The following is a 115,343-nucleotide window of genomic DNA, read 5'->3' on the forward strand; positions in this document are numbered from 1 at the left end:
GGTAATGGTTTGCAAACAGGTCGTTTCATTACCCGTAGCATCGGTTACCTTCCAGGTTACGATGGTGTCTCCCAGTTCGAAAACTTCAGGAGCATCGTTGCTTATACTTAATTCGGCATCACAATTGTCAGTTGCTACTGGCATTCCCAGGTCAACTTCCGAAGCAGAACATAGGGCTTCATCTGCGCTTACTGTAAGATCAGAAGGGCAGAATGTGATAATTGGATTTTCAGTATCAGGTGTGTAAATTACAGTTACTTCTAATTTATCGAAACATCCATTATCGCTGTCGGTAACGATCACCGAATAAGGTCCGGCATCAGTTACCTCAATAGTTGCAGTAGTTTCTCCTGTACTCCATTCATAAGAAGGACTCCCTTGAACAGTAGAAGAGGAAGCATCTAAAGTTATGGAAGTCACCTCACAGGATAGTTCCTGGTTTCCTGTGATTTGAGCGACAGGTTGAATTGGATCATTAATTTCGAATTCATAATTCTTTATACATCCAACACTGTCGGTTATTTCAACATTATAAGTCCCCCCGGCAAGGTTTTCAATGTTTTGTTGATCTGAAGTATACCCTGCAGGACCGGTCCAGGAATAGTTATAACTGCCTGTGCCTCCTGAAACAGTAAGGCTTATGGCAGCTCCACTACCTGCATTATTTTCATCACAACTTATTGGTGTAATCGATGCATTTGCTATTATTTCTTCCGGGTTTTCAATAAGAAGCTCATATTGACTAACCAGGTTCTGGCTATCGGTAATTATAAGTTTTGTAGTGTTTCCGGTAGTAGTAAAATCGTGGGAAGGGCTTTCTTCAGTAGAATCTATTATTCCATCATTCTCAAAATCCCATTGGTATGTATAGGGTGGGATCCCTCCGGTTGTAGTGGAGTTATAGTTTACTGTGGTCACCCCGTTATAAGTACAGGCGGTGTAATCAAATTCTACCGCAAGGGGGGCTCCGATAATAGTATCGGCAGCGAATTCACATTGTGCTTTATTATAATCACCGCAATCATATTCTGTTAGTTCTGTAGAGCTACCTCCTGTTATCCAGACGGCCAGAATATCTTCAAGGATGAGTTCCTGTCCACAAGTCCAGGTAAAAGGTCCGTAAATTTGCTGTTGACCAGAGGCACCACCACTAATTTCACCAATATAGATGTTCAATGGAATTAAATTTCCATCAACACTTAAATCGGCGAATATCCGGGTATTGTTAACTGTATTATTGGCATTGGAAGTATAGTTAAGCATAACATATACTCCTTCCTGATCACCAATTGTACAGGCCTGGTTCGTTAGCGGATTCCCGTCACCATCTTCCAGGGTTATATAAACCTGGTCGAGGGTAAAGTTATTGGAGGTACAATTCCAACCGGTACAATCCCTAAGATCGGGTTGCTCTGGGGTGAATTGCGCCAGGGCAATGCCAACCCAAAAAAATGAAACCCAGAATGCAAGAGTAGTTTTCCAAATCATATTAGACATGTTTAGAATTAAGTTTAATCAATCAGTTGTAATGTTCCTTTTACAGAACAAACTCAATTTTAGTAGGTTGTAGGTCTAAAATGATTTGTAGGGGATAATCATTCAGGTTTTCTTTGGGGAAAACAATATTTAAATCTTTGGGGATTTATTCAGAAAAGATAAACGATAAAATTAGGGGATTTTACCTATTGATTAATTGGGGTTAATCTTTTTGTTTATCAATTCTTTGGTAAAATTATGGTAAAATCTCCTTAAAAAAAGGAAATTCGATTTTTTTAGATGTAAGACAGAATTTAGTCGGTAAACAACTTATTTTGAATCCAAAATATACAGGAAAACAGGTATTTTTTTTGAGAGATTTAATGCGAATTTTATTGATTTTGAAAAATACAATAACTAAAAACCCGTAAAATCCCCATAAACAGGAAAGAATTAATTCGGGTTATAAAAAGCAGGAATTAAACCCCTAAATTTAGGATAAATATTGTATTATGATAAAACAAAAAAAGCCATCTAAGAGATGGCTTATAAATAGGTTCCTCTGCACTAGTTATTTTCGTTCATACATCAATAACCTGTGGTCTTCGGCATTTACCAGCGGATGTTTTTTGAGGTTTATCTCGTAGATCCAACCTTCTTCTACAGTTTCAAAAATATCATAACTATCATTTTGATCATAACCTAAATGCTCCCGTGCATAGTCCATCCAGGTCTGGTAGGTTGGCACATCCATCGGATTCTTATTAGTGGTTACGATAAGGTAATCTCCTTTTATTTCTACATTATACCTGGCACTTGGACTGTTTTTAAAACTCCCAACCTCTACCCAGTTGCCTTCGTCCATTTTTGCAATACTTAACTGGCTAAGATCATCAGGATTAAAATCTACAGCAAATACCTCATGAGACCGACCATAATTATCTGCATTGGTAAGGGCGGGCACAGAACAGCTACCTAAACTTAATAGGATTACAAGAAGTATAAAGTTTGTAAGAAAAGTTCTTTGAATTGAGGTTACAATTGTAAGAAAGTTCATTTTCGTAGGGGTTTTAAGAATATTTTTGTTGGTTCGTGTTTTTTATAATTTTGCACAAAAATATGTGTTAGTTCCCTTTCATTGAATAAAAATCAATATTTTTAGATGTAACGATTATTTATTAGATAAAATGCAATAGATTCTTGTAATTAGTGTTTTTTGTCGAAATAATGCGCATTTTATGGATAATGTAAATTTCAGAAGTTGGGTTTTGTCAAAATAGGTGGATGATATTTATCAGATTAACATAAGATCAGCGATATTATTTTACCGGCTTCTTGCTAAAACTTGTAAATTGCAGCAAAGCTTTAATTATGCAAAAGGACCTTAAGCATTATCGCCAGTCTTATGAAAAGAATGAACTGGCTCATGACAATTTACCATCTCAACCTTTGGCCTTGTTTTCGGCCTGGTTTAAAGATGCAGAAGATCACCCAGAAATAGCCGAACCCAATGCGATGAGCCTGGCCACAGTAGGGGAAGATATGTTCCCCACATCCCGTGTAGTTCTTCTAAAATCCTTTAGTCCGGAAGGTTTTACGTTTTATACGAATTACAATTCTGATAAGGGAAAAGACCTGGCCGCAAATCCAAAATTATGTCTTAGCTTTTTTTGGCCGGCATTAGAGCGGCAGGTGATTATTCGGGGTACCGCGACCAAAACTTCTGCTGAAGATTCTGATGAATATTTTAAGGTTCGTCCCCGAGGCAGCCAGTTAGGTGCATGGGCTTCTCAGCAGAGCCAGGAAATCCCCTCTCATCAATATCTAATTGATGAAATAAAAAAACTGGAAGAAAAATTTGAGGCTGGTGAAATCCCCAGGCCCGGACATTGGGGGGGGTACCTGGTGGAACCACTTCATTTTGAATTTTGGCAGGGACGAAGAAATCGCCTACATGATCGGGTCCAGTATGAGAAAACGGGAAATGGAGATTGGAAAATTAAACGTGTAGCACCATAATTATGAAAAGACTAAGTTTAGTTCGACATGGAAAATCATCCTGGAAACATGATCTACCAGATGATAAGAGACCTTTAAAAAAGCGCGCATATCGTGATGGGGATATGGTGAGTAAAACTTATAAAGAATTCTATACTCCCCAGGCGATGTTTTGGAGCAGTCCGGCAGTAAGAGCATTGGAAACCGCAAAGATGTTTAAGGAACAACTTGAGGTGCCTGATGAATATTTCAAAATAAAGGAATCCCTATATACCTTTGATGAAGAAGATTTGCTCAGGATTATTAAATCCTGTGAGGACAGTATTGAGAATTTAGTAGTCTTTGGTCACAACCCTGCAATGACTGGTCTTGTAAACCGACTAGGCGATAAAGGTCTGGACAATTTGCCTACTACCGGCTTATGCGTTATAGATTTTGAAGTTGATTCCTGGAAAGACATTAAAAAAGGTAAAACCTTAATAACTTTAATTCCAAAGGAACTACGCTAATTTATGCCACAATATAAATATATTAACCGGGAATTAAGTTGGCTTCAGTTTAATGCCAGAGTCCTCCAGGAGGCTGAAGATGAAACAGTTCCCTTAATTGAGCGCTTGCGCTTCCTCGGGATATTTTCTAATAATCTGGATGAATTCTTTAAGGTTAGATATGCCACTGTAAAGAGAATTGATCTTGCGGGGAAAGCGGGAAAAAGTGTTTTAGGTGGTATTAAGGCTAGTAAGCTTCTGGAGAAAATCACACAAATTGTTATTAAGCAACAGGCCGAAAGCCTGGAGATTCTTGCCGATATTCAGCATCAGTTGAAAGCTCATAATATTTATATTATCAACGAGAAACAGGTTTCTCAGTCTCAGCAAAAATTTCTCAGAGATTTTTTTCTTTCCAAAGTAAGTCCGGCCCTGGTTACTATTATTTTAAATGACCTTCCTGAAATTCCGAGTCTAAAAGATAGTGCCGCCTACCTTGCCGTTAAAATGGTGATGAAGGAAGAGAAACCCAACCAGAAAATATCACAGTTACTGGATCAACCGGTTAAGGAGAAAAAATATGTACTTCTTGAAATCCCCAGGAGTATAGAACGATTCGTTGTGCTTCCGGAAGAAAATGGTAAACAGTATATCATTCTCCTAGATGACCTCATAAGGTTTAATTTGAATACTATATTCAATATTTTTGAATATGAAAGTATTTCGGCTCATATGATCAAGATTACCCGCGATGCTGAGCTGGATATTGACAGCGATCTAAGTAAAAGTTTTATAGAAAAGATTTCAAATAGCGTTAAAGATCGCATCAAAGGAGAACCCGTTCGCTTTGTGTATGATATGAATATTGCTGAAGATACGCTCACCTATCTTCTTAATAAGATGGGTATTGACTCTTCAGATAGTATAATTCCCGGTGGCAGGTATCACAACCGGCGGGATTATATGAATTTCCCCAGCCTTGGAAGAAATGACCTTTTATATGAAACAATCGAACCTTTACCTATTTCAGGGCTTTTTCTGCAAACAAGTCTCTTAAGTGGAATTGCTAAAAAAGATTTTCTGCTTTATACACCCTACCAAAGCTTTGCATATACGGTAAAATTTCTTAGAGAGGCGGCGCTGGATCCAAAGGTTAAAACCATTAAGATCACTATTTACCGGTTGGCCAAGATCTCACATATTGCCAGTTCTCTTATAAACGCAGTAAAAAATGGGAAAAAGGTTACGGTTCAAATTGAATTAAGGGCGAGATTTGATGAAGCGGCAAACATTCGTTATGCCGAGCAAATGCAGCAGGAAGGTGTGAATTTGATTTTTGGTGTTCCAGGGCTTAAAGTACATTGTAAAACCTGCGTAATAGAACGGGAAGAAGAAGGGAAGCTGAAAAGATACGGATTTATAAGTACCGGGAATTTCAACGAATCTACATCCAGGCTTTATACCGATTACACTTTATTTACTGCTCACCCCGAAATTCTTAAGGAAGTCAACAAGGTTTTTGATTTCTTCGAAATCAACTATAAGGTAAGTAAATATAGACATCTAATTATATCGCCACATTATACCCGAACTGCACTTGTAAAATTAATTCATACAGAAATTGAAAATGCTCAAAACGGAAAAAAGGCAGAGATAAAATTGAAGCTAAACAGTCTTTCAGATTACCCTATGATAAACAAGCTCTATGAAGCCAGCCAGGCAGGAGTAAAGATTAAATTAATAGTGAGGGGGATCTGTTGTCTTATCCCTGGAGTTAAAGGTATGAGTGAGAATATTGAAGCGATTAGCATTGTAGATAAATTCCTGGAACATCCACGGGTTTTTATTTTTGAAAATGATGGAGCCCCAAGAGTTTACCTTTCTTCCGCCGATCTTATGACGCGAAACCTTGATAACCGGGTTGAGATTTCCTGTCCGGTTTATAATGAGGATATCAAAAAAGAAATTATGGAGACTTTTGATATTAGCTGGCAGGATAATGTAAAGGCCCGGGTACATTCCGAAAATCAGGATAACGCCTATCGCAAAAGCGATAAACAGCGCCTGAGATCTCAATTTGCTTTATACGATTATTATTTAAAAAAAACACAAAACCCAGAATCATGATAATTCAAAAAAATTATGCCGCCATTGATATTGGCTCTAACGCTGTGAGGTTATTGGTTTCTACAATCACTGAAAAAGAAGGAAAAGAGACCAATTTTAGGAAAACTTCTCTGGTGAGGGTACCTATACGTCTTGGGGGAGATGTATTTGTTAGCCGAAAGATTTCTGACTCCAATATCAGCAGGATGGAAGATACTATGCAGGCATTTAAGCTATTGATGAAATCTCACGGCGTGGAGAAGTATAAAGCCTTTGCAACTTCGGCAATGAGAGAAGCCGAAAATGGGGATGAAGTGGTAGAAAAGATTAAAGAAAGATCTGGCCTGGATATAGAGATCATTGATGGAAATCACGAAGCGGCCATAATTGCAGCAACCGATCTTCATAACCTTATTCAAAACAACCAAAATTACCTCTATGTAGACGTGGGTGGGGGGAGTACAGAATATACTTTATATAGTAACGGAAAAAGCATCGCCTCAAAGTCCTTTAAGGTAGGTACGGTTCGATTGCTCAAAGATCTGGTAGAACATCAAACCTGGAATGAAATGGAAAACTGGGTGAAGGAAGTTACTTCCGGTTTTGATGATATAGACCTAATTGGTTCTGGGGGAAACATAAACAATATCTTTAAGACCAGCGGAAAAAAAGAAGGTAAACCCTTAAGTCTTTCTTATTTAAAGAAATATAATGAATTGCTTAATTCCTATACTTACGAAGAACGTATCACCGAATTAGACTTAAAAAATGACAGGGCCGATGTTATTATTCCTGCAGCCAGGATATATTTAAGTGCTATGAAGTGGGCCCGTGCAAACCAAATATATGTGCCAAAAATAGGTTTGGCCGATGGAATTATAAAATCTTTATACAGGGAAAATAAGCGTAATTAGCCGTGTATAGTCTCGTCTTTGCCCAGGTCTTTCATTATCTGAGCTTCATAATCCAGTAATTCCTGCCACTTTCTATCTACTTCTTTTCTATCTTCTCCGTATTGCCGTGCGAATTTGAGAAACATCGTATAATGATTGGCTTCACTTACCATTAAATTCCGGTAAAATTCAGCGAGTTCTTTATCCTCTAATTTTTCTGAAAGTAACCTGAAACGCTCACAACTACGAGCTTCAATAAGTCCCGCGATGAGTAGCCGGTGTACCAGTTGAGTGCTTCGGCTACCTCCTTTTGGGAAAAAACCACGCAATTTAATTACGTATTCATCTTTGCGTTCCCAGCCAAGTTTGAGGCCGCGTTGCTGAAGTTTATCGTGAACCATTTTAAAATGTCCCATTTCTTCACGGGCCAACGCGGTCATTTCATTCACCAATTCCGGGTGTTCGGGAAAAGTTACGATAAGAGAAATCGCTGTAGAAGCCGCTTTCTGTTCGCAATAGGCGTGGTCTACAAGGATCTCTTCTATATTTTTTTCGGCGATATTGGCCCATCGAGGGTCTGTGGGTAGTTTTAATCCTAACATAACTATACGTCTAAATCAAAGGTGCTTCTCAATTTATCAAGCAGCGGGTTTTTTTCCTTTAGCTTGTTATATTTTTCGATTGGAGTGAATGCGAACTTTTTTGCTTTGGTTTCGTTAACCTTAACAACCAAATCTATTTGGGTGTTCTGAAGTTTCTTTTTCAAAAATCCCATCAACTTATTTCGCTCTTTTTCCAAATCGATTTTCATCCCTTCATTGGGCATTTCCAATACAATTTTCTTCCCTTCCAGACTGGGCAAATCGGTCTCCAGAATTGAGGCGATAATCTTTTCTCCACGTTGCTTTAAACGATGAACGTATTCATCCCAGGCCGCGTGAAGCTGGGTCTCATTGAATTCCTTGGTTAGTTTTTCGGGTTCTTTAGGAGCATTCTCCTGGTGTTTGGCTTCCAGTTCTTTCTTCTTACGAATACTTTTGAGAGAAAGTCCGGAAACCTTTGTTTTTTTTAACCCATCCTTATCCTGGCCTGGTTTTGGTTTGGCAGAAGGTTCTTCCCGCGTATTGGCCTCCAGATTGTTATTTGCCCTGGGGGAAGCTTCCGAAGAATTACTTAATTCCTCTTTCTCCTCATAAACGCCTGCTAAAGGAATCTTCTCAGAATAATACTTTTTATTGTTATCGCTCACGCAATGTCCGTCGATTCCATCGGTGTCTGCCAGATTGGAGGGTAACTGAGCCTCCTGCGGTGGAGCGGGAGCTTCCTCCTGGTGTTCATTTTCTCTTACCAGCTCTTTTTCTTCCGAAGAAAGCTTCACCGGAGCTTCTTCATAATAAGTCGCCGGAATTATTGGCTGTTCAAACTTTTTTTTTTCTCCATCAAAGGTGATAGAGGCGAGCTGCATAAGGCAAAGTTCCACCAGCAAACGCTGATTTTGACTATTCTTGAATTTTAAATCGCAATCATTTGCAAGATCAATAGCCTGGATAAGGAAGGGGTGACTGGTTTTATTAGCCTGTTCGAAATAACGGGTTTTGGTTTGTTCTCCAACTTCCAGGAGTTGTATTGTTTTCTGATCTTTGCAAACCAATAGATTTCGGAAGTGGGAGGCCAGGCCCATAATAAAATGATGCCCGTCAAAGCCACTGGACAAGATCTCGTTATAGGTAACTAAAAGACCCGGAATATCATTTTTCAGGATAAGATCGGTCACCTGCATGTAGGTGTCGTAATCCAAAACGTTTAGGTTCTCGGTTACGGCCTTTCGGGTAAGATCTTTTCCGCTAAAACTTACTACGCGATCATAGATAGAAAGTGCATCCCGCATGGCACCATCGGCTTTTTGTGCGATAATATGCAGTGCATCTTCTTCGGCAATTACCCCTTCTTGTTCCGCGATATAAGCCAGATAATTTTTAGCATCGGTTACGGTGATGCGTTTAAAATCAAAGATCTGGCAGCGGGAAAGTATGGTTGGTATTATTTTATGCTTTTCGGTGGTGGCAAGAATAAAGATGGCGTGTTTAGGTGGCTCTTCCAGGGTCTTCAAAAAAGCATTGAAGGCCGATTGGGAGAGCATATGCACCTCATCTATAATATACACCTTGTATTTCCCAACCTGTGGAGGAATACGAACCTGGTCAATAAGGTTCCTAATATCGTCTACAGAGTTATTGGAAGCGGCATCCAGCTCGAAAATATTGAATGCGAAGTCTTCATCGGGATTTTGGGTGCCATCCTGATTAATCATCTTGGAAAGGATGCGGGCACAAGTGGTTTTACCCACACCACGTGGCCCTGTAAAAAGTAAGGCCTGCGCAAGATGGTTGTTTTCAATGGCGTTTTTTAAAGTATTGGTAATAGCTTGCTGGCCCACCACATCTCTAAAGCTTTGTGGCCTGTATTTTCTTGCCGATACTATAAAATGTTCCATCGAAATTATTTGAACAACAAATATAAAAATAGCCGGCTTAAGTCCTAAAAACAATAGCCTATATTTTTAATATTCTGGCATAAAAAATGAAATAACCTATGGAATTATAAAAGCAAGGAATTTAAAGTATCTTTGCAGCTTAAAGCAGACCGCCTTATCGCTGTCCCGTTAGGGATGGAGGAAAGTCCGGACACCATAGGGCAGCATAGTGGGTAACGCCCACCGGTCTCGATAACTATCGGGATTAGGACAAGTGCAGCAGAAAGGATGTACAGGTAATGCTGTAGTGAAATCAGGTAAACTCTATGCGGTGCAATGCCATGTAAACCGGTGCTTGCAGACGGCCCGTCTGTTGCCGGAGGGTAGGCAGCTCAAGGTTTTTGGTAACAAAAACTTCAGATAAATGATAAGGGAATCCTGGTTTTTCCAGGTTTAACAGAATCCGGCTTACAGGTCTGCTTTATTTTTTTAATTTTTTGACCAGGCGATGGCCTTTTCAAAGATTACATCTTCCTTTTTATTACCCAACAGCCATAAAACTCTGGGCTGGTGTCCTTAAGTTCTATAGTTTTTTATACGAATAGGTATTTACTCAAAGAAGCTAAAGACCGAACTTCCGTATTTTCTGGATTCTTTAAAATGTTCCAAATCCGAGAGATCTGTATGCTTTGAGTGTTCTAATATGAGAAATCCGCCTTCCTGGAGTAGCCCTTTTTCGAAAATAAGAGAAGCGATTTTCTTAAAAGCTTCCGGTTCAAAATCGTAGGGAGGGTCGGCAAAAATAATATCTGCCTTTATCGGAGCTTTTTCGAGATATTTATAAACATCACTTTTTACCACCTGAATATTCATATCGAGTTCGGTAGAAGTCTTTTTTATGAACTTTACACAATCAAAATTCTCGTCTACAGCGGTGATGGCCGAAGCGCCACGGGAGGCAAACTCATAGGCAATATTTCCTGTCCCGGAAAACAGGTCCAGGATCTGTAGCCCATTCATATTAAAGCGATTATTCAGAATATTGAATAAAGCCTCCTTGGCCATATCTGTTGTGGGCCGCACGGGTAATTTTTTGGGAGCGATTAATCTTTTCCCCTTGTTTTTTCCTGAAATGATTCGCATTAGAATGAATTTAAAAGAACAAATTCACCTTCAGCCCGCTGCTTTTCTTCAGGTTTTCTGAAAGTGTTTTTTGTGTTGAACTCTGAAAAACTGATATTTTTTATATAGGTGTAAGCAAGTTGATACAGATCAGATTCTTCAGAAATATTTCCGAAAAGCCGAAGATTAAATTTTTCGGGATCCAGGTTAAGCTGTTCTGCCGTAAAAAGAAGATAATACAGGAAGTCTTCCGGGGTTTCATACTGGAAGCTGTTACAAAAGACAAGTTTGCCATCTTCAATTACTACAAGATCATAGCTACCCGATTTATTATAAAGATATACGGCTGGGGAATTGCTTTTTTCCTTTTTCAGTAAATAATCCAGTAAAACAGAAATGCTGTGTTTGTATTCAAATTCCCCGTATTTGTCGAAGAAATAATTTATGATATTGGCATAGGGAATATAAACACATACAGCCCCGGCGGGGTTTATTTCATCGTGAGCTATAAAATCTGTTTTAAGTATCCTGGTATTGAATTTAAGATAATTTGATGCCTGGTCTTCAAGAAATAATTTTGAAGGAACCAGGGTATATAGGGAATTATCAAAGATCAAACTTATTTCGCCTATGTTTTGCTGAAGCTCTTTTTCATTTTTGTACTCCCGGTCTATCTTTTGAAGAATCTTTACCGGATCCAGTTGTCGTTCAAAACTTAGTTTTTTAAAGAAAATATATTCCTCCTGATTTGTATCCAGTATACAAAAAGAAAGTCCATCCAGGCTAACCTGAATGGACAGTTTTAATTTTGTTTGAGTTTGATTATTCGTCACCATATATTTTTGGCCAGTTTCCAGTGGTTTTGATCTCTTCCATAGAGCCCACCCTTATGTAACGGCCGTTTACATCGTCTACCGATTGAATTTCATTTTCCTGAAGTACAAGATCTTTATCCTGGTCGGCAAGAATTACACTTTTAGCAACCTTGGCCTCAAAGACGGGAATGTCTCTGTCACCTTTTTTCATGGTCCCTGCTTCAAGTTCAAATTCCGCATCCACACCTTCCACAGGCACATTGATCATTTCGGTATAGCGCTCGCGGTCTCCTTTAAATAAAGAGTCTTTTACAGAAACGAAGCCCAGGGTATCAATCAATACTTTCTCGAGATATTGATCTACTCCATAAGTCTTTTTGTATTCTTCGTCTAAGACGGTGGTGTCCCTTCTTTGGGTAATTGCGAATTCGGCGGTGTCAAGAAATTGCACCAATTTATCAAAATCTCCCTGAAATTCTCCAGTAACCTCCTTGTAGGCAAGTTCTGCCTCCCGGATATCCTTTAGGTTTTCAATTACTTTGGCGTAGCGTTTTTGTTTAACCTTGTTGAACTGAATTGGTTGGTAAACCGCATCAAAAGTAAGGTAGGCCAGACCAATGATCACCACCCAAAGAAGTAATTGAATTGCAAGTCTCATGCTTTCGTATTTTTTAAGATAATATTAGTGTTTCACGACAAATCTACAATTTTTTTTTATTCGTAAAAGTTTCTTCCCTAAAAATCCATTCCTATATTTGAATTTTGACAATTTCCTATGAAAGAACTCACTTCGGCTGGTTTTTATAAGCTTCTTTTAGACGATCTGGGTTTTCCCGCTAAAGCCAGGCAGGATATCGCTTTGCAACAGCTTGCAGATTTTGTGAACGCTAATTCCCAGGAGTCTATTTTTATGCTGAAAGGATTCGCCGGAACCGGTAAAACTACAATAATCAGCACCCTGGTAAAAAATCTATGGAAGATCAAAAAATCAGGGATTTTGATGGCGCCAACGGGAAGAGCGGCTAAGGTGATCGCCAATTATTCTAAAAAAGAGGCCTTTACTATTCACAAAAAGATTTATTTCCCTAAAAAGGCAAGAGGTTCGGGGGTGCAATTTGTTCTTCAGCCTAATAAACATAAGAACAGCATTTTTATTGTAGATGAGGCCTCGATGATTTCTGATACTCCCGGCGAATCTAAATTAATGGAAAATGGAAGTCTTCTGGATGATCTCATTCAGTATGTTTATTCCGGCCATAACTGCCAGTTGATCCTCATCGGGGACACCGCACAATTGCCTCCTGTAAAAATGGAAATAAGCCCTGCCCTGGAAGCCGAAAAACTTCAGTTTGCTTATAACAAGGAGGTGAACCATATTGAACTTGATGAAGTAGTTCGCCAGGCAGAGGAAAGCGATATTCTGCTTAACGCGACCCGAATTAGAGAATGCCTCCAGGATGGCTTTTACGAGAGTTTTAAGTTTCAACTCGGTCCAAAAGCCGATGTGGTACGGCTGCAGGATGGATATGAGATCATGGATGCCATAGAAGAGTCATACTCTAATCTTGGCCACGAGGAAACCAGCATAATTGTTCGTTCCAATAAAAGGGCTAACCTTTATAATGAACAAATCCGGTCGCGAATACTCTTTCAGGAAGAAGAGATCTCGGCAGGAGATTATCTTATGGTAGTGAAGAATAACTATTTCTGGATTAAACCCAGTTCAGAAGCGGGCTTCATTGCTAATGGGGATATCGTAAAAGTACTGGAGATCTTCGGCATAAAAGAACTTTATGGCTTCCGGTTTGCTGAAGTACAGGTGCAAATGGTTGACTATCCTAAAATGCGCCCTTTTGAGACCGTGGTGATGCTCGATACCTTAACCAGCAATTCGCCCTCCCTTACTTACGAAGAATCCAACCAGCTTTACCAGGAGGTGATGAAGGATTACGCCGATGAAACTTCTAAATACAAGAAGTTTATGAAAGTGAAGAACAATAAGTTCTTTAACGCTTTGCAGATCAAATTTTCTTATGCGATGACCTGTCATAAATCCCAGGGTGGGCAATGGCATACCATATTTATAGAGCAACCCTATTTGCCGGAAGGCGTTGGGAAAGAATATTTGCGCTGGCTCTATACCGCAGTAACCCGCGCAACCGATAAGTTGTATCTTATTGGCTTTAAAGATGATTTTTTTACTGAAAATTAAAATTCCAAGAACTTGAACAATCCACTTAAAATAATAGCGATGATCCCTGCCCGTTTTGAGGCTTCCCGGTTTCCCGGCAAGTTAATGCAGGATCTTGCGGGTAAAACCGTAATAAGAAGAACTTATGAGGCCGCCTTAAATACCAACTTATTCGAGGAGGTTTATGTAGTAACCGATAGTGATGAGATCTTTGCCGAAATAAAATCTTTTGGAGGCAAAGCCATAAAAAGTAAAAAGGAACACGAATGTGGCAGCGACCGTATCGCAGAAGCGGTCATGGATATGAACCTAGATATCGTTGTAAATGTGCAGGGTGATGAGCCTTTTATTGATAGAGAAAGTCTGGTTAAGCTGCTAAATGTTTTTAGAGAAGATGATGCCGGTATTATTGACCTGGCATCTTTAAAAACAGCAATGACAGAAAGTGATGAAATCACCAATCCCAACAATGTTAAGGTGATCACCAACAAAAATGATTTTGCGCTTTATTTTTCCAGATTTCCTATACCGTATCCGCGAAATACGGACGCTAGAGTTACCTACTTTAAGCACATAGGTATCTATGCTTTTCGAAAAGAAGCACTTATAGATTTTTATAATTTCCCGATGTTACCCCTGGAAGCTGCTGAAAAAATTGAAGCTATACGTTACCTGGAATACGCTAAAAATATTAAAATGATTGAAACTTCACATCAAACCATTGGGATCGATACCCCGGAAGATCTGGAGAAGGCCAGAAAATTATTTAAAAGTTAGTTTCCTACAGCTTTTTTATAAATTTTAAGTGCACGTTCCCGGGCTTCTTTATGGTCTACCATAGGCTCGGGATATTTTTCTGTGCCGTATGCCGTAACCCATTTCCTGATATACCTTTTATCCCTGTCAAATTTCTCGATTTGGGTGGTAGGATTAAATATTCTAAAATAAGGTGCTGCATCAACGCCGCTGCCGGCAACCCATTGCCAGTTTCCTACATTAGAAGCCATCTCATAATCCAGTAGTTTTTCGGCAAAATAAGCTTCACCCCAACGCCAGTCAATGAGTAAGTGTTTACAAAGAAAACTCCCCACCAGCATTCGCACCCGATTATGCATAAATCCAGTTTTGTTTAATTGTCGCATTCCCGCATCGACTAATGGGTAACCCGTTTTTCCGGTTTTCCATTTTTCAAATTCCTCCTCATTATTTCGCCATTCAATGCGGTCGTACTTCTTTTTAAAAGACGTGGTAAGCGTATTAGGGTAATGATATAACACCTGCATAAAAAACTCCCTCCAAATCAGTTCTTCAAGAAAAGTTTTATTACTTTCGGTATTGGCCTTTTTCACCATTTTACGAACGCTAACTGTTCCGAAGCGCAGATGAGGACCAAGTCTGGAAGTGCCATCTTTTCCGGGAATATTCCGGGATTTTTCATATTGCTGAATCAGAGTAGGGGTCACATCATAATCGGGCACTTTTATTGCTGAAGTTTTAAAGCCTAGTTCCTTTAAACTTAAATTAGGCAACCTGGAATTTTGAATAAGATTGTGCAGGTACTGGCTGGTATAATGAATTTTTAGATCCAGGGAGTTAAAATGATCTTTCCAAATTTTCATATAGGGTGTGTACACCACGTATGGGTCACCATCTTTTTTTACCACTTCATCTTTTTCAAAAATAACCTGGTCCTTAAAGGTGTGAAACCCGATATTATTTTTAGAAAGTATTTCGGCTATTTCTTTATCCCTTTTAATGGCGTAGGGTTCATAATCGTGATTGGTGAAGACTTCAGCAATTTTATATTCCTTTATTAATTTCTGAAGAATCTCTTTTGGTTTCCCATGATACAATGCGATAGAGCTGTTATAGTCCGCCTGTAGCTCTTGACGCATTTGCTGAAGCTGTCTGTGAATAAAAGTGACCCGGGCATCATCCTTAGGCAATTTATCAAGGATCTCAGTATCAAAAATAAAAATAGGCAAAACCGGATTTTGAGATTTCAGGGCTTCGAGAAAACCAACATTATCATCTAACCTAAGGTCACGTCTAAACCAAAAAATAGTTACTTTTTTTCTCACCTAAGAAATATTTAATGTAGAAAGCCCACCATCAACGCCTATAATTTGTCCGGTAATCCAACTGTTTTCTTCACTTAATAAAAAAATAGCAGCATTGGCGATGTCTTTTGTATTCCCTACTCTTTTTAGAGGGTGTCTTTCACCCATTTTCTCCTTTTTGGCTTCATTGGATAGTAACTTCTCCGCAAGCGGCGTATCCGTTAAGGAAGGGGCAATAACATTCACGCGTATTTTAGGAGCATACTCAGCTGCCAGTGATTTCGCAAAACCTTCAATTGCACCTTTTGCTGCAGCAACACTGGTATGAAAAGGCATTCCAACCTTAACGGCCACGGTGCTAAAAAACACCAGACTTGGGTTTTCAGCATTTTTTAATTTCGGCATAATGCCTTGAACTACTTTTATCAAACTTAAAAAATTAAGGTTGAGTTCTTCCTCAAAATCTTTGGATTTTAGCATTTTAAAGGGTTTCAGGTTAATGCTTCCGGGGCAATAAACCAACCCGTGAATTGCTTCAGGCAAATCTAAATTTTCAATAGTATCTTGTAAAACATCAAATTTAAAATGCTCAATATCATCGCTTAATGCTCCTCTATTTCTTGAAGCGACCATTACCTTATTTTCTTTTACCAACTGTGTGGCAATTTCAAGCCCGATGCCTGTAGAACCGCCAATGAGTAAAATATTCCTTTTCATAATTTCTTTGGTTTAAGCAAAAATGTCTTGTTTGCGCATTATATCCTGGGTGCTGTTCTCTTCAAATTCACCAAAGAGCTCCACGAGTTTCTTCTGCCGGTAATGAAAGATCTCTTTTAACTTTGGAGCAACAAGGATAGGGTGCACCATTTGACCTAAAATTCCGAAGGGAAGTTTATAATCTACAATGTCTTCCATTTCTACACCGCCTGGAATTTCCTTTAAAAAATGTTTGTGATGCCAAAGAGCATAAGGGCCAAAACGCTGCTCGTCTACAAAATATTCTTTGTCTTTAACGTGCGTGATCTCGGTTACCCATTTTGTTTTTATTCCTGCAACCGGAGTAACTATATATTGAATAATTTGTCCAGGAAACATTGGCCGATCTGCACCCGAAAGAATATTAAATCCCATATAATCTGGAGTAATGGTTTTTAAATTTCCAGGACTCGAGAGAAATTCCCAGGCCTCTTCCAGATTGATGGGTAGTTTTTGTACCGACTTTAAAGTGTAGATTTTCATTACCTAATATTTGATAACAAATTTAAAGGTCAATCTGTTTAAAATAAAATATTTAAAGTTAAACAAAATACAAATATGGAAATTATGGATGCTAAGCCTTTTCTGCCTATATTTGAGTAAACTAATTAACTAAAAGACATGAAAAAATTACTTTTATTTCTATGTACCGCCGGTATTATGAGTGCAACTCAAGCCCAGGTACAGGCTCCACAACCGAGCCCCTTCACCAAAATCGAACAAAAAGTTGGGCTTACCGATGTTACTTTAGAATATTCCCGTCCCGGGATGAGAGATCGTGACATTTTTGGAGACCTCGTGCCTTTCGGTGAAGTTTGGCGTACCGGGGCCAACGAGAATACTAAAATAACTTTTAGTGATGATGTCACTATTCAGGGAAAAGAACTTAAAGCTGGGACTTATGCTATATACACAGTTCCGCAGGAAGAACAGTGGCAAGTAATGTTCTATTCTGATGCTTCTAATTGGGGGAATCCGGCAGAATGGGATGAAGAAAAAGTAGCGCTTAAAGCCACGGCTGAAGTAATGGAACTTCCTTTTGAAATGGAAACTTTTACTATTTTAATTGATGATCTTCAGTATAATTCAGCCTCGCTTAATTTTTTGTGGGATACTACATTGGCAAGCTTAACTTTTAACGTGCCTACCCAGGATAAGGCCATGGCCAGTATTGAAAAAGTTTTGAATGGCCCGGGTGCAGGCGATTATTTTGCTGCCGCGAGTTATTATCATGAGATTAACAAAGATTTGGAGCAGGCTTATGAATGGATCAATAAATCTGTAGAAATGGGGAATGACGCCTACTGGGTGTTAAGACGAAAATCTCTTATTGAAGCCGATTTAGGTAAAAAAGAAGAGGCCATTGCAACAGCGAAGAAATCACTGGAAGCGGCAGAAAAAGCCGGAAACCAGGATTATGTAAAAATGAACAAAGACTCCCTAAAAGAATGGGGCGCCGTAGATTAGGCAATAAATCTTTAAATAAGAAAAGCGCCATTTGGCGCTTTTCTTATTCCTCTAAATTCTTTAATTCCTTATAGTTTTTATTGAGGCGGTTTAATAGAATACCATATATAAGCCGATAGAAAAGCCAAATTATTCCCAAAAACACAGCGATTCCAAATATTAAAACTGCAGTTAGAATAAGCCACTGGCTAATGCTGAAACTATATTTTGCTGGGTCTGTTACTTCAGTGGTAGCAGCGTGATGAAAAATCGTGAAATACGAATAAACCAAAGATGTTAGGGCAGTAGAGATAATGATAAAGCCTATGTAGTATTTAACCGTTTTGCGTGTCGTTAGAATATTTTTCATTAGGGTGGCGGCATCATCGGTACTCGAAATTTTTCTGTAGTTCCGGTAAAACCTGTAAATAAAGTAAAAGGTAACGGCGTAGCTAAGGATATATACAAAAACGGTAAATTCCTTTAAATGAATTAGCTCCATTCGCTTCCAGAATTCTCCGTCAGAAAGAATAATATTAAGCACCCCCCAGAAAAGAAGTTCCAGAATGCTAATAATGAAAATCCATTTCACAATAGAAGACGATTTCTTCCACAGCATCTTATAGATCTCATTATAGGAAAGCCTGGGAAGCGATGCTTCCTGCTGTTTCCAGTCTTTTTTTAATAAATCAAGTTCATCCATATTCCGTTACGGATTTATTATGCTTTTTAATTTTGTTTTCACCCGGTTCATCTTCACCCTGGCATTAACCTCGGTGATACCCAGCGTCTCAGATATTTCCCTGTAATTTTTTTCCTCTAAATAAAGAAAAACAAGAGCTTTTTCAATATCATTGAGTTCACTAATTGCGGCATACATCATTTTCAAATTTTCTTCTACTTCCCCGTTATATTCCTCACTTTTAATCTTGAAATGTACCGTATCGAAATCCTGGGTCTTTATGCCTCTCTTTTTCTTTCTGTACAAGGTGATAGCCGTATTGAGAGCCACTCTATACATCCAGGTACTAAATTTAGCTTCCCCTCGAAATTTAGGATAAGCTTTCCACAGCTGAATGGTTATTTCCTGAAATAAGTCATTATGGGAATCCTGATCATTTGTATAAATACGACAGATTTTGTGCGCAATATTCTGATGCTTTTCAAGATTGGTTATAAACTGATGTTCTAATTCTTTATCCACAGGAAATGCTTAGCGCATATAGGTAGCTATTTTAGGTACAATGTTACAAAAAACTATAAAGTATCGTTAACAGTAGGTTTATTTTTCAAATAAACTAATAGAAAAAGTAAATTTGATTAAAACCAGTATCTATGAATATACCCAGAACTGAGTTGCCCCGGGTGGTAATAATTGGCGGTGGATTTGCAGGAATGTCCCTGGCAAGAATTCTGCTTAAGGAAAATCTCCAGGTGGTGATCTTAGACCGGCATAATTATCACACTTTTCAACCCCTGCTATACCAGGTTTCTACTTCGGGCCTGGAACCAGATTCTATAGCTTATCCTCTTAGAAAAATAACCCGTAATAGTAGAAAGGCCATTTTCCGGCTGGCGGAGGTTAATTCTATCAACCCTGAAGAGGAAACAATCTCTACCAGCATTGGAGACTTGGCATACGATTACCTGGTAATTGCCACCGGATCAAAAACCAATTTCTTCGGAAATAAGAGTATCGAAGAGCACGGGATGTGGATGAAAACCGTTCCCCAGGCCCTGAATATCCGTAGTCTGATCCTGGAGAATCTTGAGCAGGCTGTTATTACTGATGATCCAGAAAAGCGAAAAGCGCTTCTCAATTTTGTGCTGGTAGGAGCAGGCCCTACGGGAGTGGAATTGAGCGGAGCCATTGCCGAATTACGTAATCATATTGTACCTAAAGATTACCCAGATATAGATCCCAACGAGATGAATATCCATCTTCTTGAGGGACTGGATAGGGTTTTGCCTCCAATGAGTGAAAATGCATCAAAGAAAGCCCATCAGTTTTTAAAAGAATTAGGAGTCCATATTCATTTAAATACTATGGTTGAAAGTTATGACGGCCATCTGGTTACCACCAATACGGATCTTAAATTAAAAACCGAAACATTTATCTGGTCGGCAGGAGTTACCGGTGCGCCTGTTAAGGGCTTAAATGCTTCTGCGATGGTAGAGAAAGCTAACAGGTACGAAGTAAACGCCTTTAACCAGGTAAAAGGTTATGAAAATGTTTTTGCTATTGGAGATATTGCTTTAATGCAAACTAAAGAATATCCCAAGGGACACCCGATGGTAGCTCAACCCGCAATTCAGCAGGGGAAACATTTGGCAAAAAATTTAAAAAGACTTATAAAAGGAGAACAACTCAAAGCCTTTGAATATTACGATAAGGGAACCATGGCTACCGTCGGACGCAATAGGGCAGTAGTAGATATGGGGAAAATGAAATTCTCGGGTTTTTCGGCCTGGTTTGTATGGATGTTTGTTCACCTCTGGTTTTTAATTGGTTTTCGAAACCGCCTGGTAACTTTTTTTAACTGGGTTTATAATTATATTAATTATGATAAAGCTGCAAGACTAATAATCCGGCCATTTAAGGGATATGAAAGAAAGATGAAAATTGATAAAGAAGAAATTTAAGCAAAAAAGCCGGTCTTATTAAGACCGGCTTTTATTTTGAAAAAGTTGCTTTAGCGTGTTTTTCTAATTTCTTTATTGTAATCTTCAGCAAGGGAGATTTTCTGGTTATCGGTTAAGGCTTTTCCTGCCATTTGAAAAACTTCATGCTCCTCTTCATCGAGATGATGAATCACAATATGCTCCAGTTCCTTCGCAAGTTTTAGCCAGTTAGAAGCATCCATCTCTGTGTCTTCAAGCTGTTCGATAAGTTCATCCATTTCATGATGCTCGGCAACGCTGTGTCTTGCTTTTTCCTGGGTAAGATCTTTCTTCATAAGGGGTACATAAAAATGACGTTCCTCAGCATCGGCGTGGATCTTTAATTCATGCTTGAGCTGTTCGAAGATCTTTTTTCTTTCTTCAGTATCTCCATGAGTCTTCACTAACTTATCTACTAATTCACGTTGAATTTCGTGTTCCTGGCGTAAGGCTTCAAAAATATTCATTATTTAAGTTTTTTGGTTAATATTGATTTCTTGAGAAAGACTGTGATTTTATGTCTCCAGTCAATTTTGAACTATTTTTAAAAAAATTATGGTGCGGCCACCGTACCTAAAACATATAATTGATCCATTGTTGGGGTTTCGCTACCACCTTCAGGCTCTAGCGTAATTCCAAAAGCTTCAGACTGGTTAGGATTTTCCAAACTAAAAACCTTATTTTCATCAGCCTCAAAATCTTCTAACAGACCAATACTGGTTGGGGTAAGGGGTTGCATGCTAAGGGACCAAACCTGGTAAACTTTTCCGCGGGGAGGTTCGGGTAGCTCCTTAGCGTCAATATAAGCAGTATTTTCCTGCTCGTTCCAGTAAACTGAAACATAAGCCTCCGGAGCTATTTCCTGACCCTCTAAGGGAATGCGTTTTACATTCTTATCTCTTAATACCGCAAGCAATTCTTTGGTCTTTTCGGCATCTTCCCGGGCATTAGCAATTTGCGTTTCCATTTGGGCATTTTTGGCCTGTAGTGCACTTAATTTTTCTCTTAACTCATTGTTGCGGTTGAAATAAAAGAAAAGCCCGATTAGTAATAATAAACTGGCAGCCCAACCGGAATAGGTAATCCAATTTATCTTTCGAACAGACCCGGATGGCGGAATTTCCTTGTGTGGTGTTTTGGTTAATTTTTCTTTTAGAGAGGCAAGTAGGTGTTCTGCATTATTTGGAGCTGTTGCGGAAGAGAGTGCCATCAAAGCTTTTTCAATTTCCTCAACTTCAGCTCTCACTTCAGGGTATTGTTTTAAAACGGCACTTACTTCCCGACTTTCTTTTTCAGAAAGTGCTCCATAAACGTAAAGTTCAAGAATACCGGATGATATGTAGTTCTGAATATCCATTACTTAATTGCCATTGCCCTTAATTTATCTATACAAACCCGGTTACGGGATTTCACTGTGCCCAGGGGCATATCCAATTCTTCTGAAGTTTCCTTCTGGGAATATCCCTTAAAAAAGAGATAATCTATTAATTTTTTACAAACCGGTTTTAAGGCGTCAATATATTTTTTTAGTCCAATACCATCTACAGTTTCAGAGAAATTCGATTTGGCTTCCAATATATCTACGAAATTATCTGACTTAAGGTTTAATTGTTCGTTTTTATAACTTTTGGACCTGATTATATCTATGGAAGTATTCCTGGCGATATTCAGTATCCAGGTGAAAAAACGGCCTTTTTCTGAACTGTAATCAGGTGCTTTCTCCCAAATTTTTAAAAATACATCCTGAAGTACTTCTTCTGCTATCTTTTTGTCCTTGATAATGCTGTAAATAATTCCGTAAATACTTTCGGAATAGAGTTGATAAATGCGTTCAAAGGCACGTTCGTTACCATTTTGAAGTTCTATAATTAAGGAGTCTGGTTGCATATATTTTAACTTATACCGAAAGGGAAGGCGATATTATTGAAAAAATAATAAAAAGCGGCCTTAGCCGCTTTTTATTTGATCTTTTGGATGGTGTCCTATTCTTCAATAACTCCACATCCTACACGTGTACCTGCATTTCCTGAAGGCTGTGAGGTGAAATCATCAACCCCATCGTGTACGATTACAGATTTTCCCAGAATATCTTTTTCTTCATCACCACAGCCAATACACCATTCGTCAGTACTCATGGTTATGGTGCCATTTCCATTGGAATCAGTAGTGAAATTACCAATATCACCTTTGTGATAACCTTCAGCATCACCCCATTTTCCGTGTTTTTCATCGGTTGGGTTCCAGTGACCACCTGCGGCAGAACCATCCTCAGAGCAATCTCCATTTTCATGAATGTGAATTGCATGCTCTCCTTCCGGAAGTCCGGTAATAAGAGCCGTCATACTAACTTCCCCATCTTCCTGGGTGAAAACAACTTCTCCTGCGAGATTGCTGTTGTTATTGGGACTCATAGTCACAGTAACTTTTTTCATTTCGCTTTCACTTTCACTTTCACTTTCCATTTCTTCCATGGTGGAATTCATTTCAGAATCCTGAGTAGTTTTGTCTTCTTCTTTTTTATCGTTTTTACATCCGATAATTGCTATTGAAGCAAAAATTACTAATGATAAACTAATACGTTTCATAATCTATTGATTGTTTTTCAGATTTAACACAACTAAATTAGCCCTATTCCTGTTGTTCACCAAAGATTTAAGGAGAGCTTAACATTGGAAAAGATAGGCCTATGGCGGTTTTGCATATTATTAAATTTAATTTTTTAGATTGGTAGGGATGTGATTTTCACTGGTTAAACTTTTATGGACAGGGCATTTATCTGCTATTTCCATTAGCCTTTTTTTCTGTTTCTCATCAAGATCACCTTTTATTTGTATTTCCCTTTTAAAGGTATCTATTTTGGAAGTCTTATCTTCACAACTATTGCAGTCACTGGCATGCTCCCGCGAATAAGTAACGTGGGTTTCCACATTTTCCAGCGGCCACTTCTTCCTTCTTGCATACATTTGAAGTGTCATCGAGGTACAGGCAGCCAGTCCTGCCGAAACTAACTGATAGGGGGTAGGGCCGTAATCATTACCGCCGGCTTTTACCGGTTCATCAGCAGTAAAATGATGCCTTCCGGCTTTCATTTGAGTAGTATAACCAGTGCTGCCCAGGTTTGCCACCACATCACTTTTGGATTCAGGGAGGATTTTTTCCTCAATTTTCAGATATTTCCGGGCCCAGGTCGCGATGGTATTTCCTGCATAAACTGCATCTTCTTCAACTTCCATGAGATGACCTGCACCATCAAGGGAAATGAAACTTTTGGGATGCCTGGCCGCTACATAGAGTTCTTCGGCATTTTTTATTCCTACAATCCTGTCTTGTGGAGAATGCAGGATGAGGAGGGCTCTCTCTAGATCGCTTAAATAGGCACTAAGATCGTGTTCCCGAATATCATCAAGGAATTGCTTTTTAACTTCAAACGACCGTCCACCGATATTTACGCTGGCTTTTCCGCTTTTTTCGATCTCGTCAATATTGCTCCGAAGCAAAGCTTCTACGTGTTGTATGGTTGAAGGGGCAGCAACGGTAGCTACTGCTTTTACAGAAGCTATTTGTTTTGCAGCATACAATACAGCCGCGCCACCAAGGGAATGCCCCACCAACAAACCAGGAGCCTGATGTTTTTCCCTTAGGAATTCGGCTGCAGCTACCAGGTCCTGGATGTTACCTGAAAAATTGGTATCTGCAAAATCCCCCTCGCTTTCTCCCAGTCCGGTGAAATCGAACCTTAGAACCCCATAACCGGCAGAAGCCAGGGAACGGCTTATATTTTTAGCCGCGAAGAAATTCTTATTACAGGTAAAACAATGGGCAAATAACACAAAGTTATGTGGATCCTGATTATGGGGTAACTCCAGGTAACCCATTAATTCTTCACCATTTTTATTTTTAAACTTTACTTTTTTCGTTTTCATAGGTTGGATTTTACTTTAAATTTATGAATTTGGTTTTAACTGAAATCAAAAAACTGCAACCAGCCTGAACCGATTGCAGTTTTTTAACTAAGAATTATGGGTTTTAGTCCAGTTTCTTAATCTTAATATTACGGTACCAAACCTTGTCTCCGTGATCCTGTAAAGCGATATGCCCCTTACGGGTTTTTCCGAAATTTTCCCAATCCCTAAACTTAGAATTGTTTACCATTTCTTGCCATTTATCACCATGCAATGGGAATTCGGTAACCAGAGTACCGTTCATCTTCACGCTACCTTTATTCTCTTCATAATCTATTCTTATTAGCATATCATTCCATTCTCCCGCAGGTTTGGTCACATCTTTAGAAGGGGGAACCATATCATAAAGAGCTCCCGCCTGCCTGATCGGACCATTTTCGGCATCAGGATGTCCCTGGTTATCCAAAACCTGAATTTCTGGGCCAGTAAGATAGGGTTCACTAAAGTTTTCTCCTTCCTGCACGCCCCACATAATTCCGCTGTTTCCGCCTTCTGAAATTTTCCATTCCAGGGAAAGTTCGAAATTTTCGTACTGCTTTTCTGTGATTAGGTTTTCTGTTCCCTCCCGTTCCCCTTCAGCAGGAGTAAATGCAATAGTGCTTTCTTCAGCTTTCCATTGATCGGAGATAGAATCGCTGTTAAAGGCTTTCCAGCCCTCCAGATCATTTCCGTTAGAAAGATCTTCCCATTCCTTTTCCTGGTCTTTATTCATAGTTATTTCTGATTCCACAGCATTATTCTCTTTGGTTTTGGGTTTGTCTTTACAGCCTACCGACAGGAAGGTACCAGTAATTAGAAGTAAAAGTATTTTTTTCATCTGGTTTGTTTTTAGTTGATTCCTAAGATTCGCTTTAATTTATCTTCATCGATTTCGGTTCCTGCAAAATCATCAAATTTCTTTTGGGTGGCTTCTATGATATGATTTTTTATGAATGGTGCTCCCTCCCGTGCTCCCTGTTCGGGAGACTTGATGCAGCATTCCCATTCCATCACTGCCCAAACATCACAGCCATATTCAGTAAGTTTTGAGAAAATGGTTTTAAAGTCTACCTGGCCGTCTCCGGGACTACGATATCTCCCCGCCCGGTCCTTCCAGTCTTCATAGCCGCCAAAGGTGCCCTTTTTTCCGGTGGGATTAAATTCGGCATCCTTAACGTGAAACATTTTTATGTATTCGTGATAGTAATCTATATACTCGATATAATCCAGTTGCTGAAGTACAAAATGGCTCGGGTCATACAAGAGGTTGACCCGATTATGATTGTTGGTGGCATCAAGAAATCTTTCAAAAGTCACTCCATCGTGCAGGTCTTCGCCGGGGTGCACCTCGTAACATACATCCACTCCGTATTCGTCAAATTCATTTAGAATAGGCATCCAACGATTAGCGAGTTCTTTAAAACCCATTTCCACCAGACCTTGTGGGCGTTGCGGCCATGGATGAGCGGTATGCCACAGCAAAGACCCACTAAAGGTTCCATGAACCTCTAAACCAAGATTTCTGCTGGCTTTTGCAGCATATTTAAGCTGCTGAACGGCCCATTCTGTTCGTTTCTTTGGGTTATTTTTATAATCATCGGGTGCGAAATTATCAAACATTGTATCATAAGCAGGATGAACAGCTACAAGCTGACCTTGCAGATGGGTTGAAAGCTCGGTGATCTCCAGCCCATAGGAAGCTATCTTTCCTTTTAATTCATCACAATAATCTTTGCTTTCGGCTGCTTTTTTCAGGTCGATAAGTGCAGTTTCCCAGGTAGGAATCTGTATTCCTTTATAACCTAGATCTGAAGCCCATTTACATAAGCCATCCAGGCTATTGAACGGGGCTTTGGAATCCATGAACTGAGCAAGAAATACAGCCGGTCCTTTTATGGTTTTCATTTTCATCTTGTAAAATATTTAAGTTGAAAAACCCCTTTCGAGGCTATAATTTAATCATCAATTTCTACCCATACATTCCCTTTAGTATGGGATTCTACGGCCTTTTCTATGAAATTCATTCCCCGAATGCCGTCTTTTATCGTTGGGAATTCTCCGGGGTGATAATCCTCTTTATTAATGGCTCTGGCCACTCCCTTATAGATATTTCCCATCGAATCAAAGATACCTTCGGGATGACCGGGAGGAAGTTTTGTGCCGTCTAAAGATAGATCAGAATTATAGGGGTGACCGGGTTTTAAAACCTTCATTGGTTCCCCATCTTCCAGCAGGTACAGGTAATTAGGGTTCTCCTGTTCCCATTTCAAACCTGCTTTTTCTCCGTAAATACTTACGCTAAAGTTGTTCTCTTCACCGGTGGCGATCTGGCTGGATCTAATGATTCCCTTCACGTATTCAGAAAACCGCAACATGATGGTCCCGTCTATATCCATTTTATTGTCCTGGTAGAGATAATTAAGATCTGCCAGTACTTTTTGTACCTCCAGGCCGCTAACATACTCTATCATATCGAAGGCGTGGGTTCCAATATCCCCTACGCAACAGCTTATTCCAGATTTTTCCGGATCCAGTCTCCAGGTATTTGCCCTTTGTTCTTCATCGTGTATTATAGGGTTTATCCAACCCTGATAATATTGCACATCGATTTTCTGAATTTTTCCAATTCTTCCCGAAGCTATCATTTCCTTCATTTGCCTGATCATAGGATACCCGGTGTAGGTGTAGGTTACGGCAAAAATGGCTCCTGATTCCTTTTGGGTTTCTTCCAGGATCTTAGCTTCCTTATAGGTAGTGGTCATGGGTTTCTCACAGATCACATTAAAACCGTTTTCCAGCAGCTGCTTGGCCATGGGAAAATGGAGGAAGTTTGGGGTTAAAATGGAAACTACCTGCATGCGTTCGGTTTCCGGGAGTTTATTTTCTTCGGAAATCAATTCATCCAAATCTTTATAAATACGGGTGGTGCCTATTCCTATCTCTTGAGCAAATTTGATGCTTTCAGATTTTTCAGGATTAAAAACTCCACCTACCAATTCATATTTATCATACATTGAAGAAGCTACCCGGTGAAGGATTCCAATTAGGGAATCACCCCCACCACCAAGAATGCCTAGTTTTATCTTTTTACTCATAGTTTTTGCTAAGTTATATTTCAATATCTTTTTTTGCGATTTTCTCGTCTTTGAAGAAAATAGCAAATAAAATCATTACCACCAAGGCGAATCCTGCCGGCACGATCCAGATCTGTTCCCAGTCATGGCTGCCATCGGTATTAAGATACATATCGCTTATTTGACCTGCTACCCAAAAACCTATCAACATCCCAACCCCGTAGGTTGCCAGGGTGATTAGCCCTTGCGCGGCACTTTTAATCTTTGGCCCCGCTTTAGAATCGGTATAAATCTGACCCGCCACGAAGAAAAAATCGTAACATATCCCGTGCAGGGCAATCCCGATGATTAACATATAAACCAGTTCCCCGGCATCACCGTAAGCGAAAAGTAAATATCTTAAAGTCCAGGCCAGCATACCTGCCAGCAAGGTGATTTTAAAACCGAATTTCTTAAAAAAGAAGGGTAGGAGTAAGAGGAATAGTACCTCAGAGATTTGCCCGATGGTCATCATTGCGGTAGGATCTTCCATACCAACTTCAGCTAAAAACGGATTTGCATTCTGGTAATAAAAGGCCAGGGGAATACAGATCAAAACAGAGGCTATAAAGAACATCAGGAAGTTTTTCCCTTTTAATAATGCGAGGGCTTCCAAACCTAAAATTTCAGAAAGCGTCACTTTTTCTCCTTTACTGGTAGGTGGGGTTTTTGGCAGGGTAAAGCTGAAAATTCCCAGCACAGCTGAAGCGATAGAAACCATGAGAAAAGTATTTCTAAGTAGCCCTTCAGCCCTGCCTTCGGCGGAATCCCAGGCAAAAACAAAACTTATAACCATTCCGGCAATAATCCATCCCAGGGTTCCGAATACACGGATGCCTGAAAACTGTTTTGAAGGATCGGTCATTTGGTTAAAGGAAATAGAATTAACCAGCGCCAGGGTTGGCATATAAATAATCATATACCCTAAAACCAGAGGATAAAAGGTAGAGAAATCTTCTGCGTTAAACATCAGGTATAACAAACCTGCACCAAGTAGGTGTAAAACTCCCAGAATTCGTTCGGCATTAAAAAACCGGTCGGCTATCAAACCTATTATAAAAGGGGCTATGATAGCCCCCCAGGATTGTGTTGAAAATGCCATTCCCGTTTGTGCACCGGTGGCCTGTAAATTGTTCCCCAGAAAGGTTCCAAGAGTTACGAACCATCCCCCCCAGATAAAAAATTCCAGGAACATCATGGTAGATAATTGAAAGCGGACTAAGTTTTTCATTCTAAGGTATTGTAGGTTTTACTGATTGTTGTTTAGTTTGCTTCCTTCTCTAATAAGTAGGTCTCTTGTGGCAATTATGCCTTCCTCTTCAGAGAGTCTCTCTCCTTCATATTCAACGCCTATAAAGCCGGTATAGCCGGCATCTTTTACAATTTTCAGGATTCTGGTATAATCTAACTTGGTTTCATTGCCTTCCTCATCGAAATCGTAGGATTTGGCACTTACAGCTTTGGCATATGGCATCATTTCCTCGATACCTTTATAGATAGGATATTCTTCTACACACTCGGCTTCCCATTGTTCTCCATCTTTTCTTTTCAGGCAGAAATTCCCAAAATCGGGTAGGGTACCACAGTTTTCCATATTTACATTTTCCATAACTTCGGTAAGTAAAGCGGCATTAGAAGAAAGGTAACCGTGATTTTCTACCAAGATGTTCACATTCTTTTGTGATGCATATTCTGAAAGTTTTGTGAGGCCGTCTACAGCTGCACTTTTCCATTCTTCCTTGTCGTTAGTGCCAAATAGATTAACCCGAATAGAGTGGCAACCTAAGAATTCAGCGGCGTCCACCCATTTCTTGTGGTTTTCTACAGCAGCATTACGTGTACTTTCATCGGGGCTGGCTAATTCACCTTCGCCGTCAACCATTATTAGAACATTTTCTACATTATATTTCTCGCTTTTTGCTTTAAGTGTATCCAGTACCTGTTGCATGGCTTTTTGAGGATCATCGGCCTTTTTAATGCCTTCAGCATAAAATCCGCTCACATATTCAATTCCTTCGAATTCCATTTCATTTGCCACGCGAGCAAATTCCATAGGGTCTAGATCTCCGGCGAAAATCTTTTTGTTCAAAGACCACTGGGCCAGGGAAAGTTTAAAAAACGGGTCATTATTTTCGGTTTGGGAAGTTTCTGTAACCTCCTGCTCTTGGTCCTTCTGATTGTCTTTACAGGAAATAATTCCAGCAGTTAAAAATAGGGCAATAAAGAAGTTGGTAAACCTGGTTGGATAGATTTTCATAATTTAATTGTTAAAATTGTTTTGAAGTTTTAGACTTGGTTGAATTTAGAATCCTAAATGTATACTTTTTTTTAAAGAAGTAAAATTATAAGCATAAATTTATATATTTGACAGGATCCGATTAACTAAATTATTAATTAACTATAGATTTGTGAGTAAATTTTATGAAAATGATACCTACGATGCTATTGTGGTAGGTACTGGGATTAGTGGTGGCTGGGCGGCCAAGGAACTGTGTGAAAAGGGTTTTAAAACTTTGGTACTGGAAAGAGGACGTATGGTCAAACACGTGGAGGATTATCCCACGATGAATGATGATCCCTGGGATTATAAATATAAAGGACAATTAACCAGGGAAGAAAAGAAACAACAGGAAAAGCAAAGTCGAACCGGTTACACTACTAATAAGGCTAGTGCTCACTGGTTTGTAAATGATTTGAAACATCCTTATAATGAGACCAAGCGTTTTGACTGGATGCGTGGTTACCATGTGGGGGGAAGATCGATCATGTGGGGACGCCACAGTTACCGCTTAAGCGATCTTGATTTTGAAGCTAATAAAAGGGATGGTATAACCGTAGACTGGCCCATCAGATATAAAGATATTGCTCCCTGGTATGATTATGTGGAATCCTATATTGGGGTGAGTGGAGAAAACCTTGGACTGAGTCAGTTACCTGATGGTAAATTCCAGCCGGCGATGGAACTCAATTGTCTTGAGGATCATGTTAAAAAAAGTTTACTGGAAAATTTCGAAGGCAGGCATCTTACTCCAGGACGTGTTGCTCATATTACCAGTGACTCAGGATTCGAAGGACGCTCAAAATGCCAATATAGAAACCGGTGCATAAGGGGATGTCCCTATGGTGCCTATTTCAGCAGTAATTCATCCACTTTACCAGCTGCAGAACGTACAGGAAACATGACACTTAGGCCAAATTCTGTAGTGCACCAGGTAATTTATGATCCGGAAACTAAACTGGCCAGCGGAGTCAAAATCATCGATACTGAGACCAAGGAAGAAATAGAATACAAAGCCAATGTAATTTTCCTTTGTGCTTCGGCCATTGCTTCCGCCAGTATTTTGATGCAGTCTAAATCTGATCGTTTTCCTGATGGCATGGGCAACGATAGCGGAGAACTTGGCCATAACGTTATGGACCATCATTTTAGAGCAGGGGCCTCAGGAAAATATGATGGCTTTGAGGATAAGTATTATAAAGGAAGAAAACCCAACGGTATTTATCTGCCGCGATTCAGAAACCTAAAAGGTGACGAGAATCTCGGATTTATCCGTGGTTATGGATATCAGGGAGGCGCGAGTAGAGGAAACTGGGCTGAAGCAATAGCCGAGGCTGGATATGGAAAAGACCTGAAAGAGGCCATTGTAAAACCAGGTGGCTGGACAATGGGGCTAATGGGGTTTGGAGAAACCCTGCCTTACCACGAAAACAAAATGACTCTGAATTATGACAAAAAGGATGAATGGGGGCTGCCTACCATTACCTTTGATGCTGACTTTAAAGAAAACGAGCTCAAAATGCGTGAGGATATGGTTGCCCAGGCAATAGAAATGCTTGAAAAAGCCGGTTTAAAAGAGGTAAATGGTTATGATAATATTGGCGCCCCTGGCCTTGGTATCCACGAAATGGGGACGGCCAGGATGGGTAGAGACCGCAAGACCTCTGTTTTAAACGGGAATAATCAGGTGCATGATGTGCCTAATGTTTACGTGACCGATGGCTCCTTTATGACCTCTGCAGGTTGCCAGAACCCATCCTTAACCTATATGGCTATGACTGCCCGTGCGGCAGATCACGCCTCGAAAAATTTTGAAAAATCATCTAAAGCTTAATTCCTTATTATGAACAGAAGAGAAGCATTAAAGAACATTGGATTAGGTGCCGGCGTAATGGTAGTTGGTCCTACGACCTTAAGTTTATTACAAAGTTGTAAGAATGAACCCACCTACGACTGGGAGCCGGTATTTTTAAGCGCATCCAATGGATTTGCACTAAAACAGATCCTGGAAGTGATTATACCAAAAACGGAGACACCAGGAGCCAACGACCTAAATATCGCTCAGTTTATCGATTCTTATATGCATGAGGTGGCATCTGAGGAGCGAGGCGAAGATTTTAGGCGTTCGGCCGAGGCTTTTTCCAAAGCTTTCAAAGCAGAATTTGATAAGGATCAGGATAAAGGAACACCGGAACAATACGAGGAAGTTGTCGCAAAATATCTGCGGGCAAGCCCGGAAGATCGGGAGCGTTATGCAAAGCGAAATACTGAAACCCAGGATCCTCAGGATAAAGACCCTAATATCGAACTTGATAATGATGCCGGTGCTTTTGCCTATTTACAGAATGTTCGGGATATGGGAATTTGGGCCTATAAAACCAGTGAAGAAATTGGCGAAAATGTGATGTGGTATGATCCAATCCCCGGAGAATACATTCCATGTGGTCCAGTAGAAGAGTTGGGCGGTGGAAAGGCAATGTCCTTATAAAAGACGCTCGGAGAATTTAATTACAAGGAACCTGAACTCAGGTTCCTTTTTTTATGGGCATATAGATCTTTGCTTCCCGGTTCAGGGGTTTCAACCTAATTGAGGGTTAGGTTTATAAACAGGTAGATTTTAATTATGGAGCGTGGCAATTTTTAACTTGTTGGGTAGGATATTTACCTCAATTTCATCTTTTTCTCCCATGTACTCTCCATCAATCTGAAAAGCCACCGGGCTATTACATCTCACCTTGGCTTGGGTAGCCGGGATAATCTGGGCAAACTCGGGATCCAGGTGCTCTTCATTTCTTAGTGTTTTAAAAATCTCCAGAATATCGAACTCCTTGAATACAATGATTTCAAAAATACCATCGTCAGGTTTTCCCTCTGGATTAATATTAGCACCAGTGCCATATTTGCTGAAGTTAGCGAAGGCGAGCAAGATTCCTTTTTTCTTGAAATTATCCTTTTCAGTGGTGATTTCAAACTCAAAAGGATATTTACTTTTTAATAAGGTAGGGATGGATTGTAATAAGTATCCGAATTTGCCGCGTATATTGGAGTAATGGTAATTCTTGATCAGTTCCGCATTCACTCCGAAGTCACTCATATGTAGGCAGTATTCCCCGTTGATAACCAGAATATCGATATGTTTTAGATTATCACCAAGGGCAATTTCGATCTGTCGGGAGAGGGGTAAGGCGGTCAGGCCCAAATTAAATGCCAGGCCATTAGCAGAGCCTGCGGGAATTATTCCCAGGGGCAGGTCAAGCTCAGTAATAATTTCAGCAGCCATTTTAATAGTGCCGTCCCCACCGGCCACAATCACCCGGGAAGGAGAGGTTTTGGATAGTAGATCCCGGATTTTAGCAGCATCTTCAATTCCAGAGGTAGTATATAATTCACACAGAGCGCCTTTCTTTGCGATGTTTTTTTTAACTTCAGCTATAAGTTGATCTTTATTGAGATTCCCGGCAATAGGATTTACAATAAATAAGATCGGCTTATTTTCTTCCATATCTCTGATTAATAAATTTAAAATTAACTAATTTGGATGGAACCAAATTTTATAAAAGTCTAAAATTTTGAAACTTGATCTTAAACTCTATCGCGGTTATGTTAATGAGCAGGAACTCGTGGTTTTCGGGCATTTGTTTAAGTCCCTGGCTCCCGACAGATACCGGATGGATCGGCGGGGTATACGCCATGCTGTTTCGGTCTTCCAGATGTTTCGTATAAAGCCGCTGAAAAACATTGAGATCAGGTTAAAATTCAGAAGCAAAGAGGTCGTCACTAAAACCCTGGATGATGGATATTTCAGGTTTAACCTCCCATTTAATGAAAAACTTGAAAGCGGTTGGCATACCTATGAAGTTAGCGCTGAATTTAGTGGTTACGGTATAGTTGAAACCGGGGAGATCTTAAAACCTTATGAAAGTAAACTGGCTATAATTACCGATATTGATGATACCTTCTTAATTTCCCATTCTAATAATTTTTTTAAAAAGCTGTATGTTCTGCTGCTTAGAAATATCAATAAGCGAAAGATCTTTGATGATGTGGTTGAACATTACCAGTATTTAAGTCTTGCGGGCCAGGAGGATGGAGAAACTTCAAACTCGTTTTTCTATGTATCCAGCAGTGAATGGAACCTGTACGGATTTATCCACGAGTTTGCGGTTATGCACCAATTGCCCAAAGCGGTTATAAAACTGAAAAAAATTAAAACCGGTATTTCAGATTTCCTGTTAACCGGGCGTGGCTCACATGATCACAAGTTTGAAAAGATTAAAGATATTATTTCATTTTATCCTAATTTGAAATATGTATTGCTGGGAGACGATTCTCAAAAAGATCCGGATATCTATGAAAGGATCTGCAAGATATTCCCTGAAAATGTTAAAGCGGTTTATATTCGCCAAACTACGTCCCGAAAAAAGAATAGTGTGGTCGAGCTTCTGAAGAATTTGGAAAGCTTACACGTTTCTACCTGTTATTTCAGAGACAGTGAACGGGCTATAAGTCATTCCAAGGCTTTAGGCATCAATTAATTTTTATATTTGCCAACATTTAAAACTTTCCTTTTTTGCAATTACAAGAATTTTTAAGATCCCAGTTAAGTCTGCCGGAAAAAAGTATAGTAAATACTGTTGCTTTATTAAAAGAGGATGCCAGTATTCCTTTTATAGCACGTTACCGAAAAGAGGCTACCGGAAACCTGGATGAGGTTGCCATAGAACAGATTGCCAATCTGTTTAAAAGCTTCAAGGATTTAGATGCTAAAAAGCAAAGTGTACTCAAGACTATAAAAGAGCAGGGCACACTATCATCAGAACTGGAAGAGAAAATAAAAAATGCCCGTACAAATGCTGAAGTTGAAGACCTGTACCTGCCGTTTAAAAAGAAAAGACAAACCCGCGCAGATTTAGCCAGAAAAGCAGGTCTCGAGGGATTGGCAAAGATAATAATGGCCCAAAGTACCGATAATACCTCCCAGCTTGCCACCAGGTTTTTATCTGAAGATTTTAAAAGTGAAGAAGAAGTCTTTTCCGGGGCAAGAGATATAATAGCCGAATGGATTAATGAAAACACTTACCTCCGCCGCCGACTCCGGCAAATGTTTTCCCGAAATGCGAGAATAATTGCAAAACCGGTGAAAAAGGAAATTGAAAATTTAGAGAATAGTAAATACTCCAAACTAAAAAATATAGATGAACCTCTAAATCGGATTCCATCTCATAGGTTTCTGGCCGTATACCGAGCCGAAAAGCTAGGATTGTTAAAGTTGAAGGTTGAGGTAAATAAAGAACAGGCCATCCAATTAATCACAAAGATCATTCTAAAAGAGAAGGCTTCAGCTTTCTCGATTCAGCAAATTGAGCTTGCTGCCGAAGATGCTTATAAGAGACTCCTAAAACCTTCATTTTCTACTGAATTCCTCAAGCTTGGAAAAGAAAAAGCAGACCGAGCTGCAATTGAGGTTTTTGCCTCCAATCTTGCGCAGTTATTAATGGCTCCACCTCTCGGCGCTAAACGTGTTTTGGCTATTGATCCCGGGTTTAAATCGGGGTGCAAGCTTGTTTGCCTGGATGAACAGGGTAGCTTATTGCATAATGAAAATATTTATCCGCATGCGCCCCAAAAACAAATTAGTCAGGCTTCAGCAAAAATCAGATCATTGGTAAATGCCTATAAAATTGAGGCCATTGCCATAGGAAACGGTACAGCCGCAAGGGAAACCGAATTGTTTGTAAAGAAAGCCGGGTTAAGCCGTGAAGTTTCTGTTTTTATGGTAAATGAGGCCGGAGCTTCAGTTTATTCAGCTTCAAGGCTTGCCAGGGAAGAATTTCCCGGTTACGATATAACTGTGAGGGGTGCAGTTTCTATAGGCAGGCGACTTATGGATCCTTTAGCAGAACTTGTGAAAATAGAGCCGCGTTCTATTGGCGTGGGGCAATATCAACACGAGGTGGATGATAAAATGCTGAAAGAGAAACTGGACGCGGTGGTGATAAGTTGCGTAAATAAAGTTGGAGTGAACGTAAATACCGCCAGTAAAGAATTGCTTTCTTATGTCTCGGGGATTGGGCCTTCCCTGGCTAAGAATATTATTGAACAAAGAAATAAAATTGGGGCATTTAAAAGCAGAACAGAACTACTTGAGGTGCAAAGGCTCGGAGATAAAGCCTACGAACAGGCGGCTGGATTTATAAGAATTAAGGATGGAATAAATCCTCTGGATGATTCTGCGGTGCATCCTGAAAGCTATTTTATAGTGGAAAAAATGGCAAGTAATAACGGTGTTGAACCAGAAAAACTTATTGGAAACCATTCAATTCTCCATAAAATAAAACCTGAACAGTATATCACCAGCGATCTTGGGTTACCAACCTTAAAGGATATACTTGCAGAACTGGAAAAACCCGGCAGAGATCCCCGAAAAGGACTGAGTAAATTTGAATTTGACCCAAGCATTAAAAGCATTGATGATCTTTCTCCAGGTATGAAATTACCGGGAATCGTAAATAATATCACCAATTTTGGGTGTTTTGTAGATATAGGGATCAAGGAGAGTGGCCTTATTCATATTTCTAAACTAGCCAATGAATTTGTAGGTGATGTAAATGCCATAGTGAAACTAAATCAACACCTGGAAGTAACAATATTGGATGTGGATAAAGAAAAAAAGCGAATCCAGCTTTCACTTATTGACTAATAAGCATGAAAAGAAGAAGCTTAACAGGCTTCCTCTTTTCAGATTAATTTAATCCAATTATAGGGATCAACTATTTTTACGGTAATTAGCTCCATCAAATTCTTCGCGATCATAAAATAGGTCGTCCGGTCTTCTTTTACTTATTTCCCGGTCATAATTTTCATCTTCTACAACGTGCTCATCATCCCAGCGGTTAGATATAGAATTATCGGCATATTCTTCTTCTTTTCTATGCTGAACATGCGGGGAATCTTCCAGTGGTTCCTTATCCCTATTATAGGAGCTTAAAACGGCTTTCTCATAATCCCGGTTTAAGTGTGCTCCTTTTTCTATGCGTTTAGTTTCAGCGAAGGTTTGATGCGTGATGTGAGTGGTGAAAACAAATTTTTCGTCTTCTTTGAGTTCAACCAATCCCACAGGAATAATCAAATGGTTTTGTCCATCTTCATTTACAAACTCTTTTATTTCAGGATCTGCCGGGGTTCCATAGGGGTCGTGCCTGGCATCTATAATGGTTTGGTCTACATCTACATCGAGATAGACCACACGATCTAGATTTCTATTCACTAGCAGGTTATCCACTTTGCCAATAACACGTTTATCGGCATCTCTTACTTCCCAACCCCGAATGTCTGGATAACCGCCGGCTACCTTATAATCCTTTAATTCGGTGAGGTAATATAAATGTTTTTCTTTGGGATTATTCTTGCTCATAATTCTGTTTTTTCAAGGTTATGAAATCTGGCTTTTCGCTGCGGAAAAATTTATTTCCATGTCCCGACTATTATGCATAGTGCGGTTATCATTGAGTTCTTCTATATCGTCGGTATTATTAATATCTTCATTTGAATTGTCTGAATACAGGAAAACATAGGCCAGGATTCCCAGAATAATTATTATCAGGATAATCCAGGGCCATACCGGTCGTTTCTTTTCAATTTTAATTTCTGCCATTTTACAGCGATTTATGGTTAGCTAGCTTAAATTTAAGGAAATGACCAGCTATACGATACTAAGATTTGCCCAAAGAATTGTTAATTAGCTATTAATGAAAAAAAAAAGGATGCCCGTAAAGGCATCCTTAAATACTTGAGTTTCTCTCAATATTATCTAAAAGTTCCTGAGGGGAAAACCACTACACTTTCGTGTCCATCCTTCCCAACTGTAGCAACTCCGAAAAAGAAATTGTCAATAACAATTCCTTCCAGAGTAAATTCATTTACATCCCCTACAAACCTGGAGTGTTGCCATTGCGGAGCGGTGGTGTCCCTCCAGTAAATTTTATAACCGGCAATATCACCCTCAACTTTCTCCCATCGCAATTTTGCTGAAGGAGCTACAATACCTCCGATTTCCACATTCTTTGGAGCAGGGGGTGCCCAGGCAAGGGAAGCCATATTGATTGCATTTACTGCAGTAAGTTTTTTTGCATAATCAAAATTAACGCCTGCAACCACATCGCCGTATTCAATGCCATCTTCAGTTCTTAGATCCTGATGCTGACGATTATAGTTTTCATGAGCTTCCATAATTCGTATTCCTGCAAAACCAAGATCATTAAAAGGCCTGTGGTGACCTCCACGCCCAAACCGGTCTAAACGATAGATCATCATAGGGTTCATTTCCGGCATATAGGTTTCTGTTGTTTTATGAACATATCGGGCAAGTTGTCTTGAAATTCCATCGACTTCCCCACCATAGAACCTACGCATCTTTCTTTCCCTTTCAGTTTCTGTTGGAGGTACGGGTTCAGAAAAGATTCTGAAACTGCGATTATCTATCACACCATCTACACCTTCAATATTTCCTATCATATCGTTATTTAAAACTCCTATGATGTTCCAGTTATTATCTTTTGCATATTGTGCGAGACCCTGGCCACCAAATAAGCCCTGTTCTTCTCCCGAAAGTCCAACGTAAACGATGCTGCTTTCGAATTCGTAATTTGAGAGAACCCTGGCAGCTTCAATAGCTCCGGCCATTCCGCTGGCATTGTCGTTGGCGCCGGGGGCATCCCCTTCAAAATCACTTCCATTAGAATTACGCGAATCTATATCTCCGCTCATAATAATGTAGCGGTTGGGATATTTAGAACCCTTCTGAATGGCAACTACATTTACCACCCAGGCATCGTGCGGGACACGATCGCTATCTTCGGTAGTCACAAAATCTTTCTGATAAAAAACATCCAGACAATTATCGCATTGAGAAGAGATATTATCAAATTCAGATTTAACCCACCTTCGGGCTGCCCCAATCCCACGGGTTTCTGAAACAGTATCGCTAAAAGTATTTCTTGTCCCGAAGCCTGCAAGGGTCCTGATATCGCTTTCTATACGTTCAGCCGAAACCTCCTCGATGATTTGGTATATGCGTTCATCGGTTTGCTGGGCCGAAAGGTTTTGTAGTGTAAAGAATAGAGTAAATAGGGCGGTAATGCCCAGAGTTGTTTTGGAAGTCATAGAATATATAATTTTAGACTCCTAAAATACAGAAAGTTTAGGCTATTTAAAAAACAAAAAAGCCCCGGAGGACCGGGGCTTGATTTATTTAATTCAAAAACCTAACTAGCTGGCTTTCATCTCGTGAATTTCAGCCTTAGCTTCATTAACTTTTTTATTACTCTTTGAGCTGGAAAGACCAGCTTTAGTTCTGGATTTTAGTGCATCTACCTTGTGGCTTAGGGAATCGGAAAATTCATTGAAATTCTTTCTTGCACCTTCCAGATAGTCGTCTCCGGTTTTTGTGATTGCTTTACGGGTGTCTGTCCCTTTTTTAGGGGCAAAAAGCAATCCTATAGCCGCACCTGCAGCTGCACCTGATAACAATCCTAATAACATTTTTCCTGATTTCATGGGTCTAAGTTTTAATTTTTTGGTTTATAATTTTTCGTATTATAAAATTACTTCAAATTAAAGCTATGGCCATGCTTTACGAGTTAAGCTTGATATAAACTTTATTCAAAAATGTCAAGGATTTTAACACTTGCCAGATTAAGTATGTTCAGCAAATAACCTGAGGATCGCTCTTACTTTTTTGGTGTCTTCCACATAATACTGGGCACTGGTATTTTTGATTCCTACTTTAACGGTATAGGCATCTTCAGGAAGCTCTCTGAATAAGTATTCATCGGTCCAGTCATCCCCAATAGCAAATATGAAATCATATTCATTTCCTACGAGTTTTTTACCGGCAGCTTTTCCCTTATTTACATCACTACTTTTAATTTCGAGAACTTTGTTTCCTTCAAGAACGCTTAAGCCATGGTTGGAAATAAGTTCCTTTAATACACTGGAGAGTTCATTTGCTCTCATTTCCCCAAGTTCGGGATCGGCTTTACGGTAATGCCAGGCCAGGGAATAATTCTTATCTTCAATAAAAGTTCCCGGGGTACGGTCTACAAAGTTTTCTATTACCGGCCGCACGGCTTCCATCCAGTCGTTTTTTACATTCTCTGAAAGTTCCCATTCGCTGTTCTGTTTTCTCATCCAAACGCCATGCTCAGAAATAAGTTCTACATTAGTTTCGGACCACCAATTGCCAAGTGTGTGTTTGTCTCTTCCGCTAATAAGTACCACATCGGTTTTGTTTCCTTTATTCAATTTTGAAATTAACTCGATCAACTCCTTATCTGGTTTAGCTTTTTCAGGTTTATCGGTGAAATCTACCAGTGTCCCATCATAATCCAGGAAGAGAATGCGGCGTTTTGCATTTTTATAAGTGTCCAGTATTTCTGAAGATACCTGTGTAGAAATTCTTATAGATTGAGAGGAGTCTCTGTTACTTTCGGTGTTTTTGAGAGCTTTCATAAAATCATTGGCCCATTTTTCTACACTGTATCGCTTGAGTCTCTTCTGAAGCATTTTATTGCGCTGTATCTGTTCTTCTTTCGACATTTGCAAGGCTTGTTTCAATGCAAAAGAGATTTGCTCAAAATTATTAGGATTGATTAATAATGCCTCATTCATCTCATGGGATGCACCGGCCATTTCACTTAAAATTAGTACCCCTGTATGATCGGTGCGGGTAGCGATAAATTCTTTGGCCACCAGGTTCATACCATCCCGAATTGGAGTGAGTAAAGCTACGTCGCAGGAGGTGTAAAGGTCTATAAGGTTTTCAAAAGGCATAGAGCGATAGAAGTACCAGATAGGAGTCCAGTTTACCGTAGAGAACTTCCCATTGATGCGGCCTACTAGCTCATCTATCTCACGTTTTAAACGTTGATATTGAGGAACATTGGAGCGGGAAGGAACCGCCAGCATCACTAAACGGACCTTCTCTACATATTCTGGATTTCTATCCAGAAAATATTCAAAAGCTCTTATCCTGTTGGCAATACCTTTGGTATAATCGAGCCTGTCTATGCTTAAGATCAATTTAGCATCGGGAGTGGTTTTAAGATGATGATCCAGCCTGTTTTGTAGATCTGATTGTTCTTCCGAAGTATTTTTAAAATGATTTAGAGCTGCCTGTTCAAATTTTTCGTAATCTATGCCCATAGGAAATGAATCTACCTTTACAATTCTATCGGGCAGGCTTACTTCATTAAAATCTACCTGTAATCTTAAGATCCGACTTACCGAACTTAAAAAATGGCGTTCATAATCGTAGGTATGGAATCCAATAAGATCTGCACCAAGCACACCCTCCAGAACTTCTTCGCGCCAGGGGAGTGTTCTAAAAACTTCGTAGGAAGGAAACGGGATATGATTAAAAAAACCGATAATTGCTTCAGGAGCTTTTTCCCTAATCATATTGGGTACCAGTAAAAGTTGATAATCGTGCACCCATATAATATCACCCTCCTCGTAATGTCTAAGGACTTCGTCGGCATACTTCTGGTTAACCTGTTTATAAATTTCCCAGTAGCTTTGTTCGGCCTCAGTATATTCCATAAAATAATGAAAAAGTGGCCAGATAGTTCTGTTGCTGAAACCATAATAAAAGCCTTCTATTTCTTCAGCAGTAAGATTTACAGAAACACAGGCTTCCTCCCGGGCCTTTTTCTTAACATCCTTAGCAAGTGTTTCCGGAATTTCTTCTTCGGTAAGCCCGGTCCAGCCTATCCATAAGCTATCGCCGTCACGGTGAAAGGATTTTAGGCCGGTGGCCAGTCCTCCTACACTTGGGCTTACTTCTAAATTATAATCTTCGATGCTAATTTGTAAAGGTAATCGGTTGGAGATGATGATTGTTTTACTCATAATTATATGTGAATGCTGTTGCTGCGGAATTGTTTTTTATTAAATTTCCGAAAATCAAAGCACACAACCATCCTTTTAAAAGAACTTTAAGATTATATGGATAATTTAGATTATGGAATTATAGGAAATTGTAAAAGTGCAGCTCTGGTTTCCAAAACGGGATCTCTGGACTGGTGTTGCCTCCCCAATTTTGACTCTGCCGGAGTGTTCGCCAAACTTTTGGATGAAGAGAAGGGAGGTAGTTTTGAAATTCTTGTTTCTGAAGATTATAAAATTGAGCAGGATTACCTTTGGGAAACAAACATTATCAGTACTGTATTTGACAATGGCACCGATGCCTTTCAATTAATAGATTTTATGCCCAGGTATGCCCGGGAAGATGGCTCGTATTATACCCCGCCCGATATTATCAGGTTCTTTCGCCTGTTAAAAGGTAAACCCGAATTTAGCATAAAATATGATCCTAAACTGGACTTTGCCCGCGAAAAAACCTATACCGAGAATAAAGGAACTTATTTAAAGAGTTTTACCAAAGAAGGGAAATATGATTCCCTGTTTTTCTATTCTAGTTTTGACCTGAAAGATATTAAGGAACAAAACAAGCTCAGTTTAACCGGGAACGCCTATTGTCTGGTTGGTTATCACGAAAAACTTATTCCGCAAAATCTGGATAGGACCTATCTTAAATTTCAGCGAACCAAAACCTATTGGATGAACTGGAGTTCTAAAACCACAAGGTATACTCATTATTCGGAACAAATTATGAGAAGTGCCCTGGTTTTAAAGGCATTAACATATAAAAAATCTGGAGCTGTACTGGCGGCAGCTACCACTTCCCTTCCCGAGACAATAGGAGAGGAGCGAAACTGGGATTATCGTTTTTGTTGGATACGGGATTCCTCAATGGTGATTAAAGTAATGGCTGGTTTGGGTCACATGGAGTCGGCGCAGGAATTCCTTCAGTTTATTATTGATATTATTCCCAATAAGGATGAGAAGATCCAGATAATGTATGGCATTAATGGGGAAAAAGAACTCACCGAACATATCCTAGACCATTTAAAAGGATATAAGAATTCTCAGCCGGTTCGTACCGGAAATGCGGCCTATATTCAGAAACAAAATGACATTTACGGAATTTTGATGGAGGTGATCTATCAACAATTTCTTCAGTTTGAGACCTCACTGGAAAATTCTGAAGAACTCTGGACGATAGTACGTGGCATCGTGAACATTGTGGAAGAGCACTGGCAACAACCGGATAAAGGTATCTGGGAATTGCGTACCGAAGACCGACATTTTGTGTTCTCAAAATTGCTTTGCTGGGTGGCAGTAGACCGGGCGATAAAAATAGGAGAGGTGCTGCGAATGGGCATCAACGATACCAAATGGAAAAGTCTGAGGGCAGAGATTTATACCGATATTTATAACAATGGTTGGAATGAAGAAATTCAGGCTTATACACAATCCTATGGCTCTACAGACCTTGACGCCTCTACTTTACTGATGGAATCCTATGGATTTATTGACGCGAAAGATCCACGCTTTATAAAAACAGTGGAAGCTACCGAAAAGGAACTCTGTAAAGACGGCCTAATGTATCGTTACAAAAATAAAGATGATTTTGGAGAACCCTCGTCTTCCTTTACCATTTGTACTTTTTGGTTGATAGATAGTTTGTTTAAAATCGGCCAGAGAGAAAAATCGAAAAAATTATTTGACCAACTGCTTGGCTATAGTAATCATTTAGGACTTTTTAGTGAGGATATAGATTTTAAAACCAAGCGATTACTCGGTAATTTTCCACAAGCTTATTCCCATTTGGCACTTATTGAAACCGCTGCCAATTTTAGCAAAGGAATTAGCGCTGAAGAAAGCTGGTTGAGCGATTTTTAGATACTGGCATCTAAGCCAATTTGGAAAGAACCCGGACTTGATAAGTTCCGGGTTTATTTTTTTGTATCTGGATTATCGGTTTTAGCTTTAAAATGAGGTTCTTTTAATTCTACGCGGGAACGGGTAAAATAAATACCTTCCTCCAATTCATTGATATAGGCCACCATTTGTTCCCTGAGTCTGCAATGAAGATCCCAGGCTACTACTGCATTTTTTGCACTGCATACAGCCCTTAATCGTAAAGACTTTTCAGTCATTCCAAGCACCTGAAGCAGGGGTGGGTGTTCCTCATCCCAATCTTCAGAATTTTCGAGAAGCTCTGTAAATTTTTTCCTGAGTTTCTCCACATCCACTCTATAATCTACAAAAAGCTCAATTTCATTTAATTGGTGTGGACTGGTGATAGAGAGATTTTCAAATGTTTCAGAAATTACTGTTTTTAAGGGTACGATAAGTCTTTTAAGATCCCAGGTGCGCACTACCATATAAGTAAACCTGATATCTTCAACATAACCCCACCGGTCTTCGATAATAACAGTATCCCCAATTCTTGCGGGTTTCGTAATGGCAATTTGTATTCCGGCTATTATATTACCCAGGGTACTCTGCGCAGCAATACCTAGAATTATCGTTGCCAGACCTGCAGAAGCCAACATCGAAACCCCAAGCTTTTCCATAGATCTGAATTGAGAGAGAATTATGGCAGTGCCAATTATTACTACCGTAAAAGTTAAAATCCTTCTTGCTACAGAAAAATAGGTGAATAGTTGCCTGGCTTCGTGACTGTCTTCAGAAGTTACATCTCCTATTTTATTTTCGGCTACGTAACGCATAAAAAAGTCAATAATACGCATGAAAAACCAGGTGCCTGAAGCAATTACGATAGCCAGTAATAGTGCATAAATCGTACTCGAAAACATTCCCGAATAGGAAATAAGGTTGTTTAGGGTAATATAGAAAAAGAAAACTCCGGCAGCCATTGCTGCTGGTACTCCCAGTCTTTTGGAAAGAGCAAGAATTAGAGGCTTATCAAAGGATTTTGCGATTTTTCGAATTAATATGATAACTACCCGCCCAAGCAAATAGGAAATAAGAATTAATAAAAATGTGAGGACAGGCTTCCATAGGGGAACGTCGCCAATTTTAGCCTGAGACCATTTTGGCATATTTCTGTCTAAAAATGTGGGGCCGTAGACCTGGTAAAGCTCTTCGGTATTTTCTACGGTATTGGCAGAAATTAACCAAAAAGCACCGTAATCTTCAAATTTCACTCTTTGCAGTCTAAATATAATATCCCGGTTCTCAATCTCGGTTTCACCAAAAACAATACTTCTGCGTGGTTTCCCAGCAACAGCCTGGTTTGTTGTGGTTCTTATATCTATCTGGCCGTCGGGCCTGTCGGGCAAAGCATCCCAGTTAATATCAACTCGCTGGTCCAGCACATAATAAAGCTTTTGAGCCAAATCTTCGGCCTCTTTAGAACCAATACTATTGGGCATCAAATTAAGGTTTAGTGCATAGACGGCCTCCTTAAAGTTTTTATTACGACAGCTAATTACAAAATGTTCCAGCGTTGACTGAGGGCTTTGCAGATTAATTTTATTGGGAGGTAATCCCAGCGGATTATTCAGGCGTGTTAAAACATAATAGGCTTCGTTATAATCTTCAAGACTATTAGGGAGATAACTGGAAGCGTCCGGTTCATCTATTTTTTCTTCCGGCGGAAGTTCTTTTTGAGTAGCAGTAGAGTCTTGTTGCTGAAAAGCAGATGCAGAAGTCTCCTGAAGCAATAAACTTAACAGAACAAGGCATATATATTTTATAAATTTCCTCATAGCTAATTTGGAATATTCCTGGAATTTTCATCACAATAATGTTAAAAATAAGGAATAAAAAAAGACCGTCTGAAATTTGACGGCCTTTTTAAAACAGATTTAAATAAAAATTAGAAAACGTACTTGTTTTCTGAAGTCAGTTTTTCTGCGATACTATTTCTAAGAGCAACTACATTTGGCATATTTTCATATTTGGTGAAACGCTTAAGTCCCATTAGCATCATTCGCTGTTCATCTCCTTCAGCAAAGGAGGCGATACCTTCTTTGGCTTTTTGGTTTACAGTATCTACGGCGTGGTAGAGATAAAGTTTTGCCATTTGGATTTGTTCCTTTTGCTGATCTTCTCCAAAACGTTTTGCATTTTTCTCTGCTCTCAAAATTCCAGATTCGGCCATATAGGTTTCTATCAGAATATCTGAAGCAGCTAAAAGCAATTGCTGATGTTCTTCCAGATCCTGTCCAAATTTCTGAACCGCACTTCCGGCAACCATAAGGAATACCTTTTTCAACTTTTTGATCATTTCCTTTTCTTCTGCAAATAATTCAGAATAATCTGGCTTATCCATAGAAGGGATTCCGGTAAGTTCATCGGCTACAGCCTGAGCTGGTCCAAGCAGGTCTACGTGACCTTTCATCGCTTTTTTAATTAACATTCCCACGGCCAACATTCGGTTTATCTCGTTGGTTCCTTCGTAGATCCTTGCGATCCTTGCATCTCTCCAGGCAGATTCCATTGGTGTATCGGCCGAGAAGCCCATCCCTCCAAAGATCTGAATCCCTTCGTCACTGCAATTCTGAATGTCTTCTGAACAGGCCACCTTCAGGATAGAACACTCTATAGCATACTCTTCAAAGGTTTTTAATTCGGCATCGGCATGCGATTCTCCGTTCTCCATACGAAGATTAATCCTGTCTTCAATCATTTTCGCGGCCCGGTAATTTGCCGCTTCTCCAACCCAGGCTGAAGTTGCCATTTCAGCTAATTTTGATTTTATAGCTCCAAATTTCGCGATTGGTGTTTTAAACTGAACCCGGTCATTAGCATACTTTACAGCTACATCGGTGACTCTTCTTTGAGCATCAATGGTAGCTGAAGCTAATTTAATCCGTCCAACATTCAGTGCATTCATCGCGATCTTGAAACCATTACCTCTTTCTGAAAGCATATTTTCAACGGGAACTTTAGTGTCGTTGAAAAACACCTGACGGGTAGAGGAGGAGTGGATCCCCAGTTTCTTCTCTTCTTCTCCAAAGGTGATTCCGTTCGGATTCTCTTTGTCGTACTCTACGATAAAACCAGTGATATATTTATCGTCTTCAATTCTGGCAAAAACAATAAAAATATCGGCGAAGCCCGCGTTGGAGATCCACATCTTCTGGCCGTTGATCTTATAGTGTTTTCCGTCTTCGGTAAGCTCGGCCTTTGTTTTACCTGAATTTGCATCACTACCAGCTCCGGGTTCAGTTAAGCAATAAGCTCCAAACCATTCTCCGGTAGATAACTTAGGAACATATTTCTTTCGTTGTTCTTCAGTTCCATAAAGTAGGATTGGCAAAGTACCTATCCCGGTGTGTGCTCCAAAAGCAGTGGCAATAGAACCTGTAGCCCCTGAGATATAATCACACACCAACATGGTGGATACGAAGCCCATTCCCAGACCGTCATATTCCTCCGGTACTGCTACCCCAAGGAAACCAAGTTCTCCGGCCTTTTGCATTACCTCTTCGGTAAGGGCATAGTTTTTCTTTTCAAATTCTTCTTTTTTCGGCCAGACCTCGCGATCAATAAATTCTTTAACTGAATCACGCATCATTTGCTGTTCCTCGGTAAAATCTTCCGGAGTAAATACATCTTCAGCTTTGGTTTCCTTTACCAGGAATTGCCCACCGCGTAGAAGCTCTTTTTTATTTTCTGTTGTTTCCATTTTTTTCTTTTGTTATTTTTTAGTTTTCTATTGGGTTATGGTTTTGCCGCTGCATTTTTTAGGTCTCTAACTCAGGAATTCATAAACTCCCGCGGCTCCCTGTCCGGTACCAACGCACATTGTAACCATGGCGTATTTGTCTTTTAGGTTGCGCTTGCGCATTTCATCAAAAATTTGAACCGAAAGTTTTGCTCCTGTACAACCCAGCGGGTGGCCCATAGAAATAGCACCTCCGTTTGGATTAACTTTGTTAGGATCTAAACCTAATTCCCTTATTACTGCCAGGGATTGGGAAGCAAAAGCTTCATTGAGTTCAATGAGTTGCATATCGTCCTGTTTTAACCCGGCTTGTTTGAGAGCTTTTGGAATAGCATCTACCGGTCCAATTCCCATAATTCTTGGTGGAACTCCAACAGGGGTATAGCTCACCAGGCGGGCAATTGGTTCCAAGTTGAATTCTTTTACCATTTCTTCACTCATCACCATTACAAAGGCAGCACCATCACTCATTTGTGAGGAGTTTCCGGCAGTTACGCTTCCGCCTTCGGCAAAAACGGGTCTTAGTTTTCCTAAAATTTCTTTAGAAGTATCAGCACGTGGACCTTCATCTTTATTTACCGTATAGGTTTTGGTTTGTTTTTTACCGTCTTTACCTACAAAGGTCTCTTCCACATCAATAGGAACTATCTGGTCCTGGAAACGGTTTTCTTCCTGGGCTTTTAGAGCTTTTTGATGGGAGTTAAAAGCAAATTCATCCTGATCTTCACGGGAAACTTTATATTTCTCGGCTACGGCTTCCGCAGTGAGTCCCATTCCCCAATAATAATCTTCATGGCCTTCTTTGGCGGTTTTGTAATTCGGAACAGGTTTGTAACCTCCCATTGGGATGTAACTCATACTTTCGGCACCCCCGGCAATAATACAATCGGCCATTCCACTCTGGATTTTAGCCGAAGCGATTGCGATGGTTTCCAGCCCGGATGCGCAATAACGGTTAACCGTCATGCCGGGTACCTTTTCAGTTTTTAGTCCCATCAAAGAGATTAGCCGACCTACATTTAATCCTTGCTCGGCTTCTGGCATTGCGTTTCCAACAATTACATCATCGATCCTGGTTTTATCGAAATCGGGTAATTTTTTCATCATGTATTCGATGGTTTCAGCCGCCAGATCATCCGGCCGCTTAAATCTAAAAACGCCACGAGGAGCTTTCCCCACGGCTGTTCTATATGCTTTTACTATGTATGCTGTTTTATTCATTGTATATTGTATTTTGTAAAATGTATATTGTTATTATCTGTATAGTGTGATTTCCATATAATCTGATTTGTTTTGAATCATACAAGTATGCCTTTACACGATACATTTTATTTCTATTTATAATGTTGACTGTAATTTGATAATCATGTTTTGGATATGTTGTATTTCACTTTCCAGGTAGTTAAAATCATCTGAATTAACATAATTCAGATTTTTAGCAATTATAAACTGAGTTTCAAGCTCAAAGGCTGAACCAAGGGATACTCCTAAAAAATTTGAAAAATACTTATTGGTTTTTCTTCCACAACCTTCGGCTATATTAGAAGAAATCGAAACCGCAGATCTTCTAATTTGGGAAGTTAAACCGTAAAGTTCGTCTTTGGGAAAAACCTGGGTTTTCAAGTAGGTTTCAGTGACCAACTCAATTGCCTTTTGCCAAACTTTTAATTCCCTGAAGTAATTCATATCAAATTAAGATTTCAGTATACAATCTACATTATACACACTACGATTAATTACGAAGCGGTTTCCCTTTCTTCAACATATGCTGAAGTCTTTCCAGGGTTTTACGTTCTCCGGTTAAGGAAAGGAATGCTTCTCTTTCCAGGTCGAGTAGATATTGCTCACTTACCATTTGCGGTTCCGAAAGATCCCCACCGGCCATGACATAAGCCAGTTTGTTAGCGATTTTTTTATCGTGATCGCTAATATATTTTCCGGCGTTCATTTGGTCGGTTCCTACTAAGAAAGCTCCTAAAGCCTGTTTACCGAGTACTTTGATATCGGTGCGGTGAATTGGTTTGGTATAACCATTTTCGGCCATTAGCAGGGCGTGTTTCTTAGCTATGGCCAATTGCCTATCTGGGTTCACAACCACGATATCTTTACCTTTTTGTAAAATATTGGTATCATAAGCCTCGTAAGCCGATGTAGAAACCTTGGCCATTCCTATAGTAAGGAAGTTTTCTCTTAATCGGTTTAATTCCACATCATCTTTTTCGAAAGTATCTGCAGCACGAACGGTCATTTCTTTTGAACCACCACCGCCGGGAATTACTCCAACACCAAATTCAACTAAGCCAATATAAGTTTCGGCTGCGGCCACAACTTTATCGGCGTGGAGTGAAAGTTCACATCCGCCACCAAGGGTCATTGCGTGTGGTGCGGCAACGGTTGGGATAGAGGAGTACCGCATCCGCATCATGGTATCCTGGAAATATTTAATAGCCATATTCAGCTCTTCATATTCCTGTTCTACAGCCAACATAAAGATCATTCCGATGTTAGCTCCCACAGAGAAGTTCTTTCCGTTGTTTGCAACAACCAATCCCTGATAATCTTTTTCAGCAATATCTATAGCCTTATTGATTCCGTCTAAAACATCACCACCAATAGCGTTCATTTTACTTCTGAATTCCACATTAAGAATGCCATCGCCAAGGTCTTCGACCACGACGCCGCTATTTTTGAATACTTCTTTAGATTCCCGGATGTTGTCAAGAATGATAAAGGAGTCCTGGCCAGGTACTTTTATATGTTCCTTTTTTGGGATATCATAGAAATAGGTGTTACCCTCTTTTACGGTGTAGAATGAATCCTTGCCGCTTTCCAGCATTTCATTTACCCAGGCGGCAGGTTTTTTACCTTCGGCTTCAATAAGTTCGATTCCCTTTTTTACGCCAACGGCATCCCAGATTTGGAAGGGACCGTGTTCCCAGCCAAAACCGGCTTTCATCGCATCATCAACTTTGTATAGCTCATCGGTTATTTCAGGAATTCGATGGGAGACATAGGCAAAAAGTGCTCCGAAGCTTTTTCGGTAAAACTCCCCGGCTTTGTCTTTGCCGTTGATCAAGACCTCAAAACGGTCTTCCACATTATCTATTGTTTTGGTTTGTTCCAGCGTGGCAAACGACGCCTTTTTCTGGTCGCGGTATTCCAAAGAGTCTAAATCCAAAGACTTAATTGTACTGGAACCATCTTCATTTTTTATTTTCTTGTAAAAGCCCTGTCCGCTCTTGCTACCAAACCATTCATTGTCTACCATGGTCTGGATAAAATCGGGTAATGCAAAAAGCTCGTGAGCCTCATCGTCTGGTACGCCTTTGTGCAAACCATTGGCCACATGAACTAAGGTGTCTAATCCTACTACATCTACGGTTCTAAAGGTGGCAGATTTCTGACGGCCAATAACGGGACCTGTAAGTTTATCGACTTCTTCAATGGTCATCCCCATTTCTTTCACCATGTGGAAAAGACTCATGATGCTGAAGATCCCAACCCGGTTTCCGATAAACGCCGGGGTATCTTTTGCTACAACCGATTTCTTTCCCAGGAATTTTTCTCCAAATTCATTAAGGAATTCAAGCACCTCTTTTGAGGTATCTGGTCCCGGAATAATTTCGAATAATCTCAGGTAACGCGGTGGGTTAAAGAAATGGGTCCCACAAAAATGCTTTTTAAAATCATCGCTGCGGCCTTCATTCATTTGCTGAATAGGAATACCTGAAGTATTTGAAGTAATTAGGGTTCCTGGTTTGCGGTGCTTTTCAAGGTTTTCAAAAACCTTTTGCTTGATTTCCAGGCGCTCTACTACCACCTCTATAATCCAATCTGCCTCGGAAACCTTTGAAATATCATCTTCCAGATTCCCAGTTTTGATTCGGTTGGCAAATTTTTTGTGATAAATGGGCGAGGGTTTAGATTTTAGAGAACTTTGCAAAGATTCGTTAACCAAACGGTTTCTAACTTCCTTATCTTCAAGAGTGAGCCCTTTTTTCTTTTCTTTTTCATTGAGTTCCCGCGGCACGATGTCCAATAGGAGCACTTCTACGCCAATATTGGCAAAATGGCAGGCAATTCCGCTCCCCATAATTCCGGAGCCAATTACGGCCACTTTATTGATTCTTCTTTTCATGTTGTTAGTCAAATTTTACTATAAGGTTTTCGTTACTTAATTTATTGTTTCAGCTAATTTTAATCAGTGCATTCTCAATCACTGCTTCAGCTTAATTTCTTCTTTATAGATCTTTTTTTCTGAAATTAGGTCCATTATGGTATTTGCAACTTCAATAAAGGTTTTCAGGTCTTCTTCCGAAACCGATTCCTTTACCGCTTCATCAAACCTTAACACGACCTTTTTGGAGTAATCACGCATTTCGCGACCAAAATCGGTTAGATGAATAAGAACGCTCCGCCCGTCTTTTGGGTTCTTGCGCCTTAGAATAAGGCCTTTATCTTCCATGGTCTTTAGAATCCTGGAAAGACTGGTAGCTTCCATTCCCATTTTGGGGCCGAGTGAAGTAGAAGGGGTGCCGGTTTCAGGATCTATACTTAAAAGAGCAAAACCGGTGGCCATCGTACTACCGGCCTTCCCGGCTTCTTCATTATACATTTTTGAAACTGCCATCCAGGTGGCACGTAAAACATAATCTATTGTTTTTTCCTTCATTTTTGAAACTTGATTCCCAAAGTTAAGAAAAAATATTATGCACGCATAATAAAATGATCGAAAATCGAAAGGTAGAAACAGGGATTCTTAAATTTAAGAGAATTACATAAAAAAACTCTCCTTTTAGGGAGAGTTTTAACTGGAATTTAGTAAATGCTGTATCGATTAATTATAACCGTAGATCTTGTTATATTTGTCGATATAGATTTGCTTAATATTTCTACGTTTTAGTTTCATGGTAGGAGTGAGGTGGCCTTCCTCGATTCCCCATACCTCTGGCGTGAGCTCTATGACCTTGACCCTTTCCCATTTACCAAATTTTTCGTTATAAAAGTCTACTTCTTCTTGAATTCTTTCTTTTACACGATCATTTTCTGCGATGTCTCTATATGATCCCTCTCCCAGGTCTATATTTTTCCGTTTGGCCCATTCCTGAATGAATTCAAAATTAGGTTGAATTAAGGCTGCGGGCATCTTTTCTCCGTCCCCAATTACCATAATCTGTTCGATGAAGCGGGATTGCTTCATAACATTTTCAAGTATTTGCGGCGCAACATATTTTCCGCCCGAGGTTTTGAACATTTCTTTTTTACGATCGGTGATTTTCAGGAAACCATCTTTATCTATTTCCCCAATATCTCCGGTATGAAAGAAATTATCATCGTTAATTACTTCTTTGGTCTTTTCGGGATCTTTGTAATAGCCTTGCATAACATTTGGACCTTTACAAAGAATTTCTCCATCTTCGGCAATTTTCACTTCTACATTTTCCAGGGGCTTTCCAACTGTGCCAATCCTGAAGTTATAATTGCGCTGATCGTTAACCGCAATTACCGGAGAGGTTTCGGTTAGGCCATAACCTTCCATTACGGGGATTTCTGCAGCTGCAAATACACGCGCCAGTCTTGGCTGTAAAGCTGCCGAACCTGAAACTACCAATTCTATATTACCTCCTAAACCTTCTTTCCATTTAGAGAAAATTAATTTTCTTGCCAGTTTAAGACGGGTTTCATACCACCAACCGTTTGCCTCATATGGTTCATATTCTAATCCCAGTTCTACAGCCCAGAAGAAAAGGTTTTGTTTGATTCCTCCAAGGGTAGAGCCTTTTGCTATTATCTTATCATAAACCTTTTCTAATACTCGAGGAACGGCAGAGATTACGTGAGGTTGGACCTCCTTAAGGTTATCGCTAATCTTCTCGATAGATTCTGCAAAATGAATAGAAACTGAATAATACTGATAAAGATACAGGATCATTCTTTCAAAAATATGGCAAACCGGCAGGAAACTCAGGGAAACATAAGTGCCAACTTCAAAGGGTACACGGGTTGCACTGCCCAGAACATCGCTAACAATATTATCATGAGAAAGCATTACTCCCTTCGGTTTTCCGGTAGTTCCCGAAGTGTAGATTAAGGTAGCGAGATCACCAGGCTTTACAGCATCTTTTAATTTCTCTACCTCTTCCTGGTTGCTTTTATCTTTTCCCAGTTCCAGGATCTCTTTCCAGTTTTTACAGCCTGAAATTTCATCAAAACTATAAACCTCCTTTAACCCGGTATTTGCCTGAATAGACCTGACTTTCTCGAGAACTTCGGTATCTGAAACGAAACAATAGGTCGCCTCACTATGGTTTAGGACATATTCATAATCTTCTTCCGGAATGGTGGGGTATATAGGCACGTTTTGGGCTCCTAGCTGCAGAATCCCTATATCCATCACATTCCACTCGTTACGGTTAGTTGTGGAGATTACTGCTATCTTTTCATTAGGTAATACTCCAAGCCTAAGCAAACCACGGCTAATGGTATTTGCCTGGTCTATGTATTCTTTAGTAGAAAGTGACTTCCACTGGCCATCGTATTTAGTTACCAGCGATTTTTCTAAAGGAAAGTTTTCTAGCTGATAATATGGTAAGTCAAAAAGTCTTCTGGGTTGGTTCATTTGTGTGGTATTAATAAATCCCTTGCAAAATAGCAAAATTGCAAGCTTTTTCAAATTGAATTTTTAAAATAAACATAGATATATTAGAAAGTATGAAAAAAAAGTAATGAAGGGAGACTTCTCCTCTTAATTTCAGGTTTTATAACAATTTATGTAAAGCTTTTTAAGGGATTTAAAATCAACTCATTGAGTTTTTATAAAAACATCAAACCCCATAGAGCTTCTTTCTATGGGGTTTTATAAATAAAAAATAATTTATTTTTTCTCCAGCCAGTTTCTGGCATTTACAAAGGCTTCAAGCCAGGGAGAGACTTCATCTTTTCTTCCTTTGGGGTAATGGGCCCAGTTCCAGGGAAAAGTTGAACGCTCCAGGTGAGGCATCATCACAAGGTGTCTGCCGGTCTTGTCGGTTAGCATTGCTGCATTGTAATGCGAACCATTCGGATTTGCAGGATAACCTTCATAAGCGTATTTCGCGGGAATATCATATTGCTCTTCTTCATAAGGGAAGCTGAATTTTCCTTCCCCGTGGGCCGCCCAGATCCCAAGTTTACTCCCTGCAAGGCTCGAGAGCATTATCGAATTGTTTTTCTGAATTTCCACGGAGGTAAAATTACATTCAAATTTATGGGATTCGTTATGGAGCATTTTCGGCTTTTGGTCGTCTTCAGGATTTATAAGCCCAAGTTCAATAAAGAGCTGGCAGCCATTGCAAACCCCCAGGGAAAGGGTATCTTTTCTTTTAAAGAAATTTTCCAGGGCATTTTTAGCCTTCTCGTTATAAAGGAAAGCTCCCGCCCATCCTTTGGCGCTTCCCAGCACATCAGAATTTGAGAAACCTCCAACAGCCGCAATAAAATTGATGTCTTCCAGGTTTTCCCGGCCAGAGATCAAATCGGTCATATGTACGTCTTTTACATCAAATCCGGCCAGGTGCATCGCCCGTGCCATTTCACGTTCAGAATTCGAACCTTTTTCTCTAAGGATCGCCGCCTTGATCTTTTTCTTATCCTTAATAGCAGCATCGGGAAGACCACTAAAATTCTTTGGAAATTTAAATTCCAGCGGCTGATTTTTATAATTATTGAAACGCTCTGTTGCTTTATCTATTCCGCTTTGTTTTTTATCCAAAAGAAACGAGGTTTTATACCATACATCCCTTAATTCTGAAATATTAAATTTAAGTCTTTCCTCATTATTTTTAATGCTAAGCACATCACCATCAGTGACCTTTCCTATTTTAAAAACCTCGATGTTCTTCTCTTTTAGAATAGCTTCGGCTGAAGCATCTTTTGCCTGAAAAACAATTCCGCAGTTTTCACTGAATAGCATTTTCACTGAATCTTTTTCATTCAGGGTAGAAAGATCGAGTTCCGCAGCAAGATTTACATCGGCAAAGCACATTTCCAATAAGCTGGTTATCAATCCGCCTGAAGCCACATCATGCCCGGCAAGGATTTTCTCCTCTTTTACAAGCTGCTGAATTGCATTAAAAGCATCTACAAATTTCTTATCATCTTGAATGCTTGGGACTTCACTTCCTACTTTATTCAGGATCTGAGCAAAAGAAGAACCACCCAGTTTAAAGGAGTCCTGAGATAAATTAATATAATAGATATCTCCCCCGTTTTTTTGTAAAACAGGTTCTACAGTTTTGCTGATATCATCACAATGCCCCGCCGCTGAAATAATTACCGTACCGGGAGAAATCACTTCCCCATCCTTATACTTTTGTTTCATAGAAAGTGAATCTTTCCCCGTAGGCACATTAATACCCAGGGAAATCGCAAAATCTGAAACTCCTTTTACCGCCTCATATAATCTGGCATCTTCTCCTTCATTATTACAAGGCCACATCCAGTTTGCCGAAAGCGATACTGATTTCAAACCTTTTTCAAGGGGTGCCCAAACAATATTAGAAAGTGCCTCGGCAATAGAGTTTTTTGAACCGGCAACGGGATCTACCAGAGCCGAAACAGGGGAGTGACCAATAGAGGTGGCAACCCCTTCTTTTCCGTTATAGTCCAGGGCCATCACTCCACAATTATTAAGGGGAAGCTGCAAAGGCCCGGCAGTTTGTTGCTTAGCCACACGACCCGATACACATCGGTCTACCTTGTTGGTAAGCCAGTCTTTACATGCTACAGCTTCAAGTTGGAGCACCTGTTCTAAATATTCATATATTTTATCGGTGGCATATAGTACCGCATCGTAATCTCTTTGGATGGTTTTATCGGTCATAACCGTTTTTGGAGAACTACCGAACATATCGCCAAGTTCAAGATCCATTGGCTTTTTCCCGGATTTTTTCCCTTCGAAGGTGAATCTATGGTCTTCGGTTACATCCCCAACTTCATACATTGGGGAACGCTCACGATCGGCGACACGTTTAAGGATTTCAAGATTGTTTTCTCCTATAACCAGTCCCATACGTTCCTGCGATTCGTTTCCGATGATTTCTTTTGCTGAAAGGGTAGGATCTCCAACCGGTAAAGCATCCAGGTTTATTTTTCCACCCGTTTCTTCCACTAACTCGCTAAGACAGTTTAAATGCCCGCCGGCACCGTGATCGTGAATGGAAACGATAGGGTTTTCTTTGCTTTCAACCATTCCGCGCACTGCATTGGCTGCACGCTTCTGCATTTCAGGATTGGCTCTTTGGATCGCGTTCAATTCAATTCCGCTACCAAATTCGCCGGTATCGGCAGAGGATACAGCAGCACCACCCATCCCGATGCGATAATTTTCACCACCAAGCACAACAATTTTATCGCCTTTCTTCGGAACGTCCTTTTGTGCCTGGTCGGCTTTTCCGTAACCTACACCTCCGGCAAGCATAATAACTTTATCGTAGCCCAGGCTGCGGTTATGCTCCGCATGTTCGAAGGTGAGTACGGAACCTGCAATAAGCGGCTGGCCGAATTTGTTTCCAAAATCGGATGCACCATTGGAGGCCTTTATCAAAATATCCATTGGGGTTTGGTAAAGCCATTCCCGTTCAGCCATTCCGTTTTCCCAGTGCCGATCTTTATCCATCCTGGAATAAGAAGTCATATATACCGCGGTTCCTGCCAGAGGTAAAGAACCTTTCCCACCGGCAAGCCTGTCGCGTATTTCCCCACCACTTCCGGTTGCTGCTCCATTAAAAGGCTCAACAGTGGTTGGGAAGTTATGGGTTTCAGCTTTTATTGATATTACGGAATCAAAATCCTTGTTCTCATAGTATTCTGGAATATCAGGTCTTTTTGGTGCAAATTGCTGTACACGGGGACCTTTAACAAAGGCAACATTATCTTTATATGCAGAAACAATATCGTTAGGATTTTCCTCGGAGGTTTGCCTGATCATTTTGAAAAGGGAAACAGGTTTTTCCTGACCATCGATTACAAATGTTCCGTTGAAGATCTTGTGGCGGCAGTGTTCTGAATTTACCTGCGAGAAGCCAAAAACCTCAGAATCGGTGAGGTGTCTTCCTAATTTTTTAGCGAGATTTTCAAGATAGGTTACCTCCTCAGGGTTTAGGGCGAGGCCTTCCTGTTTATTGTAAGCTTCAATGTCTTCGATCTCCAGGATAGGGGTAGGGTTAATATGAATATCAAAAATATCCTGATCCAGTTTTTCATATTTCTGAGAAAGCATTGGATCAAAATCGTGAAAATTCTTATCCACTTTCATAAACTCCTCAATGCGAATTATGCCTTTTATACCCATATTCTGGGTAATCTCTACGGCATTGGTACTCCAGGGAGTAATCATGGCAGCACGGGGCCCAACAAAAAAATCTGCCAGGGCAGATTTGTTGAGTTCTTGAGTATTTCCGAAAAGCCAGTTTAATTTAGTGATGTCTTGCGCCGAAAGGGTGGTATGCGTTTCTACCGCATAAACCTTGGCCGATTGGGTTCCGAAGAAAAGGATCATTCCAGGTTGTTTTGTGTTGTTTGAGAAAGCACAAATTTAGCTTTTTTCAGGAGAATACATACTGTGAATTTTGGTGATTTTTAGCTTCCAATAGGAAGCTTTATTTCCTGATAACTAATATTTACCTAAATCATTGACAGTATCCTGCTTCAGGACTTCCCAGTCTTGACTATTATAGGTTTTGGAAGGTTCGGTAATAGCTTTTTTTCTTCTTAAGGTCTGGTCTTTAGCAAACTCCTCAGAATCGTTGAAGGTACCAATAATATCTATTAGTTCTCCATCCTTAAATAGCCCGATAGGATCATTGCCGTTGAAATCCAGTGGGGAACCGGTTTTTAACTGGTCGGCCTGTTCTATTATTTCAGGAATAGTAGCCGATTCGTTTGAAATTACAAATATATCATTATGAACGATTTCTCCGGTGAGCATAAGTTCACTCATCCATTCCCCGCTACCGTTTTGTTGTTTTTTAAGGGAGTAAGCTTCGGCTTCGAGGTCTATGGTGATACCAGTAAGATTAACGATTTCCAGAGCTTTATTGAAAGAAGTACCTTCAATATATTCAGAAAAGAAAATCTCAGATGAAAATTTTTCTTCAGCTTTCAACGGAAATTCCAGGGCTGGATCTTCTTCTGAACATGCGAATAATAATACTAGAAATGGAAGAAGTAATTTTTTCATTTGTTTATAATTTTAACCCAATTTGCCCATTAAACACAAGCTCATGATCATCTTCCTGGTTGTTGTCATTTTTGGGTCCGGCAGCATGCTGATTTCATATTCTGAAATTAAAGATTTCAGAACGAAAAAGAGTTTCCCTATAAAAAACGGGTAGAATCCCCCGGGGATTTTTCCCCTGGAAGTGTTATTAAAAAGGCTTGAAAAAAATAAGGTTATTTCTTTTTTTCCAATAAGGCCATATAGAACCCGTCAAAGCCTGTTTCTGAAGAAAGAACCTTTTGATCCTTTATTAGGTTAAAGTCCTTCCCTTCGTCTGTTGCCAAGAAAAACTCTACCTGCTGTTGATTTTCAGAAGGGAGAATAGAGCAGGTGGCATACACCATTTTTCCTCCCGGCTTAAGAATTTTAGAGTATTTAGCCAGAATTTCAGCCTGAGTCTTTTTTAAATTATCAATAAACTCAGGTGCCAACTTCCATTTTGCATCAGGATTTCGGCTAAGTACTCCCAGGCCGCTACAAGGGGCGTCGATTAAAACCCTATCTGCTGTGTTATAGAGTTTTTTCACCACTTTTGTAGTGTCTATGGCCCTGGTTTCTATATTATGTGCGCCGGCGCGTTTTGCCCTACGTTTTAATTCTTTAAGTTTATTTCCGTAGATATCTGTAGCGATTATCTGGCCTTTGTTTTCCATAAGTGCAGCCAGGTGAAGGCTTTTTCCGCCGGCGCCGGCGCAGGTATCAACCACGCGCATTCCGGGTTCTACCTCAAGGAAATGAGCAACCATTTGAGAAGAAGCGTCCTGAACTTCAAAAAAACCATCTTTAAAAGCCTGGGTTCTAAAGACATTAGCTCGCTCTTCAAGTTGTAATGCTTCCGGGTATCCTTTTACTTTATGAGCAATAATTTCTTCTTCCTTCAGTATTTGCTGAAGTTTTTCAGGAGTGGTTTTAAGCGTGTTCACCCTAAGAAGTACCGGGGCTTGTTTGTTCAATGCACCTATTTCTTTTTCCCAGGTTTCTTCGCCAAGTTCGGCTACTCCAGTTTCATCCAACCAATCTGGAATAGACTCCCGCATTTTCCTTATTTTGCTCAGGTTATCAAACTTTCCTTTAATTCTTCTGGTGGGTGTGCCTTCAAATTGTGGCCAATCGGGTAATTTTATTCCGCGAAGGGTGGCCCAAACGGTGAAGATGCGAAACAGGTTTTCTCTGTCAAATGGCTCTTTAACTTCAGCGATTTCAGCATAAAGTCTCTTCCATCTAACAATATCGTAAGTGGTTTCTGCAATAAAACTGCGGTCACGCGCACCCCAGCGTTTATCGCGTTTTAAGGTTTTCTCTATCACTTTATCGGCATAAGCTCCTTCGTTGAAAATTTCTGAAAGGGCATCAAGGGTCGCAAAAACCAAATTCCTGTGTAAACGCATAATCAAATTTTAAGGCTGCAAAGGTAGGTTTTTTTGGCTGATAAACGAGTTTCAAAAGAATTCAGAAATACTTCTAAGTTTTAGGTTATGAATGGATCACACATCAGGTCTATGTCAGTTTATCTTCAGAAAAATTTATCTTTGGTCAAAATCCCGACTTGGGTGATCATACCGAAATACCTTTTAAATGAAAAAAATACTTCTTCTGGCATTAATCCTGACTTATTCCTGTAAAGAGGATAAATCTGAAAAAAATAAAACTCCTCAAGCCGCAGTAGTTGAAGCAAAAGAATATAGCCGAGTGGAGATCGAAAATATTTTTGAAGATGATTCGCTTAGTATTCGGGCGATACAGGTTATAGGACAAGACCTTGCTTTTGCCGCAAATAAAGGAATTTTCGGACTTTATAATAGTCAAACTGGTGAAATGAAAACCGGAGTTTTGAAGGATGGCGATTATACGCCAGAATTTAGGGCCGTGGCCAGTACAAGTACCGATGTATTCGTACTAAGTGTGGGGAGCCCCGCTTTACTTTATAAAACAGGAGATTCTGGCCAGATGGAATTGGTTTATCGCGAAGATCATGAAAAAGCTTTTTATGATTCGATGATCTTCTGGAATGATCTTGAAGGTATTGCCATGGGAGATCCAACTGGAAATTGTTTGTCCGTAATCATCACCAGAAATGGTGGGCAAACCTGGGAAAAACTGGATTGCAGCGAGCTTTCTGAAGCAGCAGAAGGAGAAGCGGCCTTTGCAGCAAGTAATTCTAATATAGCCGTGGTAGACGATAAAACCTGGATACTGTCCGGAGGGAAAAAATCAAGAGTTTATTATTCTCCAGATAAAGGCAAAACCTGGGAAGTGTTTGATACACCGCTAATTCAGGGAAGCGAAACGACAGGTGGATATAGCATAGATTTTTATGATGAAAATACAGGTATAATCATAGGTGGAGATTACACAAAACCCGATGATAATTCAGGGAATAAGGCAATTACCAGCGATGGTGGTAAAACCTGGAAATTAATTGCAGAAGGGCAGGAGCCGGGCTATAAAAGCAGTGTGAGATATGTGCCCAATAGTCATGGTGAAAATATTCTTGCTACCGGATTTACCGGAATTTCATACTCTATTGATGGGGGAGAGCACTGGGAACAGCTCTCTGAAGAAAGCTTCTTTACACTGAGGTTCGTGAATGATTCTACTGCTTATGCAGCAGGGAAAGGCAGAATTTCAAGGCTTGATTTCAAATAAAAAAGAACCCCGGAAGATTTCTCCACCGGGGCTCTAACTACTAACTAACTAACCAAAAAACTAATTTTTTATTCTTCCTGAGTTTGATCACGATCTTTTTTAGCGCGATATTCCTTAATTAACTTCTTATGAAATTCATCCTCCAGCTTATGCAGTTTAATGATATCCTGGGCCGAAATAATTTCCTTAAGTTCCCGAAAGAGCTCCTTCTTTATTAAGTACTCTTCTTTTTCTACATCAAGATATTCCTGAAGCATTCCGTTTGCCTGATCTTCACTTATACATTCGGGACTGCTTAAATCCATATTCACATGTTCCCTCATGTGTAAATCTTTCTTTTTGGCCTCATATTCATTATAAATAGGCCAGAATTTTTCGGCTACTTTGGTACTGAAGTTAAGTTCCTGAGTAATATAAGCGGTTTTCAGGGCTTTAATTTTTTCCCGGTGAGCTTCCCTATCTTCAGATTGCGCCTGCAATTGCATTAGCGCGGGAAACATTAGAAATAATACTATAATTTTTTTCATAATCTTTTTATTCAAGAATAAATGTGGGGTCTTCTACATTTTCTTCCAAATAATCCAACATCGCTTCTGAGTTAACTTCATTAAAATTGGAGTCGTCTAATACAATACCATCGTTAAAAAGAAATCCTGAAATTTCTGAAGTGGTAAGGTCTATATTATTGTCGTCTATATAATTCTCAAGAACCGACACCTCTATGTTTTCCCAGGTGTCTACAGGAGCCGGATTAATATAAAGCGATCCTGCCAGCGCAATAATAATAGCTGCTATACTTGCAGCATATAACAAATATTCCTTTTTAAACAGCGGAATAATTTTAGGCTCTTGCGAAACATTTCCTGGAAATTCAATCTCTAAATTTTCAAAATAGCTTTCAGGAACTTTTAAACCGGAACCTTCAATATTATGCAGTGTTTTTTTAGCCTCAGGATCAGAATGTTGGACCATATCCAATAATTCCCCCTCCAGTTCCTCAAAATAATTTGAGGGGACTGAAAAACCCGGGTCCTGGCGATATGGTAATTTATTCTTTTTCATTTGGTTCTTTGACTCTAAAATTGAAAAAAGGTTTAATTTATTTTTAGATACTCTTCTATTTTTTTTACCGCTATATGATAGGAGGCCTTCAAGGCACCTTCGCTGGTTTCCAGAATTTCTGCTATTTCTCGATATTTCAGTTCCTCAAAATATTTCATATTAAACACCTGTTGCTGTTTGGGAGGTAGGCTTGCGATGGCCTTCTGTAGTTTTAGCTGTATCTCATTTCCCTCAAAATAAACATCACTTTCCAGGTTAGAGATCAAATGTTCCTGTAAATCTGATGAACTAATTTGTAAGCGTTTGGCCTTTTTATTCAGGAAAGTAATTGCCTCATTAGTGGCGATGCGATACATCCAGGAGTATAACTGACTTTCTCCTTTAAACTGATTTATGTTTTTGTAGATCTTCACAAAAGTATTTTGAAGCACGTCATGGGTGTCGTCATGGTCCTTGACCATATTCCTTATATGCCAGTAAAGCCTTTCTTTATATAGGCTAACCAGCTCTTTAAAGGCGGTCTCGGCTGAAGCTTCTTGCTTCAAACGATGTATTAACAGATTTTCGGAGTCTTCCAATGGGTTTGGATTTTAGTTGGATTCCCATTTAAAAAGGCTAAAGGTATATAAAACTTTAAATTTGAAAAATAGTCTATTAACTAAATAGCTTGTAGGAAATTGTTCTGGGAGCTTTTTTGAAAATCGATAAAAGGTAAAATACATCGATAAATGGTGAAAGTTTATTTGCTTTTCTGCATTTTTGAGTTATCTTTACAATAACAAAATGATTTAATCTTTTTTGCCCCAATAAGAAACGAATTAAATCTTTTATTTTCATTTGCCCCAAGATGGAAATAAATTCTGAAAAATGGATGAAGACCTACTTTCATCCATTTTTTTTTGGTTTAAATTCATTTGAAGGGAGAGCTTTTATTAATCGAAAGATTGCATCTCCACAAGTTTTTGGTAGGTTCCCTTCTTTTGTAGTAATTCCAGGTGTTTTCCTTCTTCAACTATTTCACCTTTTTGCATCACCACAATCTTATCAGCATTTTGAATAGTAGAGAGACGGTGAGCAATAACGATAGAAGTCCGGTTCTTCATCATATTTTCCAGCGCCTTCTGAACCAGTTTTTCGCTTTCGGTATCCAGGGCTGAAGTCGCCTCGTCCAGAATCATAATTGGTGGATTCTTGAGCACCGCCCGTGCGATAGATAGTCTTTGTTTTTGGCCTCCACTTAATTTATTCCCGGCATCGCCAATATTGGTTTCCAGGCCTTTGGGGAGGTCCTTAACGAACTCCCAGGCATTGGCAATTTTAAGGGCATCAATAATTTCTTCATCCGAGGCGTTATCCTTACCCAGGGCTATATTATTTCTTACCGTATCATTAAAAAGAATAGAATCCTGGGTGACCAGCCCCATAAGATTTCGTAATGACTTTTTGGTCATATCTTTTATATTGATCCCATCAATGCTTATACTCCCCTCATTAACATCATAAAACCGGGTAATGAGATTGGCAATTGTCGATTTCCCGCTACCGGACTGCCCCACCAGGGCAACGGTTTGACCTTTATTTACTTTTAAATTAAAGTCCCGCAAAACATTTTCCTCTTCATACCGGAAGCTTATGTTATCGATGTTAATATTGTCTTCAAACTCTTCTTTTTTAACTGCGTTGGGTGCATCTGTTATCGTAGATGGAGTTTCTAAAACCTGAAGAATCCTTTCGGCTGCGGCATTTCCTTTTTTAACCGAATATGAAGCTTTAGATATCTGTTTTGCCGGGGTTAAAATATTATAGGCCAGGCCCAAAAATGCAATAAAAGTAGCGGCATCGAGACTGCCTTCAACTAAAACCATTTGTCCTCCAAACCAAAGAATGATGACTATTACGAAAATTCCCAGAAACTCACTTGCAGGAGAGGCAAGGTTCTGACGGTTAATAAGTTTATTCAGAATATGGTTGAGGCGGTTTGTGGAGTCCTGAAACCTGTTCTGCATTTTTTCTTCAGCATTAAAGCCTTTTATTATCTTAAGGCTGCTGAGGGTTTCTTCTACCACAGATAGAAAATAGCCGTTTTCCTCCTGAGCTTTATGCGATTGCTTCTTTAGTTTTTTTCCTATCAGGGAAATTATAAAACCAGAGATTGGTAAAAACACAAAAACAAAAATAGTGAGTTTCGCGCTCATCATCAACATCGCGATGATGGTGAAAATTATTGTAAGAGGTTCTCTTACAATGAGTTCTAAAATTGATAGGAAGGAAGTTTGTACTTCGTTCACATCGGCGGTGATGCGGGAAATGGTATCGCCCTTTCTTTTTTCAGAAAAATAGGACACAGGCAGCGCCAGGATCTTTTTGTAAAGCGCATCCCTAACATCTCTTAAAACACCATTTCTTAAAAAAGTGATGAAAAAAGCGGCGAGGTAACCGAAAACATTTTTCAGCAGAAATAAAAGCACAACTATTCCACAAATAAAAAGAAGGGCCGAGATTTCATCTTCGGCCACCTTCTGTGTAACTTGATAATTAAAATATCCGGTTAAATAGTCTTTAATACCTCCCAGGCCATCCCAAACCGGTTTTTCGGTCACCCTTTTGGTTTTATCGAATAAGACCTGGATTACAGGAATTAGTGCGATAAAAGAGAGCGTACTAAAAATCGCATAAAAAACATTGCAAATAATATTCAGTACAGCATACCTCTTATAGGGAATGGCAAACTGAAGAATTTTTCGAAAATAATTCATATAGATCGGCGATTAGCCTAATTGTAATTCCTTCTTGATCCTTTGTATTTTTTCAGCCAAAGCTTGGTTCTGGGCATCAAAATTTTCTATTGAATCCAGTTCTGAATTAACACTGATGTAAAATTTAATTTTTGGTTCTGTACCGCTGGGACGGGCCGCTATCTTAGTGCCATTCTCGGTATAGTAAATAAGCACATTGGATTTAGGGATTTCGATTTCCTCCTGAGTATGGTCCTGAAGGTTTTTAGCCCTGGAAGCCTGGTAATCCTCAATTAGAACAACTTTTTCTCCGTCAATTTCTTTCCATGGGTTTTCGCGTAAATCAATAAGCATTTGTTTGATCTCGGCTTCCCCTTCAATTCCTTTTTTTACCAAAGAGATCAATTCTTCGCGGTATAGGCCATAATCGGTATAAAGCCTTAGAAGTTGTTCGTAAAAAGAACTTCCTTTAGCCTTCATTTGTGCTGCGATTTCACAAGCCAGAAGAGTAGCGGTTGCTGCATCTTTATCACGAACAAAATCGCCAACCATATAGCCGAAGCTTTCCTCCCCACCACCAATAAAATCGAGTGACGGATTATCTTTTATTAGTTTTGCGATCCATTTAAAACCGGTTAAAACCTCGTAGTATTGAGCTCCATAATCTTCTGTGACAATCTTTATCATTGGAGTGGAAACTATGGTAGAAGCCACAAAAGAATTATCGGATAATTTCCCCTGTTTTTTATGCTGTTCCAGCAGGAACCAGGTCATCACCAGCATTGTTTGATTTCCGTTAAGGAGAATCATTTTACCGTGTAAATCACGAACGGCAATGCCTAAACGGTCGCCATCTGGGTCGGTTCCAATTACGATATCTGCATTTTTTTCTTCTGCGAGTTTAAGCGCCATTTCCAAAGCTTCAGGTTCTTCAGGATTTGGGGACTTTACCGTTGGAAACTGTCCATCTGGTTCTGCCTGTTCTTCTACTATAAAGACATTATTATATCCGGCTTTTTCCAATACCTGCGGATTGGTAGTGGAGGCCGTTCCATGCAAGGAAGTAAAAACTATCTTTAAAGCCTCTTTTGCCGATGCCGAAGTGTCAAAGCTTCCGTTTTTTACTGAATCTTTTTGAAAGGCTTCATCAACTTCCTTACCTATGCTATGTATTAATTCTGGCTTTGCCTTAAAGTTTACTTCGTCATATTCCAGGTTATTGATAATATCTATGAGTTTGGCGTCCTGTGGCGGCACCAATTGGCCTCCATCCTGCCAGTAAACTTTATAACCATTATATTCGGGTGGATTGTGGCTAGCCGTAAGTACAATTCCGGCATGGCAATTCAAATATTTTACAGCGAACGAAAGTTCTGGCGTTGGCCGAAGTTCAGAAAACAGATAGACCTCAATATTGTTGGCCGAAAATACTTCAGCGACCATTTTTGCCAGTTCTTTAGAATTCTGGCGGCAATCATAGGCAATCGCAACTTTAAGCTTTTCACCCTTAAATTCACTTTTCAATAAATTTGAAAGGCCCTGGGTATTTTTTCCGAGCGTATATTTATTGATTCGGTTGGTACCAACGCCCATGATACCTCTCATTCCACCTGTCCCAAAGGCAGCATTTTTATAAAAACTTTCTTCAAGCTCCCTGGGATTATTATCTATTAGATCGTTGATCCTGGTTTTTGTGTCCTCGTCGAATATATCGGTGAGCCAGGCTTTGGCTTTAGCCAGGATTTCGGGTTTAATTTCAGACATGATTAATTTTTTTGCTTAACAAAAATAAGAATTAATGCTTTAACAGGATTATAAATTAGCAGTGGTTTTATTAATTAGATACCGGTCTTTATCCCTTTTGGAACGCAGGATTAGTTCGCCCAGGAAACCTGCAAGGAAAAGTTGTGAACCTATGATCATCACGGTTAAAGCAATATAGAACCAGGGGTTAAGCGCAACAAGTATGTTTGGTTGGTCATGGTACATCTTCCATAGTTTAGAAACCCCTATCCAACCGGCGGCGATAAATCCAAAGAGAAACATTAAGACTCCCAATGCACCAAAAAGGTGCATTGGCCTTCTCCCGAATTTTGAAAGAAACCAGATACTTATAAGGTCAAGAAAACCGTTTATAAATCTTTCGGCTCCAAATTTTGTCGTACCGTATTTCCTGGCCTGGTGTTTAACTTCTTTCTCAGTAATATGAGAGAAGCCCGAATTTTTAGCTAAAACAGGTATATAGCGATGCATTTCGCCGTAAACGTCTATGTTTTTTATAACCTCGCGGCGATAAGCTTTTAATCCGCAATTAAAGTCGTGAAGTTTAAGACCTGATGTTTTACGTGCCGCTGCATTAAATAGCTTCGAGGGAAGGTTTTTAGTAAGAACGTGATCGTAGCGTTTCTTTTTCCAACCTGATACCAGATCGTAGTTACCCTCTTTAATCATTTTATATAGTTCCGGAATCTCTTCGGGGTTGTCCTGAAGATCGGCATCCATAGTGATCACTACATCCCCCTGGGCCCTTAGGAAGCCGGCATGTAGGGCCTGAGATTTTCCGTAGTTTCTATTGAATTTTATGCCTTTAACGGCAGAATCATTTTCAGCAAGTGATTCAATGGTCTTCCAGGAATTATCGGTGCTACCATCGTCAATAAAGATGATCTCATGAGAAAAGGAATTGGACCGCATTACTTTTGCGATCCAATTATATAATTCTACCAGAGATTGTTCTTCGTTTAATAAAGGTATAACGATAGATAGCTGCATAGTTTAAGCTTGGTATGGATTCTTATTTTTCATTATTAATCCTGTTACCAGAGAAATAATGAAACCAAAGAACAAACTTCCGATAATTGCCGTTGCCATCATAATCCATGGGGAAGTAAATTTCTCATTCATGGCCATGGCGTCATCAATTTGGGAGTCGGTCATATTAGGAAAGCGTTCCAACATTACCTCGCGTTGCACATCTGCCATTTGCATCATATAATCGGGCTCGATAACCGTCATTAAAAGCAACTGCCAGATGGCACCAATAATTCCTCCAATAAGAGCGATTCCAAGTCCTAGTTTTAAAGCTTCAGTTAAAGAAAGGTAACTTTGATTTGCTGTTTTGTATGTTCTTATTCCAAGAACAATCACCACTACCATAATCAGGAAAGAAACAATACTAAAGTAAAAACTGGGGTTTAGATATGCATTGGTTACATACATTATAACGCCCAAAACCACCGATAGGATTCCCAGGAGAACCCCGTAATTAATAATAATCCCTTTTGAATCTGTTTTTTGAATTTCCATAATTGATAAAAATTGGTTAGATAGCGGTTAGTAAGCAAATATAGGAAAACGTTACATTAGCAGGGAAAATTAAAATATTTTTGTCAATGCTATTGCTTTTATAATTCTATTGCTTAAATTTGCACCTCCAAAAATAAAAAGAACAAAGCGATGAAGCAGGGAATCCATCCGGAAAATTATAGATTAGTGGCCTTTAAAGACATGTCAAACGATGATGTTTTTATTACTAAATCTACCGCCAATACCAAAGAAACCATTGAAGTTGATGGTACTGAATATCCTTTGGTGAAATTGGAAATTTCAAGAACCTCACACCCATATTACACTGGGCAAACCAAACTGGTTGATAGTGCAGGTAGAATTGACAAGTTTAAAAACAAGTACAAGAAATTTAAGAAGTAAGTTTTTTGTTATCTACTATACAAAAGTCGCCTAAGCAATTAGGCGACTTTTTTTTATCAATTTATTTTCTGAAACCGCTAATAATTAACGGCATTTTAAAAATAGAAACTTTTCAGTTTTAATTTTACTCGTAACTTTGAGCCCTAAATTTGTGCGGATGAATTATATATTATTTGATGGTTCTGCCAGGAACCGTTTACTCCCTTTTACCTTTACAAGGCCAGTAGCCGATATAAGAGTTGGAATTCTCACTATTCGGGAGAAATGGGAATTGCTTTTAAAATCTACCACTTCTACAATCACCGAAGATTATTTAGCCGAAAAATGGCCCATGGTAGAACTGGAAGAAAATGTAATGATCAATGCTTCTTTTTTGCCTAATCCTGAATTTTTGCAGCAAATAAAGAACCTGAAACCCAATCAGGCTATTTTTCACGAAGAAGATACTGTGGCCTTTCATGCCTATGAAGATCAGGAAGTAGCGCTTGATGAGTATGAACAAATTGAGCTGGCTGAAGGGGTTGTTCAAATAAAAAACACCTGGGACATTTTCTCTAAAAATGGCGAAGTTCTGGAAGCCGATTTTGAGCTTCTAACCAAAGGGCGAAAATCGCAACCCATTCACGAATCTAATTACGTTAAAAACCCCGAAAGAATTTTCCTGGAAGAAGGCGCCGAAGTTGAGAATTGTTCGCTTAACGCATCCACGGGCCCAATATATATAGGTAAAAATGCGAAAGTGCTGGAAGGCAGTCTCATTAAAGGTGCTCTGGCGGTTTGCGAGGGTGCCCTGGTAAAAATGGGTGCGAAGATTTATGGGCCTACAACTTTGGGACCATATTGCCGGGGTGGAGGCGAAATAAATAATGCCGTTCTTTTTGCGAATTCTAATAAGGGGCATGATGGATATTTAGGAAATTCCGTTCTGGGCGAATGGTGTAATCTTGGCGCCGACACCAATAATTCCAACCTGAAAAATAATTATGCCGAAGTTCGCATCTGGGATTATGAAACCGAAGGTTTTGCCAAAACCGGTTTGCAGTTTTGCGGACTTATTATGGGTGACCATAGTAAATGCGGAATAAACACCATGTTCAATACCGGGACTGTAGTTGGAGTAAGCGCCAATATCTTTGGAGCCGGCTTCCCTCGAAATTTTGTACCCAGTTTCAGTTGGGGTGGGAGCGGTGGAATGACCACCTACAAAACCGAAAAAGCTTTTGAAGTAGCAGAAATCGTGATGCAACGCAGAAACGAAGAGTTTTCAGAAGTAGATAAAAAGATCCTGGAAAACGTGTTTGAGGAAACCAGTAAGTGGAGGAGAGGCTAAATAATTCCTGAATTTTCATTCTATTTAATAGTTTTCTTAAAAGGATAAAAGTTGGTATATTTGCAGCCCTTAAAATCGATTAACCACAACAGAAACAGGCAGGTGTATGGACAATAAGAAGGTGGCATTTTATACGCTGGGCTGCAAGCTCAATTTCTCTGAAACTTCAACAATTGCCCGCTCCTTTAAAGATGAAGGATTCCAGCGGGTAGAATTTGATGAGAAAGCTGATATTTATGTGATTAATACCTGCTCGGTAACCGATAATGCTGATAAACGTTTCAAAACTATTGTTAAGCAAGCCCAAAAGGCAAATGAAGAAGCTTTTGTTGTAGGGGTAGGATGTTATGCCCAATTAAAACCGGAAGAACTTGCCGATGTTGATGGGGTTGACCTTGTTCTTGGGGCCACCGAGAAATTCAAAATCACGGATTATCTTAACGATCTAAGCAAAAATGATCACGGGAAAGTGCATTCCTGTGAGATCGATGAAGCCGATTTCTATGTGGGAGCCTATTCCTTTGGAGACCGCACCCGTGCTTTTTTGAAAGTTCAGGATGGTTGTGACTATAAGTGTACTTACTGTACTATTCCGCTGGCTCGCGGAATTTCCCGAAGTGATAAGCTTGAAAATGTTCTGAAAAACGCAGCTGAAATTTCGGCAAAAGGAATAAAAGAGATCGTTCTCACCGGGGTAAATATCGGAGACTACGGAAAGGGTGAATTTGGAAATAAAAAACATGAACATACTTTCCTTGATCTTGTAAAGGCTTTAGATGAAGTAGAAGGAATTGAGCGCTTGAGAATTTCTTCTATTGAACCCAATTTGCTTAAAAATGAAACCATAGATTTTGTAGCGCAAAGCAAAACCTTTGTGCCTCATTTTCATATTCCGTTGCAGAGTGGTAGCAATGAGATCCTTAAGCAAATGCGTCGTCGCTACCAGAAGGAACTTTATGTAGATCGGGTTGCTCGAATAAAATCTGCTATGCCCGATGCCTGTATAGGCGTAGATGTGATTGTTGGTTTTCCCGGAGAAACCGATGAACATTTCCTGGAGACCTACAACTTTTTAAATGAGCTGGACATCTCTTACCTGCACGTTTTTACTTATTCTGAAAGGGATAATACCCCTGCCGCTGAGATGCAGGATGTGGTTCCCACAAAGGTCAGAAAGAAACGCAGCAAGATGTTACGCGGACTTTCAGCCAAGAAACGCAGAGCTTTTTATGAAAGCCAGATAGAGAAGGAATTTACTGTTCTGTTTGAAGGTGAAAACAAAGAGGGCTATATCCACGGTTTTACCCAGAACTACGTGAAAATTAAAACTCCCTGGGACCCACAACTGGTAAATACCCTTCACAAGGTTAAGCTGGAAAGGATAGATGAAGACGGTTTGGTTCGTGTGCAGTTTATTTCTGAACCGCAGCCACAGCCGGTTTAAATATTAATTCCAACCGGGAGCAGGTCTTTATAGCGTCTTTTGTGTTTTCTCATATATTTTACGATTTCGGGGCTAGTGGGCATTACCCTGGTATTTCGCTCCTTTATTTCTTCTAAAACAGCTTTTATAAAGGGCTCCAAATAGCCTTGTTCTCTAAGCGCTTCAGACATTTGTAATTTGGTTAAGAAAATTTTTCTTTCCTGTTGAGCATATTCTATTGCGGCTAATTCGTCGTCTATGCTAACTTCAAATTGTCTCAGGAATTCATTATCAGTAATTTTCAAATCTTCAGCATTCATCACATTAAGGATTTTAGTCCGGTCTTGCCTGCGCAGGAGGGGAGTGGAAACAGTTTGGGATGTTTCCAGGTTATCATAAAATTTTGAGTTTGGTTGGTGGATTTTTCTTCAGAATAAAATAAAAATAAAGCAGGTTTTCTCCGGAGTTCAGAAGATCCCGGAATTGGGAATGCAGTCTTCAGAAGAATCTTCATTATTTTTATTCTTTCGGTTGTGAAAGCCAATAAAATAGCAGTAATTTTGATAGATAAATTTACGGCTTTATACCTGCCTTTAGTGTTATATACTTGTTAAAATGGAAGACGATAAAGAGTTGATCCATATTTATTTTATGCCCGGTCTTGCAGCTAATTCTTCAATTTTTGAGTTTATTGAACTTCCTGAAGATAAATTTAAAATGCACTTCCTGGAATGGATTATTCCACTGGAGGATGAAGCCTTAACCAGTTATGCTAAAAGGCTGCTTAAATATATTAAACATAAGAACCCTGTTTTAATTGGCGTTTCTTTTGGGGGGGTAATAGTACAGGAAATGTGTAAATTTATTGAGGTAAAAAGGCTCATTATCATTTCCAGTGTAAAATGTAGGGACGAATTACCCCGCAGAATGCGAATTGCGGCTGAAACCGGTTTGTTTAAGCTTTTGCCTGTAAGTTTACTGGATTACGTAGACTATTTTGAGAAGATTGCCGTAGGAGATTTTATTAAAAAACGTGCAAAATTATATAGAAAATACCTTTCGGTAAGGAATCACCGTTATTTAAACTGGGCTATAAAAAATATGGTGTTATGGGATTGTGAAAAACCCAGGAAAGACGTGATACATATCCATGGAGATAAAGATGAGGTGTTCCCGGCTAAGTATATTAATGGTTTTATAGAAGTAAAAGGTGGAACCCACGTTATGGTGATTAACCGGTATCGCTGGTTTAATAAACATCTGCCGGAAATTATTCTTACCGGCAAAATGAATAAGAAAATTGATAAAGAAATTGAGAAATGATTTTCTGTATTTCTTCAGATATAAATGAAATTAGTAAAAATTAAAAAAGAGAGAAGATGAAGTTAGTTAGAAACCTTTTGATGGGAGCCGGAATTCTTGGAATTGCAGCAATAAGTATTAATGCTGTGCAGGATACTCCCTATAAAAAAAATCAGGAAGAACAACAAAGTGAGAGACAAGCTAACCGGGATGATACTGCGGTAAAAGATTATAATGTTTATGCCTTGCCGGTGCCGGAAAAGATGGATTTTGCGGGAGAAGAAGTGCCATTGCACCTGCCGGATATTCACGAAAGAATTGACCGCGAATTATTGGTAAATACCTATTGGCAATCTAATGGCCTTCTTTTGTTAAAAAGAGCCCATAAATATTTTCCTATAATCGAGCCTATTTTGGAAGAAGAGGGAGTACCAGACGATTTTAAATACCTTGCTGTAATAGAAAGCGGTCTTACCCAGGCTATTTCTCCGGCTAGAGCTGTGGGATTTTGGCAAATTATGGAAGGCACGGGGAAAGATTATAAACTGGAGATAAATGATAATGTAGATGAACGATATCACATCGAAAAATCTACCAGGGTTGCCAGTAAATATCTGAAAAAATCCAAAGAAAAGTTCGGGACCTGGACCCTTGCAGCCGCCGCTTTTAATGCCGGGGATCGCGGAATACAAAGGCAGTTGGATAGACAAAAAGTAAACGATTACTATGATTTGTTGTTAGGGGAAGAAACCGGGCGCTATGTTTTCAGGATCCTGGCATTAAAGGAAATTATGAGTGACCCCGGGAAATACGGGTTCAATTTTGAAGAGAAACACCTTTACAATTACGTTCCAACTCGTAAAGTTAAGGTAGATACAGCAGTTTCAGATTTTGCCGATTTTGCGAAGGAATTCGATATTAATTACAAAATTTTGAAAATACACAACCCGTGGTTGCGTGAAGCTCATCTCAATAATGCCTCGCGTAAAACCTATTACATAGAAATTCCCGAAGAGAAGGCTTATACCGCTGCCGAATAGATGAACTTCATTCAGGATAATATCTGGTGGTTTTTATTGGTTTTTAATTACCTGCTTGTATTTATTACCGCCGGATATGAAATTATGCACAACCGGGAGCCGGTAAAAACTATTTCTTTACTGTTTGCTTTGGTTGTGCTTCCTGTTATTGGGCTTGTTATCTATTATTTCTTTGCGCAGGAATACCGAAAGGATAAGATCTTTAATCGTAAAAAAGTTTACGATCACGAGATGATCAAAAAATGGGAAGATCAGCTTATACTCGAAGATCGTGACCTCCAACACCTGGAGAATTTTTTTGTTGATGATAAGATTAAGTTGGTAAGACTGTTGCAAAACAATCAAACCAAGCCATTTACTTTTGGAAATAAGGTGGATATCCTGATAAATGGAGAAAAGAAGTTTGAAACCCTTTTTGCCGATCTAAAAAAAGCTAAAAAACATATACACCTCGAATATTATATCTTTAAAAGTGACAGGATAGGTACGAGGCTAATAGATATACTGTGTGACAAAGCCCAAGAAGGAGTAGAAGTAAGAATTAGTTACGATTATGTTGGAAGTTCTCTTAGTTCTAAAGCTCTTAAGCGAATGGATTCCTGCGGAATTGAGATTTTTCCTTTTATGCCGGTTTGGTTTCCTAATCTGACCCGAAAACTCAATTATAGAGACCATAGAAAAATTGTAATAATTGATGGGAGAATAGGCTTTATTGGTGGGGTTAATATTTCTGATGAGTATGTTAACTATAAAGAACAGGAAGATAAAAAGGTGTACTGGAGAGATACCCATCTAAGAATTGAAGGCCACGGGGTAAAATCTATACAGGCACAGTTTCTCTTAAATTTCAACTTTATAACCAGTAAGGGAATTGAGATTAAAGATGATTTCTTCCCGGTTATGGAACCTGCCGGAAAAGGTGCTATTCAAATTGCTGCCAGTGGTCCAGACACCGATTGGCAGAATATCATGGAGGCAATTCTTACCGCGATTAATACCGCTGAAGAATATGTGTATATCACCACCCCTTATTTTATACCCAATAACCAAATATTAACTGCCTTGTGTACGGCCAGCAGGATTGGTATCGAAATTAAGATTATAGTTCCTGAAGTTGGGGACTCCGTGGTGGCCCGGCACGCAACGAATTCTTATATTGAAAAATTACTTGAATCGGGGGTGCAGGTTTTTCATTATTGCAAAGGGATGGTTCACGCAAAAACCATGGTGGTAGATGGGGTGGTAAGCACTATTGGAACTTGCAACCTTGATAACCGAAGTTTTGATATTAACTTTGAAATAAACGCTTTTATTTACGATAAATATATTGCCCGGGAAATGCTGGATATTTTCAATAATGATTTGTTGGAATGCGAAGAATTGAATCTTGAAGCCTGGCGAAATCGTCCCTATTCTGAAAAAATAAAAGAAGCACTCTCCAGGCTCTGGGCGCCTTTGTTGTAGTTATTCGGGACTCAAAGCGAAATTGCGTTGGTTTGATATCTTCTGTTTATGCCTGAGTAAGTGGTTTGCAATGCCATTTTCAATGGCTACATAATTTAAGTCAAAAGACTCTTTTTTCGAGACTCCATAGGGATGAAAAACACTTCTCTTAATCTTCATTATTTGTTTTTCTTCATTCAGGAGAAAACAGGTGGGCAGGCCCAGGGAGTGTTTTAATTGTTTCACCACAAAGGCACCTTCATTTTCTGTTTCATCTACATACAGCACTGAAATTTGTTGATTGAAGTTTTTTGAAAGTTTTTTCACGGTTTGTTTCTCATCCCAGAAGACAACAACAAAATCTATTTTATCCCTATATTTTTCTGCGAGTTCATTGAGGGCTGGAAGTTCTCCTTTTCCGGGAACGTGCCAGGAAGCATAGGTGAGCAGATAAACAGGTTTCTTAAACCTGGATAAGGGAATTTCTTTACCTTTCAGGTTTTTGAAGGAGAAATCATCCATAAAACTACCGGCTAATTTAAAATTCACCAGGGAATCAAATAGTATTTTAGCTTTTTCAAAATTTCTTAATCGGTAAGCTTTTTCGGCTTTTTCTTTATAGGAGGGCAAATGGAGGGCAAGCGCTTCAGAGAAAGAAATTTTGGAATTCTCTTCCTGCTGGGACCAGCCTTTTATGCTAAAAATAAGTAAGAAAACAAATAGTATTTTCTTCATGCATTCCACTTGGTAGGGTTTGGGAATACGAAGATATGGGAAGGAGAAGGTTTATTGAAAATTTATCGGTAAACTGCCTAAATACTGGTTAAAAGTATTGATTCTCTAAAGACTTACAGAAATTAACGAAAATTGTCTAAAATTTAAATTTTCTTCATTTGTTGTTTCATCATCTTTATCTGGTCTTTTAGCATCCCGTGTTTATCGAGTTTTTTGGCTTCGGCCAGCAGGTTAGTGGCTTCTCTTTTTCGACGTTTTGTCATCGCGATTCCTGCAAGGTTTAATTTTGCCATTGCCAGGTCCTGATCCATTGAAAGTCCAAGTTTGATAGCTCTCTTAAAGAATTTTTCAGCCTGGGTCATGTTGGTTTGAGAAACCATTAGCCCGTGAAGATACCAGTAATAACCTTGTTGTTTTTGAGTAAGAGCTTTCTCAGGATCCTTAATCTTATCTAACCATTTTTTAGCTCCTGGAAAATCCTGTTTTCTAAGTCTAAGAAAAGCCAGTAATATCATTTCGTTTTTGAAGTAGAGAAAAACAAAAATGAGGGATAGAAGAACCCACATAATTCCATTTCCAATATTTCCTTCTATAAATTGCCAGGTGGCCAGGGCAAGAATTAACCCTGCTAAAACGATCTTGATATTCTTATTGAACATAAATGCTGTATTTTTGCAGAGCGCAAAGGTAATAAAAACAATTAGAAATTATTTCAAATTAGTGTTTGGAGGAGTTAAAAAGCTTTGTATATTTGCACGCAGTTTTTAAGAGACTAAGAAAACGAATTATCAGAAGATTTAAAGATATTTAAAATGAAAAGAACCTTTCAACCATCTAAGAGAAAAAGAAAAAACAAGCACGGCTTTAGAGAGCGTATGGCAAGTGCTAACGGTAGAAAAGTCCTGGCCAGAAGAAGGGCTAAGGGAAGAAAAAAATTATCTGTATCTTCTGAAAACAGACATAAACACTAATGAAAATTGGTTTTGAAAAAAATAAAGGTGTTACTTTTTTAGTAACGCCTTTTTTTATATCCTGTCACTTCGTTATTTTTATCATCAACACAACTATATAACATGCCCAAAAACGAGAATCTTAAAAGTATTTTGATCATAGGTTCAGGTCCTATTGTAATTGGCCAGGCCTGCGAATTTGATTATGCCGGAACACAGTCGCTGCGATCCTTAAGAGAAGACGGAATTGAAACTATTCTTATTAATTCCAATCCGGCTACGATAATGACTGATCCCTCTATGGCCGATCATGTTTATCTCAAACCGCTTACCACTAAATCCATAATTGAGATCCTTAAGAAGCATCCAAATATTGATGCTGTTCTGCCCACTATGGGAGGACAAACCGCCCTTAACCTTTGTATTGAGGCTGATGAAAAAGGAATTTGGGAAGATTTTGAAGTAAAGCTAATCGGGGTTGATATTGATGCTATTAATATTACCGAGGATCGTGAGAAGTTCAAACAGTTAATGGGAAGAATTAATGTGCCGGTTGCCCCTGCAAAAACTGTAACCTCTTTCCTTCAGGGAAAAGAAGTAGCTCAGGAATTTGGTTTTCCGCTGGTAATTCGTGCCTCTTTTACCTTAGGTGGAAGTGGTGCTGCTTTCGTGCACAAAGCAGAAGATTTTGATGAATTGCTCTCACGTGGTCTTGAAGCCTCCCCCATTCATGAAGTGCTAATTGATAAAGCGCTTTTGGGATGGAAAGAATATGAGCTTGAACTCCTAAGAGATAAGAATGATAATGTGGTTATTATCTGTTCTATTGAAAATATGGATCCTATGGGAATTCATACCGGAGACTCTATAACCGTGGCTCCCGCGATGACCCTAAGCGATACCGCCTTTCAAAGAATGCGTGATCTGGCCATTAAGATGATGCGCAGTATCGGTGATTTTTCAGGAGGATGTAACGTGCAGTTTGCGGTAAGCCCCGATGAAAAAGAAGAAGTTTATGCCATTGAAATTAATCCAAGGGTTTCCAGGTCATCGGCCCTGGCTTCTAAAGCCACAGGTTATCCTATAGCGAAGGTTGCAACCAAACTTGCCTTAGGATATACCCTTGATGAGCTGGATAACCAGATTACAAAATCAACTTCAGCTTTATTTGAGCCAACTTTAGATTATGTGATAGTAAAAATACCACGCTGGAACTTCGATAAATTCGAAGGTTCAGACAGGACACTGGGGCTTCAAATGAAATCGGTTGGAGAAGTAATGGGAATAGGGCGTTCGTTTCAGGAGGCTCTGCATAAGGCAACCCAATCCCTTGAGATCAAGAGAAATGGTTTAGGCGCCGATGGGAAGGGCTATAAAGATTACAATCAGATTATAGAAAAACTTACCTACCCAAGCTGGGACCGGGTTTTTGTGATTTATGATGCTATCCAGCTGGGAATTCCTTTAAGCCGCATTCATGAGATCACCAAGATCGATATGTGGTATCTAAGGCAATATGAAGAACTTTATGCCCTGGAAGTTGAAATTTCAGGATATGATATCAATTCGCTTCCAAAAGATCTTCTGCTGGAAGCTAAACAAAAAGGTTTTGCCGATCGCCAGATAGCTCATATGCTCGATTGCTGGGAAAGTGAAGTACATAAAAAACGTAAAGAATTAGGTATAAACCGGGTTTTCAAATTGGTTGATACCTGTGCCGCCGAGTTTAAAGCTGAAACGCCTTATTATTATTCAACTTTCGAAGCCGATATTGAAACTCCTGATGGGAAAAGATATGTTGCCAACGAAAGTAAAGTAACCGATAAAAAGAAGATTGTGGTTCTGGGTTCAGGTCCAAACAGGATTGGACAGGGAATAGAATTTGATTATTCCTGCGTGCACGGTGTGCTCGCGGCAGCAGAGTGTGGTTACGAAACCATAATGATTAATTGTAATCCGGAAACTGTTTCTACCGATTTTGATATCGCTGATAAACTTTATTTTGAACCGGTTTTCTGGGAGCATATTTTTGATATCATTCAGCACGAAAAGCCTGAGGGTGTAATAGTTCAGTTAGGGGGACAAACCGCTTTGAAACTAGCTGAAAAACTGGATCGCTATGGTATTAAAATTATGGGAACCAGCTTTGAAGCACTGGATCTTGCCGAAGACCGGGGTAGTTTTTCTAAATTGTTGAAAGAGAATGATATTCCTTTCCCCGATTTTGGGGTAGCCGAAACCGCCGAAGAAGCGCTTTCCCTTGCCGACGAACTTGATTTCCCTATCCTTGTAAGACCTTCTTACGTTCTTGGCGGACAGGGAATGAAGATCGTGATCAATAAAGACGATCTTGAAACTCACGTGGTTGACCTTCTTAGAAAAATACCAAATAATAAATTATTGCTGGATCACTATTTAGATGGCGCTATAGAAGCTGAAGCTGATGCGATCTGCGATGGGGAAGATGTGTATATTATAGGAATTATGGAACATATCGAACCTTGTGGAATCCATTCGGGTGACTCAAATGCGCTGCTTCCTCCTTTCAATTTAGGAGATCTTGTAATGCAGCAAATTAAAGATCATACCCGTAAAATCGCCTTAGCCTTAAATACGGTTGGACTTATCAATATTCAGTTCGCCATTAAAGATGATATGGTTTACATTATCGAAGCCAACCCGAGAGCTTCCAGAACGGTTCCATTTATCGCAAAAGCCTATGGGGAACCTTATGTAAATTACGCCACTAAGGTGATGTTGGGAGAGAAGAAAATTAAAGACTTCAATTTTAACCCCAAACTTGATGGATATGCCATAAAACAACCGGTATTCTCTTTCAACAAGTTCCATAATGTAAATAAGCAGTTGGGGCCTGAAATGAAAAGTACCGGGGAAAGTATTCTGTTTATTGATAGCCTGAAGGATGATGAATTTTACGATCTCTATTCACGAAGAAAAATGTATCTGAGTAAATAAGATCTGGAGTTTTTATAAATTAACCCATTGTGATTTCTTACTTTCACAATGGGTTTTTTAATTTGCAATATGAAAGAACTGGTTCTTATTATTGGTGGTATCTATGGTGCTTTAGCTGTTGTTTTTGGTGCTTTTGGTGCTCACGCATTGAAGAAGCGCTTCAATGATGATCAACTAAAAAGTTTTGAAACAGGGGTGAAATACCAAATGTATCATGCCTTAATTTTGATTATTAGCGGGATAAGTTTTCCGTTTATCGGGATCTCTCAGCAACTTACAGCCTGGTTTTTTATAATTGGAATATTTCTTTTCTCCTTTAGCATTTATGGCCTCACCCTGGGTTCGGCATTTGGAAGGAAACCTCGTTTTCTTGGTCCTGTTACACCTCTTGGAGGACTGCTTTTAATTTTGGGTTGGATTCTTTTTACCGTTAATATTGCTGAAATTGCAACATACCTATAGCTTTTCAACTCCAATCTCTTCGAGTCTCTGTTTACGATATTTTTCTGCGTACCAGGCAACCAATAGTATTTGCAGGGAGTGATAAAGCATTATTGACAGTAAAAGCAGACCTGTGCTGGCTGAACTTCCGAAGATAACCTTTACCATCACCGAACCGTGAACAAGAGATTTTTTGGTTCCGCAGAATTGAGTAGTGATCTTGTCGGGTGTGTTGAAGCCAAGTTTAATGCTTAAAAAGCCCAGGCCATAATAAACCGTAAAAAATAAAACCACTACCATAGCCCCTAGCTTTGTCATTTCAAGGATGCTTATTCTATCGAATAAATTAGATAAAAAGGACAAGCTGAAACTGGAATAAACGATTAAAATAATAGTGGTTTTATCTAACAAACCCAGCTGTTTACTGTGTTTTCTGGCAAATTTTCCCCAGAAACGCTGAAGGAGTAAACCTATGATTAAGGGCAAAATTATTTGAAGAAAAAGCTTTAGAATAATAGAACCAAAATCGAATTCCTCCGACTTTTTTATAAAAAAACTCAACCAGAGTGGGGTAGCGACTATTCCTATTAATCCTGAAAGACTGGCGTTAAAAATTGCCGTGGGTAAATTACCTTTTGCCAGAGAAACCATTACGATAGAAGAAGATACCGTAGATGGCAGTGTACCCAGGAAGAAAAGCGAGATCCAAATATCTGAACCGGTGCCTGCTTCAAAAAAAGGCAATAAAATTAAGGCCAGTAGTGGAAATATCACAAAAGTGGTTAATTGAATTACAATATGGACTTTGTAATTTAGAAAACCCATCTTGAATTCGGCGGGAGAAAGTTTGAGTCCGTAGAAAAAGAAAATGAAACCAATTCCAATATCGGTGATAGTCTTTAAAGGAAGAATTTCGATTCCCTGCGGAAGAAAATAAGCAATAATAATGGCAGTGAAAAGGGCTGCTATGAATCCGTTAAACTTCAAAATTAGTGTTGGATTTTAACTTTGTATTTTTCTACAATATGGAGGTATTCTTCAGAATTAAAATCGGTGGCCTGAAATTCTGCATTGTCTTTTATCTTTATCTCTTTCCTTTTAATGCTTTGGGCAAACCTTCTAATATCATTATCGGTTTTAAGAATTAAACCGGGTACCTGTACAGAATTCCCTTTTTCATCTTTAGCTACCATAGTAATATGGGAAGAATTACAATGTTTTATCGCTCCCGTCTGGATATTTTCTGCTTCTACCCGTATCCCGATCACCATAGAGCTGGTACCAACATAATTAACCGAGGCTTTCATAGTAACGAGCTCCCCAATTTCAATAGGTTTCAGAAAGTCTACTGTATCGACACTCGCCGTCACACAATAAGCCCCCGAATGTTTAGAGGCGCAGGCAAAAGCAATTTGGTCCAGTAGAGATAATATGTAGCCCCCGTGAATCTTTCCGTTGAAATTAGAATGAGAGGGCAACATTAGTTCGGAGATTCGTACCTGGGATTCTTCTACTGTTTTATATTTATTTTGCATTATTGAGGCTTTTGTTAACTAGTTGTACAAATTTTTCAAGCTTAGAGGGTTCTAACCAGCGTGTCACTATCACCATATCATTAGTTCTATCTACAATAATAAAATTTCCACCAAACCCGGCTGCATAAAAGATATCACGGTTAATGCTTTCCCATTGTGGTTCCTCTGCGCGGTTAAGCCACCACATATAACCGTAATTCCTGTTCGCTTCAGAAGAATCTGTTATTTCGTTTACCAGGTTTGCTGGCAGGATTTGTTGGTCTTTCCATGTTCCTTCATTAAGAAAAAGATACCCAAATCTGGCCATATCTTCAGTATTGATAAACATTCCTCCTCCGGAATGTCCCCCGCCGCTAACCGATTGCATTTTGAACCCATCAATGCTAACCCAGGAATTATCATAGCCAAACCACCTCCATGTTGGGGAAGCGCCAATGGGGTCCATAATTTCCTTCTTTAAAACTTTTGGTAAAGGTTCCCGAAATACCTGAAGCAGGGAGTAAGCTAAAACATTCACCCTAACATCATTATACTTGAAATGAGTTCCGGGCTCGTTTAACTTTCGGGCCTTCCATTCGTCTATGCTTCCCTCTCTCGGGGGTCTGTCTGCCCAATCGTAAGAACCCCATAAGCTGCCGCTCCAGTCTGAAGTTTGCTGAAGAAGATGTTTCCAGGTAATCTTAGCGTTATGTGTGCCCTCAAAGGTCTTGTCCCAAACAAAATTTTTAACCGGCTGATCCAGTGAATTTATTAGGCCTTTATCTAAAGCGATAAGTGCAGTGGTGCTAAGGAAGCTTTTTGTTACGCTAAAGGTCATATCTACGCGTTTGGTATCTCCCCATTTGGCGATTAAGTAGCCATCTTTAATGATCATTCCTGCCGGACCGCCACGGCCTTTGGTGGGTCCGAGAATTTGGTGATATGGTTCGTGCTCAAAGCCTTTTAAAATAGCCTGCCGAAGATCTTTTGCCCCGCTGTATTCATTGTTTTGAGCAAATTCCACAACCTGAGTGAGGTCTAAATTGTATTCAGAATCCTGTTTTTCCTGCCATTCTCCTTTTTCGGGAAAGTATTTAGTTTGAGCAAAGATCGGCTGAAACAACAGCCCTAGAAGTATTATTGAAAAAAAATCAGACTTTTTAAGCATTAGTTTAAGTTTTTACTTTGTATTTGATCTTCTTCGTTTTCCGCACGGGTAAGAAGTTTGCCATCAAGCTGTTTACTGGCTTTTGCCCCAAGTTTTTTTAGCTTTTCTACTCTACCTATCAGGTTTCCTTTTCCGGTGAGTTTTTTCATAGCGCCTTCATAAGTATTCTGAACCGTCCCCAGCTGTTTCCCTACTTTTTCAAGTTCCAGGGTGAGATTTACAAAACTATCATAGAGTGCACCCGCCTTAGTCGCGATTTCGATAGCATTTTGCTTTTGTTTTTCATTTTGCCACATACTGTCTATGGTTTTCAAAACCGCTAGGAGAGTAGTAGGAGTAACTATAATAATATTTTTTTCAAAGGCTTCAGCGTACAGGTTTGGGTTTTTGTTTGAAGCAATGGCGAAAGCAGCTTCTATAGGGATGAAAAGCAAAACGAAATCGGGGCTTTCCATTTGATAAAGCTCGTGGTAATTCTTCGCGCTTAATTCTTCAACCCGTTTTTTCACGGAGATCAAATGATTCTTTAGATGCCCCTGGCGGTTTATTTCTTCGTCCTCATTAATGTAGCGTTCATAGGCATTGAGGGAAACCTTGGAGTCGATAATCATTTTCTTTTCTCCCGGTAAATGGATAATTACATCGGGCATTACGCGTTTACCGTTTTCTGTGTGGAAATTCTGCTGAACAAAGTATTCGCTATCTTTTTGCAGACCGCTGCGTTCCAAAACCCTCTCCAATACCATTTCGCCCCAATTACCCTGCATTTTAGTGTTGCCTTTTAAGGCTTTGGTGAGATTGGTGGCCTCTTCACTAATCTTGAGGTTTTGCTCGTTTAAAAACTGAAGCTGTTTGCCAAGCTGGGCGTGACGTTCAATAAAATCGGTGCTGTTTTTATCCACTTTTTCCTCAAAAGTTCTGATCTTTTCCTGAAGTGGTTTTAATATATTTTGAATGTTCTCCTTGTTCAGGGAAGTAAATTTCTCTGATTTTTGCTCCAGTATCTTATTGGCCAGGTTTTCAAATTCCTTGCTAAATTTCTCCTGAAGTTTTTCCACTTCGGCTTTTTGCTCTTTATTATTTAGCTGAAGATTATCAAATTCTGAATTCCTCCTGGTGAGTTCGGTACTTAAAAAATCCTTTTCCCGGCGTATTTCTTCCCGCTCTTTCTCTACTTTTTCCAATTGAATCGCTCCTGAATTTTTTAATTCTGATAATTCCTCTTTATGCTCTTTTAAATTTCTGGTTAATTGACTTTTAAGATCTTCTATTTGAAGTGATAGTTGATTATTTCTTTCTTCAATTTTACTGATATTTCCCTTGTATTTTAACCCCGAAAATAGTTTACCCAAAATGAAGCCCAGCAGGATTGCGATGACGGGAAGAAGAATGAGTAATAAGGAATCGGTCATGGCGGAGGATGCTTTTTCCAAAGATACTTATTTGAAAAAAATATCACCCAAAAAGTACGGGGAATACTAAAACCATAAATAATATCAAGACTTTATCTTAAAAGAAGAACTGTTTTTATCAAAGAAAATAAGATCTGAAGGAAAGATACTTGACAATTTCCCCGATCTTATCAGTTCCTGTGGGCTGCCCATTACAATCTCATTTTTTTGCATCAGCAAAATTTTATCACAAAGCTGCAGGGCAAGATTTATTTCGTGAGAAGCGAAAATTATAGCCTTATTGGTTTTGCGGGTTAGTTTTTTTAGAAGTTGCAGTATGTAGGCTTTATGATATAAATCTAAATGGGTTGTGGGCTCATCGAGAATTACCAGGGGGGTATCCTGGGCCAGGGCACGGGCAATTAAAACTTTTTGCATTTGGCCGTCACTAAGTTCATAGCATTTTTTATTCTCCAGACTTTCAATATCTACCAGGCGAAGTGATTTTTTTATGTGTCTCAGGTCATTTTTAGTAAGCCTACCTATCCAATTTGTATAGGGTTGCCTCCCAAGTGCAACTAATTCAAAAACACTCAGGTTTTTAGATACGGGCTGCCCGGTAAGGACCAGACTTATAAGAGAAGCTTGCTCTAAAGGAGGGAGACTTTTTAAATCCTTTTCATCAATAAGGATATTTCCTGAAAGGTTTTCCTGCACGCCACTAAGGCTTCGTAAAAGGGTTGACTTTCCAATACCATTTATTCCTATTACCGCTACAAGTTGACCTGGAGAAATATTGATGTTGATATCCTGGGCAATATAGGTTTCTGAATTCCGGTTGCGATAGCCTATGCTAAGCTTTTCGGTTTTAAGAATGCTATTTGGGGTAAATTCAGTCATTTCAAAATAAAAATCGGCGTTTTCTAACCAATAACCAAATAACCACCGGTGCACCTATCAAAGAGGTGATTGCGTTAATAGGTAAGGTGAATTCGTTGCCAGGCATTTGAGCCGCAATATCACAAATAAGCATTAAAATAGCTCCTCCAAGTAATACTGCCGGAATTAAAATCCCGTGATTATTCACCGGGATAACCTGCCTGATTAGATGTGGGACCGCAAGTCCTACAAAGGCTATGGGTCCGGCAAACGCAGTTATACTTCCCGCCAATAAACTTGTGGCCAGAATCACCAGCAATCTATTTCTTTGAATACTCACTCCAAGACTTTTTGCATATTGTTCTCCAAGTAACAGGCTGTTGAGGTTCTTAATTCCTGCAATGGAAAGAAAAATTCCGCTAGCCCAAAATAAACCCAGTACTGAAACTTCCTCCCAGGAAAGATTTCCTAAACTTCCAAAAGACCAAAAAACGTATTGTTGAAGCTGGGAAGCCGGACTAAAATATGCAAGAACACTAACTATTGCAGCTGTTAAACTAGCAAACATCAATCCTATGATAAGTATGGCCATAGTATCTCGTAATCGTAGGGAGGCCAGCATTACTGCCAGTAAAACTAGCAAGCTTCCTATACTGGAAGCGATAACAATACTCCAATTAGAAAGTAGAAAAGAGGCAAAGGCGCCCCCAAACAGTCCTGCCCCCATAAAAACCAAAGCTACCCCAAGACTTGCGCCACTGCTTAGACCTAAAACGTAAGGCCCTGCCAAAGGATTTCTAAAAAGAGTTTGCATTAAAAGTCCGCTAACGGCCAGGCCAGAGCCGGTGATAACGGCTGTTATGGCTTTTGGAAGACGATATTCTATAATTATATACCTCCAGGATTCCCGGGATACCTCCAGGTTGAAAATGGAAGCAATAATATCTTTTAATGGAATTTTTACAGAGCCTAAACCTATGTTTAGAAATAACAGGCCTATTAAAGCCAGTATTAAGAGTGAAAAGGTTAATATGTACTTTCGACTAAAGATCAATTTTTTAGGGCTTTGAAGAACACTCGCTCATAATCCGGGAGTAAGTTGGGGTGAAAAATAGAAATCAAATCCTTTAAAATCAGATCGGGCCGTTGTGGACCTAATTCGAAATATAAAACTCCTCCCGTTTGGCCTTCAACCAGACTTACACTGTAAACTTTTTTCTCCTGTACGGCTTTAAACTGCTCATAATGCCTGGATTCATTAAGTAGTTGCGTATAAGTGGTGAATTGTCCGGTACTAATCCAAAAATCTGCATTTTGTGCTTTTTCAAGAACATTTTCAAAAGATAGTGCCAGGCTGCCGCTACCTTCGGTTTCTTTATAAAGGTAATTAGCATTTGCCTCACCTATAAAACGGGCCTGCCAGGAATTGCCGTAGGGCATATACCACTGGTCTTTATACATAGAACCCCCAATTACAGTTGGTTGTTTTTCTGAAGTTTTTGCCAGTTCTTTTGCTACCAGATAATCATTTTCAATTTGTTCAAATATGTTTGTTGCCTCAGCTGTCTTACCGAAAAATGCCCCCATGAACTTTATCCATTCGGCTTTGCCCAGAGGTTCTTCTTCCACCCAATCCGCATTGAATACCACGGGAATCCCGGTTTTTTGAATATTTTCGAAGGTTTTGTTATTTCCATCTATAGCGAAACCAATTACCACATCTGGTTGAAGATCGATCAAAACTTCGGTATTGATATTTTCATTCTTTCCCAGTTCTTTTATTTTCCCCGAATTAATTAGCTTTCTGGTCTTTTTGGAAGAAATATAATCGAGCCCGGGAAAACCTGTTAATTTATTTTCCACTTGTAAAGCTTCCAGGGCAGGAATATGAGTTGTAGAAGTAACCACCACCTCTTTTACAGGAAGCTGAATTTTTTGATCGTACTGCAAATCTTCAGGAATTTTAGTGTTTTCTTCAATTAAAAGATAGGTGAGATCAAGATCCGAATTCGGCCAGGGGTTATGGACTTTAACAATGCTATAGCCGTTAAATTCCTCTATGCTGAAGCCTTTGGCATATTTTATTTCTACCGGATTTCCTTCGGAAATTTGAGTTGTAGAAGTGTTCTTTTCCTCGTTTTTGCAGGAAAATAAAAATAGCAATGATAAAAGGGAAACGAAATATTTCAAGATTACAGATTTGACTTCAAAAGTAATATTATTTAAAAATTTTAGTGCTTCGCAAACATAAATGTTTATTTTTGACAAAGAAATTTTGGTTTGGCGCCGGAATGTACCGTCGTCGATTAAAAGGGAATCAGGTGATTTGAATCTTCAAAAATTCCTGAGCTGTTCCCGCAACTGTAAGCTAAGTTCCGTAACCGGAATGCCTGTTGTCACACTTCATACCACTGTCGCTTGGCGCGATGGGAAGGTAAACAACAAGGACGCGAGCCAGGAGACCTGCCAGAAGCATTACTAATTTAACTCTTAGACTTTCGGGATAAAAGTCGGTGTATAATGAACTTAAATCGTTATTACCTTTTATTTCTGGGATCGCTTTTAGCTTTACCCGCATTTTCACAAACCGAACCTGTCACACGGCTGGACGAGGTAGTATTAAGCGATATTTCTCTAAAAAGAGATTCGGAAGAGCGCCGGGTTATGCTGCTCAATGATTCGATTTTGAAAGAAAATGAGCCATCGCTTACCTCGTTGTTAAAATTCAATAGCCCTATTTTTTTTAGGGAAAACGGGCCGGGGATGGTTTCTTCAGCATCTTTTCGTGGCACTTCTGCCCAGCAAACCGCGGTAATCTGGAACGGGATCAACATCAATTCCCAATTTACAGGACAAACCGATTTTAATACAATTCTCACAGGAACTGTCAATAATATTTCAATTCGGCCCGGTGGGGGTAGTGTTCTCTATGGAAGCGGGGCTATTGGGGGAAGTGTTCATCTTAACAACAGCTTTAAATTTGATGGAGAATTTCATAATCAACTTAAACTGGATTATGGAAGTTTTGAAACATTTTCAGGAAATTATGGAGCCTCTATTTCTTCAGAAAAGACGAGTTTTCAGCTGAATCTTGCCAGGAATTCTTCGGCCAATGATTTTGAATATCCCAGAGAGAATCAATTCAATGAAAATGGAGATATCAGGAATACAGGCCTGGGCCTGTCGGGGGCTCATCGGTTGAGTAAAAATCATCTCCTGAAATTTCATAGCAAATTTTATGAGGGCGAAAGAGGTTTTTCCGGAACCCTTAGTGCCCCTTCCAGAAGCAAGTTTGAAGATGTGAATAGTCGCAATCTCCTGGAGTGGAATGGCTTTTATGGGGACTTAAGCTCTTCGTTAAAATTGGCTTATTTAGATGAAATTTACCGGTATTTTGAAAATAGGGACACCGAGGAATATAACTACGGTCGTGCCAGAACCGGGATCGCCAAGGTAGATCTTAGCTATCAATTCAGCAGCGAGCTGGAGGTAACCGGAATTGTAGATTATCAGAAAATTTCAGGAAAAGGAACAAATACCGGTGAAAACCAACGAAATATTGGTAGTCTGGCCTTGTTACTAAAACATAGCCTGGGAGATTTCAGTTACCAATTAAGCGCCAGAAAAGAAGCCACAGAAGAATATGAGTCGCCATTGCTGTTTGCTGCGAACGGACTTTACAGGTTTTCAGAATGGTATGAAATAAGGCTTGGGGTTTCGAAAAACTTCAGGATCCCGAGTTTCAATGATCTCTACTGGTATGCCGGTGGAAATCTGGATTTAAAGCCGGAGACTTCAAAACAGGTGGAACTTGGACAGAAATTCAGCTTTAAGAATTTGAAATACGATCTGGCAGTTTACCTTATTAATTCTGAAAATTTACTGCGTTGGGTTCCAAACAGTGGAGGATTATGGCGACCTGAAAATACCGGGGAAGTCAGAAATTATGGTTTAGAAGCAGCTGTAGACTGGAATAAAACCATTGGTAGCCACAGTCTTGAAATGAATGCTACCTACGCCTGGACCCAGAGCCAGAATCAGGAAACTAAAAAACAACTCATCTATGTGCCCGAGCATAAGGCCACTGCCTCGCTTGGTTATAACTATAATCGCTATTCTGTTTTTTATCAGTTTTTGTACAATGGGAGCATTTTTACTTCTTCAGATAATAAGTATACGCTAGACGATTATACGATATCAAATTTGGGCATAGCCCGGAATTTTGGCCGAAATGACATTGTGAAGATCGGATTTCAGGTCAGGAACCTTTTTGATGAAAAATATAAGAGTATGCCCGGGCGACCAATGCCGGGACGATATTTTAATAGTTCAATCACCTTTAAATTATAATTTATGAAGATCAGATTTTTTATGGCCGCAGTGCTTAGCGCTGTTTTATTCGCTTCTTGTGAGAGCGATAACGAGATTAATGAAATTCCTGAAGAGGAATTGGGAAATTACACCAAAGGGGTTTTTATTCTGAATGAGGGGAATTTTGGTTCTGGGAACTCTTCGGTGTCTTTTCTGAAACCTGATCTTCTGAAAATAAAACATAGTATTTTTATTGAAGAAAATGAAGGGAAAAACCTTGGAGATACCGGTCAGAATATAGGTTTTTATAAAGATTTAGCTTTTATAGTGATGAATGTTTCAGGAAAAATTGAAGTGGTGAATCGCCACAGCTTCGAACATTTGGCCACGATAGAAACCGGATTGGATAACCCTAGGTATATCGATTTATATGAAGGAAAAGCTTTTGTAAGCAACTGGGGAGATGGTATGGATCCAGATGATGATTTTATCGCGGTTTATAATCTCGCAAGTTTTGAATTAGAGGAAACAATTTCCGTAGAAGAAGGTCCAGAAAAAGTATTCACTGTAAATAATAAGGTATACGTAGCCCATAAAGGCGGATTTGGCTTTAATAATAAGATTTCTGTAATAGATCCTAACATCAATATTATAGAAAAAATAATTGAAGTAGGAGAGGTGCCTAACTCCATGGTGAGCGATGGCAACAGTTTATGGGTGCTTTCTTCGGGGCTACCTGCTTATGCGGAAACCGAGACAGCAGGTAAGATCACTCAAATAGATATGATTAATCACCAGGTGGTTAACGAGCTTAGTTTTGAGGTTAATGAGCATCCTGCAAACCTGAATTTTGATGGAGAAAGTCTTTTTTATACGCTGGAGGATATGGTTTACAGAATTAGTGTAGCCAACCAGAAAGTTCCTGGTTCCTCTATAACCGAATTCGTAGATGAAGGTGTGTTATATGGTTTCACAATAACAGAAAATGAGATCTTTGCATCTTTTGCTAACTACGATTTTACCGGAGACGGTAAACTTATGGTTTTGGATAAAGCCGGAAATTTATTAAATGAATTTTCTATGGGAATAAATCCAAATGGGATTTATATAGTAGAATAAATTTAAAAGCCCCGGAGAATAATCATTCTCCGGGGCTTTTTTTATATAAAGTTCTGAGTATTAAAACTCGTTCCCTCCGGGAATAACCGGTGGAACTTCATCGGTAAACATTTTCTGAAATTCAGGAGCATCAGATCCTGTCTCATCAAGGATTTCAAGCTCGGGGGATTTAGAAAAATAAGAAGCTTTTTTTACTCCTTTGATATCATCCAATGCTGCAGCCAATAAAGGTTCAGATGGATCGCCGAGAGGCTTGTATTCATTTATATATTCTTTAACCTCAATATCAGGAACCAAACCGTCTACATAATCTGAATTACCAAGGGCATTAGCCGATTTATAAACTAAAGGTTGGATGGCATATTTGTGATTAGGATTGGCATTTTCTCTACCAAAATTCTGAGAATCATACAATGTAACCGAAGCCTGAAACTTTCCTACCGTGTTTTGACCTACGTGTACAACATCTATCCAGGCATCGAGTCCATTTATAGTTAATTCACTTGCAGAAGCACTTGATTTACCTGCTATAACATAAACTTTATCCAGGTTAAGGCTATTTATAAGATCACCAGTGCGTATTTTATCGTTAAATCTGTCTACCAGTCTATCCGGATTATTTTCTTTAAAGTAGGATTGGTATGAAGGATTCCATTGTTGTTGAGAAAAGATTTCACCTTCAAATTGCCCCGTGATCATACTTGCAAGATCTACGGCCGATTCTACACTTCCTCCACCATTATATCTTAGATCCAGGATAAGCTCAGTGATTCCTTCTGATTTAAAATTGTTAAATGCATTATTTAATTCAGCATCAAAGTCGGCGGTAAAACTGTTGTACATCAGGTACCCCACTTTTTTACCATCAACATTAAAGGTTTTGGTAATATAAACCGGGTTCGCAGTATATTCGGCTTTAGATAGATCATAAGTTTTATCAAGGCCTACTACATCCATATTCTCATCGAATTCGGCCTGATGAAGAGTGAAGTTTTCCGGTCTTACCAGATCCCCGTAATTTGCGAGCGTCATCACCTCACCGTCTACTTTGTTAAAGATCATTCCTCTTTCAATCCCGGTATCGGCAGCAGAAGTATTTGGTTGTACATATCGCACGTAAAGCAAAACCTTACTCTCATCATTAGGGTGATAAGCAAACCCATAATTCATTCCGGTGGTTGTACTCGTTCCTGCAAATCGGTTTTCAAGGGCGATGTAATCATCGGTCATGAAGCTGAATCTGTCTTGTTCCCCATAATCGTAAACAAGTCCATCGTAAAACAGGTCTTCTGGAGTGTCAAAATCATCAAGAAAATCATTTAAATCATCCTGGGTGGTAAAATAGCCATCGGCGAGTTTAGGGACGTAACTTTTATAGAGGTAAATTTCGTTCATTCCTTTATACATAAAATCCTCTACTTCCAGATTTCTATCCGGCCCAGTTTTTCCCACTTCCTCGTCAACTACATCATCATCGTTTTTAGAGCAGGATATTAGAAGGCTGGAAGAAAAAAGAAAAAGAAATAATAATTTGTAAATCTTCATATATGTTAAGTTTTTGTGAAAAGGCTAAAATTAGCCACAAAATCGTAAATTCAAAATTTATTATAACATTTTTTTAGGCACTTAAACGTAATAGATTTAGTGATTTCTGAATTTCGATTTAATATAAGGTTACAAGCTTTATACCAATATTTTTAATTGCGTAAGAAAATAAATAAATGCCGGACTAATACAATTAATTATGGAATCAAAAAGCCAGTTTCAACAAACAGAGAAAAATGAGAAGCAACACTATTCGAAAGCTTCAGGAAAAAAGTTTTATGTTTGGGCTGGGGTATTGGTGATAATTATTCTGGCAATTGGAATTTTTTTCCTTCAGCAGAAAAATTCAAGCAATACTAAAAATGCTGATTTAGGAACCATTCAGGATGAAGAATTAGCCTTTGAAAAAACCCGGGAAACCCTTCAAATGGTTTCAGAATTAATGAATGAAAGAAGAGAAAACCTTGTTTATCTCAAGGAATTCAATAATACTAGAGAAAGAATAATTAAACACGATTAAATTAACGAGATGAAAAAAATAGCGATACTCTTTATACTTGCCTTACTGCCATTTTTTACCAATGCACAGGCCTTCGAAAAATATGAAAATATGAAGGAAGTGGATGCGATGATAATGACCAGTAAAATGTTTAAAATGCTGGCTAAAGTTGACTTTAGCGAGAGTGATGAGGAAGCACAACAATATATTAGATTGATAGAAAACCTGGATGAGATAAGAATGTTTACCTCCTCCAACAACCAGGTTCGTTCTGAAATGGCCCGCGATGTAGATAACTACCTGAAAAATGGTAGCCTGGAACAGCTAATGCGGGTAAACGAAAACGGGAAGAATATTAAATTTTATTCTAAGCCGGGAAAAAACGAAAACATTGTGAGTGAACTTTTTATGTTCCTGGAAGGACATGAGGATGGGGAACCAATTTCGGTTATTCTTAGTATTACCGGCGATATAGATCTTTCTCAGCTTTCAAGATTGACCAAGGATTTAAAAGTACCCGGCGCCGATGAATTAAACAACCTGGATAAAAAATCATAACATAAAAATCTCTGGAGCTTTTGGGTTTTTATTGATATTCGTAGCCAAGGAGTCTCCTTGCGCTGGGTAGAAATCAGGAAAGGACTAAATTATATAAAACAACCCGCCGGGCTAAGTTGTTCCCGGCGGTATTTTTTATTTATATCCCGGTGTAATTTTGGGGAGTTATTGCTTTAAGTTCATCTTTAATTTCATCGGAAACCTCCAGACTGTCAATAAACTTTGAAATACTCTCTTTATTTATCTTCTCATTGGTACGGGTAAGACCTTTTAATGCTTCATAAGGATTTTTAAAACCTTCCCGTCTTAAAATGGTTTGAATAGCTTCAGCCACTACAGCCCAATTTGCTTCAAGATCGGCATTGAGTTTTTCCTTATTCAGTAATAATTTACCTAAACCCTTTAAAGTAGATTTAAATCCGATTAGGGTATGGCCCATTGGGACTCCAATATTACGAAGTACTGTGCTATCGGTAAGATCACGCTGTAAGCGACTTATCGGTAATTTTGCTGAAAGATGTTCGAAAATGGCATTCGCGATCCCCAGGTTTCCTTCACTGTTCTCAAAATCTATAGGATTAACTTTATGCGGCATAGCAGAAGATCCTATTTCTCCTTTAGTGATTTTTTGTTTAAAATAGTCCATAGAAACATAGGTCCAGATATCCCGGTCCAGATCTATAAGAATATTATTGATGCGTTTTAGAACATCAAATAGGGCTGCCATATGGTCGTAGTGCTCTATCTGTGTTGTAGGGAAGGAATGATGAAGCCCCAGAATTTCCTCTACAAAGTTGGTTCCGAATTCCTTCCAGTCAATATGCGGATAAGCAATCTTATGTGCATTGTAATTACCGGTTGCGCCACCAAATTTACCGGCGTGTGGAATGTAGTGTAATTGAGTAAGTTGTTCCTCCAGCCTTGCCGAAAATACATCTATCTCCTTGCCAAGCCGGGTTGGAGAAGCAGGTTGGCCGTGAGTTCTTGCCAGTAAAGGTACATCTGCCCATTCCTGAGAAAGCTCCCGCAATTTAGCTCGAATTTCATCCAGTACAGAAAGATAGTCATCTTCTATAGCCTTTCTAAGGCTTAAGGGCACAGCAGTATTATTTATGTCTTGAGATGTCAAACCAAAATGGATAAACTCCTTAAATTCCTGAAGCTCAAGTTCATCGAATTTTTCTTTCAGGAAATACTCTACGGCTTTTACATCGTGGTTGGTGGTTTTTTCTATTTCCTTAACTGCCTGAGCATCTATTGTCGTAAAATCACCGTAAATCTCGCGCAAATGGGAATATTTTTCCTTCGGAAAAGAACTGAGTTGAGGAAGAGGCAGCTCACAGAGTGCGATAAAATATTCTACTTCAACCTTTATGCGGTATTTAATTAGGGCTTCTTCGCTAAAATAAGCTGAAAGACTTTTGGTTTTATCATGGTATCTGCCGTCTATTGGCGAGATGGCGGTTAGCGGAGTCATTGTGTTGTGGTGTTTGAATTATAAAGCTCCAAATATACTGCTTCCAAACCATCTTTAAAACTACTGTCTTAATTCTTTTTAAAGCTTTATGCTGAAGATTTTATAAGCTCATCAACCAATTGTGGAACCCCTATGGAAGCTCTTTCCGAAATGATTTTCAAATGTTTTGCTGGTGCTACATTGGGCTTGGGATCTATGAAAAATACAGGGATATCACGAGGTGCAAACTCCATTAAAGCCGCGGCAGGATAAACCTGCATAGAAGTGCCTATTATGATAAGAATATCTGCTAAAGCCGTAATGTCTGCGGCTTTTTCAAACATAGGCACGGCTTCTCCAAACCAAACCACATGAGGCCGTAGTTGATAATTATGCTCACAAAAGTCACCGATCTTGATATCTTTTTTCCAGTCCATAACCAGATCTTCATTAAAGGTGCTTCTTGCTTTTAAAAGTTCGCCGTGCAAATGGGTGACTTTTTTGCTTCCGGCTCTTTCATGCAAGTCATCTATGTTTTGGGTGATTATCTCTACATCATAATATTTTTCCAATTTAGCCAGGGCTTGATGTGCCGCGTTGGGTTCTACTTCTAGTAGTTGGCGACGACGTTTATTATAAAAATCAAGCACCAGGGCTTGATTGCTTTCCCAGCCGCCAGGAGAAGCAATCTCCATAATATCGTGTTTTTCCCAAAGACCATCGGCATCTCTAAAGGTGCTAATCCCGCTTTCGGCACTAACTCCAGCACCGGTTAAGACAACAATTCTTTTCATTGTTAACAAAATTTGTGAGGTGTTTTTAATAAGCTTAACATCCGTTAAAAGTTGTTCTCCCGTATCTAAATATAGATTAGATGTCGGAATTAGCATTTATGGGATGCAACTTTCTACCTCTAAAATTACTAATCACTAAAATTTTAAAATTATGAAAAAGTTCTTACTTGCTATTTTAATAGCACTTCCATTTATGTTTATGAGCTGTAGCAGCGATGATGATGCAGTTGATCCCGATGGGGATGGAGATTTCGAAGGTGCAACCAAATCTTTCGAACTCTATTCTGTCGCCGATCCCTCAATTTCAGGTACCGCAACATTTATGGAAAACGAAGATAACAGTACTACTGTTGAAATTGAATTGGATGGAACTCCGGATGGAGGTATGCACCCGGCACACATTCATTATAACACAGCTGCCGAGGGTGGGGATATTGCATTATCTTTTGAATCTGTTAATGGAACTACCGGAATGAGTACTACTACCTTTTCTGCCTTAGATGACGGAACTAGTATTACTTATGAGGAAGCTATTAATTTTGACGGATATATCAATGTGCATTTAAGTGCCGATGACCTTGGTACCTTGGTAGCCCAGGGAGATATCGGAGAAAATGAACTTACTGGAGAATCTAAAAACTATATGCTTGAAGAAAGAGCTGTAGAAGGAATTTCCGGGAATGTTATGTTTCAGGAAAGAGTAAATGGTGAAGCCCTGGCAACTATTATGCTTGATGGTACACCTGAAGACGGTGAACACCCTGCACATATCCATATGGGTTCTGTTGCTGAAGCTCCAGGGGATATTGCTTTTAGCTTTAATCCTGTAAACGGTGCCACCGGAATGAGCAAAACCAATGTGGCGGCCTTAGACGATGGTACCGCATTTATGTATGATGATGTCTTAAATTATGATGGCTATGTCAATGTACACCTAAGTGCCGATGATTTGGGAACTATTGTTGCTCAAAATGATATAGGAGCTAACGAACTTACCGGAGAAAGTAAAACCTACGAACTTGACGAAAGAGCGGTAGCAGGAATCAGAGGAACAGTAATGTTTGAAGAACGTAAGAGTGGTGCTGCATTGGCAACTATTATGCTTGATGGAACACCAGATGGAGGAATGCACCCAGCCCATATTCATATGGGAGCTTTCGCTGAAGGTCCCGGTGATATCGCATTTACCTTTAATTCTGTAAATGGCGATACCGGAATGAGTATGACTCAGGTAGAAATGTTAGATGATGATACCGGGTTTGGATACCAGGAAGTTTTAAACTACGATGGTTACGTAAATGTTCATCTTAGTGCAGAGGATCTTGCTACGGTAGTAGCCCAGGGTGATATTGGATCCAATGAACTCACCGGAGAAAGCAAAACTTATGAATTAGGTGAGAAGGATGTTGAAGGAATTAGTGGTTCTGTGATCTTCGAAGAAAGATTAAGTGGAGAAGCACTTGCAACTATTATGTTAGAGGGTACCCCAGATGGAGGAATGCACCCAGCTCATATCCATATGAATACTGCAGCTGAAGGGGGAGATATCGCCTTTACCTTTAACCCGGTGAATGGAACAACCGGTATGAGTATGACTCACGTAGCCATGCTGGATGACGATACGGAATTTGGGTATGAAGACGTATTAAATTATGATGGGTATGTAAATGTTCACCTAAGTGCAGATCAACTTGGCGTGATTGTGGCTCAGGGTGATATCGGTCAAAATGAATTAACCGGTGAATCTGCTTCTTTTGATCTTGCCCCGGTAGATGTCGATGGAATTATGGGTACAGCTTTGTTTGAAGAACGGTTAAACGGTGAAACTCTTGTAACCATTATGTTGGATGGAACTCCGACAGGTGGTATGCACCCCGCTCATATTCACGAAGGATCGGTAGCCGAAGCTCCGGGTGATATAGCAATCTCTTTAAACGCAGTAAATGGGGATACCGGAATGAGCATGACCAATGTTTCCCAGCTTGATGGTGAAGATGGAGACCTGATAGATTATAATAGTCTTTTGGAATATGATGGCTATATAAATGTACACCTTAGTGCCGATGATTTAGGTACTCTTGTAGCACAGGGAGATGTAGGGTCTAACTCATAGAGTTTTATATCTTTTCAGTATAAACCCGGTTTCAAAGAAACCGGGTTTTTTATGATTTGAACTCTTTTAAAAACTATTTCTGTTAAAACCAGAATCATTAAAACCAGGACCATGCGATAAAAATAATCTTAAATATTCCTGTGGAAACATTAAGGTTGCCGTCTGTTTTTTTAATTTTAACTCATGCAAAAAACAGAACTTCTGGCTTACTTGAAAACTTTTCTTACTCCAAGGCGTATTGCTTTGTTTGAGAAAGTTTTAGCCCAACGTACAAATCATTTTACTGTGGTCACACAGGATGTTCATCAGTTACATAATACGAGTGCGGTAATACGTAGTTGTGATGTTTTCGGAATTCAGAATATCCATGTTATTGAAGAACGTCAACCCAGGAGGATCGACAAAGAAATAGCCATGGGGGCACAAAAATGGGTAGATGTAAACCGATATAATTCTACCAAAGATTGTATTGCCAGGCTTAGGGAGAAAGATTTTCAAATTGTTGCAACCACCCCGCACGGAAATGCACAAAATATCGAGGAATTTGAAATTTCAAAGCCTTCAGCTGTTTTCTTCGGAACCGAAAAAGACGGTCTCTCTGCAGAAGTTCTTAAAGAAGCTGATGTTAAATTGAAAATCCCCATGCAAGGCTTTACCGAAAGCCTGAATATATCGGTTTCGGCAGCAATTATTTTACAATCCTTAACCAGCCGACTTCGTCGTAGTGAGGTGTTTTGGCAACTCACACCTGAAGAAAAACTCGAAATCGAATTGAACTGGGTTAAAAAGTGTATAAAAAATTCAGAACAACTTGTGGAGCACTATAAAGCGTCCCGATAAATTTGTTATTTTTAGCAGCTCAAGCCCTACTTATGACCCTCTTTTTTTACCTTGTTATTGCGATTATTACCTTTTTCGCTTTTTTACATGCTTATGCTAAAAAATCGTATGATCTAAGTCGTACTATGGTTATCAATGCTTCTAAAGATGACGTATTCAATTATGTTAGTCAGTTAAAAAAGCAACCCCATTGGGTGCCCTGGTTTAGGAGAGATCGCGATGCCATCCTTAAATTTAAAGGAATTGACGGGAAAGAGGGAGCCGGATTTTATTGGAGAGGAAATAATAAAGTAGGAGAGGGGACTCAAAAAATTGTAAAATTAAAACCTAAGGCGATTGTGGAGACGCGCTTGCTTTTTGTGCGGCCCATTAAGCTTAATTCTTTAACTTATATCGGAATTAAAGAAATGGAGCCTGAAAAGTCGAAAATAGTATGGGGTGTTCGCGGGTTTCTGCCTTTTCCGCTTACTATTATTTCAATTTTCTACAGCGTAGAAAAATTGCTGGGGAATGATCTTGAAAAGGGATTAATAAATTTAAAAGCTATTTTAGAAAAAAGGGATTAATCTTCACGTTGAAGCACTTTATATTCTTCATAACAACCGCTTATTGCATCAAGGATCTGTAGATCGTTAGCCGTGCGCATAAAATCTTTTGAATAATTACAGCGGCCTAAGATTTCGTCAATTTCCACCTTATTGATTTGTAGTAAGGCCACAAGGGTTTCCCGGTCAAATTTATTCCGAAGCAAATTTCTAATCTCAACATCATCCTTCATTTGCCTGAGCTTTCGCATTTGCTGCGGTCTTTTTCCGAAGATATTATTAACGAGGTCTGCCGGGTTAAGCAGGGAGCCTAAAACTTTTGATACCGCGCTGGGCGAATTAGTGCCTGCTTCGTAACCGGTATTTAAACCCGAAATACTGTAGCGTTTATTCTCGTAAATTGGGATATTCTTGGCATCTATTTCGAGATAGCCGGTTAAGGTAACCGAACTCACCACCACCTCTTCCAGTGCAATTCCCAGTTCAGTCATCTTCACTTTTACATTCCCGTATTTCATCCAGTCGTTGGTAACACGAACTTTTATGGATTTAAATCCGAGATAGGTGAAATATAAGGTGTCGTTCACTTTAGCGGGAAGTTCAAACTTACCATCTTCGTCGCTCACCGCGCCTTTAACCTGATTAAGATTTACAATATGTACCCTTTCAATAGGTTTATCATTGGCGGCATTCATCACTGTGCCAGAAACCACATTTTGTGCCGAGGCATAAATACCAGAAAAAAAGAGTAAAAAAAGGAATAAACTATACTTCATAATAATTGGCGCCTAAAATATAAAATACCAATAAAAAACAATGCCAGTTTTTATATTTTAAGCGCCTATAATCTATTTATTTTTTAGAACGTCTCCTTTTTAGAGAGCTTTCTATATTCTTGCCACGACCGCCCGATTTTTTATCGCCGCGCCCTTTTTTGTTAAATCCTTCGGAACGTCTCCCGCCGGATTTTCCACCTTTAAATGGTTTTCCAGAGCGTTCTTTACCGCCGCCTCCTTTTTTTCTTCCGCCACGACCAGAATCAGTCGTAACTTCCACATCAATATGGCGTCCATTATGTTTGAAGTCTTTAAACGTCTCAAGAACCTTATCGGTTTGTGAAGCATCGGTATTAAAGAATGAGAATGTTGATTTAGCATCGACTTTATAGACGTCATCGCGACCAAGATCAAGAGTTGCTTTCAGAAAGTCTTTAAGGCTCATCCAGTCAAAACCGTCTTTTGCGCCAATATTGATAAAGAACCTAGTAGATTCTCCTCCTCCTGAAGCACGATCAGAACCTCCTCCTGTACTTAGGTCTGGTGAGTTCTTATAATAATTAAAGAAACGGGTGAATTCTACCGAGAAAAATTTCTTAATTAGTTCTTCACGACTAAAACCTTCCAAGACCTCGTTAATACTCGGTAAATAAGGGTCTATCTCATGATTGATCTTAGTTTCCTTGATATCATTTGCAAGGTGAAATAACTGAACTCTGCAAATCTCCATGCCGTCAGGAATATCTTTTTGCTCAAAATTCTGCTTTATAATGCGTTCGATACTTTTGATTTTACGCACTTCACTTTTTGAAACAATGACCATAGAAACTCCACTCTTTCCAGCTCTACCGGTTCTACCGCTTCGGTGGGTATAGGTTTCAATTTCGTCTGGTAATTGGTAGTTGATTACGTGAGTGATATCATCTACATCAATACCACGAGCGGCAACATCAGTAGCAACAAGCATCTGGATCTGTTTTGTCCTGAAACTTTTCATCACAAGATCACGCTGGTTCTGGCTAAGATCCCCGTGAAGTGCTGCGGCGCTATAACCGTCTTCAATAAGCTTTTCAGCTACTTTTTGAGTGTCTCTCTTGGTTCGGCAGAAAATAACCGAAAAAATATCGGGATTGGCATCTGCCAGTCTTTTAAGCGCTTCATAACGCTGGCGGGAGTTTACCAGGTAGTATTCGTGTGATACGTTACTGGTTCCCTGGTTTTTGGTACCCACAGTAATTTCTATGGGAGTTTTCATAAACTTTTTAGCGATTGTTGCTACCTCTTTAGGCATGGTAGCAGAAAAAAGCCAGGTGTTCTTTTCTTTTGGCGTATCTGCAAGAATAGAGGTGATGTCTTCATAGAAGCCCATATTCAACATTTCATCGGCCTCATCTAAAACACAGTAATCAATTTTGGTAATATTAACCAGTTTACGGTTTATCATATCCTGCATACGACCGGGGGTAGCTACAATAATTTGTGCTCCACGCTCAATTTGGCGCGCCTGCTCGGTAATGCTTGCCCCTCCATAAATGGCAACTGCATTTAGATTTTTCTCGAATTTAGAGTAGTTCTTTAATTCGTTGGTGATTTGTAGGCAAAGCTCACGGGTTGGTGAGAGAATTAATGCCTGGGTATGTTTAGCGTTAGAATTTATCTTCTGGATAAGCGGAAATCCAAAAGCAGCTGTTTTTCCTGTTCCGGTTTGGGCCAGGGCCACCATATCGGTGTCTTCATTTAACAAAACAGGAATAGCTTTTTCCTGAATTTCACTTGGGCTTTCAAAACCCATTTCTTCGACTGCTTTAAGAATAGAAGGGTTTAAACCTAATTGTTCAAATTTGTTCATATAAAAATTAAAATAAGCGGCAAAGGTACGGCTTCGTACGCAATAAATCCTTTTGGAAGTCTTTTATTTTGAAAGATAGGAGATTAGCCCTCTTAAAGCCTTAGCCCGATGACTCAATTCTGACTTTTCAGAAAGGCTCATTTCAGCAAAGGTTTTGGTGTGTCCTTCTGGTTGAAAAACAGGGTCGTATCCAAAACCCTGATTACCACGGGCTTCTTCCAGAATTGTCCCTTGACAGGTCCCCACGAAGAGGTTCTGCTGGTCGTTTAAATTTAGGGCGATCACGGTTTTAAATCTGGCGCTGCGATTATTTATATTTTTCATTTCCCGAAGAAGTTTTTGCATATTGGCCTGGTCGCTTTTGGCTTCTCCGGCATAACGTGCAGAAAAAACTCCTGGGGCACCAGCTAAAGCTTCCACCTCTAAGCCGGTATCATCGGCAAAAACATCATAACCATAACGATGTTTAACATATTCAGCCTTTAAAACAGCATTGCCTTCTATGGTATCACTGGTTTCAGGTATTTCCTCATTACAGCCAATGTCGTCCAGGGAAAGTAGATTGATATAATGCGGAAGGAGGGCTTTAATCTCCTTCATCTTATTCTTGTTATGAGTGGCAAATACTAGATCCATAATTAATTATTGATGGTGATAAGGTTCATTTTTTAAGATGGTAAAGGCACGATATAATTGCTCTGTAAAAAATAATCGTACCATTTGATGAGAAAAAGTAAGTTTAGAAAGGGCCAGTTTTGAATCAGATCTTTTGTAAACGTCTTCAGAAAATCCATAAGGACCACCAATTACAAAGATCAATTGTTTCATCCCGCTGTTTAGTCGCTTCTGAATATATTCGGAAAAGACTATAGAGCTGAATTCCTTACCTTTTTCGTCCAGGAGTATCACAAAATCTGAAGCCTGGACTTTTGACAGAATAAGCTCTCCTTCTTTAGACTTTTGCTGGTTTTCATCCAGGTTTTTAGCCTTTTTGAGGTCGGGAATAACCACAATTTCAAATTTAATATAGAATTGAAGCCGCTTTTCATACATCTCTATGAGTTGTTTTAACTCGGTACTATCGGTCTTGCCTATGCATACTAATTTTATGGTCATATCCTTTATTTAACGCAGACTTTCCTACTTTTACAAAAATAAGTATTGCAAATGATCTCAAAAGACCAATTCGAAAAAGAAATAAATTTAATTATCACTAATGCTTTAAGGGAAGACGTCGGGGATGGAGATCACAGTTCTTTAGCCTGCATTCCCGCTACCGCCACAGGGAAAGCAAAACTATTGGTTAAAGATACAGGAATTTTAGCGGGGGTGGATTTCGCCCTTAGGGTTTTTGAAAAGGTAGATCCAAATTTAAAAACAGAAGTTCTTATAAAGGATGGAAGCCAGGTTAAGCATAGGGATATTGTATTTTATGTGGAGGGGAGTTCTCAATCAATTTTAAAAGCAGAAAGGCTTGTGCTGAATGCGATGCAACGTATGAGTGCGATTGCCACCAAAACCAGGCAGTTTGCTGATAAATTGGAAGGTACGAAAACAAAAATCCTCGATACCCGGAAAACTACTCCTGGTATCAGGGCCCTGGAAAAATGGGCAGTAAAGATAGGAGGAGGGGAGAATCATAGATTTGGCCTTTACGATATGATAATGCTGAAGGATAATCATATAGATTTTGCCGGTGGAATTACCCAGGCGATCCTGAAAACTAAAGAATATCTTAGAACCAATAATCTTGACCTAAAGATTATTGTTGAAGCAAGAGATCTTAATGAAATCAAGGAAATATTGCAGTCAGAGGGAGTTTATCGTATATTAATAGATAATTTTAATTATGAAGACACCAGGAAGGCCGTGGAGTTAATAAACGGAAAATGTCAAACCGAATCCAGTGGTGGGATAACTCTGGAAACTGCCAGGCCATACGCTGAGTGTGGTGTAGATTATATCTCGAGCGGTGCATTAACACATTCGGTTTACAATAAAGATTTTAGTTTAAAGGCTATATAATATGGCTGTTAGTAAAGCATTTGAATCTAAACTGGAACAGTTTTCAAATTGGTGGGAAAATAAGACCCGGAACATCATTTTGCCGGGCTTAGAGGGTTTATCGCTTTATGATCTCTGGGAAATTTATTCAGGAGGAATAATAAAGGGTACATTTTCGACCCGTGCCAGTGCCATTGCCTTTAGTTTTTTTATGGCCTTGTTTCCTTTTTTACTTTTTATGCTGAACCTGATCCCCTATATTCAGTTTATAGATGATTTCCAGCTTCAGTTTCTAATCTTTATGGATTCGTTGTTACCACCGCAAACCTCGGTGTTTTTCAATGATATTTTCCTGGACATTGCTAATACGCCTCGTGGGGGGCTACTGTCTTTCGCATTTATTTTATCTATATTTTTAATGACCAATGGGGTAAATGCGATTTTTACAGGTTTTGAATTTTCTTACCATACCAATACAAACCGATCCATTATTAGGCAATACATTATAGCTGTAGGAGTTTCCCTTATTATGGCATTGTTGTTGCTCATAACAGTAATACTGGCGGTTTATCTAACTTATGCCTTAGATGACCTTAACGAATTAGGAGTGGTTCCTAAGGATGGTGCGGGAGCACCCTTGGTAAAATACAGCGCTTTTATATTATTAATTTATATTGGGGTGGCTACATTATATTATTTTGGGACCAAGGAAGCCAGGAAGGCAAAGTTCTTTTCAATAGGAGCTTTCTTCACAACAATTCTAATTTTATTAACCACATATTTATTTGGATTATATATTGAAAACTTCTCCTCCTATAACGAATTATACGGTTCTATTGGAGCCCTCTTAATTCTAATGGTATATATTTGGATAAATTCAAATATATTGTTGTTAGGTTTTGAACTTAACGCCTCTTTAATAAAACTCAAAAAGAATTTTAAATAACTTTAATCGATAAACCAAATAAAATGAAAAAAGTAATCTTTATAATGTTCGCTGTTTTAAGCATTTCTCTTGGTCAGGCTCAAACCGAAATCGGTGGGGTAAGTCTACCAAATACACTGGAGTACGGTTCAGAAGAATTAATGCTGAATGGTGCCGGGGTTCGTGAAAAATTCTGGATGGATATGTATGTAGGTGGGCTTTACCTAAGTGCAAAATCGTCTAATGCGGCTGAAATTACCAAAGCCGATAAACCCATGGCTATCAAACTGCACATGGTCTCTAAAATGATTACCAGTAAAAGAATGATTGATGCGGTGAATGAAGGATTTGAAAATGCTACTAATGGAAATACGGCTCCAATTTCTTCTGAAATAGCGAAATTCAAAAGTTTCTTTGATGAGCAGATCAATAAAGAAGATGTTTTTGATATCGTTTATTTACCTCAGGATGGAGTAACTGTCTATAAGAATGGAAAGAAATCAGGTAATATTAAGGGCCTTGAATTTAAACGTGCCCTTTTCGGAATATGGTTATCAGATAAACCAGCCGATGAAGACCTGAAAAAGGGAATGTTGGGAAAATAAATTCCTGATAAAATTAAAATTGCTATGAAAATTAATGTGAACCTGTTACTGGTTTCCTTTTGCACCATCTTTACCTGCTTCGGGATACAAGCACAAAGTATCTTCGGAAAATGGCAGGTCACCAATGATGCCGGAAAAGTAAACTCTATTATAGAAATTTACGAGAATGGTGGAGAGGTTGCAGGAAAAGTAGTACGGATAATGAAAGAAGAGGACCGCGATCAAACCTGCAATAAATGCAGTGGAGAGCTTAAGGGTCAACCTATTGAAGGCCTGGAGGTAATTAGCGGTTTTGAAAAAGACGGAGAGGAATATACAGGTGGAACCTTAATTGATCCCAAATCGGGGAAAGAATATAAAGGAAAAATCTGGCTCGATGAAGACGATCCCAATAAACTAAATGTAAGAGGTTACGTAGCTTTTTTCTATAAGACCAAAACCTGGGAACGCGCAAAATAGCCCTTAGATAACAAAATGATAAAAAACCATTCTATTTTAGGATGGTTTTTTACTTTTATGAATCCTTAAAATCTATCAAACCCAATTGTAAATGCCCTATTTTGTTGACGTAATTCTTCCCCTGCCTTTGGAAAAACGCTTTACTTATGGGGTTTCAGAAGATGAAGCTAATTTCCTTGAACCTGGAATGCGCATTGCAGTTCCGTTCGGGAAATCAAAGATTTATACAGGGATAGCGGCGAAGCTTCATCAACGGCCACCTGAGGTTTATGAGGCTAAACCTATTCATCAGATTCTGGATAAAAAAGCCTTAATCACATCCAATCAACTGAAATTCTGGAAATGGATTTCCTCCTATTATATGTGCGCTGAAGGAGATGTGCTACGTGCGGCGCTTCCTGGTGCTCTTTTACTTGAAAGTGAAGGAGTGATTCAATTAAAAAATAAGGACTTTTTGCCGGAGATAGATTTAAACGACGATGAATTTCTTCTGGTAGAAGCTCTGCAGCGCCAATCTTCCTTAAAAATTCAGGAGGTAATGAAGTTACTGGATAAAAAGACCGTATTGCCCATCATAAACAGGCTTATTGAAAAAAAGCTGTTGGTGTTAAATCAGGAGATCTACGAACAGTATAAACCTAAGAAAACCCGATTTGTAAAACTGAATGAAAGTTACCGTTCAGAGGCTTCAATGCATAAACTCCTCGATTCGTTAAGCAGGGCACCCGGGCAACGGGAAATTATGTTAACCTATTTTAGCTTAACCGCAAAGAGTCGTAAACCACTTAAATTAAAAAGTCTTCTTAAACAAAGCAAAGCTTCATCGGGTACTTTAAAAGCCCTTATTGACAAAGGGATCCTGGAAGAATTCTATGAGGAGACAGATAGAGTTAACTTTTCGGGAGAAACTTCTTCGAAAGAGATTGTTTTTAGCAAATTTCAGCAAAAAGCTTTTTCAGAAATTAAAGAACATTTTGCTGAAAATAAGGTAGGACTGCTTCATGGTATCACATCCTCGGGAAAGACAGAGATATATATTCAACTTATTAAAGAGGTTTTGGCGGCAGGGAAACAAGCCTTATATCTGCTTCCTGAAATTGCGCTCACCACCCAGCTTATCTACAGATTGCAGCATTTTTTTGGTGATAAAGTCCTGATTTACCACAGTAAGTACTCGGTTAATGAACGGGTGGAGGTTTATCGTAAGATTCTCAACAATCGAGATTCCGGACAGGTGATAATTGGCGCCCGCTCCTCTGTTTTTCTTCCATTCACTAATTTGGGATTAGTGGTTGTAGACGAGGAACACGAAAGCTCGTTCAAGCAATATGACCCCGCGCCAAGGTATCATGCGAGGGATGCAGCGGTAGTATTAGGTTCATACTTTAAAGCGAATATTCTATTAGGATCTGCTACACCCTCAATAGAATCTTATTTTAATGCCCAGCATCATAAATACGGCCTTGTGGAACTCAATAGAAGATTCGGCGATGTTCTGGTACCGGAAATTGAAATCGTTGACATTAAGACTAAGCATAAAAAGAAACAAATGACCGGTCATTTTTCAGATCGGTTACTTGAAGAGATCAAAGCAACTTTAAAGGAAGAAGAGCAGGTGATCCTGTTTCAAAACCGGCGAGGGTTTTCACCAATTTTGGAGTGCAATACTTGCGGTCATTCTCCGCAATGCCCCAATTGTGATGTTAGTTTAACCTACCACTCTAATAACCACCAGTTGCGTTGTCACTACTGCGGCTATCATATCGCGATGCAACAAAAATGTATGGCCTGTCACAGTACCGATATCTCAACAAAAGGTTTTGGTACAGAACAGATCGAAACAGAGCTCAAGGCTTTATTTCCCGACCATAAGATAGCAAGAATGGATCAGGATACCACCAGGGGTAAGTATGCGTTTGAAAAAATTATAAACGGCTTCGAGCAACAGGAAATCGATATCCTTGTGGGAACTCAGATGGTTACCAAAGGTCTCGATTTCCGGCACGTTAACCTGGTAGGGGTTATGAATGCAGATAACCTGTTAAACTTTCCTGATTTTAGAGCTCATGAGCGTAGTTTTCAGTTGATGCTACAGGTTGCAGGAAGAGCAGGAAGAACCAGGAAGCGGGGAAAAGTATTGATCCAGAGTTATAACCCGAACCACCAGATTATTCAGCAGGTATCTACAGGAGATTACGAAGCAATGTACAGGGAGCAGCTTGAGGAACGCTACAATTACAAATATCCACCGTTTTACAGAATTATTCGTTTTACCTTGAAAAGCAGGGATTATTCCACTAATAATACTGCTTCCGACTGGCTCGCGAAGTCACTCACAAATGTATTTGGAGAATATATTTTAGGTCCGGAATTCCCTCCCGTAGCACGTATTCGTAATGAATATTATAAAAATATATTGTTGAAAATTCCGCAACAACAAAGTCTTGAAAAGACCAAGGATGCAGTCAGTAAAATACTGCTGAGTTTTAAGTCTATTGGAGCTTTTAGAAGTGTGAGAGTAGTGGTAAATGTAGATCCTGTATAAATTGAAATCTTTAATTTGGATAACTAAAGGTATATCAAAAGTTATAGGAGGAAAGCTTTAATGGATTTGGCTTAATGCTTCAACCAAATCACTTTTCTTATGCCGGCTAAGTGGAAGCTGCTGTTTATCAATTTCTATATTTTTACTATTGTAACGTTCAATCTTATCAAGGTTCACAATATAAGATTTATGAGTTCGTAAAAACTTATCGTTGGGTAATTGTTCTTCGAAAGATTTCATGGTTGCCAGTACCACAAAATTTTCTTTTTCGGTTACAAACTTTACGTAGTCGCCTAAGGCCTGTATGTATTTTAATTTATTCAGAAAAACCTTTCGGTTCTTCAAATTACTTTTTACGAAAATATATTCTTCATCCTCAGGATTAACCGGTACCTGATGTTTAAGTTTATAAAGATTAATAGCCTTACTAACTGCATTATTAAAACGTTCTTTGGTAACTGGCTTATGAATGTAATCTATCGCATCATAATCAAAGGCTTTAAAAGCGTATTGGGTCTTACCGGTTACAAATATAATTTGGGGTTTATTGGGAAGGTCGTCAAGCAATTCGAAACCTGAAAGTATAGGCATTTCTATATCCAGAAAAATCAAATCGGTTTCGGTGTCCAGAAGCCCGTTTTTGGTTTCGATGGCGTTATTATACTCTGCCACCAATTTTAGGTTTGGGTGGTCCTTGATCAGCTTTACAAGAGATAATCTCTGCAAACTGGAATCATCGACAACAGCACATTTGAGTAAAATTTCTTCCACGGTCAGTTAGGTTAAGTAATAACAATATTAATGATTAAATTTATTAATTACAAGTTAAAAAGCACATTCATTAGGATTAAATGCACTTTATCTACGCAGGAAGGCTTTGAAAATAGAAATAATAATTCTACTTTTGCAGCCAATTTAATTTAAAGTAATTTTATATGAATCATTATGAAACTGTTTTCATCTTGAATCCCGTTTTATCTGATGAGCAGATAAAGGAGACAGTTCAGAAATACGAAGAATTTCTTGTTTCTAAAGGTGCCAAGATGATATCAAAAGAAGACTGGGGGCTAAGAAAACTGGCTTACCCAATCCAACACAAAAAGAGTGGTTTTTATCACTTATTCGAATTTCAGGCACCAGGTGAGGCTATCGAGCCTTTAGAACTTGCTTTCAGAAGAGATGAGCGCATGATGCGTTATCTAACCGTTAAGTTAGACAAACACGCTATTGCCTGGGCTGAAAAAAGAAGAAACCGTAAACAAGAAAAAGCGTAAGTATGGCTACCTCTATTGAACAACAAGCAAAAGGAAAAAAAGACGGGGAGATCAGATATCTTACCCCACTTAACATAGAAACTTCTAAAACCAAGAAGTATTGCCGGTTTAAAAGATCTGGAATTAAATATATAGATTATAAAGATCCGGATTTCTTAATGAGTTTCGTAAACGAGCAAGGTAAATTATTGCCTCGTCGTTTAACTGGAACTTCATTGAAATACCAAAGAAAAGTGGCTGTTGCCGTTAAACGCGCCCGTCATTTGGCACTAATGCCATACGTTGGTGATTTATTAAAATAAAAAAGGCAGTTTTATGGAATTGATACTTAAGAAAGACGTAGATAATTTAGGCTTTAAAGATGACGTGGTAGACGTGAAAAACGGATACGGGCGTAACTTTTTAATTCCTCAGGGCTTTGCACAGCTTGCAACCCCATCAGCCAAAAAAGTATTGGCTGAGACCCTGAAACAACGTGCCTATAAAGAACAAAAGCACATAGACGAAGCCAAAAAACAGGCTGAAAAACTTAACGGTTTAGACATCAAAATCACTGCCAAGGCAGGAGCTGGTGACAAATTGTTTGGGTCTATTACCAATGCCGATCTTGCCGATGCACTGGCCAAGGAAGGTGTGGAGATCGAAAAGAAATATATTAGCATCGCAGGTGGAAACATCAAGCGTTTGGGACAATATGACGCTACCTTGCGTTTTCACCGTGAGGTGATCTCAAACTTTAGCTTTGATGTAGTCTCTGAAGCTTAATCTGTTTTATTTATAAGGATAAGCCTGCTCTTTTTGAGTGGGCTTTTCTATTTTAGTGAAACCCAAATTTGACAGGGTTTATATCACGCAGCAAGTTTGCCGGTCGAACTAATCCCTAAGTACACCGCAATTTATTTAATCTTTATTGAAAATGAAGTACGCCCGCTTAACGAAGGAACAATTTGAAGAAATGCACCAGGAATTCATCAATTTCCTGGCAAGCCAATCTATAACTGCTGATGAATGGCAGGATATAAAAGCCAATAAGCCAGAATTAGCCGAGCAGGAATTGGATGTATTCAGTGATTTGGTTTGGGAAGGAGTACTAAATAAAGTAGAATACCTGGAACATTTTTCTCCCAATCAAATCTTTCTTTTTCAAATCACTGCAGCAACAATCAACCTAATCGCTATTAAAATTGAAAATGAGTTCATAGATCTTAGAACCAAAGAAGGCTATAGTTGGTTGCAGGAAAATCTTCTGGATGAATCTGTAAATATCTACACCTCTACCAAGGCAATTAGCGACGATCGCAATAAAGATATCTTTGCGCTTATTCATCAGGGAGCTAATATCACAAAGGGTGAGTTATATACCTATTTTGAAAAGGTGGTTAAATAATTTGAACAAGCTTTTTTACTCATACCTAAGTGATTCAATGGGATCCTGTTTTGCAGCCTTTGCTGCTGGATAGCTCCCGGCAAGAATAGCCACAAGTATGGTTATTGCCGTTGCCCAAAGCATAGCGACCCAGGGGGTGGTGAAATCAAACCCTGCCGCGGCCGAAACTCCAAAACCGATCAGGATTCCCAATAAAATCCCTAGGATGCCGCCTATCTGCCCAATTATAAGGGTTTCCATAAAAAATTGGGTGGCAATAGTTTTACTTTTAGCGCCCAAAGCTTTTCGAACTCCAATTTCCCGGGTTCTTTCGGTAACGCTTACAAGCATAATATTCATCAGGGCAATGGAAGAACCAAAAATGGTGATGATCGAAATGATCCAGGCAGCTATATTCAGGTAACCAGTTATAGAAAAGATTCTGTTTATTAAATCGTCACTCTTTTCAATCCCGAAATTATTTTCTTCCACTGGATTCAGTTTTCGTATATTCCTAAAAGTAAGAATAGCTTCTTCCTGAGCGGTTTCCAGAAATTCTTTATTCTCTACTTTAACGCTTAAATTATAATTTATACGAGGTTGCGTAAAGAGGGACCTGGCCATTTGAATAGGTATTAATACCCTGAGATCCTGATTATTTCCGAAGGTGGAACCTTTTGATTCCAAAACTCCAATAACCCTGAATTTTGCTCCCCGTACACTTATTGTTCTCCCAATGGGATCTGCTCCTTTAAACAATCCCTTTTCTTTTACAAAGTCGGCCCCCAGGATAGCGACATTACTATTGTTTCTTATATCAAAAACATTTAACTCACGTCCGGTTTCCGCATTAAGGCCGCTATTACTTAAAAAGTTTTCGTTGACCCCAAGAACAGAAACCTCAGGATCAGTTTTTTCATTTTCATATTTTACTTCAGCTGTTCCGGTTCCAGTGAAAGATACAGAGGTTTGTGTGTAAGGGTAATCGTAATTTTGTTCAAATTGACGAACCTCTCTGTAGCTTATTATAGGATTTATCTTTTCAGTTTCCCCGCCACCACGGCGTTGCGAGTTAAATTCATATCGCTGAATATTAAAGGTGTTTGCACCCATAGAAGCGAAATCACTACTAATAGTATTTTCCAGGGCTGCCACGGCGCTTAGAATTCCTACGAGAGCAGTAATTCCTATAGCGATTATAAGTACGGTAAGAATGGTTCTTAACAGCTGACTTTTAATAGAGTTGAAGGCAATTCTTATGTTTTCTTTTAGCAGGCCAAACATATTTTGAAATTATTATGCAAAAGATTAGACTCGATGATCGTCCAAATGTTACTTTAAAATTGAAATTTATTTGGGTTAGCTTAAAAATTAAGATATTTGCAGCCAGTACAAAATCAATTCAAGGCTTTACCAGCAAAAATTTATGGCACAAAAACCGTCTATTCCAAAAGGAACCCGGGACTTTTCTCCTGCAGAAGTAGCTAAAAGAAATTATATCTTCGGAAAAATAAAATCTCAGTTTAAAAATTTTGGGTTTCAGCCTATTGAAACCCCAAGTTTTGAAAACTCCGATACCCTTATGGGAAAATACGGAGAAGAAGGGGACAGGTTGATTTTTAAAATTCTTAATTCAGGAGATTTTTTAAAAAAAGCCGATGAAAAAACACTTCAGCAAAAAGACAGTCTCAAACTTACTCCGTCTATTAGCGAAAAGGCGCTTCGCTACGACCTAACCGTTCCTTTCGCCCGTTACGTTGTGCAGCATCAAAATGAAATTGATTTTCCATTTAAACGCTACCAGATTCAACCTGTTTGGCGTGCAGACAGGCCCCAGAAAGGTCGTTTTCGTGAATTTTTCCAATGTGATGCCGATGTAGTTGGAAGTAGATCTTTGTGGCAGGAAGTGGAGTTCGTTCAGCTTTATGATGCCGTTTTCAACTCGCTTGGATTGGAAGGAGTAACTATTAAAATAAATAACCGAAAAGTGCTATCCGGTTTTGCTGAAGTTATAGAGGAACAGGATAAACTTATAGATTTTACCGTCGCCCTGGATAAGCTCGATAAAATAGGGGAGGAAGGCGTTAAAAAGGAAATGCGCGAGAAAGGAATTGCAGAAAGCGCCCTGGATAAGATTCAACCTATTTTCAATCTCAAAGGAGGATTTGGAGAAAAAATACAGGGAATAAAAGACATCCTTGTAACTTCTGAAGTAGGAAAAGCAGGAATTGCAGAACTTGAATTTATAGAAAAAGCAGTTGCTGAAATTCCATTGAAATCGGCTAGTCTGGAGCTCGATGTCACCCTTGCTCGTGGGCTTAATTACTACACGGGGGCGATCTTTGAGGTTTCAGCTCCTGACGGCGTAAAAATGGGTTCTATTGGTGGTGGCGGCCGTTATGATGATCTCACCGGAATTTTTGGCTTGAAAGATATGAGTGGGGTGGGAATTTCTTTTGGCCTGGACAGAATATTTTTGGTTCTTGAGGAATTAGGTCTTTTTCCTGAGACGATAACGGAAAATACCAAAGCTCTTTTTATCAATTTTGGCGATGAGGAAGCACTTTACGCGCTTAAAGCGATATCAGAATTAAGACGAAAAAATATCGTTGCTGAACTTTATCCCGATGCTGCTAAAATGAACAAGCAAATGAAATATGCGAATAAGCGGGAAATTCCGTTTGTAGTTTTAGCCGGTGGTGAAGAAATGCAACAGGAGAAATTCACCCTCAAAAATATGAAGACGGGAGAACAGTACCGCGTTTCAACCGCTGAATTACTGGAGAAAATCCGGTAGTTCTCTTAAGGAATTGAAAATTAAAAGCCGAAAGTTCCTAATGTACTTTCGGCTTTTTGTTTTAATATTCTGAAGCCCTAAGAAGTCGATCCATTTCTTCTCCGCTTAAATTTAAATTGACGGCATCCTCAAAAGCATCAAGATGAGAAGATTTGGTGGCGCTGGCAATTGGTGCTGTAACTCCGGGTCTTTGCATTAGCCAACCAAGCGCAACTGCAGCCTGTGATACTTCGTGTTTTTCTGAGATCTTATCAAGGGCTGTCAAAACTTTCCTGCCACGCTCATTCAGATATTTTTCAGCAAACATCTTTCGGTCTTTACCCTCAAAATCTGAGTTTTTTCGGTATTTTCCCGTTAAGAATCCGCTGGCAAGCGCGAAATATGGAGTTACCCCTAAATTGTTTTCCCTGCAGAATCGCCTACCCCAGCTTTCAAAATTTTCGCGAGCCATAAGATTATATTCCGGTTGATAAACTTCATATTTAGGCAATTCTTTTTCTTTAGCCATATCCAGGGATTCCTGCAATCTTAAGTGAGAAAAGTTGGAGGCACCTATATGCCCGATTTTGCCCGTATTAATGAGTTCCTGGTAAGCTTCGAGTGTTTGTTCAACTGGGGTGTTACCATCATCGTAATGGGTAAAGTACAGGTCGATATAATCTGTTTGGAGTCGTTTTAAAGAATCTTCTGCCGCTTTTAACAGGTAATCCTTTGTAGTGTTTTTTGGGCCGCCTTGTTGCATACTGGAGCCTCCTTTTGTAGCGATAATAATTTTATTACGTACTCCACGGTCTTTCATCCATTTTCCGATTATTCTTTCTGAAGTTCCTGCTTCAACATTTTCTGCCCAGCGAGAGTAAACATCAGCGGTGTCTATCATATTGTAACCCTTTTCCAGCAGTTCGTCCAACATTTTAAATGATTCATCTTCGCTTAAGGTCCATCCAAAAACATTGCCTCCAAAAATTATAGGAGGAGCCTGAATATTAGTATTTCCAAGTTGTTTTCTCAGCATAGATTTAGGGTTTTAGGTGTTATCTAAAATACGATTTTTATAATATTTAACAAGGCTCTTAATTATGCCGGAAATCAAATTCTTATCTTGAATTGAGAAATACTTGCCATTAAAATCAGTAATAAATGGCTTCCTCACAACAGCATTAATTATGGATCGAATAATAACATTCAACAAAGAATCTGAAGGCTTTTATTTTCCGCTTTCGTTTCAGGGAAAGGAGACCTTCGAACAGTCCGAAGGGGTGATATTAGCTGGGGATGTTGGAGGTACTAAAACAAACCTTGCTTTATTTCAATTTGAGAAGGATTCTTTGAAACCCATAAAACAGGAGAGTTTTAAGACCAATGAATGGACTTCATTCCCGGAACTTATGTCATCTTTTCATTCAAATGAGTTGCCGGCTATAGATACTATTTGCCTTGGAGTGGCGGGACCAGTGATAGGGGGAAAGGTAGTAGGGACAAACTTTGCCTGGGAACTGGATGAAAAAGATATAGCCAGGGCGTTAAAGGTAAAGCGGGTTTCT

106 protein-coding genes, 1 other RNA gene and 1 riboswitch (1 of these 108 running past the window's edge) are annotated in these 115,343 nt (G+C 39.3%); of the genes, 42 read left to right on the plus strand and 65 right to left on the minus strand.

Features of this window, described 5'->3' with window-relative positions:
* Together BUW93_RS09825 and BUW93_RS09830 are read right to left on the minus strand one after the other, a co-directional pair.
* Positions 1 to 1,488, minus strand: a 1,488-nt coding sequence (locus BUW93_RS09825; protein ID WP_198537006.1) for an HYR domain-containing protein, incomplete at its 3' end; no start/stop codon positions are given.
* Between the two features lie 559 nt (positions 1,489 to 2,047).
* Positions 2,048 to 2,533 carry a hypothetical protein gene (locus BUW93_RS09830; protein ID WP_081211534.1) on the minus strand — a complete coding sequence of 162 codons (486 nt, stop codon included), beginning with the start codon at positions 2,531 to 2,533 and terminating at the stop codon, positions 2,048 to 2,050.
* 314 nt (positions 2,534 to 2,847) lie between these two features.
* On the opposite strand from BUW93_RS09830, the gene pdxH reads away from it, so the two are divergent.
* Genes pdxH through BUW93_RS09850 form a run of 4 tightly spaced genes read left to right on the plus strand, consistent with a single transcriptional unit; the run spans position 2,848 to position 6,982 of the window.
* Positions 2,848 to 3,495, plus strand: coding sequence for a pyridoxamine 5'-phosphate oxidase (pdxH, locus tag BUW93_RS09835; RefSeq protein ID WP_081211535.1), 648 nt, complete (start codon positions 2,848 to 2,850; stop codon positions 3,493 to 3,495).
* A 2-nt stretch (positions 3,496 to 3,497) separates the two neighbouring features.
* Positions 3,498 to 3,983: a SixA phosphatase family protein gene (locus BUW93_RS09840; protein WP_081211536.1), complete on the plus strand. Its 486-nt coding sequence runs from the start codon at positions 3,498 to 3,500 to the stop codon at positions 3,981 to 3,983.
* Between the two features lie 3 nt (positions 3,984 to 3,986).
* Positions 3,987 to 6,089, plus strand: a complete 2,103-nt coding sequence (gene ppk1, locus BUW93_RS09845; RefSeq protein ID WP_081211537.1) for a polyphosphate kinase 1 — start codon at positions 3,987 to 3,989, stop codon at positions 6,087 to 6,089.
* Positions 6,086 to 6,982, plus strand: coding sequence for a Ppx/GppA phosphatase family protein (locus BUW93_RS09850; protein ID WP_081211538.1), 897 nt, complete (start codon positions 6,086 to 6,088; stop codon positions 6,980 to 6,982). Before ppk1 ends, BUW93_RS09850 begins: the two co-directional genes overlap by 4 nt.
* On the opposite strand, the gene miaE is transcribed toward BUW93_RS09850, so the two are convergent.
* Together miaE and BUW93_RS09860 are read right to left on the minus strand one after the other, a co-directional pair.
* Positions 6,979 to 7,563, minus strand: coding sequence for a tRNA-(ms[2]io[6]A)-hydroxylase (gene miaE, locus BUW93_RS09855; RefSeq protein WP_081211539.1), 585 nt, complete (start codon positions 7,561 to 7,563; stop codon positions 6,979 to 6,981). The genes BUW93_RS09850 and miaE overlap by 4 nt on opposite strands.
* Before the next feature lie 2 nt (positions 7,564 to 7,565).
* Positions 7,566 to 9,455: a DNA polymerase III subunit gamma/tau gene (locus tag BUW93_RS09860; protein WP_081211540.1), complete on the minus strand. Its 1,890-nt coding sequence runs from the start codon at positions 9,453 to 9,455 to the stop codon at positions 7,566 to 7,568.
* 141 nt (positions 9,456 to 9,596) lie between these two features.
* Here BUW93_RS09860 and rnpB point away from each other — a divergent pair.
* An RNA gene (gene rnpB / locus BUW93_RS09865) (RNase P RNA component class A) lies at positions 9,597 to 9,921 on the plus strand.
* A 122-nt stretch (positions 9,922 to 10,043) separates the two neighbouring features.
* Here the strand turns inward: rnpB and BUW93_RS09870 are convergent.
* From BUW93_RS09870 to BUW93_RS09880, 3 genes are read right to left on the minus strand one after another with little or no spacing between them, the layout of a single operon-like run.
* Complete coding sequence (locus BUW93_RS09870; protein WP_081211541.1) at positions 10,044 to 10,577, minus strand: RsmD family RNA methyltransferase; 534 nt, start codon at positions 10,575 to 10,577, stop codon at positions 10,044 to 10,046.
* Positions 10,577 to 11,392, minus strand: coding sequence for a DUF3822 family protein (locus BUW93_RS09875; protein WP_081211542.1), 816 nt, complete (start codon positions 11,390 to 11,392; stop codon positions 10,577 to 10,579). The genes BUW93_RS09870 and BUW93_RS09875 overlap by 1 nt, the downstream gene beginning before the upstream one ends.
* A complete protein-coding gene (locus tag BUW93_RS09880; protein ID WP_081211543.1) occupies positions 11,379 to 12,029 on the minus strand; it encodes a hypothetical protein in 651 nt (216 codons plus the stop codon). Before BUW93_RS09880 ends, BUW93_RS09875 begins: the two co-directional genes overlap by 14 nt.
* A gap of 117 nt (positions 12,030 to 12,146) precedes the next feature.
* Between BUW93_RS09880 and BUW93_RS09885 the strand changes: the two genes are divergently transcribed.
* Positions 12,147 to 13,583, plus strand: coding sequence for an ATP-dependent DNA helicase (locus BUW93_RS09885; protein WP_081211544.1), 1,437 nt, complete (start codon positions 12,147 to 12,149; stop codon positions 13,581 to 13,583).
* Positions 13,584 to 13,622: 39 nt separating this feature from the next.
* Positions 13,623 to 14,339, plus strand: a complete 717-nt coding sequence (gene kdsB, locus BUW93_RS09890) for a 3-deoxy-manno-octulosonate cytidylyltransferase (RefSeq protein WP_081211545.1) — start codon at positions 13,623 to 13,625, stop codon at positions 14,337 to 14,339.
* Here the strand turns inward: kdsB and BUW93_RS09895 are convergent.
* Genes BUW93_RS09895 through BUW93_RS09905 form a run of 3 tightly spaced genes read right to left on the minus strand, consistent with a single transcriptional unit; the run spans position 14,336 to position 16,861 of the window.
* Positions 14,336 to 15,643 carry a cryptochrome/photolyase family protein gene (locus tag BUW93_RS09895; protein ID WP_081211546.1) on the minus strand — a complete coding sequence of 436 codons (1,308 nt, stop codon included), beginning with the start codon at positions 15,641 to 15,643 and terminating at the stop codon, positions 14,336 to 14,338. The two genes, kdsB and BUW93_RS09895, sit on opposite strands and share 4 nt — an antisense overlap.
* Complete coding sequence (locus BUW93_RS09900; protein ID WP_081211547.1) at positions 15,644 to 16,339, minus strand: SDR family NAD(P)-dependent oxidoreductase; 696 nt, start codon at positions 16,337 to 16,339, stop codon at positions 15,644 to 15,646.
* A 12-nt stretch (positions 16,340 to 16,351) separates the two neighbouring features.
* Entirely contained in the window at positions 16,352 to 16,861 is a 510-nt protein-coding gene (locus BUW93_RS09905; protein WP_081211548.1) for an SRPBCC family protein, read from the minus strand.
* A gap of 138 nt (positions 16,862 to 16,999) precedes the next feature.
* Here BUW93_RS09905 and BUW93_RS09910 point away from each other — a divergent pair, with 138 nt between their 5' ends.
* Entirely contained in the window at positions 17,000 to 17,845 is an 846-nt protein-coding gene (locus BUW93_RS09910; RefSeq protein ID WP_081211549.1) for a DUF2911 domain-containing protein, read from the plus strand.
* 43 nt (positions 17,846 to 17,888) lie between these two features.
* On the opposite strand, the gene BUW93_RS09915 is transcribed toward BUW93_RS09910, so the two are convergent.
* Both BUW93_RS09915 and BUW93_RS09920 read right to left on the minus strand, forming a co-directional pair.
* Positions 17,889 to 18,527, minus strand: coding sequence for a hypothetical protein (locus BUW93_RS09915; RefSeq protein ID WP_081211550.1), 639 nt, complete (start codon positions 18,525 to 18,527; stop codon positions 17,889 to 17,891).
* A 6-nt stretch (positions 18,528 to 18,533) separates the two neighbouring features.
* Positions 18,534 to 19,028 (minus strand): RNA polymerase sigma factor, encoded by a 495-nt coding sequence (locus BUW93_RS09920; RefSeq protein WP_081211551.1) that lies wholly within the window; start codon positions 19,026 to 19,028, stop codon positions 18,534 to 18,536.
* 131 nt (positions 19,029 to 19,159) lie between these two features.
* On the opposite strand from BUW93_RS09920, the gene BUW93_RS09925 reads away from it, so the two are divergent.
* The gene (locus tag BUW93_RS09925) at positions 19,160 to 20,467 is read left to right on the plus strand and encodes an NAD(P)/FAD-dependent oxidoreductase (protein WP_081211552.1); all 1,308 of its coding nucleotides are present in this window, start codon (positions 19,160 to 19,162) and stop codon (positions 20,465 to 20,467) included.
* Between the two features lie 50 nt (positions 20,468 to 20,517).
* On the opposite strand, the gene BUW93_RS09930 is transcribed toward BUW93_RS09925, so the two are convergent.
* The 10 genes from BUW93_RS09930 to BUW93_RS09975 form a co-directional block, all read right to left on the minus strand.
* Complete coding sequence (locus tag BUW93_RS09930) at positions 20,518 to 20,952, minus strand: hemerythrin domain-containing protein (RefSeq protein WP_081211553.1); 435 nt, start codon at positions 20,950 to 20,952, stop codon at positions 20,518 to 20,520.
* Between the two features lie 86 nt (positions 20,953 to 21,038).
* On the minus strand, positions 21,039 to 21,842 hold the full coding sequence (locus BUW93_RS09935; protein ID WP_081211554.1) for an anti-sigma factor: 804 nt from the start codon (positions 21,840 to 21,842) through the stop codon (positions 21,039 to 21,041).
* Entirely contained in the window at positions 21,842 to 22,372 is a 531-nt protein-coding gene (locus BUW93_RS09940) for an RNA polymerase sigma factor (protein WP_081211555.1), read from the minus strand. The genes BUW93_RS09935 and BUW93_RS09940 overlap by 1 nt, the downstream gene beginning before the upstream one ends.
* Positions 22,373 to 22,467: 95 nt before the next feature.
* A complete protein-coding gene (locus BUW93_RS09945; protein ID WP_081211556.1) occupies positions 22,468 to 23,070 on the minus strand; it encodes a superoxide dismutase family protein in 603 nt (200 codons plus the stop codon).
* Between the two features lie 126 nt (positions 23,071 to 23,196).
* On the minus strand, positions 23,197 to 24,408 hold the full coding sequence (locus BUW93_RS09950) for a bifunctional alpha/beta hydrolase/OsmC family protein (protein ID WP_081211557.1): 1,212 nt from the start codon (positions 24,406 to 24,408) through the stop codon (positions 23,197 to 23,199).
* A gap of 103 nt (positions 24,409 to 24,511) precedes the next feature.
* On the minus strand, positions 24,512 to 25,264 hold the full coding sequence (locus BUW93_RS09955) for a 3-keto-disaccharide hydrolase (protein ID WP_081211558.1): 753 nt from the start codon (positions 25,262 to 25,264) through the stop codon (positions 24,512 to 24,514).
* Between the two features lie 11 nt (positions 25,265 to 25,275).
* Positions 25,276 to 26,331 carry a sugar phosphate isomerase/epimerase family protein gene (locus BUW93_RS09960; protein ID WP_081211717.1) on the minus strand — a complete coding sequence of 352 codons (1,056 nt, stop codon included), beginning with the start codon at positions 26,329 to 26,331 and terminating at the stop codon, positions 25,276 to 25,278.
* A gap of 50 nt (positions 26,332 to 26,381) precedes the next feature.
* Positions 26,382 to 27,521 (minus strand): Gfo/Idh/MocA family protein, encoded by a 1,140-nt coding sequence (locus tag BUW93_RS09965; RefSeq protein WP_081211718.1) that lies wholly within the window; start codon positions 27,519 to 27,521, stop codon positions 26,382 to 26,384.
* A gap of 13 nt (positions 27,522 to 27,534) precedes the next feature.
* On the minus strand, positions 27,535 to 28,770 hold the full coding sequence (locus BUW93_RS09970) for a nucleoside permease (RefSeq protein WP_081211559.1): 1,236 nt from the start codon (positions 28,768 to 28,770) through the stop codon (positions 27,535 to 27,537).
* Between the two features lie 18 nt (positions 28,771 to 28,788).
* Positions 28,789 to 29,796: a sugar phosphate isomerase/epimerase family protein gene (locus tag BUW93_RS09975; RefSeq protein WP_081211560.1), complete on the minus strand. Its 1,008-nt coding sequence runs from the start codon at positions 29,794 to 29,796 to the stop codon at positions 28,789 to 28,791.
* A gap of 151 nt (positions 29,797 to 29,947) precedes the next feature.
* Between BUW93_RS09975 and BUW93_RS09980 the strand changes: the two genes are divergently transcribed.
* Positions 29,948 to 31,651 carry a GMC oxidoreductase gene (locus BUW93_RS09980; RefSeq protein ID WP_081211561.1) on the plus strand — a complete coding sequence of 568 codons (1,704 nt, stop codon included), beginning with the start codon at positions 29,948 to 29,950 and terminating at the stop codon, positions 31,649 to 31,651.
* A gap of 9 nt (positions 31,652 to 31,660) precedes the next feature.
* Complete coding sequence (locus BUW93_RS09985; protein ID WP_081211562.1) at positions 31,661 to 32,305, plus strand: gluconate 2-dehydrogenase subunit 3 family protein; 645 nt, start codon at positions 31,661 to 31,663, stop codon at positions 32,303 to 32,305.
* Positions 32,306 to 32,434: 129 nt separating this feature from the next.
* Here BUW93_RS09985 and BUW93_RS09990 read toward each other — a convergent pair whose 3' ends face one another.
* Positions 32,435 to 33,319, minus strand: coding sequence for a diacylglycerol/lipid kinase family protein (locus BUW93_RS09990; RefSeq protein ID WP_081211563.1), 885 nt, complete (start codon positions 33,317 to 33,319; stop codon positions 32,435 to 32,437).
* 67 nt (positions 33,320 to 33,386) lie between these two features.
* Between BUW93_RS09990 and BUW93_RS09995 the strand changes: the two genes are divergently transcribed.
* Together BUW93_RS09995 and BUW93_RS10000 are read left to right on the plus strand one after the other, a co-directional pair.
* On the plus strand, positions 33,387 to 34,352 hold the full coding sequence (locus BUW93_RS09995; RefSeq protein WP_081211564.1) for an App1 family protein: 966 nt from the start codon (positions 33,387 to 33,389) through the stop codon (positions 34,350 to 34,352).
* Between the two features lie 35 nt (positions 34,353 to 34,387).
* Positions 34,388 to 36,517 carry a Tex family protein gene (locus BUW93_RS10000; RefSeq protein ID WP_081211565.1) on the plus strand — a complete coding sequence of 710 codons (2,130 nt, stop codon included), beginning with the start codon at positions 34,388 to 34,390 and terminating at the stop codon, positions 36,515 to 36,517.
* Positions 36,518 to 36,583: 66 nt separating this feature from the next.
* Here the strand turns inward: BUW93_RS10000 and BUW93_RS10005 are convergent, their stop codons facing one another.
* The 5 genes from BUW93_RS10005 to BUW93_RS10025 all read right to left on the minus strand — a co-directional run bounded on the left by BUW93_RS10005 (position 36,584) and on the right by BUW93_RS10025 (position 41,724).
* A complete protein-coding gene (locus BUW93_RS10005; protein ID WP_110688291.1) occupies positions 36,584 to 37,231 on the minus strand; it encodes a PRC-barrel domain-containing protein in 648 nt (215 codons plus the stop codon).
* Between the two features lie 18 nt (positions 37,232 to 37,249).
* Complete coding sequence (locus tag BUW93_RS10010; RefSeq protein ID WP_081211566.1) at positions 37,250 to 37,471, minus strand: hypothetical protein; 222 nt, start codon at positions 37,469 to 37,471, stop codon at positions 37,250 to 37,252.
* 152 nt (positions 37,472 to 37,623) lie between these two features.
* The gene (locus tag BUW93_RS10015; RefSeq protein WP_081211567.1) at positions 37,624 to 38,979 is read right to left on the minus strand and encodes a M28 family metallopeptidase; all 1,356 of its coding nucleotides are present in this window, start codon (positions 38,977 to 38,979) and stop codon (positions 37,624 to 37,626) included.
* 105 nt (positions 38,980 to 39,084) lie between these two features.
* A complete protein-coding gene (locus BUW93_RS10020; RefSeq protein WP_081211568.1) occupies positions 39,085 to 39,372 on the minus strand; it encodes a YtxH domain-containing protein in 288 nt (95 codons plus the stop codon).
* 138 nt (positions 39,373 to 39,510) lie between these two features.
* Positions 39,511 to 41,724, minus strand: coding sequence for a bifunctional alpha,alpha-trehalose-phosphate synthase (UDP-forming)/trehalose-phosphatase (locus BUW93_RS10025; RefSeq protein WP_081211569.1), 2,214 nt, complete (start codon positions 41,722 to 41,724; stop codon positions 39,511 to 39,513).
* Between the two features lie 96 nt (positions 41,725 to 41,820).
* Here BUW93_RS10025 and BUW93_RS10030 point away from each other — a divergent pair, with 96 nt between their 5' ends.
* On the plus strand, positions 41,821 to 43,620 hold the full coding sequence (locus BUW93_RS10030) for a glycoside hydrolase family 15 protein (protein WP_081211570.1): 1,800 nt from the start codon (positions 41,821 to 41,823) through the stop codon (positions 43,618 to 43,620).
* A 53-nt stretch (positions 43,621 to 43,673) separates the two neighbouring features.
* Here BUW93_RS10030 and BUW93_RS10035 read toward each other — a convergent pair whose 3' ends face one another.
* The 10 genes from BUW93_RS10035 to BUW93_RS10080 all read right to left on the minus strand — a co-directional run bounded on the left by BUW93_RS10035 (position 43,674) and on the right by BUW93_RS10080 (position 60,064).
* Positions 43,674 to 45,455, minus strand: a complete 1,782-nt coding sequence (locus tag BUW93_RS10035) for a mechanosensitive ion channel family protein (protein WP_081211571.1) — start codon at positions 45,453 to 45,455, stop codon at positions 43,674 to 43,676.
* Between the two features lie 110 nt (positions 45,456 to 45,565).
* On the minus strand, positions 45,566 to 47,380 hold the full coding sequence (locus tag BUW93_RS10040) for an acyl-CoA dehydrogenase family protein (RefSeq protein WP_081211572.1): 1,815 nt from the start codon (positions 47,378 to 47,380) through the stop codon (positions 45,566 to 45,568).
* Positions 47,381 to 47,446: 66 nt separating this feature from the next.
* The gene (locus tag BUW93_RS10045) at positions 47,447 to 48,640 is read right to left on the minus strand and encodes an acetyl-CoA C-acyltransferase (RefSeq protein ID WP_081211573.1); all 1,194 of its coding nucleotides are present in this window, start codon (positions 48,638 to 48,640) and stop codon (positions 47,447 to 47,449) included.
* A gap of 117 nt (positions 48,641 to 48,757) precedes the next feature.
* Entirely contained in the window at positions 48,758 to 49,105 is a 348-nt protein-coding gene (locus BUW93_RS10050) for a four helix bundle protein (protein ID WP_081211574.1), read from the minus strand.
* A gap of 46 nt (positions 49,106 to 49,151) precedes the next feature.
* Entirely contained in the window at positions 49,152 to 51,557 is a 2,406-nt protein-coding gene (locus tag BUW93_RS10055) for a 3-hydroxyacyl-CoA dehydrogenase/enoyl-CoA hydratase family protein (protein WP_081211575.1), read from the minus strand.
* A 78-nt stretch (positions 51,558 to 51,635) separates the two neighbouring features.
* Positions 51,636 to 52,091 (minus strand): MarR family winged helix-turn-helix transcriptional regulator, encoded by a 456-nt coding sequence (locus BUW93_RS10060; RefSeq protein WP_081211576.1) that lies wholly within the window; start codon positions 52,089 to 52,091, stop codon positions 51,636 to 51,638.
* 165 nt (positions 52,092 to 52,256) lie between these two features.
* Positions 52,257 to 54,038 carry an AMP-dependent synthetase/ligase gene (locus BUW93_RS10065; RefSeq protein WP_081211577.1) on the minus strand — a complete coding sequence of 594 codons (1,782 nt, stop codon included), beginning with the start codon at positions 54,036 to 54,038 and terminating at the stop codon, positions 52,257 to 52,259.
* 255 nt (positions 54,039 to 54,293) lie between these two features.
* Complete coding sequence (purL, locus tag BUW93_RS10070; RefSeq protein ID WP_081211578.1) at positions 54,294 to 57,956, minus strand: phosphoribosylformylglycinamidine synthase; 3,663 nt, start codon at positions 57,954 to 57,956, stop codon at positions 54,294 to 54,296.
* 114 nt (positions 57,957 to 58,070) lie between these two features.
* On the minus strand, positions 58,071 to 58,637 hold the full coding sequence (locus tag BUW93_RS10075; protein ID WP_081211579.1) for a hypothetical protein: 567 nt from the start codon (positions 58,635 to 58,637) through the stop codon (positions 58,071 to 58,073).
* 212 nt (positions 58,638 to 58,849) lie between these two features.
* Positions 58,850 to 60,064, minus strand: coding sequence for an RsmB/NOP family class I SAM-dependent RNA methyltransferase (locus BUW93_RS10080; RefSeq protein WP_081211580.1), 1,215 nt, complete (start codon positions 60,062 to 60,064; stop codon positions 58,850 to 58,852).
* Positions 60,065 to 60,251: 187 nt separating this feature from the next.
* Between BUW93_RS10080 and BUW93_RS10085 the strand changes: the two genes are divergently transcribed.
* Positions 60,252 to 61,322 carry a WD40/YVTN/BNR-like repeat-containing protein gene (locus tag BUW93_RS10085; RefSeq protein WP_081211581.1) on the plus strand — a complete coding sequence of 357 codons (1,071 nt, stop codon included), beginning with the start codon at positions 60,252 to 60,254 and terminating at the stop codon, positions 61,320 to 61,322.
* A 68-nt stretch (positions 61,323 to 61,390) separates the two neighbouring features.
* Here BUW93_RS10085 and BUW93_RS10090 read toward each other — a convergent pair whose 3' ends face one another.
* From BUW93_RS10090 to BUW93_RS10120, 7 genes are all read right to left on the minus strand, one after another.
* On the minus strand, positions 61,391 to 61,849 hold the full coding sequence (locus BUW93_RS10090) for a hypothetical protein (protein ID WP_081211719.1): 459 nt from the start codon (positions 61,847 to 61,849) through the stop codon (positions 61,391 to 61,393).
* Positions 61,850 to 61,856: 7 nt separating this feature from the next.
* Positions 61,857 to 62,384 carry a hypothetical protein gene (locus tag BUW93_RS10095; RefSeq protein ID WP_081211582.1) on the minus strand — a complete coding sequence of 176 codons (528 nt, stop codon included), beginning with the start codon at positions 62,382 to 62,384 and terminating at the stop codon, positions 61,857 to 61,859.
* 32 nt (positions 62,385 to 62,416) lie between these two features.
* Positions 62,417 to 62,962 (minus strand): RNA polymerase sigma factor, encoded by a 546-nt coding sequence (locus BUW93_RS10100; RefSeq protein WP_081211583.1) that lies wholly within the window; start codon positions 62,960 to 62,962, stop codon positions 62,417 to 62,419.
* A gap of 354 nt (positions 62,963 to 63,316) precedes the next feature.
* Positions 63,317 to 65,140, minus strand: coding sequence for an ABC transporter ATP-binding protein (locus BUW93_RS10105; protein WP_081211584.1), 1,824 nt, complete (start codon positions 65,138 to 65,140; stop codon positions 63,317 to 63,319).
* A 12-nt stretch (positions 65,141 to 65,152) separates the two neighbouring features.
* Positions 65,153 to 66,883 carry a phospho-sugar mutase gene (locus BUW93_RS10110; protein ID WP_081211585.1) on the minus strand — a complete coding sequence of 577 codons (1,731 nt, stop codon included), beginning with the start codon at positions 66,881 to 66,883 and terminating at the stop codon, positions 65,153 to 65,155.
* A gap of 48 nt (positions 66,884 to 66,931) precedes the next feature.
* Positions 66,932 to 67,891, minus strand: coding sequence for a glycosyltransferase family 2 protein (locus BUW93_RS10115; protein WP_081211586.1), 960 nt, complete (start codon positions 67,889 to 67,891; stop codon positions 66,932 to 66,934).
* A 3-nt stretch (positions 67,892 to 67,894) separates the two neighbouring features.
* Positions 67,895 to 68,425: a DUF4199 domain-containing protein gene (locus BUW93_RS10120; RefSeq protein WP_081211587.1), complete on the minus strand. Its 531-nt coding sequence runs from the start codon at positions 68,423 to 68,425 to the stop codon at positions 67,895 to 67,897.
* 150 nt (positions 68,426 to 68,575) lie between these two features.
* Between BUW93_RS10120 and BUW93_RS10125 the strand changes: the two genes are divergently transcribed.
* The 3 genes from BUW93_RS10125 to mtaB all read left to right on the plus strand — a co-directional run bounded on the left by BUW93_RS10125 (position 68,576) and on the right by mtaB (position 71,601).
* Entirely contained in the window at positions 68,576 to 68,827 is a 252-nt protein-coding gene (locus BUW93_RS10125; protein WP_081211588.1) for a type B 50S ribosomal protein L31, read from the plus strand.
* A gap of 157 nt (positions 68,828 to 68,984) precedes the next feature.
* Positions 68,985 to 70,157 carry a GlmU family protein gene (locus tag BUW93_RS10130; RefSeq protein WP_081211589.1) on the plus strand — a complete coding sequence of 391 codons (1,173 nt, stop codon included), beginning with the start codon at positions 68,985 to 68,987 and terminating at the stop codon, positions 70,155 to 70,157.
* Positions 70,158 to 70,263: 106 nt separating this feature from the next.
* Positions 70,264 to 71,601, plus strand: coding sequence for a tRNA (N(6)-L-threonylcarbamoyladenosine(37)-C(2))-methylthiotransferase MtaB (mtaB, locus tag BUW93_RS10135; RefSeq protein ID WP_081211590.1), 1,338 nt, complete (start codon positions 70,264 to 70,266; stop codon positions 71,599 to 71,601).
* On the opposite strand, the gene BUW93_RS10140 is transcribed toward mtaB, so the two are convergent.
* Complete coding sequence (locus tag BUW93_RS10140) at positions 71,598 to 71,900, minus strand: GNAT family N-acetyltransferase (protein WP_081211591.1); 303 nt, start codon at positions 71,898 to 71,900, stop codon at positions 71,598 to 71,600. The two genes, mtaB and BUW93_RS10140, sit on opposite strands and share 4 nt — an antisense overlap.
* 295 nt (positions 71,901 to 72,195) lie before the next feature.
* On the opposite strand from BUW93_RS10140, the gene BUW93_RS10150 reads away from it, so the two are divergent.
* Genes BUW93_RS10150 through cls form a run of 3 tightly spaced genes read left to right on the plus strand, consistent with a single transcriptional unit; the run spans position 72,196 to position 75,386 of the window.
* Entirely contained in the window at positions 72,196 to 72,903 is a 708-nt protein-coding gene (locus BUW93_RS10150) for an alpha/beta fold hydrolase (RefSeq protein WP_081211593.1), read from the plus strand.
* Between the two features lie 56 nt (positions 72,904 to 72,959).
* On the plus strand, positions 72,960 to 73,922 hold the full coding sequence (locus tag BUW93_RS10155) for a lytic transglycosylase domain-containing protein (protein WP_081211594.1): 963 nt from the start codon (positions 72,960 to 72,962) through the stop codon (positions 73,920 to 73,922).
* The gene (gene cls / locus BUW93_RS10160) at positions 73,923 to 75,386 is read left to right on the plus strand and encodes a cardiolipin synthase (RefSeq protein ID WP_081211595.1); all 1,464 of its coding nucleotides are present in this window, start codon (positions 73,923 to 73,925) and stop codon (positions 75,384 to 75,386) included.
* Here the strand turns inward: cls and BUW93_RS10165 are convergent, their stop codons facing one another.
* Complete coding sequence (locus tag BUW93_RS10165) at positions 75,387 to 76,100, minus strand: TlpA family protein disulfide reductase (RefSeq protein ID WP_081211596.1); 714 nt, start codon at positions 76,098 to 76,100, stop codon at positions 75,387 to 75,389.
* A gap of 143 nt (positions 76,101 to 76,243) precedes the next feature.
* Complete coding sequence (locus tag BUW93_RS10170; protein ID WP_081211597.1) at positions 76,244 to 76,759, minus strand: hypothetical protein; 516 nt, start codon at positions 76,757 to 76,759, stop codon at positions 76,244 to 76,246.
* Positions 76,760 to 76,912: 153 nt separating this feature from the next.
* Between BUW93_RS10170 and rpmH the strand changes: the two genes are divergently transcribed.
* The 3 genes from rpmH (at position 76,913) to BUW93_RS10185 (ending at position 80,488) form a co-directional block, all read left to right on the plus strand.
* On the plus strand, positions 76,913 to 77,071 hold the full coding sequence (rpmH, locus tag BUW93_RS10175; RefSeq protein WP_011708966.1) for a 50S ribosomal protein L34: 159 nt from the start codon (positions 76,913 to 76,915) through the stop codon (positions 77,069 to 77,071).
* 102 nt (positions 77,072 to 77,173) lie between these two features.
* Complete coding sequence (gene carB / locus BUW93_RS10180) at positions 77,174 to 80,026, plus strand: carbamoyl-phosphate synthase large subunit (RefSeq protein ID WP_081211598.1); 2,853 nt, start codon at positions 77,174 to 77,176, stop codon at positions 80,024 to 80,026.
* 69 nt (positions 80,027 to 80,095) lie between these two features.
* Positions 80,096 to 80,488, plus strand: coding sequence for a DUF423 domain-containing protein (locus BUW93_RS10185; protein WP_081211599.1), 393 nt, complete (start codon positions 80,096 to 80,098; stop codon positions 80,486 to 80,488).
* On the opposite strand, the gene BUW93_RS10190 is transcribed toward BUW93_RS10185, so the two are convergent.
* From BUW93_RS10190 to BUW93_RS10220, 7 genes are all read right to left on the minus strand, one after another.
* Positions 80,483 to 81,454: a bile acid:sodium symporter family protein gene (locus tag BUW93_RS10190; protein ID WP_081211600.1), complete on the minus strand. Its 972-nt coding sequence runs from the start codon at positions 81,452 to 81,454 to the stop codon at positions 80,483 to 80,485. The two genes, BUW93_RS10185 and BUW93_RS10190, sit on opposite strands and share 6 nt — an antisense overlap.
* Before the next feature lie 2 nt (positions 81,455 to 81,456).
* Positions 81,457 to 82,002: an acyl-CoA thioesterase gene (locus BUW93_RS10195; protein ID WP_081211601.1), complete on the minus strand. Its 546-nt coding sequence runs from the start codon at positions 82,000 to 82,002 to the stop codon at positions 81,457 to 81,459.
* Positions 81,992 to 83,149: a serine hydrolase domain-containing protein gene (locus BUW93_RS10200; RefSeq protein WP_081211602.1), complete on the minus strand. Its 1,158-nt coding sequence runs from the start codon at positions 83,147 to 83,149 to the stop codon at positions 81,992 to 81,994. Before BUW93_RS10200 ends, BUW93_RS10195 begins: the two co-directional genes overlap by 11 nt.
* Positions 83,149 to 84,561 (minus strand): DNA recombination protein RmuC, encoded by a 1,413-nt coding sequence (gene rmuC, locus BUW93_RS10205; protein ID WP_081211603.1) that lies wholly within the window; start codon positions 84,559 to 84,561, stop codon positions 83,149 to 83,151. The genes BUW93_RS10200 and rmuC overlap by 1 nt, the downstream gene beginning before the upstream one ends.
* Before the next feature lie 84 nt (positions 84,562 to 84,645).
* Positions 84,646 to 85,440 carry an ABC transporter ATP-binding protein gene (locus BUW93_RS10210; RefSeq protein WP_081211604.1) on the minus strand — a complete coding sequence of 265 codons (795 nt, stop codon included), beginning with the start codon at positions 85,438 to 85,440 and terminating at the stop codon, positions 84,646 to 84,648.
* A 1-nt stretch (position 85,441) separates the two neighbouring features.
* Positions 85,442 to 86,473 (minus strand): iron ABC transporter permease, encoded by a 1,032-nt coding sequence (locus BUW93_RS10215; protein WP_081211605.1) that lies wholly within the window; start codon positions 86,471 to 86,473, stop codon positions 85,442 to 85,444.
* Positions 86,470 to 87,609 carry an ABC transporter substrate-binding protein gene (locus BUW93_RS10220; RefSeq protein WP_081211720.1) on the minus strand — a complete coding sequence of 380 codons (1,140 nt, stop codon included), beginning with the start codon at positions 87,607 to 87,609 and terminating at the stop codon, positions 86,470 to 86,472. The genes BUW93_RS10215 and BUW93_RS10220 overlap by 4 nt, the downstream gene beginning before the upstream one ends.
* Positions 87,610 to 87,678: 69 nt before the next feature.
* Positions 87,679 to 87,904, plus strand: a riboswitch (cobalamin riboswitch).
* 35 nt (positions 87,905 to 87,939) lie between these two features.
* Here BUW93_RS10220 and BUW93_RS10225 point away from each other — a divergent pair.
* Positions 87,940 to 89,769 (plus strand): TonB-dependent receptor plug domain-containing protein, encoded by a 1,830-nt coding sequence (locus tag BUW93_RS10225; protein ID WP_081211606.1) that lies wholly within the window; start codon positions 87,940 to 87,942, stop codon positions 89,767 to 89,769.
* Positions 89,770 to 89,772: 3 nt separating this feature from the next.
* Positions 89,773 to 90,849 (plus strand): YncE family protein, encoded by a 1,077-nt coding sequence (locus BUW93_RS10230; protein WP_081211607.1) that lies wholly within the window; start codon positions 89,773 to 89,775, stop codon positions 90,847 to 90,849.
* A 60-nt stretch (positions 90,850 to 90,909) separates the two neighbouring features.
* Here BUW93_RS10230 and BUW93_RS10235 read toward each other — a convergent pair whose 3' ends face one another.
* The gene (locus BUW93_RS10235; RefSeq protein ID WP_081211608.1) at positions 90,910 to 92,394 is read right to left on the minus strand and encodes a S41 family peptidase; all 1,485 of its coding nucleotides are present in this window, start codon (positions 92,392 to 92,394) and stop codon (positions 90,910 to 90,912) included.
* 199 nt (positions 92,395 to 92,593) lie between these two features.
* Between BUW93_RS10235 and BUW93_RS10240 the strand changes: the two genes are divergently transcribed.
* Positions 92,594 to 92,914 (plus strand): hypothetical protein, encoded by a 321-nt coding sequence (locus BUW93_RS10240; protein WP_081211609.1) that lies wholly within the window; start codon positions 92,594 to 92,596, stop codon positions 92,912 to 92,914.
* A 9-nt stretch (positions 92,915 to 92,923) separates the two neighbouring features.
* A complete protein-coding gene (locus BUW93_RS10245) occupies positions 92,924 to 93,451 on the plus strand; it encodes a DUF4252 domain-containing protein (protein ID WP_081211610.1) in 528 nt (175 codons plus the stop codon).
* Positions 93,452 to 93,590: 139 nt separating this feature from the next.
* Here BUW93_RS10245 and purB read toward each other — a convergent pair whose 3' ends face one another.
* Both purB and BUW93_RS10255 read right to left on the minus strand, forming a co-directional pair.
* Positions 93,591 to 94,928: an adenylosuccinate lyase gene (gene purB, locus BUW93_RS10250; protein WP_081211611.1), complete on the minus strand. Its 1,338-nt coding sequence runs from the start codon at positions 94,926 to 94,928 to the stop codon at positions 93,591 to 93,593.
* A gap of 86 nt (positions 94,929 to 95,014) precedes the next feature.
* On the minus strand, positions 95,015 to 95,701 hold the full coding sequence (locus tag BUW93_RS10255) for an SIR2 family NAD-dependent protein deacylase (protein WP_081211612.1): 687 nt from the start codon (positions 95,699 to 95,701) through the stop codon (positions 95,015 to 95,017).
* Between the two features lie 151 nt (positions 95,702 to 95,852).
* Here BUW93_RS10255 and BUW93_RS15085 point away from each other — a divergent pair, with 151 nt between their 5' ends.
* The 3 genes from BUW93_RS15085 to BUW93_RS10270 all read left to right on the plus strand — a co-directional run bounded on the left by BUW93_RS15085 (position 95,853) and on the right by BUW93_RS10270 (position 99,220).
* A complete protein-coding gene (locus BUW93_RS15085) occupies positions 95,853 to 97,814 on the plus strand; it encodes a CHRD domain-containing protein (protein WP_110688292.1) in 1,962 nt (653 codons plus the stop codon).
* Between the two features lie 183 nt (positions 97,815 to 97,997).
* Complete coding sequence (locus BUW93_RS10265) at positions 97,998 to 98,654, plus strand: TrmH family RNA methyltransferase (RefSeq protein ID WP_081211613.1); 657 nt, start codon at positions 97,998 to 98,000, stop codon at positions 98,652 to 98,654.
* A gap of 32 nt (positions 98,655 to 98,686) precedes the next feature.
* On the plus strand, positions 98,687 to 99,220 hold the full coding sequence (locus tag BUW93_RS10270) for an SRPBCC family protein (RefSeq protein WP_081211614.1): 534 nt from the start codon (positions 98,687 to 98,689) through the stop codon (positions 99,218 to 99,220).
* Here the strand turns inward: BUW93_RS10270 and BUW93_RS10275 are convergent.
* The 4 genes from BUW93_RS10275 to rlmH form a co-directional block, all read right to left on the minus strand.
* Positions 99,217 to 99,975: a carboxypeptidase-like regulatory domain-containing protein gene (locus tag BUW93_RS10275; protein WP_081211615.1), complete on the minus strand. Its 759-nt coding sequence runs from the start codon at positions 99,973 to 99,975 to the stop codon at positions 99,217 to 99,219. The two genes, BUW93_RS10270 and BUW93_RS10275, sit on opposite strands and share 4 nt — an antisense overlap.
* Before the next feature lie 76 nt (positions 99,976 to 100,051).
* The gene (locus BUW93_RS10280) at positions 100,052 to 101,824 is read right to left on the minus strand and encodes a DEAD/DEAH box helicase (RefSeq protein WP_081211616.1); all 1,773 of its coding nucleotides are present in this window, start codon (positions 101,822 to 101,824) and stop codon (positions 100,052 to 100,054) included.
* A 63-nt stretch (positions 101,825 to 101,887) separates the two neighbouring features.
* Positions 101,888 to 102,460: a non-canonical purine NTP diphosphatase gene (locus tag BUW93_RS10285; RefSeq protein ID WP_081211617.1), complete on the minus strand. Its 573-nt coding sequence runs from the start codon at positions 102,458 to 102,460 to the stop codon at positions 101,888 to 101,890.
* Positions 102,461 to 102,466: 6 nt separating this feature from the next.
* The gene (rlmH, locus tag BUW93_RS10290; RefSeq protein ID WP_081211618.1) at positions 102,467 to 102,940 is read right to left on the minus strand and encodes a 23S rRNA (pseudouridine(1915)-N(3))-methyltransferase RlmH; all 474 of its coding nucleotides are present in this window, start codon (positions 102,938 to 102,940) and stop codon (positions 102,467 to 102,469) included.
* A 51-nt stretch (positions 102,941 to 102,991) separates the two neighbouring features.
* Between rlmH and nadC the strand changes: the two genes are divergently transcribed.
* The 5 genes from nadC to priA all read left to right on the plus strand — a co-directional run bounded on the left by nadC (position 102,992) and on the right by priA (position 108,362).
* Positions 102,992 to 103,849 (plus strand): carboxylating nicotinate-nucleotide diphosphorylase, encoded by an 858-nt coding sequence (gene nadC / locus BUW93_RS10295; RefSeq protein ID WP_081211619.1) that lies wholly within the window; start codon positions 102,992 to 102,994, stop codon positions 103,847 to 103,849.
* 1 nt (position 103,850) lies between these two features.
* The gene (locus BUW93_RS10300) at positions 103,851 to 104,774 is read left to right on the plus strand and encodes a YihY/virulence factor BrkB family protein (RefSeq protein ID WP_081211620.1); all 924 of its coding nucleotides are present in this window, start codon (positions 103,851 to 103,853) and stop codon (positions 104,772 to 104,774) included.
* Positions 104,775 to 104,797: 23 nt separating this feature from the next.
* On the plus strand, positions 104,798 to 105,358 hold the full coding sequence (locus BUW93_RS10305) for a chalcone isomerase family protein (protein ID WP_081211621.1): 561 nt from the start codon (positions 104,798 to 104,800) through the stop codon (positions 105,356 to 105,358).
* 24 nt (positions 105,359 to 105,382) lie between these two features.
* On the plus strand, positions 105,383 to 105,817 hold the full coding sequence (locus tag BUW93_RS10310; RefSeq protein ID WP_081211622.1) for a DUF2147 domain-containing protein: 435 nt from the start codon (positions 105,383 to 105,385) through the stop codon (positions 105,815 to 105,817).
* A gap of 91 nt (positions 105,818 to 105,908) precedes the next feature.
* Positions 105,909 to 108,362 carry a replication restart helicase PriA gene (gene priA / locus BUW93_RS10315; protein ID WP_081211623.1) on the plus strand — a complete coding sequence of 818 codons (2,454 nt, stop codon included), beginning with the start codon at positions 105,909 to 105,911 and terminating at the stop codon, positions 108,360 to 108,362.
* Positions 108,363 to 108,419: 57 nt separating this feature from the next.
* Here priA and BUW93_RS10320 read toward each other — a convergent pair whose 3' ends face one another.
* Positions 108,420 to 109,133 (minus strand): LytR/AlgR family response regulator transcription factor, encoded by a 714-nt coding sequence (locus BUW93_RS10320; RefSeq protein WP_081211624.1) that lies wholly within the window; start codon positions 109,131 to 109,133, stop codon positions 108,420 to 108,422.
* A gap of 164 nt (positions 109,134 to 109,297) precedes the next feature.
* Here BUW93_RS10320 and rpsF point away from each other — a divergent pair, with 164 nt between their 5' ends.
* The 4 genes from rpsF (at position 109,298) to BUW93_RS10340 (ending at position 111,023) form a co-directional block, all read left to right on the plus strand.
* Positions 109,298 to 109,636, plus strand: a complete 339-nt coding sequence (gene rpsF / locus BUW93_RS10325; protein WP_081211625.1) for a 30S ribosomal protein S6 — start codon at positions 109,298 to 109,300, stop codon at positions 109,634 to 109,636.
* Positions 109,637 to 109,638: 2 nt separating this feature from the next.
* A complete protein-coding gene (rpsR, locus tag BUW93_RS10330) occupies positions 109,639 to 109,938 on the plus strand; it encodes a 30S ribosomal protein S18 (protein WP_013071549.1) in 300 nt (99 codons plus the stop codon).
* Positions 109,939 to 109,951: 13 nt separating this feature from the next.
* Positions 109,952 to 110,401: a 50S ribosomal protein L9 gene (gene rplI / locus BUW93_RS10335; RefSeq protein WP_081211626.1), complete on the plus strand. Its 450-nt coding sequence runs from the start codon at positions 109,952 to 109,954 to the stop codon at positions 110,399 to 110,401.
* A gap of 151 nt (positions 110,402 to 110,552) precedes the next feature.
* On the plus strand, positions 110,553 to 111,023 hold the full coding sequence (locus BUW93_RS10340; protein WP_081211627.1) for a DUF6495 family protein: 471 nt from the start codon (positions 110,553 to 110,555) through the stop codon (positions 111,021 to 111,023).
* 15 nt (positions 111,024 to 111,038) lie between these two features.
* Here BUW93_RS10340 and BUW93_RS10345 read toward each other — a convergent pair whose 3' ends face one another.
* Entirely contained in the window at positions 111,039 to 112,286 is a 1,248-nt protein-coding gene (locus BUW93_RS10345; RefSeq protein WP_081211628.1) for an ABC transporter permease, read from the minus strand.
* 142 nt (positions 112,287 to 112,428) lie between these two features.
* Between BUW93_RS10345 and hisS the strand changes: the two genes are divergently transcribed.
* Entirely contained in the window at positions 112,429 to 113,799 is a 1,371-nt protein-coding gene (hisS, locus tag BUW93_RS10350; RefSeq protein WP_081211629.1) for a histidine--tRNA ligase, read from the plus strand.
* 61 nt (positions 113,800 to 113,860) lie between these two features.
* Here the strand turns inward: hisS and BUW93_RS10355 are convergent, their stop codons facing one another.
* Positions 113,861 to 114,814: an aldo/keto reductase gene (locus tag BUW93_RS10355; RefSeq protein WP_081211630.1), complete on the minus strand. Its 954-nt coding sequence runs from the start codon at positions 114,812 to 114,814 to the stop codon at positions 113,861 to 113,863.
* Between the two features lie 151 nt (positions 114,815 to 114,965).
* On the opposite strand from BUW93_RS10355, the gene glk reads away from it, so the two are divergent.
* Positions 114,966 to 115,343, plus strand: the beginning of a protein-coding gene (gene glk / locus BUW93_RS10360; protein WP_081211631.1) for a glucokinase. Its footprint extends 699 nt past the window's final position; the window shows 378 of its 1,077 coding nt (coding positions 1-378); its start codon is at positions 114,966 to 114,968; its stop codon lies beyond the right edge, outside the window.

This window comes from Salegentibacter sediminis, from assembly GCF_002078605.1.
Classification (GTDB): Bacteria; Bacteroidota; Bacteroidia; order Flavobacteriales; family Flavobacteriaceae; genus Salegentibacter; species Salegentibacter sediminis.

What these genes read in the sequence shown, in the direction of transcription:
- BUW93_RS09830 (WP_081211534.1), bottom strand. Translation starts at nt 2,533, where the DNA reads ATGAACTTTCTTACAATTGTAACCTCAATTCAAAGAACTTTTCTTACA.
- pdxH (WP_081211535.1), top strand. Translation starts at nt 2,848, where the DNA reads ATGCAAAAGGACCTTAAGCATTATCGCCAGTCTTATGAAAAGAATGAA.
- BUW93_RS09840 (WP_081211536.1), top strand. Translation starts at nt 3,498, where the DNA reads ATGAAAAGACTAAGTTTAGTTCGACATGGAAAATCATCCTGGAAACAT.
- ppk1 (WP_081211537.1), top strand. Translation starts at nt 3,987, where the DNA reads ATGCCACAATATAAATATATTAACCGGGAATTAAGTTGGCTTCAGTTT.
- BUW93_RS09850 (WP_081211538.1), top strand. Translation starts at nt 6,086, where the DNA reads ATGATAATTCAAAAAAATTATGCCGCCATTGATATTGGCTCTAACGCT.
- miaE (WP_081211539.1), bottom strand. Translation starts at nt 7,563, where the DNA reads ATGTTAGGATTAAAACTACCCACAGACCCTCGATGGGCCAATATCGCC.
- BUW93_RS09860 (WP_081211540.1), bottom strand. Translation starts at nt 9,455, where the DNA reads ATGGAACATTTTATAGTATCGGCAAGAAAATACAGGCCACAAAGCTTT.
- BUW93_RS09870 (WP_081211541.1), bottom strand. Translation starts at nt 10,577, where the DNA reads ATGCGAATCATTTCAGGAAAAAACAAGGGGAAAAGATTAATCGCTCCC.
- BUW93_RS09875 (WP_081211542.1), bottom strand. Translation starts at nt 11,392, where the DNA reads ATGGTGACGAATAATCAAACTCAAACAAAATTAAAACTGTCCATTCAG.
- BUW93_RS09880 (WP_081211543.1), bottom strand. Translation starts at nt 12,029, where the DNA reads ATGAGACTTGCAATTCAATTACTTCTTTGGGTGGTGATCATTGGTCTG.
- BUW93_RS09885 (WP_081211544.1), top strand. Translation starts at nt 12,147, where the DNA reads ATGAAAGAACTCACTTCGGCTGGTTTTTATAAGCTTCTTTTAGACGAT.
- kdsB (WP_081211545.1), top strand. Translation starts at nt 13,623, where the DNA reads ATGATCCCTGCCCGTTTTGAGGCTTCCCGGTTTCCCGGCAAGTTAATG.
- BUW93_RS09900 (WP_081211547.1), bottom strand. Translation starts at nt 16,339, where the DNA reads ATGAAAAGGAATATTTTACTCATTGGCGGTTCTACAGGCATCGGGCTT.
- BUW93_RS09905 (WP_081211548.1), bottom strand. Translation starts at nt 16,861, where the DNA reads ATGAAAATCTACACTTTAAAGTCGGTACAAAAACTACCCATCAATCTG.
- BUW93_RS09910 (WP_081211549.1), top strand. Translation starts at nt 17,000, where the DNA reads ATGAAAAAATTACTTTTATTTCTATGTACCGCCGGTATTATGAGTGCA.
- BUW93_RS09915 (WP_081211550.1), bottom strand. Translation starts at nt 18,527, where the DNA reads ATGGATGAACTTGATTTATTAAAAAAAGACTGGAAACAGCAGGAAGCA.
- BUW93_RS09925 (WP_081211552.1), top strand. Translation starts at nt 19,160, where the DNA reads ATGAATATACCCAGAACTGAGTTGCCCCGGGTGGTAATAATTGGCGGT.
- BUW93_RS09930 (WP_081211553.1), bottom strand. Translation starts at nt 20,952, where the DNA reads ATGAATATTTTTGAAGCCTTACGCCAGGAACACGAAATTCAACGTGAA.
- BUW93_RS09935 (WP_081211554.1), bottom strand. Translation starts at nt 21,842, where the DNA reads ATGGATATTCAGAACTACATATCATCCGGTATTCTTGAACTTTACGTT.
- BUW93_RS09940 (WP_081211555.1), bottom strand. Translation starts at nt 22,372, where the DNA reads ATGCAACCAGACTCCTTAATTATAGAACTTCAAAATGGTAACGAACGT.
- BUW93_RS09945 (WP_081211556.1), bottom strand. Translation starts at nt 23,070, where the DNA reads ATGAAACGTATTAGTTTATCATTAGTAATTTTTGCTTCAATAGCAATT.
- BUW93_RS09950 (WP_081211557.1), bottom strand. Translation starts at nt 24,408, where the DNA reads ATGAAAACGAAAAAAGTAAAGTTTAAAAATAAAAATGGTGAAGAATTA.
- BUW93_RS09955 (WP_081211558.1), bottom strand. Translation starts at nt 25,264, where the DNA reads ATGAAAAAAATACTTTTACTTCTAATTACTGGTACCTTCCTGTCGGTA.
- BUW93_RS09960 (WP_081211717.1), bottom strand. Translation starts at nt 26,331, where the DNA reads ATGAAAACCATAAAAGGACCGGCTGTATTTCTTGCTCAGTTCATGGAT.
- BUW93_RS09965 (WP_081211718.1), bottom strand. Translation starts at nt 27,521, where the DNA reads ATGAGTAAAAAGATAAAACTAGGCATTCTTGGTGGTGGGGGTGATTCC.
- BUW93_RS09970 (WP_081211559.1), bottom strand. Translation starts at nt 28,770, where the DNA reads ATGAAAAACTTAGTCCGCTTTCAATTATCTACCATGATGTTCCTGGAA.
- BUW93_RS09975 (WP_081211560.1), bottom strand. Translation starts at nt 29,796, where the DNA reads ATGAAAATCTATCCAACCAGGTTTACCAACTTCTTTATTGCCCTATTT.
- BUW93_RS09985 (WP_081211562.1), top strand. Translation starts at nt 31,661, where the DNA reads ATGAACAGAAGAGAAGCATTAAAGAACATTGGATTAGGTGCCGGCGTA.
- BUW93_RS09990 (WP_081211563.1), bottom strand. Translation starts at nt 33,319, where the DNA reads ATGGAAGAAAATAAGCCGATCTTATTTATTGTAAATCCTATTGCCGGG.
- BUW93_RS10005 (WP_110688291.1), bottom strand. Translation starts at nt 37,231, where the DNA reads ATGAGCAAGAATAATCCCAAAGAAAAACATTTATATTACCTCACCGAA.
- BUW93_RS10010 (WP_081211566.1), bottom strand. Translation starts at nt 37,471, where the DNA reads ATGGCAGAAATTAAAATTGAAAAGAAACGACCGGTATGGCCCTGGATT.
- BUW93_RS10015 (WP_081211567.1), bottom strand. Translation starts at nt 38,979, where the DNA reads ATGACTTCCAAAACAACTCTGGGCATTACCGCCCTATTTACTCTATTC.
- BUW93_RS10020 (WP_081211568.1), bottom strand. Translation starts at nt 39,372, where the DNA reads ATGAAATCAGGAAAAATGTTATTAGGATTGTTATCAGGTGCAGCTGCA.
- BUW93_RS10025 (WP_081211569.1), bottom strand. Translation starts at nt 41,724, where the DNA reads ATGAGTAAAACAATCATCATCTCCAACCGATTACCTTTACAAATTAGC.
- BUW93_RS10030 (WP_081211570.1), top strand. Translation starts at nt 41,821, where the DNA reads ATGGATAATTTAGATTATGGAATTATAGGAAATTGTAAAAGTGCAGCT.
- BUW93_RS10035 (WP_081211571.1), bottom strand. Translation starts at nt 45,455, where the DNA reads ATGAGGAAATTTATAAAATATATATGCCTTGTTCTGTTAAGTTTATTG.
- BUW93_RS10040 (WP_081211572.1), bottom strand. Translation starts at nt 47,380, where the DNA reads ATGGAAACAACAGAAAATAAAAAAGAGCTTCTACGCGGTGGGCAATTC.
- BUW93_RS10045 (WP_081211573.1), bottom strand. Translation starts at nt 48,640, where the DNA reads ATGAATAAAACAGCATACATAGTAAAAGCATATAGAACAGCCGTGGGG.
- BUW93_RS10050 (WP_081211574.1), bottom strand. Translation starts at nt 49,105, where the DNA reads ATGAATTACTTCAGGGAATTAAAAGTTTGGCAAAAGGCAATTGAGTTG.
- BUW93_RS10055 (WP_081211575.1), bottom strand. Translation starts at nt 51,557, where the DNA reads ATGAAAAGAAGAATCAATAAAGTGGCCGTAATTGGCTCCGGAATTATG.
- BUW93_RS10060 (WP_081211576.1), bottom strand. Translation starts at nt 52,091, where the DNA reads ATGAAGGAAAAAACAATAGATTATGTTTTACGTGCCACCTGGATGGCA.
- BUW93_RS10065 (WP_081211577.1), bottom strand. Translation starts at nt 54,038, where the DNA reads ATGAACCAACCCAGAAGACTTTTTGACTTACCATATTATCAGCTAGAA.
- purL (WP_081211578.1), bottom strand. Translation starts at nt 57,956, where the DNA reads ATGATCCTTTTCTTCGGAACCCAATCGGCCAAGGTTTATGCGGTAGAA.
- BUW93_RS10075 (WP_081211579.1), bottom strand. Translation starts at nt 58,637, where the DNA reads ATGAAAAAATTACTTCTTCCATTTCTAGTATTATTATTCGCATGTTCA.
- BUW93_RS10080 (WP_081211580.1), bottom strand. Translation starts at nt 60,064, where the DNA reads ATGCGTTTACACAGGAATTTGGTTTTTGCGACCCTTGATGCCCTTTCA.
- BUW93_RS10085 (WP_081211581.1), top strand. Translation starts at nt 60,252, where the DNA reads ATGAAAAAAATACTTCTTCTGGCATTAATCCTGACTTATTCCTGTAAA.
- BUW93_RS10090 (WP_081211719.1), bottom strand. Translation starts at nt 61,849, where the DNA reads ATGAAAAAAATTATAGTATTATTTCTAATGTTTCCCGCGCTAATGCAA.
- BUW93_RS10095 (WP_081211582.1), bottom strand. Translation starts at nt 62,384, where the DNA reads ATGAAAAAGAATAAATTACCATATCGCCAGGACCCGGGTTTTTCAGTC.
- BUW93_RS10105 (WP_081211584.1), bottom strand. Translation starts at nt 65,140, where the DNA reads ATGAATTATTTTCGAAAAATTCTTCAGTTTGCCATTCCCTATAAGAGG.
- BUW93_RS10110 (WP_081211585.1), bottom strand. Translation starts at nt 66,883, where the DNA reads ATGTCTGAAATTAAACCCGAAATCCTGGCTAAAGCCAAAGCCTGGCTC.
- BUW93_RS10115 (WP_081211586.1), bottom strand. Translation starts at nt 67,891, where the DNA reads ATGCAGCTATCTATCGTTATACCTTTATTAAACGAAGAACAATCTCTG.
- BUW93_RS10120 (WP_081211587.1), bottom strand. Translation starts at nt 68,425, where the DNA reads ATGGAAATTCAAAAAACAGATTCAAAAGGGATTATTATTAATTACGGG.
- BUW93_RS10125 (WP_081211588.1), top strand. Translation starts at nt 68,576, where the DNA reads ATGAAGCAGGGAATCCATCCGGAAAATTATAGATTAGTGGCCTTTAAA.
- BUW93_RS10130 (WP_081211589.1), top strand. Translation starts at nt 68,985, where the DNA reads ATGAATTATATATTATTTGATGGTTCTGCCAGGAACCGTTTACTCCCT.
- mtaB (WP_081211590.1), top strand. Translation starts at nt 70,264, where the DNA reads ATGGACAATAAGAAGGTGGCATTTTATACGCTGGGCTGCAAGCTCAAT.
- BUW93_RS10140 (WP_081211591.1), bottom strand. Translation starts at nt 71,900, where the DNA reads ATGAATGCTGAAGATTTGAAAATTACTGATAATGAATTCCTGAGACAA.
- BUW93_RS10150 (WP_081211593.1), top strand. Translation starts at nt 72,196, where the DNA reads ATGGAAGACGATAAAGAGTTGATCCATATTTATTTTATGCCCGGTCTT.
- BUW93_RS10155 (WP_081211594.1), top strand. Translation starts at nt 72,960, where the DNA reads ATGAAGTTAGTTAGAAACCTTTTGATGGGAGCCGGAATTCTTGGAATT.
- cls (WP_081211595.1), top strand. Translation starts at nt 73,923, where the DNA reads ATGAACTTCATTCAGGATAATATCTGGTGGTTTTTATTGGTTTTTAAT.
- BUW93_RS10165 (WP_081211596.1), bottom strand. Translation starts at nt 76,100, where the DNA reads ATGAAGAAAATACTATTTGTTTTCTTACTTATTTTTAGCATAAAAGGC.
- BUW93_RS10170 (WP_081211597.1), bottom strand. Translation starts at nt 76,759, where the DNA reads ATGTTCAATAAGAATATCAAGATCGTTTTAGCAGGGTTAATTCTTGCC.
- rpmH (WP_011708966.1), top strand. Translation starts at nt 76,913, where the DNA reads ATGAAAAGAACCTTTCAACCATCTAAGAGAAAAAGAAAAAACAAGCAC.
- carB (WP_081211598.1), top strand. Translation starts at nt 77,174, where the DNA reads ATGCCCAAAAACGAGAATCTTAAAAGTATTTTGATCATAGGTTCAGGT.
- BUW93_RS10185 (WP_081211599.1), top strand. Translation starts at nt 80,096, where the DNA reads ATGAAAGAACTGGTTCTTATTATTGGTGGTATCTATGGTGCTTTAGCT.
- BUW93_RS10195 (WP_081211601.1), bottom strand. Translation starts at nt 82,002, where the DNA reads ATGCAAAATAAATATAAAACAGTAGAAGAATCCCAGGTACGAATCTCC.
- BUW93_RS10200 (WP_081211602.1), bottom strand. Translation starts at nt 83,149, where the DNA reads ATGCTTAAAAAGTCTGATTTTTTTTCAATAATACTTCTAGGGCTGTTG.
- rmuC (WP_081211603.1), bottom strand. Translation starts at nt 84,561, where the DNA reads ATGACCGATTCCTTATTACTCATTCTTCTTCCCGTCATCGCAATCCTG.
- BUW93_RS10210 (WP_081211604.1), bottom strand. Translation starts at nt 85,440, where the DNA reads ATGACTGAATTTACCCCAAATAGCATTCTTAAAACCGAAAAGCTTAGC.
- BUW93_RS10225 (WP_081211606.1), top strand. Translation starts at nt 87,940, where the DNA reads ATGAACTTAAATCGTTATTACCTTTTATTTCTGGGATCGCTTTTAGCT.
- BUW93_RS10230 (WP_081211607.1), top strand. Translation starts at nt 89,773, where the DNA reads ATGAAGATCAGATTTTTTATGGCCGCAGTGCTTAGCGCTGTTTTATTC.
- BUW93_RS10235 (WP_081211608.1), bottom strand. Translation starts at nt 92,394, where the DNA reads ATGAAGATTTACAAATTATTATTTCTTTTTCTTTTTTCTTCCAGCCTT.
- BUW93_RS10240 (WP_081211609.1), top strand. Translation starts at nt 92,594, where the DNA reads ATGGAATCAAAAAGCCAGTTTCAACAAACAGAGAAAAATGAGAAGCAA.
- BUW93_RS10245 (WP_081211610.1), top strand. Translation starts at nt 92,924, where the DNA reads ATGAAAAAAATAGCGATACTCTTTATACTTGCCTTACTGCCATTTTTT.
- purB (WP_081211611.1), bottom strand. Translation starts at nt 94,928, where the DNA reads ATGACTCCGCTAACCGCCATCTCGCCAATAGACGGCAGATACCATGAT.
- BUW93_RS10255 (WP_081211612.1), bottom strand. Translation starts at nt 95,701, where the DNA reads ATGAAAAGAATTGTTGTCTTAACCGGTGCTGGAGTTAGTGCCGAAAGC.
- BUW93_RS15085 (WP_110688292.1), top strand. Translation starts at nt 95,853, where the DNA reads ATGAAAAAGTTCTTACTTGCTATTTTAATAGCACTTCCATTTATGTTT.
- BUW93_RS10265 (WP_081211613.1), top strand. Translation starts at nt 97,998, where the DNA reads ATGCAAAAAACAGAACTTCTGGCTTACTTGAAAACTTTTCTTACTCCA.
- BUW93_RS10270 (WP_081211614.1), top strand. Translation starts at nt 98,687, where the DNA reads ATGACCCTCTTTTTTTACCTTGTTATTGCGATTATTACCTTTTTCGCT.
- BUW93_RS10275 (WP_081211615.1), bottom strand. Translation starts at nt 99,975, where the DNA reads ATGAAGTATAGTTTATTCCTTTTTTTACTCTTTTTTTCTGGTATTTAT.
- BUW93_RS10280 (WP_081211616.1), bottom strand. Translation starts at nt 101,824, where the DNA reads ATGAACAAATTTGAACAATTAGGTTTAAACCCTTCTATTCTTAAAGCA.
- BUW93_RS10285 (WP_081211617.1), bottom strand. Translation starts at nt 102,460, where the DNA reads ATGGATCTAGTATTTGCCACTCATAACAAGAATAAGATGAAGGAGATT.
- rlmH (WP_081211618.1), bottom strand. Translation starts at nt 102,940, where the DNA reads ATGACCATAAAATTAGTATGCATAGGCAAGACCGATAGTACCGAGTTA.
- nadC (WP_081211619.1), top strand. Translation starts at nt 102,992, where the DNA reads ATGATCTCAAAAGACCAATTCGAAAAAGAAATAAATTTAATTATCACT.
- BUW93_RS10300 (WP_081211620.1), top strand. Translation starts at nt 103,851, where the DNA reads ATGGCTGTTAGTAAAGCATTTGAATCTAAACTGGAACAGTTTTCAAAT.
- BUW93_RS10305 (WP_081211621.1), top strand. Translation starts at nt 104,798, where the DNA reads ATGAAAAAAGTAATCTTTATAATGTTCGCTGTTTTAAGCATTTCTCTT.
- BUW93_RS10310 (WP_081211622.1), top strand. Translation starts at nt 105,383, where the DNA reads ATGAAAATTAATGTGAACCTGTTACTGGTTTCCTTTTGCACCATCTTT.
- priA (WP_081211623.1), top strand. Translation starts at nt 105,909, where the DNA reads ATGCCCTATTTTGTTGACGTAATTCTTCCCCTGCCTTTGGAAAAACGC.
- rpsF (WP_081211625.1), top strand. Translation starts at nt 109,298, where the DNA reads ATGAATCATTATGAAACTGTTTTCATCTTGAATCCCGTTTTATCTGAT.
- rpsR (WP_013071549.1), top strand. Translation starts at nt 109,639, where the DNA reads ATGGCTACCTCTATTGAACAACAAGCAAAAGGAAAAAAAGACGGGGAG.
- rplI (WP_081211626.1), top strand. Translation starts at nt 109,952, where the DNA reads ATGGAATTGATACTTAAGAAAGACGTAGATAATTTAGGCTTTAAAGAT.
- BUW93_RS10340 (WP_081211627.1), top strand. Translation starts at nt 110,553, where the DNA reads ATGAAGTACGCCCGCTTAACGAAGGAACAATTTGAAGAAATGCACCAG.
- BUW93_RS10345 (WP_081211628.1), bottom strand. Translation starts at nt 112,286, where the DNA reads ATGTTTGGCCTGCTAAAAGAAAACATAAGAATTGCCTTCAACTCTATT.
- hisS (WP_081211629.1), top strand. Translation starts at nt 112,429, where the DNA reads ATGGCACAAAAACCGTCTATTCCAAAAGGAACCCGGGACTTTTCTCCT.
- BUW93_RS10355 (WP_081211630.1), bottom strand. Translation starts at nt 114,814, where the DNA reads ATGCTGAGAAAACAACTTGGAAATACTAATATTCAGGCTCCTCCTATA.